The following is a 114,014-nucleotide window of genomic DNA, read 5'->3' as shown; positions in this document are numbered from 1 at the left end:
TATTCCGTGCTGAAGTCGGTCAGTTCGTTGTTGAGCAGGAAGCCACGGCCGGGCACAACAATCCCGGAACCGCCGGTCTGCTCGATCGTCAGCGTGTACTCCACGACGTTGCCCCACTTGTCGGCGACAGTCATGTTCGTCGTCGAAATGTTCTCCGTATCCGTCTCATCGGCGAGCGGTGCCGCAGAAGGCGGGCACACGCCGTCGTACGTTTGTATGTTGCCGGGAGCGACCGGCTTCATGGCGGCCGTTGGACCGATCCCGCAAGCACGTTCCTTAGCGAACACATCACTCAGCAGGGTCTCGGTGGGGACATTGACGAAGTTGGGATCGCCCACGTAGGCACCACGATCAGCGTAGGCAAGCGAACTGGCCTCGATGTAGTGATGCAGGGCGTCCACCGGCTGCATGTCCTTGAGGTTGTAGTTCTCCAGGATGTTCAACGCTTCGCCCACCGTGGTGCCGCCGCTGCTGGAGGGAGCCATGCCGTAGACGTCGTATCCGCGGTACTGCACCTTGGTGGCGTCCTGGTTCTTCACCTTGTAATTGGCCAGGTCGGCCGCGGTCATTGAACCGACAGGGACGGGAAGTGCTGTGTCCGCGGTCTTCGGGGGAGCCTGGACGGTTTTGGCGATTTCTTCGGCAAGAGGGCCGCGATAGAAGGCGTCAGCGCCCTCTTTGGCGAGTAGCTTGTACGTCGCCGCGAGATCGTGGTTCTGGAACACGCTTCCGACGGCGGGAGCGTCGCCACCGGGAAGGAACAGGTCCTGCGTGGAGGTGAAGGCGTCGAAGCGGAGCTTGTTGTCGAGGGTCTGCTTGCGGAAGGTGTTGTCCACCACGAACCCGCGGGTAGCTACCTTGATGGCCGGTTTCAGAGCCTCGCCCAAATCCATGCTGCCCCAACGCTTCAGCGCTTGCTCCCATGTTGCGGCAGTGCCGGGGACTCCGACCGAGACGCCGCTGCTCACCAGTTCCGGGGTGAAGTTGTAGGGCTTCTTGGTGGCGGGGTCGATGAACGCATCGTTGGTGATGCCGGCCGGGGCAGTTTCGCGGCCGTCGATGGTGCCAACCTGCTTGGTCTTGGCGTCGTAGTAGACAAAGTAGCCACCGCCGCCGATGCCGGCGCTATACGGTTCGGTGACGCCGAGGGTGGCCGCTGCGGCGACAGCTGCATCGGCCGCGTTGCCACCCTTCCGGAGCACTTCGATGGCCGCCGCCGATGCTTCAGGATCCACGGTGCTGACAGCCCCGCCGTAGCCCGTGACCGTAGGGTTTTTGTCTGTTTGGCGGGGATCGGCGAAGGCTGGACTAGCCATCGCTCCGCTGGTCACGGTCAGAGCCAAGGCTGCCGTGACAGCAGCCAGCTGACGTCTCACATGTGTCATGGTGTCTCCCAGAATTTCCCAGACGATGATGTGGTTGGACGGTCCGGTCACCCTACCCCGGGGTTCTGCGGGGGACAACGGGTTGCCATGGCTCGGGGTTGGGAGTATCGCGGGCGCGTGGGAATCAAGAATTCCGCCAAGGCTGCGACACACTTGGGTATGTGGCGGACAGGTACAGGGTATGAGCTACCCATCGAGAGCCGCTGACAGCCAACGGGCCTTTCGGTTTCTATATGAGTCCGCATACGCCGACCTCTTGAAATTCGTTCAACGCCGAACAGATCCGGCGAATGCCGAGGATGTCGTGGCGGAGACATTTCTGATCGTTTGGCGGCGATTCCATGAAGTACCGGGGAACCAGGATGACGCCCGAGCATGGATCTTTGGAATCGCACGCAATCTGTTGCTGAATGCCCGTCGCAGTGAACAGCGGCAACAGGCCCTCGGGGTCCGTCTTGCTGAAGCGACGCCAGAATCACATTCTGCGTCCCACGCTGACCTGGTCAGCAGCCGTGTTGACCTGGGAAGGGCTTGGGCGCTCCTGTCCGAGGTCCATCAGGAAGCGCTCGCCCTCGCTGTATTTGAAAACCTGGCCGCGCCCCAAGCAGCCCGTGTCGTCGGAATCTCCCCTGTGGCTTTTCGATTGCGCCTCACCCGAGCCCGACGAGCTTTGCGGCTCCTGCTGGAGAATTCCCCGCACAACGCTCATGCCACGCCTACCCCGACGCTTTCAGAAAAGGCATCGACACCATGAAAAGCAACCAGCACATTGCAGAAGTCCTCTTGTCCATGGATGCAGCTGAGCAGAACCCGGCTTTTGATCCGCACCAACGCGAGGAAGACCTTAGACGCATTCTCGAAAGTAAACCCAGCATTTCTGCTTTGCCGGCGCACCCACGTTTCGACCGGCGTTGGAAAACCCTGGCTCTGGCTGGCTCTACGGTCCTGGTGACCGCCGCCCTCATATTTGTTCCGGCACTTTCCGGGGGAGACCCCGCCTTTGCAACGTGGACTGCCGCGCCTGGTCAGCTCAGCGGCACCGAACGGGATAACGCTGTTTCCGACTGCCTCCGCTCACGCGAAAGCGTCGGCGGTGGTATGTACGCAGACGATCTGGCCGCGGCCGACGTCGCGATCGCCGAGCGACGAGGTGCCTGGACAACAGTGGTCCTCACAGGGGCCGACGGCTTCGAAGCAACCTGCACCACAGATGCCTCGGCTCCGTGGTTCAACAAAGGGTCAATAGGCTCTATAGGAAAGCCGGCATCTGGTGCCCCTCTATCGGCTCGTGGCGTCAGGGCATCAGAACTGGGGACAGGTGTCATCTCCGACACGCCCCTGTCCATGGCCGCTGGTCGAGTAGGCGCAGATGTCACTGCGATCGTGTACAACAGCGCCGCGGGAAAACGGATCGAAGCGACGGTTTCCAAAGGGCGGTTCGCGTTCTGGCTGCCCGGTGCCGAGATAACAAACTCTTCCGATCAGCGGGTACCCATCGAAGTGACTTTCGTCGACAACTCGAAGGAAACCCTCTATCTCAGTCTCTGATGTGGCATTCGCGCTAATTCCTTTATGACTACTCGCTGACGCTTAAAGGTGGTTAGGCTCGGGGGATGACAGCGAGAAGTTGGAAGCCGACAAGAGGCCAAGCTATATACGGTGTGCTCTTGTCGGGGCTGTTATTGACCAGCACGATCATCTCGTTGTCCGAAGGCAGACAAGCAACGATGCTCTTTTGGATAGCCGTGACACTGGATCTGGTTCTGCTGGGCCTATCTATTTGGTGGTGCTTCCGAGCTGGCAGAAATTCAGCACGCAGTGACCACAGAGGGGATATGTAAACCGGTGATGTTTGTGGTTACACTCGGTTGACGCTTACGAGACGGGGGAGTTGTGAGTTCGGCGTCAACCGATGTACGGCCCAGCACTCGCCCAATAAACAATTTGGCGATCGTTGCAGTAGTTCTTGCCGGTGTGGCCTTGGCCGGGATCTGGATCTTCGGCCTCGGTGTTCTAGCCACTTTCGCTGTGGGTGCCGGGCATATCTCGCTGAATCAGATCAAACTGAAGCACCAGAAGGGGCGGGGTTTAGCCCTAGCCGGTCTGGTGATTGGCTACGGAATCGCGACGTGGGCCCTTCTGAGCGTTCTCATGTACATACCGACTTCTGTACAGCAGTGGATCAACTGATTGTGCAGCAAGTGTCGATCCCAGGTGCTCAGCGCCGGTAGGCGAATCGTCGGCGGGATTTCCAAGCCGGCGGCTTGGGCGCTGGGTGCAACTCTTAGAAGCAACAAGCCCAACGCTGCAAAATTCCTATGATTGCTTGCCTGAATTTGGTGCCGGGACGCGAATATTTCCCCAATAGATTGATTCTTGATTTCCGGAGTGCCGTTTCATCGAATTAGCGGTCCGGTCAGAAGTAATCCAGCAAATGAAGAGGCCTTGGCGGCGGAAGCGGGCACAAGACGGGAGCGAGACGAGAATGGTTTTCTTGGGAGCAGGGATTGTAGAGATAATCCGTCACGTGTTGCGGGATGTGAGCTCCGGCGGGCTTGAGGAACCACGCATTGAAGAAAGCGACTGGGACGACGACCCGCAGATGTTCTCTGCAATGCTCTACAGTGCCCGGGATTCCACAGGCCAGGGCGTGTCGGTCAAGGGCGACCTACCACAGTCCGAGCAGCTCGTATCGGTGGCGGACCAGGTCCAGGAATGGGTTATCGAAGAAAACGGCCCCACCAACAGCAATTGGCCTCAGTGCCCTTGGCATCCCGACAATCATCCTTTGTCCGCCCAAGTGGTCGACGGCCAAGGTGTTTGGATCTGCCCCGTACGAAACACCCCTGTAGCCCTAATAGGTGAGCTCAGCGTAAAGGACTGAACGGAGAGGCCTGTCTTTGCGCTGGCCTTCTCGCTACCGTTTTTCGCTTACCGCATTGAGAAGGTCTCGCTGTCGCGTTCTTCACTCATCGCCCCGCCCGTTAGCCGATGGCCCAGCGGCCGTTCTGTGTCCGATTGAGGATTCCCTACCGGACACTGATGTTTGCTTGCACTAGGACATGACCATTCGCGTTGTCCCAATCCTCCCCGGCTCCTGATTTCGTACGGGGGCTGACCCTGTCTGCCTCAATGCAAGTGGCCAGAACTCTCGCGGGGCTGGCGCGGCTGATCGGCAACTGCGACATGGCGCAGTACTTCAAGGACGTAGCTGAATGACATCTCCTGTTCCACCCATATGCTGTTGCCGTGGAAAAAGTGTTGCTGGACCAAGTCATCAAGACCGACTACGGACAATTCGACCTTTATTGGGCTGGCTATGGCTTCGATGGAATCTTTGAACACTTCTTCATAAACCAGGTCAACGGCTTGGTTGGGGCGTCCAATCCTGATGGCGTCTATCTCCACTTCGGCCGCCGTTCCGGCGGGTCGTCGGTGCGGATAATTCGTCTGGACGAGCCAGCAGAGCTGAACAGCGATTCCTCGTGGGAGGACATCGTCGAAGTATCGTTTGTGCTCCCCGAGGACCATCACATGCGATGGGCATCGTGGGCGGATGAGACGAACGGCGACCTACGCGACGTGCCGTCAGGAAGCTACCGTTTGCGTGTCAGCGCGAAGGGTCGCGACGAAGGCCATGACGGAGAATTCTCCGAAGAGGTGGTCGATTACTACCTGCTTGAGATGTGGCCAGCTTCGCCGCAGCCGGACGCTATCCTACACACCGGCAGCAAGGACGCTGGGTACTGGCACAAGACGTGGGGAAGTCGTCGCTGAACACAGGAGCTGATTCTTGATAGGCGCTTTCCAGGCCAGAGCTTTGGGGCACACCAATTGGGGATCCCTCAGCGGACAGTAGCACGTGACAGACTTCCAGTGAGTTGGCTTACTTTCCGTGATTGTTGGACTGAAGGAGGAACCTCGTGGTGCCGCATGATCAAAGACGAGAAGCGCTCTATGATCTCGTACAGTTGCGTCGCCCACTAGGCGAGTCATCGGCTCGATTATTGTCGTTTGAATGGTCCTCTCAAGAGGAATTAGCCACTGCTTTTCCTCAGGATATCGGCCATGCACTTGACGAGTTCCGCGCCGGGAAGATTAGTGCAGATGATCTTCGCGCCTGGGCGGAGCAGCTCCAGGGCCGCGAAGACATTGCACTGAATCCCCAAGATCGCGAATTCCTGGCGGAAGCACTATTCCAGCTGTCCACGCCCGAGCTTTGTGGACCCGCCGACGAGGTGGCCGTTGCCCTCAGGCTGCGGCTAACCTCACGGCCGGCCTCTCAGCGACGGTCAGTGATCGCCCCTGATGCATAAAGTCCACTGCGACAATCAGGTGAATACGCCTTACTCGGTCGGCTGCGAACTGGAACTGGCAGCCACCGCAGACGGAATAAACTCATATCCATCCTTCAGCAGGTCATAACTGGATCATAAGGGCACCGAGTCAAATACTTTCCCCCGAGCTGCGCAGCTCTGAGGGCTTCAACCTGATCGGCGCCCATCCACCGGACGCCCAGCGTCCCTTTCTACTACGCTCCCCTTCGCCCTAGCCCTGCCCACGGGCCGGCACCCCAAATCGAAGAGTGTCTCTCACGGCGTCGGGTAACCAAAGGAGTGCCGTAAGCCAGTGAGGATGTAGGTGGCACCACCTGCTGAGTCTGACTCACCGTAAGCCTGACGCGATTCTGCTGTCCTTGGATCGATTGGTCGACTTGATGGGTGGTGCCACTGCATGCGAATGGCTCGGTGGCGTGACCTCATAGGAGCGTGCGTTTAAGGCGCCCATCACTGGCTTGTCCGTCCCACCCGAACATCGTGTGCCAACTCAAAGGACGAAGTTGAACGCGATCGAGAAGAGGTAGGGCCATGACCCGCATGATCCCCGCTGCCGGCATCGTTACAGGCGGCATAGACACGCACGCACATACTCATCACGCCGCGGTCCTGGACCATGTCGGGGGCCATCTTGGCGACCGGGAGTTTCCCACGACACCCGCCGGCTACCAGGCATTGAGCACCTGGCTGAATCGACACGGCGAGCTCGAGCGCGTCGGAATTGAAGGCACAGGCACCTATGGTGCCGGGCTCACCCGGCACCTGGAAGAAGCCGGCGTGACGGTGGTGGAGGTCAATCGACCCGACCGCTCAGCGCGCCGAGCAAAGGGAAAGTCTGATCCGCTTGATGCGTATGCGGCTGCCCGGGCTGCGCTATCAGGGACCGCCGAGGGCCAACCCAAGACGCGCAACGGGAAGATTGAAGCGATCCGTGCGCTTCGCGTAGCCCGCAACGGCGCCGTAAAAGCCCGAACCCAAGCCACAAACCAGCTCAAAGCCCTGCTGATCACCGCTCCGGCGCAGCTACGAGAGCAGCTACGCCATCTGAGTACGACGGTACTGATCAAGATCTGTGCCAAGATGCGGCCAACCGGTCATCTCGGCGAACCAGAGCACGCTACCAAGACCGCGTTGCGTCGTCTGGCACGTCGTCACCAACACCTCACAGAAGAGATCGCAGAGGCCGACATTGAGCTTAAGGAGCTCGTTACCGTAGCCGCACCACACCTGCTTGCCCTTCCTGGTGTCGGCACCGAAGTCGCCGGACAACTACTCGTCACCGCCGGAGACAACCCCGACCGGCTACGATCCGAGGCTGCGTTCGCGCACCTTTGCGGAGCCGCTCCCATCCCGGCCAGCAGCGGCAGAACCCACCGCCACCGACTCAATCGAGGCGGTGATCGCGCCGCCAACAACGCTCTCTACATCGTCGTTCTCGGACGCCTGCGCTACGACGCACGAACCCGCGCCTACGCTGACCGGCGAACTCATCAAGGCCTGTCCAAACCCGAAATCATCCGTTGCCTCAAACGCTACGTAGCACGAGAAATCTACGCCGCCCTGCAACCTGCCAACACTACAGAGGAACTCGCCAATGCCGCTTGACGATCCATAGGAGCATCGATCCCTTACCGCGCACCTAGAGTCCGGTTGGGTTTGATTCGGCCGGACAGCCCATATGGTGGTGCCATGACTGAGATGATCGCTTGGAACCTTGCCTTTCGTTGTGGCAACGGTCTGGGCAAAGCGCCAGGACGGACTGCCGAGGCGGCTCTGCCTAGCCATCCGCCCTCTGGGTGGACGGGAAGTCATGGGCCGGGCGTTCGTTGGACGCACTGGCCGCGAAGCCTCAACACTGGTTTGCCCATGATGCATGTGCTCACTCTCTGGCTCCCCGGTGACTTCCAAAGGCGTGGGCCCCAGTATCCGGGGGTCGCCATTTTTGCTGGTGAGGGCCAATTCGCAGTGGAAGACGAATCTCCCATCCCTAGCCCGGAATCAGCCGATCCGTTCCTCCGCGACCTTGCCGCGGCCGAGAACCACCCCGGTCTGATGAGGCGCAGAGATCTGATCGACGGAGAGTTCGCGATCCTCTGGCTTACCCATGATGAGCTAGCAGTTGGCCCGACAGCACCCCACCCGGACCTTCGTATCGAGGGTGAGCATATAGACGAGTCCCAGGGCACAAATGCCTGGGACATCGTCGAACCGACCATCGACGTTTGGTTGATTCCGCGTGTCGATCCGAACGCTGGCAAGACACCCGTTGAATTCTGGGGAGACGAAGTAGATGCCGATGGGTATATTCATCCCGCGACTGCCGCGGGCGACCTAGCTGAGTGGGCAGGACCTCTTTTCGGCACCTGCCACTTGGGTGGCACAGCTTTCCCCATCCAAGCTATGCCCGAGGGCCTCACTCCGTGGTACCTCGAACTGGAGGAGATCTCAGGGCTCAACTTCGGCGGAGGCGGCAACGCTCAATTCGACCTGGAATCCGAAACTTTCGACTGGGCATGCGGATAGCGAAGCAAAGCAACGCCCGTCCACAACGTGTACGCAAACCGATCCCTCAACGTGCAGCAGACCCCCGTCATTTGATGAACTTTGGAGTGGTATAAAAAATGAGAACTGATCCTTGGGGAATCGCAATACCCGGTCTTACCCGCGATAAGGCAATGGAGATTCGAGGGAGACTTCTTCCAGACTTTAGCGACGACGTAGTCCTGCTTGACCCAAAAAAGTTCATGGTTGATGGTTTTGATAGATCGACCGTTGAGGTAATGATCAAGTGCATGCAGGTGGGTCTCGCTGCAGGCAATCTAGGACCTGAGGAGAGCTCTGGTGTACAGAGTCTGCTAGAGGATTACCAAGACTGGCTTGAGTACGCTGACCCCCAAAGTGAGTGAAGGCAACGGCCTCCTATTGCGGATCTGGTACTTTCAACCGGTCGAATCTGGCTGATCGACATTCCGTCAACTGGCCAGAACGAAGGCTTTTATTACCCTCAACCCGCCCAGCGAAGGCATTCACACCTAGGATTTTGGCTAGACCGAGATACTCTTTCACAAGAGTTGTGGTAGGGAAAGTGCTAGCAATATTGTTAGATTTGGCCGGCATTGAGCCATAGTCTTATATTCATATATTTCATTCAATTGGAGAACCCCATGACCATCTCGACCCATGCACCAGTCGAACAAGATCAGATCCTCGGCGCAAAGCACCGAAAGACCTCAGTCATCCTCGGCGTCATCAGCCTGTTTATTCTCGGCCTTCCCTTAGGTGCCCTCGCCTTCATCAACGCACGAAAAGCAGAAGCTTATGGTGTAAAAGCTACGGCGGGGAAAGTGCTGGGAGTTATTGGTTTCATCAGCGGTGCGATCGTCTTAGGCGCCTTCGCTTTCATGAGGTAGTAGGAGGCCGCCGCCCCGCTGAGTCCTCAGATGTCGTCTTATTGCCCGAAGGATCCAGTATCAACGACTAAGGTACTGCTGTGGCCGCGACTGCGGCCGGCTGGAGTTATGACGGCGGCGGGTCCCCCGAGGTGCTTGGGAACAGTGGTTTCTGGGGAACCTGATGGGCGGCCCGCCGACGTCGCCATGAAAGTTGGGGAGCAATGAATGCAGCCGCCATCGATGGGTTGCTCGCGGCACTTGAGCGGCTACCGGACAACGTTCCATTGCGGATTAACGTGGCCAAGCTCCTGGTCCAGGCAGGGCGCCATGCCGAAGCCATCGACCACCTGAACACGGTCCTCGCGATCGATGCGGACAACGCTGAGACCATAGAGATCCTCATTACCGCTTCGGCTGCCCTCTCCACTAATGGCCAGGAATCCACAAATGCTCCAAAATCACAGGTCGCAAGGGATTTCGACTGGCATCGCGCTGAACAGGAACTGGGACATTCGCTCCCGGCGCCCTTTGTTGAGAACGATCCCGACGGCGACCCGCAGGCACTTTCTGTACACGCCGAGGGTACGGGGGCGGCTTTGTTCGACATTGACCGGCCTGTCGTGACCCTGGCCGATGTCGGTGGTTTGGAGGACGTCAAAGCCCGCTTGAACGAGTCCTTCCTTGAGCCGATGCGGAATCCCGAGGTGGCCAAGGCTTTTGGGAAGTCGCTTCGTGGTGGCTTGCTGCTTTACGGTCCTCCTGGGTGCGGCAAGACCTTCATGGCCCGGGCTGTGGCGGGGGAGCTCGGGGCGTCCTTCATGACAGCCACGATGACGGATATTTTTGATAAATACATTGGTGAGACCGAAAAGAACCTTCATGGGATCTTCCAAGCGGCGCGGCGTGCTGCGCCGGCTGTCCTCTTCCTGGACGAGATCGACTCGGTAGCGGCCAAACGCTCCGCCCTGTCCGGGGGAGCCGCGTGGATGCGACAGACCGTGAACCAGTTGTTGCTCGAGCTTGATTCCATGGACGCCCAGAACGATGGCCTTTTTGTCCTCGCGGCGACCAACCAGCCGTGGGACATCGACACCGCGCTGTTGCGGCCCGGACGTTTGGACCGTATGTTGCTGGTGCTGCCCCCGGACCGGCCGGCCCGCGAGGCGATTCTCAAGCATCACTTCTCGTCGCGCCCTATCGCTGGTATCGACGTGCGGAAGATAGCTGCGCGGACGGAAGACTTCTCCGGAGCGGATCTTGAGCACGTTGTCACGACCGCAGCTGAGAAGGCGATGATGGAGTCACTTCGGAAGGGCTCGGTCCAGGCAATCTCCATGTCGCATGTCAACGAGGCGCTCAAAGACATCCAGCCTTCAACACGGACCTGGCTTCAAACAGCCAAGAACGTGGTGGAATTCGGCAATGCCAACGGATCCTATGACGAGTTAGGCCAGTACCTGCGCGCCCGAAAGATGCTTTGAGATGGCCGGCGCTGATGTGGTAATCGACCGATCCGAGGCCTTCTTGCTGACCGGCCGGCATGAACGAGCCTTGGCTTTGTTGAGGGGTGCGCTGGCCTCTGCACCGGACAACGCTGACTTGCATGGCCAGCTTTCGCGAGTCTTCGCTTCTTCCAACGACTGGAAAGCCGCTTTGGATTCTGCGCAGCGTGCGGTGGAATTGGAACCCAATGAACCGTGGTGGTGGCTGCGGTTGAGTGCTGCCTTCGCCGGCGTCAATGATCTGATCAGTGCCGAGTCCGCGATCCGTTGGGGTCTGACCATAGTCGGGGGTGAATGGGCTCCCGGGCTCTACATGCTGGGCTGTGTCCTGTTCGACCAAGCAGAACCAGAGCAGCTTGCCGAGGCCGAGCAAGTGTTCCGTAAAGTCGTGGAGTTGTCGCCCGAGAACGTCGACTTCCGCTACATGTTGGCCAGCACATTAGCCGCAAGCGAGAAGGGCCTCGCCGCAGAGCAGCAGATCGAAGCAGGTCTGGCCATCGACCCGTTCCACACCAACTTGCTCCTCATGCGAGCCACCAACCCGTCCAGGCCCGCTGATGGTCGCGTCAAGTCGCTATTGGGCGTTCTCAACCTCAACCCCAATGAAGCTCGGGCCAGGGTCTCACTCGAAGGCGAATACTTCCGAATTCGGGTAAGGCGCCAGATGGTGTGGTGGTTGATCACAGTTGCAGATGCTGCGCTGTTGCTCTGGATTCCGCAGGTTCTTTACGTGCTGTGCGTGCCCGTCCTGTGGATCGGCCTCCTCATCGTCGCCTATATCAACAGCGACGCCAGGAAAGCCCTACCCAAGGGTTTCGCGCGCCGCATGGACCGCAAATACGCTGCAGCGAAGTGGACCGGGTGGTTCTCGATAGCGGCGTCGTTGAGCGTCCCGGTAGTGGTGCTTGCACTCTATGGCGATCACGGCACGGTCGCCGGGAACATTGCGGCCTCCACCCTGTTGGTGGTCTCTTCTCTGGCCTATTCCCTCTATCGATGGCTGGTGATACGGGCACGGCACCAGTCATTATCGCCGGACCGCGACCCGAACGACCTTAGAAACCTGCTGGCAGAAGGAACCGGGGCTCCAACCTATGTTCTGTTCGTTGCCTTTGGGCTCATGAGGCTTGGCTTCCACGGCGCGCAGCCCGCGGCCGCCGGAGTGGTGTTGCTGACGGCAAGCCTGGGCTCCATATGGTGGTGGATTGCTTGGAACTTAGTGATGCCTCCCCAAAAGCTGGCGCGAGCCGTCAACGGAGGCACCCGCAAGGCCTGGCAAAGCGCAGCCCTCAGCCTGCTGACCCTAGGAATGATCGTGGCCGGAATTGTTATCGTCACAACCCACGACTTCGTGCTGGTCCCCAACCTTTCACGCCGCTAGATCCGAGGACCACAGCTCCTGCAGTTGTCACTACCTCGCGAACACGGGGGACCGGCCCTCGCGCAGGCGACTAAACAGGCCGGTTGAGGCATAAAACCTAACGAATATGACAGGTTTCGGTCGAGGAGAGCCACCGCCGTTTCAGAAGCTGGTTGCGCCGCAGTTTGTGTGCGTAAGTGGATCGCTCTGCGGGCCCAGCTGGTTGCTGTCCCGATAAACGAAGGGCAAACGGGCTCCGTCAGGTTAGAACACTCTGGTCATGCGGTATTACTCTTGGACGAGATTGCAGCAACCTTTAGACAGAGGCGGATCCGAATGCCAAAGAGCAGTTCACTGGGCTGGTGGCGTTCCGGGGGCTTGCCATCGAGGCTGTTGTGGCTCGGCGTAGTGTCCGGTCTGGCCGCAGCTGTGGCATTCAACGTCAATTACATGGTCGGTCACGTCAACGCCGCCACTCTCATGTGGGGTATGGCGAATCTCTTCATCTTTGAGATACCGGCCGGCGTGCTTCTGGGCCTGGTCGTGGTGCTTGTTGTCCTCTTGGCCCGTGCTCTGGTCCCTGAGAAGACCTCAAGAAAGGTCTATTCTGTCGTCACTGGCGGCGTTGCACTACTCTCAAGTGGCTTAGTGGTTACCTCGGTGCTCCACGACGTCCCCGTGCCTTGCAGCGCGAGTGCAGTTGCGTGGATAGCAGGAACGTTGTTCGGGATTGCTTGTGCCGTGGTGTCCTACCGTCACCCAGCTGGAGCCGGAACCCAGGGGCTCGTTATTTCGGCTGCAACGGCCGGGGAATCCCGCCAACAGTAGTTCCACCACGATTGCTGATCTGGAATGAGTCGTGAACTCCGGGAATGTCCGCTAGGGGATCCCTGACCGGGCGGATACATGCCAGCTCAGCATCGCCGTCCAGCCTGCCACTTTGGGCTTCCTCTACTAGGGGATTCCAGGAACGCGGCTGATCCACCTAGCCTGAGGATCAGGCACAACTACTGGGGAGTGACTTGCGGTCAAATATTTGGCGTCAGCATGAACAAGCCCGACGTCTGCGGTCGGCACAATTCCCATAAAGGGCAATGACGAGGCGAGCTCCACTCGTTTCGTCATGCGTGTCAGAACCTTGGTCGAGCCGTGTGATAATAAGCGGGATTTTGCACATCACACACAGTAGGGAACCATGCCAGAGCGCTCAGAATCCGATGCACCACAGGCGGGCGCTCCAGCAGAACCCCAGTTCGGACTGCGGGCACCCGGGGGATGGACTCCCCCGGCTAGCCAGTCCCAAGCCGCGGTACCGGTTCGTGCAGCCGGTGAGAACGTGGTCCGTGGTGCAGTCTTCGCGCTGGCGGTTGTTCCCCTCGGCGCGGCCGCTTGGCTGCTGCTGTGGAACATGGGTTGGATGGCATCCATTGTTGCCTTCATCGCCGCTGCTGTGGCGGCCCGTCTGTATGTCTTGGGGACCTCTGCAGTAATCAGCCGCCGCGGCGCGTGGGTGGTTGCAACCATAACGCTCGGGACCGTCCTGCTTTCATTCTGGGGCGGCATGCTGCTGGACGCAGCAAAATTCCTTGGCGGCGGTTCTCCGATAACGATGCTGGCCGACGCCGGAACTTGGGACTTGCTCCTATACAACCTTTCCACCAACCGGGAGCTGGTGGACGGGTACGCGGTCGATTTCCTGATTGCCTTGCTGTTCAGCGCCCTGGGTTGCTTCTTCACACTGCGCCAACTGTTCACCCACACCAGAGGCAGCTAGCTTGGGGCTTGCCGGGCCCTGACCGCTGGAGCCCGACGGATACATTTCACCAGCGCGGGACCTCGTAGAGTCCCAACTACGGGACCCTCTCAAACTGATGGTCAGTTCCGTCCGCCAAGTGTCAGATTTCGGGGGCTGGACGAGCGAAAAAACCTGCCGTCCGCCACGAATCTGAAGATTGTTGGTCTAATTTTGCACCGTCCTTAGCCGATCCCCTGACGTGGCTGAGTCGTGCACCAAATAGCGCTGCGAAAGACCGCTATTACGGCCGAAACACACATCTCTAAAGGATCTGCTGGACGACACCGTGCCCGATGCGCCTTCCATACCAAAGCTCGAAGGATTGCCCCTCCGTGGCGTATATGCGTGCTTCATCTGCCCAGAAGTCGACTCTTGCTCCCGGGACTTCCTCCCCTGGGCGGAGGGAGCCGACGGTAGGCGTTTCGATTCTTGCTCCTAGTTGTGCTTTGCCGTTTTGATCTTTGAACTCAAATATCAGCGAACGTGTGCCAGAAGGTAGCGGCTCTCTTAAACCCCCTTCAGCAGTGGGATTCAGGGATAGGTCCGCCAAAATGCAGTGTCCGTTACTCAATGCCATCCAATCAACAGTAGGTTCCGAAATGCCGAGCAGGAAGGGGCAGGACCCATGCCCGGTAAGGATCCTCAACCGGACACCCATCCCGGCTGCCTACCTCAACTGTCGTGTTCGGCCGGTCTCGTAGTGAAGGACGCCATCGCGTTCCAATGCGAACAATCTGTCCGCGACTTCCTGTGCCGGGGCTCGCGGCAAGATATGGCGAAGAACCGCTGAGAGATGAAATCGAGGAGGCATCCTCGCTCGGCAAGTTCAGAGGCCAGGGGCTGCCAGGCGTTGGGGTCATCCGATTTCAGCAGGACTCTGAAGGTGAAGTTGAGAGCGTCGTGCTCCACTCCGGTGGCAACGAGTGCATTCTCCGCTGATCGCATCACGTTCACGCGGTCGCCAAAGTTGACGTCATGGAGATACGCGGGGACGGCCAGGACAGTCGCTGTGCCGTCCTTTTCCAAGCGACCCCGAAGACCTTCCCACATCTGCTCCGTGTCAGGTTCGGGGGGCACCGCAAACCATACGGTCTCTTCCGCTTCCTGAGCTTCTGGAAGCGGCTGGAGTGAGTCGTCGTGCCAGTGGGCCACGACGCTGGGATGTTGCCGGTAGTCAGTCACCAGCTGAGACTACCCAACGAACGCATCCATGAGAGGGCATCGGCGGACATGCATGGCCTGTGTCCGGTGAGGGAGCCCCTCAGGGGCACCCCTAGCGCTGACCGATGGAACGAAGTGTAGGCACGCCAGCAGGATTGCCTGACGGGCAATCTAGAGCAGGCAACGGCGCAGAAGGAAGGTGGATGTCCAAAGGCATGCGGAGCCTCAGCTCAAAACGGGTCTAGATCCGCACTTATTTGGTGTTCTTAGCCGAGTGAGCACGCTTGCCATGCTGACGTTTTGTGTCAGCGGTTTCGCTTCTTGCACCTGTGATCACTTCAACGGTGACCGAGTCCTTTATGCCCAGTCGATCACGACTGATCTTCTTCTCAACGATCGCAATGTCGTCGAGCTGCTTTTTAGACGGGTGCAGGCCTCGAAGCATCTCGAAAAAGGCATCACTGTCAAGGGGCTTACGTGCCGGTATGGGGTGAGTCATCAGAGCCTCCTCTACTCGAATCTTAGCGCTCCAGTGCCCTGGCGATAACTGCCGCGGCCCGAACAGTGAGTTCTTCGATGTCGCGAGCACCCAGCATGGCACTTTCGTACTGAACCTTGGGACGGTTTGGAATATCAATCGCTAGGATGCCAAGGACTCTACTTCCGTCCCCTGACATTATTGGCGTGGCGAGGCTCTCAAAGTATTTCTCGACCATCTGGAGAAGCTGCTCATCGGAAAAACCGAACCGCTGCTCCTCCGAAAGGAGAGGCAAGGGATCCCCGCCCGCGTGGAGGGCCGTTGAGGCTTTCACCCAGTCACAGTGGATGATCCGTTTGGTCTCGGCTGCAACTCCAATGGCACCTTTTGCTCCCGTCCACTTGATACCCGATTGGGCGGGATAGTCGTCGAGTCGATACCTCAACAGGGACTTTAGTCTGAAGCTCCTCCAACGCTTTTTGTACCGGAAGACAGAGCCGCCTAGGTGGATGATACTGATGCCCGTCGAGTCGCTAAGAAGGGTGAGAACAGAGAGGATGGCTTTTTCTATGTCAGTCTTCTTCTCGCCATCAATCCTTATCCGGCGAGCTTTATACAAGCCCCAAACACCGTCGAGGGCGATCACTGCCGCAGCAACCGTCCCAGCCCAGATCGATACAGTGGTCCAGTCGCTTTGAGCCACCCCCATGACTACGGGGAGCATGCGGTCTGGGTCGGGAGGTTCCGGAGGCTTATAGCCCGATGCAGGTTTGTCCGGAGCCTTCGAGAACTGCAAAGTTGCTGAAGCAGCCAGCCCGGTCAGGATCTTTACGGCATCCCAGATCCACGTTGGCTTGCTCAATCGACCTCCAGTCTCGCGTTACAAACCGATATTACGACAGCCAACGGGGGCTCCCAGCCATCAGCGACTCGTCCAGGATCCTTAGTCCGACGCGCAGTCTGCTGACTTGCCAGTTCTTGTCCCGCAGTGAAGTCAATGGCACGCCTGCCCGTTAGCCGGTCCTACACCGGCCGCCGTTAGGCTCACTCCGCGCGCGTCGGCACTCCCTGCGTTCCAGGGGCTTCCCGATTCCCGTAAGACCCGCCCGCAAAACTGCCCGGTGAAGGTGCCCTAAACGCTACACGTCAGCCCAGCAAGTAGCGGCGGATCTTCACAATGCCCGTTACCACGAAAGTTCACAGCAGTCCTGTTGCGAAGATCAGCGGAAAATCGCCCGCTTATGCTGCAAGGATTCTGTCCGCTTGTCGCCCCAAACCTTGAGACAACGCTGCTGCTCAAACAACCAGGCGCAGTGGCCGCTGCCCCAGCTGAACCGTGATCTCCTGCCCCCACGATGCCGTCAACCGGTCGTCCTCCATCCCGTCACCGAACACCACCAACTGGTCGGATGCCACGGTGATCCGGAGGACCTCGCCGGATTCCAGCACGCCTTCCGTCAGCGAAGCACCCGTAACTGGGGACGGCCACGCTTCCCGGACGAACCAGGCAAGCCGTGGATCAGTGGGCGCTGGCAAGACACGTCCGCCGCGCTCCAAAGCGATCGATGCGCACCAGCCCGTCGCGCCCGTGCCGGTGGAGACAATAAGGCCCGACGACGACTGCCGCTCTGTCTGTCCGCCTGCTTGGGTGAAACTGGGTACGGAGAGGGAGTACTTCGCGGACTGATGCGAGGCATGCCCCACGAAAACTTCATTGAGCGCCGAAAGCTGCTGACCGTCGTCGAGCGTTGCTGTCACGGTGGTGAGGTCCTGGCAGCGCAGCCGCCCCGGGTCTCCGGTGCGCAGCAGCGCGGCGGCGGCCGCCGGTGTGTGGCGGACCAGGACGCCGGGGTTGGCGCCGGGTTCGGGATCGACGCCGATGACCGGCTGGCCGTTCAGGTACTTGGCCACGTTCGCCACCAATCCGTCCTGCCCCACGACGGCGATGAGGTCCTCGGCCGTGAGCAGGAAGCGGCTGAGGTCGGCGCGTTCCACTTCGGCTTGGCGCCAATCAGAGGGGACTGCCGCCCGGATGGTGGCCAGGGCTGACATCAGCTGGTCGTGCCGGTCCTGCACGTCCTGGATGCTGCGGCCCCGGGTGCTGAGGAAGAACTCAGCCTGCCCGCGGGTGGCGTGCCGGTCCAGCAGTTCCTGGAGCTCGGTCATTCGGTGGACAATGACGATGCGCGGGGTTGCCATGGTGCGTCCTTACTTGGTGATTTCGGCGGGGGCGGCGGTTTCCTTGAACAGCCCGGCAAGTGCTCCGCTGAGCAGGTCTGGAGTGATGGTGAGGTTCCCGATGTTCGGCAGGCTGCCAGCCGCGTCCTTGAGCGCGAGGGCCAGCAAAGTGGCTTGTTCCATTCCGCGGTACACCTCCATCGTGGCGGCTTCGCGGGCTGCCGCAGCTTCACCAACCAGGCGGATCTGGTTAGCTTCGGCGGCCGCGCCGATGCCCTTTCGCTCGGCTGACCCTTGGGCTTCGATGAGTCCGGCTGCGGCCTTTTCTTCGGCGGCGCGGCGGGCGTTGGCGCCCTCTTGCGCCACCAGGTTCTCGCGGCGGACGGCCAGTTCGATCTGGCTCGCCATCTCGTTCTCGGAAATAGTGCGTTCACGTTCGACGGCGACCGCTCGCCTTTCGTAAACCGCCCGGTCCGCTTCGGCCTGGAGTTGTTCGCGCACCGGGGTCTGCAGGGCGCGTTCGACGTCGGATTCGGGGCGAACCGCGAGGACCTGGACACCGAGGATCTCGATACCTGTGGATTGGAGCCGTGCATCGGCCCGCAGTGCGTCGGTGAGCACCAGGCGGAGTTGGCTGACGCCCCGTTCCAGGGCTTCGGCGAGCGTGGTTGTGGCTATCTGGTCGATCGCGTGGCTCTGGCAGAGCTGGCCGATGATCGTCGAAACCTGCTCGCGTCCAGTGGCCGGCGCCTTGCCGGCGGTCTGCAGTCCAAAGTCGAGGCGGGTGGAAACGGCCACGGGGTCGATGAAGCGGTAGGTCACGTTTGCCTGGACACTGACGTCCTGGTGGTCGCGGGTGATGGCGTGGAACAGAGTGGGCAGTTCCTGGTCGTCGACGGGAACCTCGCTGAGCACCGAGTTGGCGGGGCGGAAGAAGAACGCCTGGCCCACACCCTGGTGCTTGACCGCACCTTTCTGCAGGTGCACGACGTATCCGGTGGGGCTGCCGAGGAAGTGGCTGATCCAGGGGTAGCGCTTGATGGTTGCCATGATGTTCTCTCCTTCACTAGTTGTCGTCAATTTGACGATAACTAAACACTAGAGTCACTCACGCTTTATTGTCAACATGACGATAACTCCCCTAGAATTACCGCATGCCTGCATCCCATCCAGCGCCCGCGCGCTTTCCGGTAACCGTCGACGTCGTCGCCCTTACCGTGCGCGACGGCGTGCTGAACGCCCTGCTGATCACCCGACTCATCGAGCCATTTCGTGGCAAACTGGCGCTTCCCGGTGGCTTCGTTCTGGCGGGGGAGGACTTGCTGGAGGCGGCGGGCCGGGAGCTCGCGGAGGAGACCGGCGTCGAGCATCTGCCCGGGCACCTCGAGCAATTGGGCAGCTATGGCCCGAAAGGCCGTGACCCCCGCGGTGACATCCTGACCGTCGCCCATCTGCTGTTGGCGCCCGACTTTCCCGTGTTGGCGGCGGGCAGCGACGCCGAACAGGCGGCCTGGTACCCGGTTCGGGATATCCAGAGCGGGGAGTTGCAGCTCGCTTTCGACCATGCACAGATCCTCGAAGACGCGTTGGAGCGGGCCAAGTCCAAGCTGGAGTATTCACCCCTCGGAGCGGCCTTCTGCGGCGAGGAGTTCACCATCGCCCAGCTCCGCGCCGTCTATGAGGCGGTCTGGGGTACGCGCCTGGACCCGCGGAATTTCCACCGGAAGGCAACAGGGACGCCCGGATTCCTCGAGGACACCGGTCGAATGACAGCGGGCGACGCCGGCCGGCCGGCAGCGCTGTTCCGGCTCGCCCCCGCGGCGCGTCCGACGGCGGGCCAACCCACCCGCGCGGTTCTCAATCCACCCCTGATGCGCCCGCGGGAATCATGACGGGCCGCCCTGGGGCAATTACGTCCTACAGGAAACGTGGGTCCAGTGCTCGGGCACTGGACCCACGCCTTTTAGCTGAGCGTTTTCAGCAGTGCGCCAAGAAGGTCGTTACGTTAGGGCCTGTGTAGACATAGCGGTCTGAAACGTACTGGGCCCCACCAGCGCCAGGATAGAGCTTGAGCCATATGTTGTCTCCGTCAACCGACGTTCCGGTCGTCCAGCAGTCGAACTCGTACACTTTGCCAGCCGTCAACGTATAACCTGCGTAGGCGTACCCGGTACCGGGCCCTCTCCGGACGTTGAGGTTGTAATTTGTGTACACCTGCGCGCATTTAGATCGTCCGTCGCTGTAGGAAACCGCCCCACTGTATCCGTTATGCGGGAATTGGCTGCAGTATTTGATGTTGCTCGACAATTTGGCAACGGCCGCATTGGCCGGGCCTGCCACCATAGTGAGCGATAAGGTGATGCCGATGGCGGCCGCGGCTCCGAGAGTCTTGAAAATGGGCTTCAAGGATCTACTTCGCTTTCTTGGTTGGTTCGAATAACAACCGGTTGTCGTTGCTGGTCCGGCCGTCGCGGTGCCAGTGTGGATCACCGTTGCCTATATGTGGGTCGTGGCACCGGATCGTGACGCAACTAGTGGACCCGGAATCCTCAACGTGGGACTGGGCGTAACCGCCACCTGCCGGGCCGCGTTCCGAGTTACAACACATAATCTGTCAAAAAGCACATTTTTAGGACAAAGCCTTGACAAACAAATTTAATAACTTGAGACTCAAGGCGGTTTCGCGATTTGCCATCAGCGCTCAGCTTGGTAAGTCCATGCCACCAATTCAAAATTTGGGGAAGGAAATACGATATGCGTAAATCACGAATGGCTCTCTCCGGTGTTGCGGCTGTTGGAGCTGTGGCAATCTCGATGTTGGCGTCTGCGCCTTTGGCGTCCGCCAGCGCGGGGGCGTCCGTCACCGGCTCGTACGCTTACTACAACTCGTCCACGAACGTCCTGTCGAGTCAGGACACCCGCGTTGACGGTGTCTCGTCTGTCGCGCAGCTTAGGTATGTTTCCAATGGGACTACCTACATTGCGACGCTGACGAACAGCAACGGAAGCGGCACCCAAACTCAGGCACAGGGCAGCGGACTGAGTGGCACTGTTTACGTCCGTGCGTGCCTTAACAACCGAAGCGCTGGAACAGGCATTTACGGTTGCTCAGGCTGGGTCGCCACGGGCGCTTAGGAACGAGCAGCAAGGCATGTATTCGGGTGCCCTTCAGCCCCGGGGCCCGGATTCATGTTTGAGTATTAGGGCCGTTGAGGAACAATCTGAATCCAGGAATTTGTTCATTGATGGCACAAGAAGTTACTTGCTTATGCTTGCCCGGGCCGGCTCAACAGCGGCCACGGCCCTGGTGACCTGGGCCAGTACGTCGTCGGGTGTCCCGTTTGCGCCCACCACTACGAAGTCGTCGAATTCCGGGAGCGATCGGTATGCCGCCCGGAAAGCCTCCAGGTCGGCGAGGGTTTCCTTGTCGGTGCCGCGCGCCAGGACCCGCTTGTAGGCAAGCTGCGGATCGACGTCGAAGTGGATCATGAGGTCCGGAGCGGGAAGCTTCCCCAGCAGCCACGGAATCAAACGGCCGCGGCCTAATCCGTTGGCTTGGCGCAACGCGAGTTGGCAGTGGAGGTGACGGTCCATCACCACCAGCCCGTCGAACCGTCGGGCGGCAGACGAGGCGCGGGCGTGATGCACCAGCACGTTGAAGAGACGAATACCGCTCTCAATAAAATCGGCAAACCGGGGCGGTAGCTGCCAGCCCAATCTCTCGGAAAGAAGCGATAAATGCCTCCGGCCGGCGTGGTTGCTGAGCAGCAGGGCGTTCCGTCCCTCGGCGCGGGCCGAATCGACCAAGGCGTGGGCCGCCGTCGTCTTTCCTGAACCGTCAATTCCTGTCAGAACAATGAGCATGAGGCCTCCCCTCGTTTCCTTTCCAACGAAACGAGGGGAGGTATTGTCCCGCGATGCGGCGTAGATCACTCCATGGGCCGCCACTGGAATTGTGCTTGCTGGCGGCTCAGGAACGCGTTGATGCCGATCTCCATGTCCGGGCTGGCCGGCATCGCAGCCCAAGCCTCAGCCCATTCCTGATCCAATGCCGATTTGCCCGCTGAGCCCTCGCAATCCACCAGTCGCTTCATCGCGTGCATGGAGAAACGGGATCGGCTGCGCAGTGTATTGATCAGTGCTGCGCACTTCTCTTCAAAGAAACCTGAGGGTACGACGTCGGCCACCAGGCCAAGCGCCTTGGCTTCTGTGGCGCTGAACGTCTGTCCGGTGAGGAGGATGTACTTTGCGTTGGCGTGGCCCACCAGGCGCACCAAACGTTCCAGACCGGGACGGGGATAGATGATGCCGATCTTCGCCGGGGTCAGCCCAATGACGGCTCGTTCGTTGGCGATGACGAAGTCGCATGCAGCTGCGATCTGCCAGCCGCCACCCATGCACGCGCCGTCCACCAGGGCTACTGTCGGCTTCGCCACGGAAGCAATGGCGGAATCGGCGCGGCTGAGGTGGTCCACCGTGGAGCCGTCAGGTTGTGGGTCTGTAAGGACGGAGGAGAGTTCGCTGATGGACGCGCCGGCACAGAACGTGTCCCCGGCGCCGCGCAGCACCACTACCGAAACATCAGGATCGGAGTCCAGCCGCGGCATGAGTTCCTGGAACTCCAGGCACATGGCTTTGGTCAGGGCGTTGCGCTGGGCAAGGTTGGAGATCTCCACTGTCGCCACGCCGTCAGCAACTGAAACGGAAAGGCGGCCGGTGCGCACCTCGGAAGCGATGCTCATGAACGCGCTCCCGCTTCTGTGGAAGTCCGGAATGCCGGCCCGCACAGAACGCGACCCTCACGCTCAAGCCGGGAGACGTCGTCGTGCGTCATTCCACGGTCCATCAGGACCTCCGCTGTGTGCTCGCCCAGAAGCGGTGGCGGGGTATGGATTTCGCTGGCCTCGCCGTCCAGGCTCAGTGGTCCGCGCAGGAGGGGGAGCTCGGAACCGTCCCGCCGCTGGCGGTGCTGAACGAGCTTCAACGCCGCAACTTGTTCCGTGGCCAGCGCCTGTGTGTAATTGTAGATGGGGCCGCAGGGGATGCCGGCCCGGCTGATCAGCGGAACCCATTCGGAGGCGGGCCTGGTGACGAGCGAGGACTCAATGAGTTCCGTCAGCTGATCCCGGTTCGCCGAGCGATCCGCTCCGGTGACAAAACGGGGATCCTCCACGGCCGAGGCGAGACCGAGCAGCCCGCAGAACACCCGCCATTGCTTGTCGCTCCCCACTGCGATGTTGATGGATTCGGTGGCGGTGGCAAACGTGCCGTAGGGCGCGATAACGGGATGGTTGTTGCCTTGCGGCGTGGCTGCTTCGCCGAGGCTAAGGGCTTTCTGTCCCTGGAACGCGGACAGGTTCATAGCGGTTTCCAGCAGCGACGTGGACACCCGCCCGGGACGCTCACCGTTCTGGGCGCCCAGCAGCGCTGAAACGATACCGAACGCACAAACCATCCCGGAGGTGATGTCCACGATGGGAAGACCTACGCGATACGCTTCCCCGGGTCCTGGCCCCGTGACGGACATCAGCCCCGACATTCCCTGGATGACCTGGTCCAGCCCGGCGTCGTCCTTGAGGGGCCCGGTGTCCCCAAACCCGCTGACGGAACCGAGCACGAGGCCAGGGTTGAGCTCTTCGAGTCGCGCGGCAGTGAAGCCCATCTTGTCCAGGGTGCCCGGTTTGAAGTTCTCCACGAGGACGTCGGCGTCGGCGATCAGGCCGGAGAGGATGTCGCGGCCTTCGGTCGAATAGAAGTCCAGGCACACGGACGCTTTGTTGCGGTTGACGGAGTCGAAATAGAGGCTGTGGCCGTCCTGGAATGGTGGCCATTGCCGGGCGGTGTCACCCCCGTTGACGCTTTCGACTTTGATGATCCTGGCGCCCATGTCGGCCAGGAGCGCGGTGCAGTAGGGCCCGGCGAGAGCCCGGCTGAGGTCGATCACGGTGATTCCGCGGAGTGGCTTGAGCATGGTTGTGTACCTAACGTTGGAGCGGATTTAGTGGCTGGAGGGCAACACCAGGGCACCCACCAGCAGGAGCGGGCCGACCACCACCATGGACAGTCCCCACCGGGTGAGGAGGTTGGTGATGCGGGGGCGTTCATCGGCGTGGACGGTCGCCACGAACGTGGCGCCAACAGTGGAGAACGGCGAAACGTCCACGATCGACGAACACACGCCCAGCGCCGCGATGACTGCCCACCCGGCGATGTCGCCGGAGGCCACCAGCGGCAGAGCAAGCGGCACAAGTGCGGCGAGCATGCCGGTAGTTGAAGCGAACGCGGACACGAGGCCGCCGATCGCGCAGATGACCAGTGCGGCCAGGAGCGGGGTTCCGACGGCGCCGGCTGCTTCGCCGAGCAGGGTGACCGCTCCCATGGTCTGAAGCACTCCGACGAACGTGATGATCCCGCCCACCAGCAGGACCGTGGACCAGTCGATCTTGGCCACGGCCGACTTGCCCGACTGCGGATCGCACAGGGTGAGGACCGAGGCGAAGGCGAAGCACAGGACGCCGATGTCCGGGCTGGCGCCCAGGACGGACATCAGGATGACTGTGAGGACCAAACCCGCCATGCAGAGCACGGTGATGACCTGGTTGCGGTTGAGTTGAGGGCCCGACGTCGGTGCCTCCGTACGCGGTCCGTCCAGGACCTGGATGGTTCGTTGGGCCGCTTGCTCGCCCCGCGCGATGTTGCCGTCGCGCTCAAAGGGGTGTGACGGCGTCGGGCGTTCTTTGCTGAAGCGTGGCACAGCTGTGCCAAAACCGTCGGTGGTGCGGGTGTTGAGCAGTTTGAAGCCGCCGAAGAGGACATAGGCGGCAGCTACGAGAGCCAGGTCGGTGCCAAGTGCAACGGTGAAGAGAACCAGCGGATCGAGGTCGATTCCCGCTGCACGTGCAGTGCCATAGGTGACGATGCCGAACAAACTGGTGGGGGCGAATCCTCCAGCGCTCAGGCCTGAGCCGATGGCGATCCCCATCAGCATGCGGTCGATGCCGTACCTTTTGGCCAGCGGCATCCCAATGGGAGCCATGACCAATCCGGCCAGCGGCGAACCCATGGCCGAGATGCCAATGGTCAGCGCGAAGAAGGCCAAGGGCAGGAAGAAGGCCCTGTCACCTACTTTGGCGATGGCCCGCTCAATGATCACGTCGATGGTCCCGTTCGCTTGGGCGATCGCGAAGAAATAGGTGACGCCAACCAGCAGGACCAGGATCCCGATGGGGAAGCCCGCCACGACCTTGTCGATGGTCATCCCTGCCATCCATACGCCGACACCTGCTGCCGCTGCGAACATGAGCACTCCGATGTGCACTTTGCGCAGTGTGGCCAGTACGAACACGCCCACAAAGATGGCGAGAGCCGCGATCTGTAATTCCATAGCCCGTTCTCCAATCAAACTTCTTCGGTTCACTGGATGAACCAACGGTTCATTTTGGGAAGTCGCCTGTAATGTAGAGGACAGGGAAAAGGCCGTCAAGCGGGAGAGTGGATGAGTACGCAGAGTGTGGTCACGGCAATCCGGGTGCTTGAAGCGGTCTCCGACAACCAGCCGGCGGGTTTGTCCGAACTGAGCCGGGAGGTGGATGTTCCCAAGGCCACGGTGCTTCGCGTGCTGAGGACGCTGGGCGAATTGGGGTGGGTTTCGCAGTCCGAAGCCCAGGCCGGCAAATGGGTCCTGACCAATCACGCGTTTGCCGTGGCCAGCCGTGGAAGCAGCGGCTCAGTCATCCGCGACGCCGCCATGGGCCCACTGAACGCGCTGCAGCTGGACACCACCGAAACAGTCCACCTCGCGGTGCCGGACCGCGGCTACATGCTCATCATCGAACGCCTGGACACCCCGCACGTCCTCAGGGCATTCCTCCCGTTGGGCTCACGTTTGCCCATGCACGCTTCCTCCACCGGCATGGCGTACCTGTCAGCAGCTGATGAAGCTTTCGTGGAGGAGTACCTGGCTGGTCCGCTGGAAGCGCTGACGCCTCAAACCGTTGTGGATCCGGCCCAGCTCCGGGCGATGATCGTGGATACCAGGGCCCGCGGGTACTCCATCAACGAGCAGGGGCTCAGTACCGGCATCACCTCGATCGGTGTCCCACTGCTGGGGCCGGGCGGCGTGGCGGCCGGATCCATTTCCATTTCAGGGCCCTCAAGCAGGATTGTTCCCGCCAAATACCAGGAGTACGGCGAGGCTGCAGCAGGAACCGCCCGTGAGATCAGCCGTGCTCTCGGAGCGTTTTCATCAAAAGGTTACTAAGTTTCCTGAGCAACTACTTCGCTGGAAGTCATTGCACGCCTATCATGATGCTGTGAACGTGCTCCTTCCGGCCAATTGTTCTGTTTGAACTCTTTTCCGGGAGGGTACGTAAGCGATAAGGAGATGAATTTCTCCGATCGGTGCCCGTTGGCATGGGTGGCGCTCCTTCGGGGGTACCAGCGGACGCCTTCCTGAATAGACAAACATTTATTGAAGGGATGCGTAGCTCAATGAACACACTCCTGATAATCGCTGGCGTAATTGCGATCATCTTGCTTCTCGTCGGTGGATTTAACCAAGCCCTCAGTTTCCTGCTGTGGGTAGGAATTATCCTGCTGGTGCTGGCCCTCATTGGATGGGTGCTGGGCCGGGGCCGGTCTCGCGTATGACAACTGATCCAAGCGAAGTTGCCGGCTACGCCCAGGTTCGCGATGGAACTACTACGCCCGGGCACCCCGTTCCCAGGGACCCGGACGTGCCCGGAACCGGTGGGCAGGTGCCGGTCAGCGACGGTCCCGAGGAAGCTCCAGAGGATGCCGTTGACGCCGGACCCAGTGAATCAGCAAATCCGCCGGGGCCGGCAGAGGAAAAGGATGAGAAAACTGCGGACAACCGCGGTTTGACCACCGAAACCAATCCCACGGACTGACAGTGGGCTTTTGCGGCCGCGGGCGGAAGAAATTCCGGCTGCGGCCGCACTCGTAACCTTGACTGCAGCGGGGGCAGCCAACTCAGCGATTGAGGTTGATATGCGGATCGGTTCAATCATCGGGCTACTCGTAGTGGTTTGGCTGGTCATCGGAGCGGTGGCTGCTGGCCAGCGGGGCTACTACAGCGACCCGCCCGCGCAATGCTCACAGTTCGCAACCATTGCGCTCAACATCGTCGCGGGACCACTGAATTACACCGGCCTGAATCCCCAGGGCGGGTGTGAGATTCCGAAGCCGTCATGACCCGGCGCGGGAAGCTTCTGGCAGCAACCCTGGCCGCCTTGGTCTTCCTGGGCGGACTGCTTTCCGGGTGCGCCCAAAGCCCTTCAACGGACTCCCTTAAAGGCCCCGCAAAGGAAGCCGCCTCAGCTGTCCGGACTGCCTCACTTGCAGTTGACCTGAGGCTCCAGGAGCGTGCGACGGCGGCAGCCGGGACCACTACTGCGGACGACATGCTCAAGGGCATGCAATCCGCCACCGACGAGCTGGAAAGCTTCGGCGCGAAAACGCAGGAGGAACAGTCGCTGCGGGACAGCATGCTCACATGCTTCTCCACCATCTCCCGGTCTCTCCTCCACGCCCGGGACGCCCTGGCTGCCCCCAACTCAGCACCCGACGGCGGACAGGACCTCGCCGGAAGCGTCCAGCTCCCGGCGGTCCAGGGTGAGCTCCGAACGGCTACTGAACAACTTGACGCCCTCATGACCAAGGCCGGCATCCAGTGAAACGGCTCCTCGGTGTTGCACTCGGCATCCTGACAGCGATCGGGGGCTTTGTCGACATCGGGGATCTTGTGACCAACGCCGTCGTTGGCTCCCGCTTTGGACTCTCGCTCGCTTGGGTGGTTGTGGTTGGCGTGGTGGGAATTTGCCTCTTCGCCAATATGTCGGGACGGGTCGCCGCCGTGTCTGGACGGGCTACGTTCGAGGTGATTCGGGAGCGCATGGGACCGCGGGCAGGCCTGGCCAACCTCGCAGCGTCCTTCCTGATCAACCTGATGACTGTCACTGCTGAGATCGGCGGGATTGCCTTAGCCCTCCAACTGGCCAGCGGAGTGTCGTACATGCTGTGGGTTCCGTTCGCCCTGATCGCGGTATGGCTGGTGATCTGGCGGGTGAAGTTCAGCATCATGGAGAACGTGACAGGGCTTGTGGGCCTGTCCTTGGTGGTCTTCGCCGTGGCGCTCTTCCTCCTCAAGCCGGATTGGGGTTCGCTCGCCTCCCAGGCGCTGAACCCCTCGATCCCGTCGGAGGAGGGCTCCGGCGTGTACTGGTACTACGCCATTGCCTTGTTCGGAGCAGCAATGACGCCGTACGAAGTGTTCTTCTTCTCCTCCGGGGCCGTAGAGGAGCGCTGGAATGTCAAGGATCTGGTGCAATCACGGATCAACGTCCTGTTGGGCTTCCCGCTGGGAGGGTTCCTGTCCCTCGCCATAGCCGGGTGCGCCGCCGTCGTCCTCCTGCCGGCCGGCATCAGCGTGACGACGCTGTCGCAGGTGGCCCTGCCAGTGATCCAGGCGGGCGGGCAACTGGCTTTGGCTGTCTTGATCCTCGGCGTTGTGGCCGCGACCTTCGGTGCGGCGCTGGAAACGACCCTGTCCAGCGGGTACACGCTGGCCCAGTTCTTCGGTTGGTCCTGGGGTAAGTTCCGGCGCCCCGCGGAGGCGGCCCGCTTCCACGTGGCCATGATCGTGGTCCTGCTGGCGGGTGTCGCTGTTCTGGCCACCGGAGTGGATCCCATCCTGGTCACCGAATATTCCGTGGTCTTTTCCGCGATCGCGTTGCCGCTGACCTACCTGCCCATCCTGATCGTGGCGAACGATCCGCAGTACATGGGCAAGCACGTCAACGGCAGGGCTGTGAACATTGTGGCCTTCATTTACCTGGTCATCATCCTGGTGGCCTCGGTGGCGGCCATCCCCCTCATGATTGCGACGGGAGCAGGGGCATGAGCAAAGCGAAGCCGATTCCGGCCCAGGACATCAAGCCCGCCCCGCGCCCGGCCGGCTTGGTACTGGACGCCCAGCTGCACCTGCTGGACCGGCAAATACTGGACGTCGACGGCGTACCCGTCACCACGGTTGACGACGTGGAGTTGAGCGGGCCCGCACTTGATGAACCCATCCCCGAAGGAACCGAGGCTCCCCACATCACGGCCCTGCTGACCGGAGCGGTCCTTGGTACGCGGATCTTCGGCGGCAGGCCGCCGTCGAGCAGGTTCATCAGGATCCCGTGGGACATGGTGGCCGGCGTGGACACGGTGGTTTCGCTGGGAGTCCGGGCCAATTCACTCGATGCCTCCTGGGTTGAGCGGTGGATGCGGGACCAGGTCATCGCGAAAATTCCAGGAGGCCGGCATGATCCTGAATGACATTCTGGGCAGGGACGTCATGGACAGCAATGGCGAACGGTTGGGCGAGGTGTCGGACGTCAGGTTCGCCCTGGACGCTGCACCGGCGCAGCTCTTGAGCCGTGCCCGGATGGTGGGCATCGTGGTGAGCCCCAGGACAGCGACGTCGTTCCTGGGGTATGAGCGGCAGGACGTGAGCCAGCCTTGGCCGGTAGCGCAGCTCCTGCGATGGCGGCATCGGGGATCGTTCCTGGTGTTGTGGGAGGACATCGCCGTGCTGGGCACGGAGGCGGTGACGCTGCGGCCGGCATTCACGGCGTATGAATCCACGTTGCCAAGGTAGTCGCTGTTTTGCCAAATGCTAAGTTTGCTGACTAATTTGGTAGTAAGGCATGGACATGCCCCCGAACAGCCTTATAGGTTCGAAGTGTTCCATAAACACGTTCACCGCTTTGGAAAGGACAGGTCGCATGGACAAGCAGAACGCCACACCGGAAGAGGAAGTGGGCGGCTACGGCACTCCCACCGCGGAGCAGGAATCCGGCGGAGGGCAAGCACAGCCCCGGGTGGAAGAAGACCTCTCCGAAGCCGGGCTCAGCCAGGACAGCCCCGACGGCGAAACTTTCGCCACCGGTGCACCGAACCTCAGCCATTTGGACCCTGAAGATTCCGACAGTTCAGGAGAGCCGGGCGCCGGGCGCTTCGGCGGGACCGACGAGCAGTCGCACGCCGAGCAGTCGTTGCAGCCCGACGGCAACGACGACGACTTGCCGGACGGCAGCGGCAACGACCTCCCCCAAGAGGAGTCCCCGAATGACGATGACGAAGAAGATTTCGACGCCGGCTAGAAACTCCCGCTGGCGCGCTTAAGCAGGCGCGCCTCCGGTTATGCAGCCAGCCGGCTGGCGTGCCACTGGCACCACCCGCACTAAGCACCCGAGACACGATCGAAGGAGCAAGCACCTATGGCCACTGTGAATAAGTCAATCGAAGTAGACGTCCCCGTATCCGTCGCCTACAACCAATGGACACAGTTCGAGACATTCCCCGAATTCATGAACGGGGTGGACGCTGTTGAACAAATCGATGAGACCGCCCTCCACTTCTCAACCAACGTGGGCGGAGTGAAACGCGAGTACAACGCCCAAATCGTTGAGCAGGTCCCGGACTCCCTGGTCAGCTGGGCCAGCGTGGACGGCCCCCGCAACGGCGGCACGGTGAGCTTCGAGTCGCTCGAACCCGCAAGGACCAGGGTGAACGTTGAAATTATCTGGGAGCCGGAGAGCCTGACCGAGAAAGCCGGCTCCGCCCTCGGCGTGGACAGCCTGCGCGTCGGGGCGGACCTGGACAAGTTCAAAAAGTTCATCGAGGCCCAAGGCCACGAAACGGGTGCTTGGCGCGGCACTGTCTCGGGAGGCGACGTGGACGACACGGGCGCAGGATCCGCGGATTCAGCCCCACCGCGTCCGCTCGACATCTAGCGCGGCGCTGTCTGCTGATTCACACTGGATACAGCACCAATAGATAGCTCCAACGAGGGCCGGCACCGTCACGGGCCGGCCCTCGTGGCATACCCGGAGCTGATACCGCAGAGGAGAACGTACCGCCATGGCAACGTCGGGCAACATAGAGGCTGAGCGCAAATTCGATGCCGATACGTCCACTCCACTTCCCGACCTCCAAGCCCTGGAAGGCGTCGCCCGGGTGGGTGCGCCCGCGGTCCATAACCTGGAAGCCGTCTACTTCGACACCAACCAACTGGCACTGGCCGCACGTGGGATCACCCTGCGACGACGCACCGGAGGTACCGACGCCGGCTGGCACCTCAAACTCCCGCATGGCCCGGGCAACAGGACAGAAGTCCAGGCACCCCTGGGCTCCGTGGACGCCATCCCGGATGAACTCCTGGAGCGCGTGCTTGCCTACACCCGTGGCCGGCCGCTGGCCCCCGTCGCGACCCTGAATACCGAACGCACCAGCTTCGCCCTCTACGGCGACGGCGGCGAACGCCTTGCCGACTTCGTCGATGACCAGGTGCGCGCCCACGTCGCCATTGATGGGCCCCGTGAGTCCCACTGGCGCGAGTGGGAGCTCGAGTTGGCTGCAACTGACGGGCAGGACAGTGCCTTGCTGGAGGCCCTTGCCGGACAGTTGGCGGACGCCGGAGCGAAGCCCAGCAAGCGTGCCTCCAAGCTGGCCACGGCTCTGGGCGATTCATGGCCTGCTGCCCGGGAAGGTGCAAGGAAATCCTCCAGCGGCAAGGCCCCAGCAGTGACTCCGGTACTGGAGTACCTGGACGCACAAATAGCAGACTTGCTTCTCCAGGACGCCCACGTTCGGCAGGACCGGGACGACGCAGTGCACCAAATGCGCTCCCTGATCCGGCGCATCCGCTCCGTGCTGCACACCTACCGGAAGCTCTTTGACCCGGCGGCAGTGGACGGGCTCGAATCGGAACTGAAGTCCCTCGCCAAGACGCTTGGCCGCTACCGGGATACGGAGGTCCTGCACGAACGGCTGCGTGTTGCCTTGGACGAGTTGCCGGCGAAACTGGTGCTGGGTCCCGTGCACGACGAACTGGACCAGCGCATGCAGGTCAGGTTAGACACGGCGTTGTCGGCCATCCGGGAGCGCTTGGACAGTGCCCGTTACTACAAGCTGCTGGAACACCTCGAGGCGTTCATCCAAGCCCCGCCCGTCGCTCCCAAGGGGAGCCGTCCAGCTGGCAAAACGACAGCCAAGCTCGTCAACAAGGCCGCCCAACGGCTCGGCAAACGCCACGACGCCGCGGTGGGTTCCGCCGTCGGGCCTCAACGCGACAAGGCGTTCCATGAAGTCCGCAAGGCCGCCAAGAAGCTTCGCTTTGCTGCCGCGGCTGTAGCAAGCGTGCACGGCAAGCGTGCCGGCAAAGTGGAGGACGCGGCCCACAAGGTCCAGTCGATCCTCGGCGAGCACCAGGACAGTGCCATGGCCCGCGAGGAGCTGCTGAAACTGGGCTCGGGTTCGGAGGTTGGGAACGTGGCGTTCACCTATGGCGTGCTCCACGCCCTGGAGCGCAGCGCGGCCGATGCAACAGAGCTGCAGTACCTGCAGAGCGGGAAAAAGGCGCGAAAGCTACGACTCAAGCCCTGACAGAGGATTGCCCCTAGTTGCCCGCGGCAACCAGACGTAAACTGGCCTTCGGTTCACACGGCGTCTGCTTGGAGATCTCATGCTTTGGAAGGTCCTTGTCCGGTTCCTGCGGCCGCATCAGCGGCTGCTGATCGCCGTCGTCATCTTCCAGCTGGCGCAGTCCATCGCCTCCCTGTACCTGCCGACGCTCAATGCTGACATCATCGATCACGGCGTCGCCACCGGCGATACCGACTACATCATGCGCATGGGCGGGCTCATGCTGCTGATCACCCTGCTGCAGATCGCGTGCGCCGTGGTGGCCGTCTACTTCGGTGCGAAAGCGGCCATGGGGATGGGGCGCGACGTCCGCGACGCGATCTTCAGCCGGGTCGGCGAGTTCTCCGAGCAGGAGGTCACCAGGTTCGGTGCGCCGTCCCTGATCACACGCTCCACCAACGACGTCCAGCAGATCCAGCAGCTGGTCCTCATGTCCTGCACCCTGATGGTCGCCGCCCCCATGCTGAGCATCGGCGGCGTGATCATGGCTGTGCGCCAGGACGCCCAACTGTCCTGGCTGATAGCGGTCTGCGTCCCGGTCCTGCTGGTGGCCGTCGGCCTGATAGTGACGCGGATGGTGCCGCTGTTCCGCAAAATGCAGGTCAGGATCGACGCCGTAAACCGGGTCCTGCGCGAGCAGCTCACCGGCATCCGCGTGGTCCGGGCGTTCGTGCGGGAAGACATGGAAACCTCCCGTTTCGGCAAGGCCAACGACGACGTCACTGACGTGGCGCTGCGGGCGGGCCGGTTGATGTCGCTCATGTTCCCTGTGGTCATGCTGGTCATGAACGTCTCCAGTGTGGCGGTGATCTGGTTCGGGTCCTTCAGGATCGAGGACGGCTCCATGCAGGTGGGCACCCTGATCGCCTTCCTGAGCTACCTGATGCAGATCCTCATGTCCGTCATGATGGCCACGTTCATGGCCGTGATGATTCCGCGGGCGTCCGTCTCCGCCGACCGGATCGGGGAGGTGCTCGATACCGCCTCAAGTGTCCAGCCGCCGTCGAACCCTGTTGCCGCCGGTATCCGGCGGGGCGAACTGGCCATGCACGACGTCGGATTCGCCTACCCGGGTGCCGAGCAACCAGTGCTGAGCGGCGTTACCTTCACGGCCGTCGCGGGGCAGACCACCGCGATCATCGGCAGCACCGGCGCCGGCAAGACCACCCTGGTGAACCTCATGCCGCGGCTGTTCGATGCCACCAGCGGATCCGTGCGAATGGACGGCGTTGATGTCCGGGACCTGCACCCAGACAAATTGTGGGGACACATCGGCCTGGTGCCGCAACGGCCTTACCTGTTCTCCGGAACGGTCCGCAGCAACCTCCAATACGGCAAGCCCGACGCCACCGAGGAAGAGATGTGGCAGGCCCTGTCCGTAGCCCAGGCGCGTGACTTCGTCGAAGAAATGGAAGGCGGCCTCGACGCAGCCATCTCCCAGGGCGGCACCAACGTTTCCGGTGGGCAGCGCCAGCGGCTCGCGATTGCGCGGGCATTGGTGAAGCAGCCCGAACTGTACATCTTCGACGATTCGTTCTCCTCGCTGGACACCGCAACGGACGCCCGGCTGCGGCAAGCCCTCAAACGGCACACCAACGGCGCCACCTTGGTGATCATCGCCCAACGCGTGTCCAGCATCGCCGACGCGGACCAGATCCTGGTGCTCGACGACGGCAGGATCGTGGGGCAGGGAACGCACGATGAGTTGTTGGAGTCCTCCGAAACCTACCGCGAAATCGTGTCGTCCCAGCTCGCATCGGAGGAAGCAGCATGAGCACCGTCACCCGTGGACCCCAACGCCCAGCCATGGGTCCTGGACGCGGCGGTCCCTTCGCCGGGATGAACGTTCCGGCCGAGAAAGCATCCAACTTCAGCGCCTCCGCCCGGCGCCTGCTGGGCACCCTGCGTCCGGAGCGGTTCTGGCTGACCTTGGTCCTGGTCTTCGCCGTGGTCAGCGTCGCACTGTCCGTGATCGGACCACGGCTGCTTGGCGAAGGCACTAACTTGATCTTTGCCGGCGTCGTCTCCAAACAGCTGCCCGCAGGCGTCACCAAAGCCGAGGTGATCGACAGGCTCCGCGCCTCAGGCGAGGGCAGCAAAGCAGACATGCTCAGCGCCATGACCCTCACGCCCGGTGTCGGCATCGACTTCGGTGCGCTGTCCTCCGTGCTGCTCTGGGCGCTGGCCCTGTACGTACTGGCCTCCGCGTTCGGTTGGATGCAGGCGTACGTCCTCAACGGCGTCGTCCAACGGACCGTCTACCGGCTGCGTGAGCGGATCGAAGCGAAAATCCACCGGCTGCCGCTCCGGTACTTCGACTCCATCCAACGCGGCGAGCTGCTCAGTCGGGTAACCAACGATGTGGACAACATCTCCCAAAGCCTGCAGCAATCCATCAGCCAAGTAGTCTCGTCCCTACTCACTGTGCTGGGCGTGCTGGTGATGATGTTCATCCTCTCGCCGCTGCTCGCACTGATTGCCCTGGTGACCATTCCCCTCACGCTGGGGACAACCCTTCTGATCGCCAAACGGTCCCAGAAAATGTTCGTGGCCCAGTGGAAGAACACCGGCGAACTGAACGGCCAGATCGAAGAAACCTACACCGGCCATGCCTTAGTGAAGGTGTTCGGACGTCAGAACGAGGTGCAGGAGAAGTTCCGCGCGAAGAACTCGGAGCTGTACCAGGCCAGCTTCGGGGCGCAGTTCGTGAGCGGGCTGATCATGCCCGCCATGACGTTCATCGGCAACCTCGTCTACGTGGGAATCGCCGTAGTGGGTGGCCTCCAGGTCGCTTCCGGCGCCATGCAGTTGGGCGATGTCCAGGCGTTCATCCAATACTCGCGGCAGTTCACCATGCCGCTGGCCCAGCTCGGATCCATGGCCAACATGCTCCAATCCGGCGTTGCGTCCGCCGAGCGCGTCTTCGACCTGCTCGATGAGAAGGAGGAGTCCGAAGAGCCGGCAGCTTCCACTTCGGGCCCCTCCCGGGGACGGCTTGTGTTCGAGAACGTGTCCTTCCGCTACTCGCCGGACAAACCACTGATCACGGACCTCAGCCTGGTCGCCGAGCCGGGGCAGAGCATTGCGATCGTCGGGCCCACCGGCGCCGGCAAGACAACGCTGGTGAACCTCATGATGCGGTTCTACGACCTCGACGGCGGCCGGATCACCTTGGACGGCGTGGACATCGCATCCCTTTCACGGCAGGAACTGCGCTCGCGGATGGGCATGGTGCTGCAGGATACCTGGCTATTTGGCGGGACCATCCGCGACAACATTGCGTACGGGCGGCCCACCGCTTCCGAATCCGAAATTGTTGAAGCCGCGCAGGCAACCTACGTCGACCGATTCGTGCGGTCGCTCCCGGAAGGCTACGACACCCTGCTCGACGACGAGGGCGGCAACGTATCGGCAGGTGAGAAGCAGTTGCTGACCATTGCGCGTGCCTTCCTGTCCCGGCCGTCCGTGTTGATCCTGGATGAAGCCACCAGCTCAGTCGATACCCGCACCGAGGTGCTGGTACAGAAAGCCATGAATGCGCTGCGCTCGGACCGGACCAGCTTTGTGATCGCGCACCGGCTCTCCACCATCCGCGACGCCGACCTCATCCTGGTCATGGAGGCCGGGCAGATCGTGGAACAGGGAACCCACTCGGAACTGCTGGCCACAGGTGGAGCGTACTCGAGGCTGTACGAGGCGCAGTTCGCAGCACCGGCCGCCGAAGTTTAGGAGCCCTGGGGGCAGCGGCTCAGCCCAGTTGTCGGGCCAACGCGTACGACGGTTCGCGGAGCCGTCGTGTCCAGTCGTACGTCCCTGCGCCGGGGAGGGGGTTGAGGACCGGATCGAAACGCTCGTCCGAATCCTGGCCGTGATCAGCCACGGTGAGCGTCAACGTCCCAAAGCGGCACCAGGGACCCAAGGGGCTGGCGTGATGGAGCTCCAGTGTCCACGGCCCACGTCCAAGAGCCGCACGGAACGCCCTGGGTTCCACGGGCAACTTCCCAGGTCCTTCAATGGTGCGTGCTGCTATCAGGACCGGTCCGGAGTCCGATTTGTAGGGCATCATGCTGGAGAACACGGCGGATGCGGCGTTGCGTCGGAGCCGGAGGATGAACCTGCCGATTCCTGTGGGGCCGGTGGTAGCCAGCAACATGTCGGCCTGCTTGCCCTGCTCCGTGAAGCGTATGGCCAGGCCAATGATGTCAGGCAGGGCGTCGGGCAATCCGATCGAACGCGACAGCCGCGCATTCACCGAGTTGGTCCCTGAATCGTCCAGCCACGGGATGTCCGACGACCTGCGCTGCCCTGGATCCCTCTTCAGCGTTCCCACCAGGTGGATGCCCGTCGGATGGATGGGACGGTGCGGGCGGGCCACCTTGATGGCCCTGAAAAGGCCGGCAAAGGTGGCCCCGGCCATTCCTTGCACCCTGCTGCTCAATGTACCCATCTGATCACCCTATGCGGGACAAACCTGGAAAGACAGCAACCTGATGATTGGGTGTCTTGCTTCCTAGGGCAAGCGTGACGGTCGCAGCACGTTCGCATCTCCGGCCTTGGCTGGGTCCAGGGGAACCGGGCTAACCAGTACCGCGGGCCCGCGATGAAGCATTCCACCGGAAACCACTTGGCATCGCACACCACCACGCCCGCGCATCGCTTTGTGGGCACCTGGGGCGAGCATTTCGTCCATCCAAGCACAGGGGTGGGCCGGCCGGCCGGCTTTCAACCGCACCGCATCACCGCAGGACTCCAGGGTGAACTCGTGGCCGAGCAAGGGCGCCAGCTCGGCACCCCTGAGCACAACATTGCGGCGCGTCAGCAACGGATCAAAAGGCCCGGCGTCGAGTTCGGCCGCGATCGACTCCAGCGCCTCCACCGGGAAGAGCGTCACAGCTGCGTCCATGTGAGCGGCTTTGCCGAAGAACCTGTCTCCAACAATCCCCTTGCCGGAGACTAGTTCGGCGTGAGCGGCATCATCAGTGGGGACATCCGCGGCGCCCTCCCGGGCACGGCCGAAGTAGGCATGCGCCGGCGACACCAAAAGGTGCAGCACCTCGACGTCGTACCTGTATTCAGTCGTCACCCCTTAACGCTAGCTGACGGACCAGCGCGTCAACGATGGGCAGTTGCCCCTTGACCAGCTTGGTCCTGGCAGTGGCTTCATCAAACCAGCGCGCGTCATCAATCTCAGGGAAATCTTTGATGTCCCCTGAGCCTTTTGGCCACTCCATGGGAAAGGTGTTGCTGACAATTTTGTCCGGTTGAAATTCCGCGGCTTCGGCGGCAAAAGCGGTGATGAGTTTGCCGGAGGGCTGGCGAAAAACTCCCAATAATTCGTAGTCCACGGATGGGGGAGGGGAACCTATTTCTTCCGTAAATTCCCGTTTTGCTGCGACCAAGGCGTCTTCATCGTCAGGGAATTCGCCCTTGGGAATGGACCACGCGTGCTGGTCTTTCCGTGACCAGAATGGGCCGCCCATGTGGGCTATCCAAAGTTCCAGCAGACCAGACGGTGGCTGCCGGTAAAGAAGTATGCCTGCGCTGCGAATTGCCATGTTTCCCTTCGAACCATCCAGGGCGTCCAAGGTCAGAAAACGAGCCTACCGGATGCGTGGCCCCGGGCCATGGGCTGCGTCAGCGTCCGTCTGCCCGAAGCTGCTGGATCATCCTGCCGTAGTCATCCACGCCGACCCCGTTTCCGGCGCGGCTCTTCCTCCTGAAAAGGTCCTCTTCGAAACCGAACAGGAACATGGTCATCCCACACTCCGCCGCGTACTCCGGCGCAAGGCGCAACTGGTCAGCAAGGCTGTGTGAGAGCGGCGAACCACCGGTGAACGGCGCATCGGGAGGGCCTGGATTTTCACCAACCAACCCGAGCCCTGATCGCCGTGCCAATGCGCTCGTATATCTGTGGGACGACCACTCAGAGACGTCGTCCCGGACCACACCCGTTTCGTCGCCCGGGCGGCAGCGGTCCTGCGGTGGATCGGCCGCGCGTGCCCACACATCAGAGACGTCGTCCAAGCCGGTGAAGTCGATAGCCACGCCAGGCAACGCCGCCAAGACAGCGAACTGGGCAACGTAGTCAAGACCGCGTTCCAGGGCGCCGTCCGGGTTGGCGCGCCCATCGAGGCGTCCGTCGACAGCTTGCACCACGTCGGCGGGCAAAGCTCCCCGGCCCGCCACCGGGACGTGAATCAGCCCTTCGTAGCCGAGCTTCCGCAGCACGCCCACCTGCCACACCACCGCGTCCACAGCGGACCGCGTGTACCAGTCCCACCAGTTCCGGACCTGCTCGGGGGTCACTAACCGTCCGTTCCAGGACCGGGAGCCTGGAACCCAACCCGGCATGGGCGACCGCGACACTCCTTCAGCCAGTCCGATCCCGAGTTGGGGAGCGTCTCCAAAGGCCCAGAACTCGCCTTCATTTCCGCCGTCCTCGGGCCCCGGATATCCCAGTTCACCGCTGGCGTCCGTACCAACCCTTATCGCCGTAATGTGCTCGAGCCCCAGGTCCGACGCGACGCGGGCCAAGTATCGTTGGGCGGCGTCCCGTGTTGCGGCACTGAAGATCAACTCAGCCCCGCCGTGCCGGGCCACGCCTCCGGAGCTTCCCTTCAAGACACCGCCGGCCAGGCGCCTGACCCAGTTGGGCGCATAGTGAAGGCCCGGGGACAGGACCACTCCCATGCCGGCCTGACGACACGCGTTCAACCGCGACTGCACCTCGGCAACGTAACGTGAATCCACCCGGCCCTCGACCGGCTCGTAGCGGTCCCACGCCAGTGGCAGCTCCACCACGGAAACCCCGGCCGTCCGCAGCGCCGCCAGCCTGTCGGGCGAACAGCTCGAACCCAGGACGCCGAAAGCCATCGGGGCTGGGCTGACGCGCCCGGTTCCGACCGAGCAGCCAACGGTTGAGCCCAGGATCATCAATGCCAGGAAGGTCAAGAGGCTAACGCGCCTCATGGGTATCCGCCGGTCACCGGTGGCAGTGTCATCCCTCCGGCCACAGCGGCGTCCAGCTTGTCGCGGTCCAGTTTCCACACGACGGTGTCCCCGGACGTGGGCCCGGAGAAGGTGAAGACCGGCTGGGCATTGTTCTGCAGCCAGTCCAGGAACGCCGGCGACGCGTAGCCGTAACCCTGACCCAGTTGCCTGCCCTGGGTCAGGACATACTCCGCGTTCCGGTCCTGCAACGACTGCAAGGACGGCAAGACCTCCCAGCCCTCGTGCGGCAACAGCGCGAACTCACCGGTGACGGACGTTAGCCCTACTATCGCGGACGGAGGTAGTTCCGTATTCATGAAGGCGCGCGCACGGACAAGCCCATCGTCAACCACTGACCTTGCCTGAACACCGAGAAACAGGCCCAGGCCCGTCATGACGACCACGACGGCGGCGACGACACCCCGCAGGCGGGGCCGCCACGTCACGACCATCACGGCGGCTACAGGCGTTGAAACCAAGGCCGCCAGCACCACGCAATAGCCGAACTGTTCCTCAGCGGCACCGAAAAACACGGAGTAGACGCCCACCAGGCCTGTGATCAATGAGAACAAGCCAATAATGCGTCGTTCCACCCGCGGGATGCCGCGGCCAGCCCGCCGGCCACGATGGACAACCCCAGGAGCACGTAGCTTGTCCCGAACCGCCCCATCAGGTCTACAAGCCGATCCACCAGGCCGACGCCAGGGACGGCATTGAATCCAGTCATCTGAACCACGCCGGCCATTCTTAGGACACCCACGGACTTTTGTTCCAGGAACTGGGGGAGCAGCCCGCCTGCAGTGATCAGGCTCAAATAGATGAGGTAGGGAACCACGGAACAACCAACAATCCGCAGGGCAGTCAGCGGAGGAACTGTTCGCCGCCAAGGCACGGCGGCGAGCAACGGGACCACTGTAAATACCGCCGTCATGTCTTTCATGACGATTGCCAGTCCAAAGACCAGCCCTGCCGCTATTTCAAGCAACAGCCGAGTGCGTCCCCTTTCGCGCTTGAGCAGCAGCAGGACCAGCAGCCAACCGGACAGGACCGCTAAACCGGTGGGCGTCTCCATCATCAACCGCCCGTCCATGCGGAGCACAAAGGGGTCGCTGGCCAGGATGATGCCTGCCACCGTCGCGGGCCCCAGCCCTACCAGGCGGCGGACCAGCAGGAAGCAGACAACAACGGTGCCCACACCCAGGAACGCGTTGAACCAGCGCAATTGGAGGGCCAGGTCCATGGGATGCCCGTCGAGGCCCATGATGCGGATCACCAAGGCATTGAGCGCATAGGAGCCGGGAGGATGCAGGAAAAAGGGAGAGCCTGACGTTGAGGGTATCTGTCCGGCCGCCAATTGCCTGGCAAGATCGGCGTAAGTCACTTCGTCGATGAAAACGTCGTTGGCCCGCTCCACCCCGGTCACCCGGAACACCAAGGCCAGCAAGCCCACCAGACTGGCAACCCACAAAGGGTGTCGGAACAGCTTCGAGGTTCTGGACTGCTTCCGGATTCGAACCCGCAGCATGGGTGTCTCGAGTTGGTCCTGGGCGTTCATGGGCTGCTTTGGAGAGATTGTGCTCGAGGTCAGCATGTAGTGGTTTGGGTGTTCCCGATGCGTGGTGTCTGATCTTCGGCGGAGTACAGCTCACCCTGGGCTTCGTTGGGCGTATCCGGGCAGGGCCCAGCGGTACCGCTGCTGCTTGTCATTGGATGAGTCTCCGATCGAATGTCCATGTCTTACTGCAACAAGGCATGTGTCCTGTCACTTGGTTAGTGCGGGCAAACGAGTGATCGTGACGCGGCGGAGATGTCCCCGGAAAGGAGCGGCAAGGGCAGTGCGAAGTCCCGCCGTTATCCAATTGATGTGGTAACGCCGATTTTGCTGGCCCATTTCGCTTCCGACAGGACCCTGCCTAATCGATAATCGAGGAGTTGCACGTTCCTCGGGGGTGGAACGTCACGGCGGCCTCCGGCAATTGCCGGAGGCATTTCTGGGCGCATCAGCAGGAGGACACAGCTATGGCATTGTCAGTGAAGCTCCTTCCACATGGGGGAAGAAAAGCAATGGGATTGGCCGTCATTGCGGCGGTAGGTTTATCGATGTTCACGGGCATGAGCCCCTCAAACGCCGCCGATACCACGCCGATGGCTGACGACCCCGGGCCAGTGGGCAGTTTTACGTGGAAAGGATTCAACTGGCAAAAGCGTTTCTGGGGTGGGGCGCCCATGTACAACGCCAGCTGGGACGCCAACAATGTGAGCAATCCTGACGCCAACGGCTACGTCAAGCTCTCCATCACCAACCCCACAGGGACCGCTCCCAAGGGCGCGGAGTTCCAGTCCACCCGCGAAGGCTTTGGCTACGGCACCTACAGCACCACGGTGGAGAAGGATGTCAGCGCGCTGCAGAAGGAAGTCGTGTGGGGTTGCCTGTTCACGTACGACCCCGCGGCGGAGCCTGGGTACACGGAAATTGATCTTTGTGAAGCGTCGGCGTGGGGTGGCGGTGCGGCTTACGGCGAAAACTGGCCGGTAACGCAGGGGCATGGCTACTGGTTCGATGCCACCCAGCCTCCAGGGCAGGGCAACAACACTGTCACGTTCGATGTCACCAACGCTCCGATTCTCACGCACAGGATGGTGTGGGAGCCGGGCAAGATCACTTTTGAGACATTCGCAGGCGAGGGCTACACCGGAACGCTGCTGAAGAAGACCGTCCTCCAGGGCTCCACGGTTCCGCTTCCTGCCAAGGAGCAGATCCACTTCAACCTTTGGGTGACCGGCGGTGGCGGAGGAGACGCAGCAGGTGTTGCACCTGAGTCCGTCACCATCCGCGATTTCTCCTTTGTCCCGGGTATCCCGCTGACCGCTCCGACTCCTACGGTGACCGGATCGGCAGCGGTGGGTTCAACGTTGACGGCCGCGCCGGGAACGTGGACCACGGGCACCGCACTGACTTATCAGTGGTACCGGAATGGAGTGGCGATTGCAGGCGCCACGAACGCAACCCGCGTCCTGGCCGCGGCAGACCAAGGCACCAAATTGACTGTTCGGGTCACCGGAACCAAAGCCGGGTACGCAACAACAACCAAGGAGTCCGCGCCAACGGCAACAGTGGGCGCAGGCACCCTGGTGGCGCCGGTTCCGACCATCACTGGGACGTTGACCGTGGGCTCCACACTGACAGCCAATACGGGCACGTGGACCTCAGGAACCACCCTGACGTACCAGTGGTATCGGTCAGGGGTGGCGATTTCGGGGGCAACGGCCAAAACCTACACGCTGGTGAGCGCTGACCAGGCCGACACGATGAGTGTGAAAGTCACCGGCACCAATCCTGGTTACACCACGGCGGCCAAGACATCCGCCAGCACAGCGGTTGTGGCCTGAGCGTTAAAACAACAGGCCCGCAGTTGTGTCGCGCTGGGGGGAAAGCGACACACCTGCGGGCCTGTTGGGCTTTGGGGAGAAGCGGCTAGGCCTTCTTCTCGGCACGGACTGGGACGATCCGCTTGATGGCGAGGCCCAGGGCGAGCATTGCGAAGGCAGCCAGGGCGAACCAAAACAGATCGCCTGCGCCTGTCATGGCGAGCGTTCCTGAGCCAGTGGCACCTACGAAAGCGCCTGCTGCGGGTCCTGCTGGGTTGTTGTACATCAGTGATTACCAAACTTTCTTACGGTTGAGGGCTGCATCCAGGTAGGCCTTGGCGTGCACGGCCTGGAGGAAGATATCGATGACGGTTTCGTACATGGTTGCGGCCAGCAGCATGTACCTCCAGCCCCGGAAGCGCAGTGTGACGATGCGCTCCAGGACGAAGATGCCGGTGACTGCGATCCAGAATGGCTGGAGGTTCAGGCCCATTCCGGTGGTCAAAGCAAAAATGATGGAGCCGAAGTAGGCCAGGGTCACCAGGACACCGATCATGGACAGGAACTGGCGTCCCCAATACGGCCTGGTGATTTTGGTCCACCCGTACTGCACGCAGTTTTCCACCGCGCCACGCTTCCAGCGGAGCCGCTGCGCCCAGAGTTCACGCCATGTGGGCATGACCTCCGTGACCAGCGTGCAGTTGGACGGCGAAGCGATGCGGTACCCGAGGGTCAGCAGGGCGAAGGAGAGCTCGTTGTCTTCGGTGAGGACCGACGTGTCGTAGACGCCACCCTTGCCGTTGCCTGGAGGCAGGGTGCCCGCCAGACGGGCTGCGACAACATCACGCAACGTCTTGACCCTGAACAGTGCAGCCGTTCCGGTCACCACCAGGCATTTGCCGTGGAGGCGCTTGACGTCCCTGGCGTAGCGGGCGTACTCGTTGCGTTGGAGGTGGCCTACGAAGCCACCGCCGGGGCCGCCGCTGAACACGCCGCCAACTGCGCCGAGCAGTTCATCGGTGAGCAGGTTGTCGGTGGCGTTTTCGATGAAGTCGAGGGCCAACTGCGAGTCGGCATCCTGGACCAGGACCAGATCTTCAGGGTCGGCGTCCGGAAGCAACTCGCTGAGCGCGAAGTTCAGGGCACCGGCCTTCTTGTCCTTGTTGCCGACGGTCCGCATGACCTCGACGCCTTGGGCGAGCGCGAGAGTCTCGGTGTCATCGGTGCAGTTGTCGGCCACCACGATGATGCGGTCCGGGCGGCGGGTCTGGTTGTTCAGGGACAGCAGCGTCTCGGTGATGCCGGCCGACTCGTTGTGGGCCGGGACCAGGACTGTTACTACTCCGCCAGCGGCACGGTGGGATCCGCGCGGGGTGGCATCCGTGTCCGGTGCGTCTGCACTAACCATGATTTCCGTGAGCATTGTGATCCCTCCGTTCGAGCGTTGAAGCGTTGACTCATTTAGAGTTCCAACGCCAACGCAAGAAATACGCAGGCAAAGCGTCAAGGAAAACTCAAGGTTTGCTCAGGACTTCCTTTGAGGCATCACGAATCGGGGTCTGGGACCACTTGTACGTTTCTTGGCGCGCTTGGGGAGGCGCCTTAAACGCAAGAGGACGACGCCGGCACGTACCGGCGTCGTCCTCTTGCTTTTGCTGTGGGCTGCTTAGCGGCTCAGGCTGACCGTGAAGGTTTTCGGTCCGCTGAGCGTCACTGCGATGCCGCAATTTTCGCCGGCGGCGCGGTGTGAGAGGGACTGGATGGCGGCATCGATGGTGTGGTCGATGGCCGACTTGTCCCAGATTTTCAGCGTGATGGAGTCAGTATGTGTCGTCATTGTCAGTACTTTCACTCAGGCCGTTATCAGCCCCAAGCTTCTTCGCCCGGGGCCGCATCCTCGTCGGTGAGGATTGCTGATTCAGCTTGTATGGGAAACGAATTCCCTCATTCATGGTTCATGTTGCCTACCGTGATTGACAAGCGAATCCGGCCAAGTGTGACCGATTACACGTTGCTCATTACTCCGTGTAACCGGTGCTGGCACTGCGTTCCCGCCAACGGTCGACCTCTGCACGCATGGCTTCCTCCACGGCGTCGTACGCGTATACAGCGTCCGCTCCGAGCAGCAGGAAAGCCGGGGTTTGCTCGGCTTCCACTGCGCTGATTATCACCTGGGCAGCCTTGTCCGGGTCGCCCGGCTGGGTGCCGTGCACGGTGTCGTTTTCCTTGCGGCGTTTCCCGGCCGTGTCAGCGTAGTCGGCGATTGCTTCGGCTGACTGGGTGAGCGAGCGGCCGGCGAAATCGGTCCGGAACCCGCCCGGTTCCACAGCTGTAACGGAGATCCCGAGGGGCTGCAGTTCCTTGTGGAGCGAACCTGAGATTCCCTCCAGGGCGGCCTTGGACGCGGAGTAATAGCCCGATCCGGGCGGGCAGATCCGGGCGCCGATGGAGGAGATGTTCACGATTGCGCCCGATCGCCTGGAACGCATCCCCGGAAGGACGGCCTTGATCATGGCGACGGGGCCGAACACGTTGGTGTCGAACAAGGCGCGGATGTCGGCGTCGTCGCCTTCTTCGATGGCTGCGCGGTAACCGTAGCCGGCGTTGTTGACCAGGACGTCCACGCCGCCGAAACGCTCCGCGGCCTGCTGAACCGCCGCGTCCACCTGGGACTGATCGGTGACGTCGAGCGACACGGCGATTGCCGTCGTCGGGAATTCCGCGGCGAGGTCCTGCAGCGAATCGGTGTTGCGGGCGGTAACCACCGCGTTATCGCCTTTTGCGAGGACTGCTCGGGCAAGGGCCCGGCCGAGTCCTGTGGAGCAGCCTGTGATGAGCCAGGTAGTCATGATGTTCCTTTTCCTAGGGGACCATTCCATTGGAACGCTACTCCTGGGAATGCGGGAGTGCCTGGCGGTAGGGGTAGTGCCGGTGCCTCCCTTATACCGGCGGGAGCTCCAGCGTGTAGACCACCAGCTGCACCTTCGGCGCAGGGCGCTCCTTCTCACGCTCGGGTCGACGAACATAGCCCAAGCGACGGTAAAGGCGCTGGGACGTTTCATTGTCGACGGCGGTGTCCAGCACGACGCGCACGGCACCCCGTGCCGTGGCAAGGCGGGCGGATTCGTCCAGGAGTTTCTGGCCAAGGCCTGTCCTGCGCGCGTCCGGGTGCACTGCCAGTAACCGCAACTCCACCTCGCCTTCTTCGGCCTGCCGGCTGAGGTGTGAGCCAAAGGGCAGCAGGCTGGCTGTGCCCACCAGACGCCCGGTTTCCACGTCTTCGGCCACCAGTAGCACGCCTTCGCGGGCCCGCGCCGCGGCATTGAGCAAAAGCTCCAGCCGCTGTTCGTCAGGCTGATGCGCGCCTGGGAGATGATGACCGAAGCCTTCGTACGTCAGCCGCCCCACGGCGTCGTACTCTTCGGGGCGCGCCTGGCGTATCACGTGGGTGCCGGTGGCGACGGTTGGTGTGGTGGTCATGGTTGTCCTTTCGGCTGCGGATCGAGTCCGAGGTGCGATTTCAGGGTGGTGCCGGCGTACTCAGTGCGCGCCAGGCCGCGTTCCTGGAGCAGCGGAATGACGCCCTCGGCGAAGCGCTCCAGGTCCTGGGGGAGGAGCGAGAACATGAGGTTGAAGCCGTCGGCTGCGCCTTCTGCGTGCCAGCGTTCCAAGGAGTCGGCCACGTGCTGCGGGGTGCCGATGAAGTCGTGGTTCCGTTTGTCGCCTGTGAGGATTGAGTAGAGGTCCTTGAGCGTGACCTCGTCTTCACGTCCACTGATCTGTTCACCGGCGGAACGGAAATCGGTCCGGGGCTGTGCGATGGTGGGGATGCCGGACTGGGCCACGGTGGCGTCAGCGGCGAGGCCAGTGAAGTCCAACTGGCCCGCGAAATACTCCTGAAGGAAGTCCAGGACCTGCAGGTCGGTGATCAGGTTGTCCAACTCCCGGATTCTTGCCAAGGCCTCGTCTCGGGTGTCTGCCACTACCGGCGAGATGGCTTGGTAGACATAGAGTTCGTCCGGATTCCGGCCGAACGCCTTTGCTTGGGCGCGGATTGAATCCCGGTATTGGCGCGCCTGCGGGATATCAGGGTGGCTGGCGAAAAGGGCGTTGGCGAAGCGCGCTCCCAGCTGTTGGCCTGGAACGGAAGTGCCCGCCTGGGCCAGCAACGGGGAATGCTGCGGTGATGGCCCAATGTTGAGCGGACCTGCCACCTTGAAGAACTCGCCCTTGTACTCCAGGCGGCGGAGTTTGTGGCGGTCGAAGAACCGGCCGTTGTCCTTGTCATAGAGGAAAGCGTCCGTGTCCCAGGAATTCCAGAGGCCTTGGGTCACCTCAACGAACTCTTCAGCGCGGCGGTACCGGAGGCTGTGGTCGAAGTGCTCACCGGCGCTGAAATTGCCCGCCGTGCTGTTGGTGAGGTCGCGCGTGGTGACGATGTTCCAGCCGACGCGGCCACCGCTGATGTGGTCCGCGGTGAGGGCAGCCCGGGCAAAGTTGAAGGGCTCGTCGTACGACGTGGACGAGGTGGCGATGAGGCCGATGTTGCTGGTGACCGCACCTAGGGCCGTGACCAGGCCGATGGGGTCGAAGCGATTCAGGATGCCCGGGTTGGATGTTTCGTCGATCGCCAGGGAGTCGCCCAGGAAGATCGCGTCGAACTTGGCGTCTTCGGCTGTCCTGGCGAGCTTTACCTGGTGCGCGAAGTCGATGCTGGCCTGGGGAAAGGCTGTTTCGTGGCGCCATGAAGCCAAATGGATGCCGGTGCCCACAAGGTAGGCGAAGAAGTGGATCTGCTGGCGTTCGCGGGCGAGTGTCTGGTTCATGGGCCTGTTCGGTGCTGTTGGAAGGGTGGGGGTGGCGGGCGCCCTTGGACGGGCACCCGCCAACAACTACTTGGTCTTCTTGATGGCTTCTTCTTCGACGGTGAGGACTTCCTGCAGCTTGGCAGCAGTCCAATCAGCTTTGAACTGAAGATTGCCGTCGTTGAGCTTGGTGACTGAGGCTTCAACTTCAGGCGTGTGGTACGCGTCAACGATCTTCTTCCACGTGGGATCGTCCTTACGGTCGGCCTTCACCACGAAGCCATTGATGTACGGTGCCAAGGACTCCGAGTTCAGGTCTTCCTTGAAGATGATCTTCTCGTCGCCCAGGCCGCCCTTCTGGGCCTGCGTGTTGTTGACTACGGCAGCGTCCGTTGTTCCCTTGAGCGCATTGACCGTCTGGTTGCTGTCCACCGGGACAACCTTGATCTTGCTCGACGTGATTTCAGCAGGTGTGGAGAGCGAGTTGCCGCCGTCCTTGAGCTGCAACAGGCCTGCTGTCTGAAGGTTCAGCAGGGCGCGTGCCTGGTTGGTGGGGTTGTTCGGGATCACAACCTCGGCGTCGGCGGGCAGCTCTTCCACAGACTTGAACTTCTCTGAGTACAAGGCCAGCGGGTAGACGGCTGTGGCACCAACAGGGACCAGCGTGCCGTTGCTGTTGACGTTGAACTGGGACAGGTACTTCAGGTGCTGGAACAGGTTGATGTCCACTTGGCCCTGCTGGGTTGCCGTGTTGATCTGCGCACCATCAGTGAAGTTCTTAACCTCAAGGTCGATGCCCTGGTCCTTGAGTTTGTTCTTCAGAATGGTCCAGTGCTCTTCGGCGCCGTCGTCCACGCCGATCACTACCTTGGTGTTCCCGGACGTCGTGGAACCACTTGAAGCACCCCCGCATGCCGAGAGCGATAGGGCGGCGACCAGGCCGACGGCGGCGACTAACAAGCGGTTCTTCATGATGCTTCTCCGTACAAAGGGTATTGATGCGAATGGAAGGTACGGGGTGTTCCCCCTGCCTCACGCTAGGCAGGGCGGCCGCTGGGAATCGAACGCTCCCGCAACACTCCGACGCGCGCCGTTAAGGAAAGAAACCGCAGGTCACAGGGGGTCATTGGGTTCGATGACCGGCCCTGGGCGCTGCTGGAATGGGGATCCAAACAACCCAGAAGGAGGCTCCGGTGAGCGCGATCGTTTCCCTGCGCGGAGTCAGCAAGCTGTTCCCGGTCCAAGGAAGCAAACGCGCCCAGCGCATTGAACCCGTGCGGGCCGTGGACGATGTCACTTTGGACATCGAAGAGGGCACCGTGGTGGGCATCGTCGGGTACTCCGGAGCCGGGAAATCCACTCTGGTGCGTCTGCTCAACGGCCTGGAACGCCCCACCGAAGGCCAGGTTTTCGTCAAGGGACAGGACATCTCGTCGCTCCCCGAAGGCCAGCTGCGCAAAGTGCGCGCCGGCATCGGCATGATCTTCCAGCAGTTCAATCTGCTCAAGTCCCGCACCGTTTTCGGGAACGTCGCCTATCCGCTGAAAGTGGCCGGTTGGCCGAAGGACAAAATCAAGCCGCGCGTTGAAGAGTTGCTCGAGTTCGTGGGCATCGCGGACAAAGCCGGCTCCTACCCCCGGCGGCTTTCCGGCGGGCAACAGCAACGGGTGGGCATCGCCCGGGCGCTGGCGAACGCCCCGGACATCCTGCTGGCAGACGAAGCCACCAGCGCATTGGACCCCGAGACCACCCGGGACGTCCTCCGCTTGCTCCGCCGGATCAACAAAGAACTCGGAACCACTGTTGTGGTCATCACCCACGAAATGCACGTGGTCCGCGAAATCTGCGACACCGTAGTGATGATGGAATCCGGCCGTGTGGTGGAAGCCGGGCCAACGTACACGGTGTTCGCCGACCCCCAAAGTGCGTCCACCCAGCGCTTCGTATCCACGGCGGTACACGGCACACCGGAACCCGACACCGTCAGCAGACTCGCGGCAGCCCATCCCGGCAGGCTCGTCTCCATCGGCATCTCCGAGGCAGCGCCCACCCCTCTGGTTGCCGCAACTTTCGAGAGCCACGGGGTTGGCTCCAGCGTGGTGTTCGGCGGCGTCACCGAAATCCAGAACAAGATCCTCGGCACACTCACCTACGAGCTCACTGGCAGCGACGCCGCGATTGACGCCGCGCTCGCCGACTTAGGTGAGGTCACCGCCGTCGAACGCCAACTTCCGACGGCGGCACCCACCGAAAGTGCCGTCCCGCACCTTCCAGCACCTGTCCCCGCGAACGCCGGAGAATAGCCATGACCGACTGGACAACCCTTCTGCCCGTCCTGGGCGAGTCTTTTCAACAGACCATCTACATGGTGGTCATCACGGTCCTGCTCAGCGGCATTGCCGGGCTGGCGCTGGGGGTCACGCTCTATGCCACCAGGCCGGGAAACCTGTTCGCCAACAAGGCCGTGTTTTCGTTCCTGAACTTCCTGGTGAACATCATCCGGCCCATCCCGTTCATCATCTTCATCACGGCCATCGCACCCCTGACGCTGATCATCATGGGAACCACCATTGGAACCACCGCGGCTATCCTGCCCATGGCGTTGATGGCCGGCGTCGTGATTGGACGCGTGGTGGAGCAAAACCTGGTGGCCTCCGACCCCGGCGTGGTGGAAGCCGCCCGCGCCATGGGCGACAGCAGGTTGCACATCCTGTGGTCAGTGGTGATTCCAGAGTCGCTGGCACCGCTGATCCTTGGCTACACGTTCATGATCATCGCGATCGTGGATATGTCCGCGATGGCCGGGTACATCGGTGGCGGCGGGCTGGGCAACTTCGCCATCATGTACGGCTATCAGCAGTTCAACTGGGAAGTCACGCTGGTGACCGTCCTGATCATCATCGTCATGGTGCAGGCCGCGCAGCTGCTGGGCAACTTCCTGGCCCAGCGCATCCTTCGCCGCTAAGTTTCTTTGGAGATCCTTTATGCCTATCGAATTCCTCGGCATGGGTGCCGGCAACGACTCCACGGAGACCTCGCCGGCCACCACGCCCTTCTTCGACCCTTCTTACGCTGCGAAGATCGCGCGGATCCACGAGGACAACAACTGGGACCACGTCCTGTTTGCCTACAACTCGGCCACGCAGGATCCCTCTGTCCATGCCGCGTGGGTCGCCGCTCATACCGAGCGAATCCAGTTGAGGTTGGCACACCGGCCCAACGTTTCGCACCCAACGTTCGCGGCGCGCTCTTTCCTCACGCTCGACCACATCGCGCAAGGCCGGCTGACAATCCACTTCATCACCGGCGGGAGCCAAGCGGATCAGGCCCGCGAAGGCGATTTCCTTGCCAAGGATGACCGGTACGGCCGGACGCAGGAGTACATGCAAATCGTACGGCGGGCGTGGTCGGGGGATTCGTTCGATTGGAACGGGGAGCATTACCGGTTCGAGAACTTCGCCTCGGGGTTGGAGCCATTCCAGGGAAAGCGGCCGGGCATGTCGTTCGGCGGATCGTCCGAGGCTGCCTGGGCTGTGGGCGCAGCCGAGGCCGACATTTATGCGTTGTTTGGGGAACCCTTGGCCGACGCCGCCGGGCAGCAGGAGCAGATCCTTTCGCGCGCCGCTGCTTTGGGGCGCGCTGAACCGTTGCGCTGGCAGATCGCCTTCCGGCCGATTATTGCCCCCACCGACGAGCTTGCCTGGGACAAAGCGCACGCCATCCTGGGCAGGTTCCAGGCCCGGCGTTCCGCTGGCGAGGTCATCGACCCCGTCCGGCACTACGCGGCGAAGGCTGAAGCAGCGGGAACCCAACGGCTCCTGGCCGCCGCCGAACGCGGCGACCTACACGATCGCGCCCTGTGGACCGCCCTCGCCAAGGCGGCCGGCGGCGGAGGAGGAAGCGCGACGGCGTTGGTCGGCTCCTACGACACCGTCACCCAGGCGATCCTGGACTACCACGACCTCGGTTTCGAGATCTTCGGCCTCCGCGGCTACGACTTCGTTCCGGACGCCATCGAGTTCGGACAACACGTGATCCCGCAGTTGAAGCAGGAAGTGGCGCACCGGGAGCAGGGCCGGAGCCCGGAGGAGCTGCGTGCCGCCCAAGCCAACGCCCGCGCGGGACTCCTCCACCCCTGACCCTCTTTCGCGTTCCGCCTGTTTGGGGCTGACCCTCTCTCACATTCCGCCGTCACAGGTCCGAGGAGTTCGGTCCCCTGGGAAAGGGATGCTGCATCCTGCTGGGCGTCGCGCTGTTGGCTGGCGGAAGGGACCAGCTCCGTGAGGGGCGGCGCCCCGCAAACGAAAGTGCCGTCGTCGTGATTTCCCTCAAGGAAAGCACGACGACGGCAACGGAATCGAACGTGGCCGGCCCAGTAACGCCGGGCACGACGGCGGGTGGCAGCCAGCGCCCGGAAGTCACCGAATCGGTGGACGCCTAAGCAGGGTCAGTCGGCGGTGCGGCGGGGGCGGTGGTGGGTACGCCGGCGTCGCGCAGGGCCGGGAAGCCGCCGTCGACGTGTACGGCGTGGTCGTAGCCCAGGACTTTGAGTTTCTCCGCGACGGGACGTGATCCGTTCACTGAACCGCAGAAAATAACGATCTTCTGCTGGGTCCCGGTCAGTTGGGGCAAGCGGTGGGCGGACTCCGGGCTGAAGTCCTCCTCCACATGCTCGCGGTTGACAACTACGGCTCCGGGGACCGCGCCGGTGCTGGCGCGACCACCCTCACTGCGGACATCGATCAGCAGCGCGCCCTCGTCAATGAGCTTGGCCGCTTCCGCAGCGGTGACCAGCTGGGTGTCTTCCTGGGCTGTGCTTTCCTCAACTGTGGTTTCGATGGACATATGTGCTCCTTTGTTGGTGAGTGGAAATCGAAAAAGCTAAAGACCCCAGGCTTCGGCGAGCAACTGGTAGGAGTTCACTCGGTCTGCGGGGTCGTGGGCAATGCTGGTGATCAGCAGCTCCTGTGCGCCCGTAACGCGCTGCAGTGTCTGGAGCTGCTCGCTGACCTGGTCCGGTGAGCCGACGAACCTGGTATCCAACCGGTCCTTGACCAAGGCCAGGGCTTCGGCATCCAAATCCCCTTCCAGGGCATCCTCCGGCGAGGGGTAGGGAATGGCGCCCTGACCGCTCCGTATCCCATGAACCCACTGACCATAACCGCGGGCGAGCCGCTTGGCCTGGCGTTCGTCGGCGGCCACCAGCACGTCCGCGGAGACGATCACATGGGGTTCGTGCAAAGTGGCGGAAGGCTCAAAGTGAGCACGGTACTCGGCGATGGAGTCCAGCACGCCGGCAGGTGCCACGTGGTAATTGGCCCCGAAGGGAAGGCCGAGCTTCCCGGCCAGCCGGGCACTGGGTCCGGCGGTGGTGCCGTGAATCCAAAACTGGGGTGACTGGCCCAAAGCCGGCGTCGCCGTGACCTCCTCCCCGTGTTGTGTCCGGTATTCCCCGGTGAAGAATCCGATGATGTCCTGGATATCGCTTTCGAAGTTGTCCGTGTCCCCCGGGAAGCGGCCCAGCAGTTCACTTTGAAGCCGGAACTTCCTGGGCAACACGGCGCCGAAGATCGGAAGCGGAGCCGGGACCAGGAGCCCACCGACCACCCGGTCTGTTTCCTCGACTGAGCCGGCGGGTACCACGCCCGGAGCTGGCTCGCTTGAAGACTTTGGCGGGCCGGAGCGTCCGAAACCCAGATCCAAGCGGTCAGGGAACACTGCGGCCAGGGTTCCGATGCTCTCGGCAATTTGAAGTGGCCGGTAGTTCCCCAGCAGGGTGGCTGCCGTCCCCACGCGGATGGTCTTGGTGGCCGACGCTACCAATCCGGCCAGGACATGTGGGGCCGAACCGGCAACCCCACTGTTGAGATGGTGCTCGGCCAGCCAGTACCGCGAGTAACCGGAAGCCTCGGCAGCAGCGGCCAGGCCCAGCGTGCCGTGTAACGCCTCGCCGGGTGTCTGTCCGGCCGACACCGGGCTGAGGTCTAGGACGGACAGGGGAGTGACTGAAGGCTTCGGCATGGCACGACACTACGGAGCCGGGTGCTTGCGCCCAAGCGGCTCCGTCACCCCGCTCAACGGGAGTCAATGTTGCTCAATGCCGCGCAATCCACCGTCACACGGGATGACCAGTGAACGAGGGTTGGTCGGGAAGTGAGCGAGGGTTGGGCGGAAGGGGGTGGGATGTGAGTGAGGGTTGGGTTGAAGGGGGTGGGATGCTTCATCGGTGAGGGCATGCAGGCTCCGGCGATGCCCGCCGTCGTCTATACCGGCAAGAAGTAGCCCAAACTACAAAGCCGCCTAGGTCAACGCGACCCGGGCGGCTTTGTGGTGGGCTGGACTACCGCTGTCCCGGCAGGCCGCCCATGGGCGGGATGAAGCCTCCGCCCCGTCCATCGTCGTCGCCACGTTCAGCGGCGCTGCGGGTATCGCTTTCCGCGCTCCCGTCTGAGTCGCCGTCGTCATCGGCCAGCCCATTCGTCTGGTCGAAGGGGTGGGTGACAGGATCGACGATCGGCGTCTCCGGGGCGGCGGTGGTGCTTGTCGTTGTCCCGGTGGTATGTGTGGCCGTGGTGGTCCCGGCAGTCGACGCAGTTTCCGGTGCTTGCTTTTCGATGTACTCCTTGAACTTCTTCAAGTCTGACTCAGCCTGCCTCTCAACAACGTGCAACTTGTCCCCAAGGAATTCCAGGACGCCGTGGGGTTCGTATTCCAAGGACAGGTGCAGGGACGTCTGGCTGGGTCCGGCTTCCTTGAACTCCACCCATCCTGCGTTCTTGACACCCTCGACGGCGGCCCATGCCACGGCCCGGTTGACGTCCTGCTGGACGATCTTTGCTTCCCACTTGCGGTGGACGCCCGCGATTTCGGCGACCCATTCCAGGCGGTCATCGCCAAGCCGCGTCACCCGTTCGACTCCGCCCATGAAATGCGGGAATTCTTCGAACTGGGTCCACTGCCTGTAGGCCGTACTGATCGGAACGTTGACCATGATTGTCTTGTCTACTTTCGTGGTCACAATATCCTCCTCCTGCTCGATTCGATATTCATCAGCATGCTTACATTATCGAGCTTTTCGAAGGGGAATAACAGGTCTTTCCGCCCCGGTGACGCAGGAACTAGGAGATCTCGCGGCCGTTCTGGATGAGGTGTTCCAGATGCTCGGAGATGTCGGCAAGCACGGAAATATCTGCCACCGGATCCGCATCCAGGACCAGCATGTCCGCGTCCGCGCCAGGTGCGACCACGCCAAGTTCACCTTCGCGCTCAAGCAGCTGGGCCGCCGTCGTGGTTGCTGCCCGGATGGCGGCGATAGCCGGCTGGACTTTGCCGAGCAGCCTGAACTGTTCGTTCTGATGGCGATGCATTCCACCCAGAAGGTCGGAACCGAAGGCCATTTTCACACCGGCCTCGTGAGCTCGGGCAATTGCCTCGAGGCCGCTGGTGAGCACCGAGTCCACCTTGCCCCACATTTCTTCCGTGAGCCCAAACTCCTTGCCCTCTTCCTTGAGCGCCCAGTAGGTGACCAGGGTGGGAACCAGGAAGGCGTCCTTTTCGAGGAACAACTTCAGGCTTTCGTCGTCCAGCAGGTTGCCGTGTTCAATCGAGCGGACACCAGCTTCCAGTGCGCGGTTGATGGCGCGTGCAGTGTACGCGTGGGCGGCGACGTAGCGGTTGGCGGCCTGGGCTTCTTCCACTGCTGCGCGCATTTCCTCCATGGAGTACTGGGTGGAGTCGATGCGGTCAGTAGGTGACGAGACCCCGCCAGATGCCATGATCTTGATGTGGTGGGCGCCCTTGCGGATCTCATCCCTGGCGGCCGCGCGGACGGCATCCACGCCGTCGGCCACGCGACCTATTCCGCAGCAGCCGCGGCCATTGGGGTCATGGTCTTCGCCTGGGAGGCGCATGTCGCCGTGGCCGCCGGTCTGGCTCAGCGCGTGGCCGCAGAAGTGGATCTTCGGACCCTCCAGGAGCCCTTCTTCCTGGGCCATCGCCAGGCCAAAGTCGGCCCCTGAGAGGTCGCGGACAGTGGTGAAGCCGCGGCGGAGCATCTCGCCCATGATGCGGGCCGTTTGCGCATAGACATACGACGCCGGTGTGTAGGTGAGGGAGCGGAAGTCGGCGCTGGAAGCCACCACGTGGACGTGGGCGTCAATCAGGCCCGGGATGACGAACCTGCCGGTGCCATCGATCACCCGCGCACCTTCCGGAGCGTCGGCGTTCGGCCCGACGCTGCTGATCTTTCCGTCAACGCTGACGACGTCGGCGGTCGAGTACGTGCCTGCGTCGACGTCCAGGACGCTGGCGTTGCGTATAACGAGGGGTGTGGAGCTCATGTTAAACGGTGTCCTTCGCAGGTGCTTCAGTGGATTCGGGGACTTCGACTTCAGTGGGATGGGCTTCGAAGGCCTGGACAAGTTCTGCCTGGTTTGCGTTGACGAGGCCGACGGCGGTGTCCACGCTTTGCTGCGTGTACTTGCCTTCTGCGTCGAGGAGGGCAAGGACGCCCGCCACGTTGCTGTCCGAATCGAGGACGGGAACGTTGATCACGGCCCCGCAGCCGAGCTGTTGGATGAGCCCGGAGTCGGCAAAGACTTCCTTGAGCGCCTCCAGGTCTGCCGCGAGGAACGGCTTCTTGTCCTCGATGACGGTTCCGAGCCAGCCGGGGGAGATCTCCACCGTCTTCTCGCCGCCCACCGGATATTCTGCGGGGTGGCTTGTGAAGAGGCGCTTGAGGCTGGAGCGCTGGGGGATCCATTGAAGGGCCGTGAAGAGGACGACGCCTGGGTCCTGCTGCAGCGCATCGAAGGCCTGCTGGAAAGTAGTGTCCGATTTCATGAAGCTCATTTGGTGACCGTTCCTGCGTGGTTGTCTGGCGCTGCGTCATGCTCGGCGCGTGCGTTGATGTCCTCCAGGGACTTGCCGGCCGTGGAAGCCCCGAAGATCACGACGCCCAGGACGCCGATGGTCAGGACCACCGTGGTCATGGTGAACACGCCGCCGAAGCCGAGTGAGGCTGCGAAAATGCCGATGATGGACGGTGCCAGGATGCTGCCGATGCGGCCGACGGCACTGGCCAGGCCAACGCCCGTAGCGCGCATCCAGGTGGGGAAGAGCTCCGGGGTGTAGGCATAGACGCCGGCGTAGGTGCCGTTGAGGAAGAAGGACAACGTTGCGGCGGCCAGCAGGATCATGCCGGAATCGTTGGACTGGCTTAGCCAGAAGGCGCTGATGGCCGATCCCGCCAAGTAGAGGGCGATGGTGTTCTTGCGGTCGATCCGGTCGCACAACCAGGCGGCGGAGAAATACCCGGGAATCTGTGCAAGGTAGATCAGGATCGAGAACTCGAAGCTCTTGGTGACCGTGATGCCGCGGCCGACCAGCAGCGTGGGGATCCAGGAGAAGAAGCCGTAATAGGAGAACGTGATCACGAACCAGATCAGCCAGATCACCGCTGTCCGGCGACGCATCGCCTTGGACCACATGAACTTCAGGGCATTCCAGACGCTGATTTTCTGCTCGTGCTTGGTGATCTCTTCAGTACCGGGTTCCAGGGGTGCGAGTTCCTTGCCAGTGGCTTTCACAACGCTCTGCTCGAAGCGTTCCACTACCGCCGTCGCCTCCGCGACGCGCCCCCGGCTGATCAGGAAGCGGGGTGATTCGGGCAGTCCACGGCGCCACCAGAGCAGGAGGAGGATGGGGATGGCGGTAAGGACCTGGGCCCAGCGCCAGCCGTCCTCGCCCATGGGAACCACGAATCGGCCTATCAATGCTGCTGCGACAAAGCCGAAGGAGAAGAAGCCGGCAAGGGTTCCGATGAACCAGCCGCGGCGCTTTGGGGGAATGAACTCTGAAAGGAACGGCGCGATGATCACGCTTTCCGCGCCTGCGCCCAGTCCTGCAAAGATTCGTGCAATCAGGAAGATTTCGAAGTTCGGGGCCATCGCCGCGATGATCGACATGAGGCAGTAGAACGCGAGAGCCCACAGCATGACCTTCTTGCGGCCGAAGCGGTCGCCCATCCAGCCGGACAGGATCGCGCCGAAGAAGAAGCCGAAGGGGGCCGCCGAGCCTACCAGTCCGAGGCTGGCGGTGCTGAGGCCCCACAGTTCCTGGATGCGCGGGAGCAGGAAAGCAACCACTGCCCCGTCCATGCCGTCGAAAGAGTAGCCGAGGCCTCCGATGAGGAGAAGCTTGTAGTGTGGTCGACTGAGAGCCAGACGATCCAGGCGTGCTGTGAGAGACATGGTGATTCCTGCCAAAGTGGGCCAAGTTGTACATTTTGAGGAATATGCACAAGTCTGTGCAGAAGTGATGTATCGAAGTTACGGCCAAAGTGTGAGGTAGGTCAATAGGTGGAAGAAGATTTCGACTCGTCAACGATGACCGAGTGGCTGGACGATCGCGTCCAGGGACGGAAGCTCGCTGCGCGGCAAATGCAGGTCATCGGCATCCTCCGGTCCCAGCCGCGGCTTGCCTCGTACGGCTCCGTCAGCGACATCGCCGCAGTAGCTGCCTCCAATGCCTCCACGGTCACCAGAACCGCGCAAACACTGGGATTCAAGGGCTGGGTTGATTTCCAATTTGAGCTCAGATCGCGCTTCCTGGCGTCGCTCAGTGCCGTGGAAGTGGCGGCCGAACACAACGGCCACATCAGTAGTCCTGCACAGGCTGCGGTGTCCACGGATCGGGCTAATTTGGCCCACTTTGAGCGCACATTGGACGCCGACACCATTCATGAAATTGCGAAGGCGATTGCTGGAGCGCGGCAGACATTCATCGTCGCGGCAGGCAGCTACGCCATTCCCGGCAAGGCGCTGGAGCACAACGCCATCATTGCCGGCTACAACGTGCGGCTCCTGGATGCCGACGTTGCCGCCCTCACCAACGCCATTGCCCGGCTCGGGGCCGAGGACCTGGTTATCGCCATCAGCCTCTGGCGCGTTTACGACAGCACCATGAGGGCCGTGGACATCGCCCACAACCTGGGCACGCCCATAGTTTCCATCACCGACAGTGCGGGATCACCGGTGGCAGTGCACGCGGACCACAGGATTGTGGTGCCCACCGAAGGCGCAGGTTTCTTCCCCTCCCTGACAGGTGCGGTCACCGCGGTCCAGGCGATCGCCGTCGAACTCGCATCCCTGGACCGTGAACGCTCCAACCTCAACATCGCCGCGTCGGAGCGGACCTGGGACCAGATGCGGATCATGCATCCGCGGTCAACTTCCTAGCGTCACCTCCGCGGGAATTACGACGCCGGCACCTCCTTCGGGGCCGCAGTGGACGTCGGTAGCCGGTCGCCGATGAGGGCCAGGTTCTGGATGACTGCCAGTCCGAACTGGGCGGTGTCATTGGTCGACACCGTAGGGGCCTCGTCCACGGGCTGAAGCACATACGGTGGCAGGATTTTCTTGAGCGTGAATGCCTCGGCGTGGTTCAGGTTTTCTCCGCCTTCGGCAAAGCTATCCCATGCCAAGGATGCCAGGTCCGGAGAGCCCAGCTTCGCTGCGGCGTAGGCCGTGAGGCGGCTGTGGGCCTGGGTGAGATAGATGCCGGCCAGGGGTTGGCCGACTTCGGCGGTCTGTTCCTCCGGGGTGGCCAGGAACAGGCGGCAATACTGCATCCATGCTCTTTCGAAGTCCTTGTCCGGCACCAGGCTGATCAGTTCGCTGCAGATTTCCACCAAACCGAACACGGCGCTCAGGTGGGAGACGCTGATGGCTTCCCTGCCGACGTCGAACCTTCCCGCATCAAGGTCGTAGAGCGCCTCTCCGGTCAGGAAGCCGTACTTCAGTTTCCCGATATCGGTCATGGTTCCCAGGAGCCGGTCGCGGGAGCGTGGATTGCCCGTGCGCTCCCAGTCGGTGAGCCACGTAGCGGCAAGGGAACCCCAATCGGTACCGAGCCCGACGCCCAAGGCGCCGCGGTCCGGGCGGTAAGTATCGGCGTCGGGCCTTACCTTGCGGACAGGGTCCAAGCCCAGGAAGTTCCGATCGCTGTCCACGAGCTCGGTGAGGAGGTCGCCGGTGCGTTCGTCGGCGGTCAGGTAGTAGTAGAAGCGCCGGTAGGCCGGGGTGCTGATGCGCAACTGCTTGGCGCTGCAACCCCAGTGCTGAACGTTGTGCCGGGAGCCCAGGCCGCGCCAGGGTCCCAGGTGGTAGACGTCCACCTCGCCGGTGTGGCGGGTCATGGCCTCGGCGTAGCGGAACACGTCTGCGCGGCCAGTGCGGAGGTACATGTACCAAAGCCAGAGGTCGGGTGAGAGCTCGGAGTTGTCCCACGCGTAGCCGCCCACGTCGTAGCGCCACACATGCCGGTCAGCGTCGTAGGTGTGCATCACGTCCCCGTAGTTCCAGAACCCGTACCAGCGGCGTTGCTCGGTCTGGCCCTGATAGAAGTCGAACAGGAAGTCCAGCTTGTCTTCGAGCTCCGCCCGGGCCTGCGTGCTGCGGTCCACGGGAGCCCAGTCACCAAAGACGCCGGCTTTGTGAAGGTACTCCGGTGAGGGTTGCAGCAGCGGGGGAGTGGACGCAGCCTGGGCGTCGACGGCGAGGCTCTCCGTGGACGGCGTGGCGTCGTAGGCGAACAGCGTCAGCTCGTGTGTTCGGGCGATCCCGGTGGGATTGCCGAACCCGGGTTCGTAATCCTCGTACGTGATTTCCAAGCCCTCAAGCTGGTCCTCGAACGTGTCCTGGCCCAGGCCGTCGTGGTAGAAGCGGAGGTCCATGGGCTGGGCTTCGGGGGAGTAGAGCCATGCGGTCAATGTTGCATTGCTTGTTGCGGCGCCGCGAATGTCCAGTTGGCCGGGGTGGGACTGCCAAAAGTCCCTCACCCCGATGCCGAAACCGCCGCGTGGATCGCTCAGCGAACAGAAACCAGCTGACCGGGTTCCGCCGGAAATGCCCACCCATCCGTGGCCGGGCGCCGTCCGTTTGCGCAGCTCGAAGCCGTCAGCAGAAAGTTGGGTGAGGGTGTAGTCGTTCCAACGTGGGATGAGGTGGAGGCGTTCGGAGACCAGTGGGCTCCACTCGGTGAGCGGCGGGGTGGCCTGGCCAGCAACCTGGGCGGCACGCACCGCCTCGCCCGGATCCCGCCGCAGACCAGTCAGGCCGCGGACTGCTTCCACCAGGAATCCGCCGTCAGCACCGGCAATCCGGATGTGGCGGTTATGTGGTTCGCTCTGCAGAGGCACGGTGAACTCCACGCCCAACCCGGCCAGGAAGTCCTCCTCCGCGTCGCCGTCCCAGATGAACGAGTGCACCATCCTGACGCTACGGGCGCCTGCGTAGAAGTAGAAGCGAACGGTGAAGGGGAGCCATTCTTTGCTGCCTTCCTTGGCGCGGTGTTGCCCTTCGATGCGGGCTACTGCCCGAACGGGTCCGCGCTGTTCCACCGTCACACGTGAGACGCGGCTGGCGTAGGCCTCGCGCGTAGTGCTGCCCGGACCTTCTTGCACGCCGTTCTGCAGGAGACTCACCAGCCGCGCGTCCTTCGCTACAGCATTACCGCCGCGACGGAGCTCGCTGAACAGTGTTTCGCCGCGCTTGGGGATGACCATTTCGAGAGTGCCCGTGGAGACGGTGACCGATTTTTCAGTTTCGGTGACCGTCACTTCCGGTGAAGGTTCGACGGCGGCTGCCGGGCCGTCGTCGTGCGTTGACGTTGGGTTGGGTGTGCCCGTTGGCTTGGTGGAGACGCTGTAAGCAGGCGCGGGGTTTTCCGTTGCTCCCAGGGCGATGCCCGCCCACTTGAGCGAACCATCGGGCCAGGTGGCGAGTGGCCAGGCTTGGACGTTGACGGCGCTGCCGCTTGAGTCGCGGACGGTGAGGTGTTCCGCGTCCGCGACGGTGCCGCGCTGGAACGGCATTCCCCATGTTGTGCCGCCGCTGAGTCCTGCGGGCGGTTCACCATCGATCCACGCGATCGGGGCATCCTGAGTCATGATCCATTCCACCTAAAGAGTTGGGAAAACGCTTTCTTTGAGACGTTTCAATAACCTACCCGCGTGGGCGGCAGGCCGCAAGGGCTGGCCGGGTGTTGGTCGTCGGTGGGATGGATAGGGCCTCGGCCCGCTGGCACACCCACGTCCGGGCGTCGCCCACATCCGGACGCCCACGTCCGGGCGTCGCCCACATCCGGACGCCCACGTCCGGGCGTCGCTCACGAAATTTCGGTGGCACAGGTGATCCTCCCGCCGTCGTCGGCGTATGGTTTAAGTCCCGGCCGCCTCTCGAAACGGACCAGTGTCATGGCGCGACTGATCATCATGGGCCCTCCTGGTTCCGGTAAAGGCACGCAGGCGGAGCACATCGCCGGCCACTTCCGGATCCCCGCCATTTCCACTGGAGACTTGTTCCGCACCCACGTTCGCCAAAAGACGGAGTTGGGGGCCGAGGCCAGTGCGTACATGGATCACGGCGAGTTCGTGCCGGACCATGTCACCACTGCCATGCTGAGGCAACGACTGGACGAAGGTGACGCCGAAGAGGGGTTCCTCCTGGACGGCTACCCGCGAACGGTCATCCAGGTTGCTGCCCTGGACGAGATGCTCACCGATCGGGGGCAGGCGCTTGACGCAGCCCTCGCGTTAACGGCCGCGGACCATGAGCTGCTGGCCCGGATGCTCCGCCGCGCTCAGGAGCAAGGGCGAAGCGATGACACAGAGTCCGTCATTCAGCGCCGATTGGAGCTCTACAGGGACCAGACCCAGCCGGTCCTGGCTGCGTACTCAAACCGTGGGATTTTGCTGACTGTGAACGGATCCGGCGAGAGGGAAGCGATCACCAAGGACGCGATTGCCGCCATCGAAAGGGCCTTGGCGGGTAAGGCCGTAGGGGCTTAGCTCCCTGTCGCGGCTGGAAGTTCCGCGCCCAGAGTCCGCAGATACGCTGCGAATCCCTCGGGTGCACGGGCATGGGTCCGGCCGGAGGTGAGAACCCTGATGGAATCCGTCGCAGTCACCCTGAAACCTTGGTGACGGGTGCGCTCCACCAGGCGCCTGTCCTCGTGGGCCCGAAGGTGCGGGAAACCCCCTGCGGCCAAGTATGCCGAGGCCCGGATCCCCAGATTGGCGCCGTAGATGTGCTGGTGGTTTTCGCGAAAGGGGTGGAGTTCCAGCCACTGGCTGAGCACGGCCGGGTCCAGATCATAGGCATCCGGTTCCACGGACCCCAGAACCACGTCCGCGCCGGCGTTAGCCAACCCGACTTGGCGCACCAGCCAGTTCGGGGGAACAACCGAGTCGGCGTCCGTGTTGGCGAGCCATAAGCTCCCTGTGGCCTCCATCGGATGCGAGAGCAGGGCCGTCCGAATACCGTGGTCGCGGCAAGCTCCCGCGCTCCGCAGTTGCACGGCGACGGAAGCAAAGCGTGGGTCGGCGGCGACACGGGCGGCGGTGATCGCGGCCGAACCGTCAGTGCAACTGTCCAGAACCACGGTGACAGTGGCAGGCACACCCGGATGCTCCCGTTCCAGGGTGTCCAACGCTGTACCCAGTGCTGCCAGCGCCCTGCCGATGTGCTGCTCCTCGTCGTGGGCGGGCATGGTGACCGCAATGCGTTGGATCTGCTGCTCGGTGCCCCCGGTCATGTCGGGCCGTCACTGACCGCCGTGGCCGGTGCAACCAAGGTTTCCAGCACGAAGTCCTTCTCGCGGTAGACCCCCAAAGTTGGCCAGGCAAGCTGCTGCCGCGCCATCGAGTGAACGGTCTCCGCGTCCAGCTGCCAGCCGGAGATCGGATGGCGCCAATGGCACAGGAGAAGCGTTCCACCGGGTTTCATGGAGGACTCGATGTGCCCGAACACTCTCGTCAGCTCTTCCGGCGCCAGGTAATAGCCCATCTCGGAGAGCACCACCAGATCAAAGGAACCTTCCGGCCACTCATTCGGGATGGTGAGGTGACGGGCTTCGGCGGAGGAGTACGTGGAAAGCCGCTCAGCTGCCTTTTTTGCCGCAATGCCACTGGCCTCAACACCGAGGAACGCCTTGCAGCGTTGGGCGAGTTCCTCGCTGAGGGTGCCAATGGAGCAACCGAGTTCCAGCCCGGATTCGTACGATTCCTCCGGGAGGGCTGCCAAGGTCAGTGCGCGTTTTCGGCGCTCGTACCAGCTGGTGGTGTAGGCCCAGGGATCGTCTCCCTTGGCGTGGACTTCATCAAAGATCCGTTCAGCGTCGGCCGCGGTGTTGTTGCCTGCCTTCGACGGTTGCCAGGCGAAGGTTTCCCACGGCCTTTCGAAGTGCTCCAGGAAAGTCGCCGACAACAAGGTCCCGTCGCCCGGTTGCTCCGATAACGGTTCAATCTGGGACGTGTGGGCGCCCATGGCTTTCGCCTTCGCCTCCTGCTCGTGGCTGGTCAATGGCACCCGCACCCACGACTGCCACGTGGCGTCGTCGAGGCCAGCCCACAACCAATACCAGATGGGGTACTCCAAGAGGCCGTGGCTGTCCTCTTCCGCAACCTTGGCCGCTGTTGCGCCCAGGGCATCGTGGTCGGTGTGGCCGTCCTCGCGGTACGGAGCAACAATGACGATGTTCTCCGGTGGTCGTCCAAGCGCCGAAATCGCGTCGCGTACGGCCTCAGCAATGCGGCCACTGTTGGCCGCCAACTGGCCGTCGGGCAGTCCCAAAAACTTCCAGGTCGCGCTGGGAGTCAACGCGGACACACCCTTGTCGAACTCAGCGAGCCTCACGGCGGCAAGCTGTTCCGGCGTCGTCGTTGGTGACTCCGGGTGGGATGCTTCACCGGCCGTGCACAGCAAGAGTTCCACCGCGGCTCCGGACGAATGCAGTTTGGCCAGGAAGCCGCCGCCGCCCAATGTTTCATCGTCCGGGTGCGCGGCCAGGACGACGAAAGCCATGTCCGCGAGTTCGTCTTGGCCCAAAGGGAGCTCGGGCAGCGCGGCGACGCCGCTGGCCAACCATTCCGGTTCCGTCGTGCCCGTGTCCGTGTGCGAAAAAGCTACCACCGGCGGTCCCCTTTCAGCACCAGCGCCCCCAGTTGGGCGTCGTCCCGCATGGCGTGATGCTGGCGGATATAGAGGGACAAATCCGCCATCCGCTTGCCGTACTGTTCGTTGAATGCCAACGGCCCGGGGCCCAGGTTTTGGGTCACCAGGGTTTGGACGCGTTCGACGGCGGAGGCAACGGTTCCGCGGGCGCGCAAGGCTTCGGGCCAGGGGCTTTCGCCCTCGTCGCCTGAATCTGCGAGGTCGCCGGCGTCGATGCGCTCAGCCGTTTGAGCCAAGTATCCGGTGACGGAGGCGATGATCCTGTCCACCTCGCCAAGGGAGGCGAGGGCGATCTGGTCCGGTTCCCGGCCGTTATCCGATGCCCTGGCCAGGGAGTTGCGGAAGTCCCGAGCCACAGCCACGGCGCCGCCCAGCCAGCAGGCGGCCACGCCCATCCCACCCCAGGCGAAGCCAGGACGCTCGAAATACCAGCCCGCGCCGCCGACGGCTGTAGCTGGGACATGGTCGAAGTGCACCGTTCCGCTGGGGATTTCCCTGAGCCCGCGGCTGGTCCATTCGGGGGTTTCGGCTGTCACGCCGGAGTGCTTGAGGTTCACGGCGAAGGCGGCCCGGGTATTGTCCCCGGCGACATGTGCGGTGATGATTGCCCCATCCAGCTGTGCCGCTAGGGAGCACCACGGCTTTGAGCCGCTGAGGACAAAGCTGCCGTCAGCTTCCTGCTTGGCCTCGAGCTTCAGGCCCGGGCCCTCCGCCGCGAAAACGCCCCACGTTCCTTTAGGTTGGGGCTGCTCCGCCTGGGTCAGAATCCCGACGGCGTCAAGGTGCGGTTCGAGCACGCGCCCCGCAGCGACGTCCACGGCCGTGACCGAAGCCAGCAGCTCCCACAGTTTCGCCGTGTTGCCATCACCAGGTGTGGGAGCCGTCTGTCCGATTGCCTCCGCGATGGCCAGCAACGCCGGGACATCGCCCACTGCCGCGCGCACCTTCTCCAGGACGGGCTCCAGTGCTTGCAGTTGTACGGGCACGGAGCTGATGCGTACGGGCTGCACTTCTGTATCGCTCATAGGAACCAGCCTATTCTAAGGAACCTTAGTTTAGGTGCGGCCGGCAAGACGACGACGGCGGGAGGTGCCCGCCGTCGTTCGTTTGCCACGCCGAACACCGATCACAGGAACCCCTCCAACGAGCCCCACCCCCGCAAAAGTTCCCCTTGGTCCCAAGATGAAGCGCATCTTCACAGCTTTTGTCATGCTTGTCACATCTTGTTGTCATTAACCGTGACAGGTTCCGTAGCTTGGAGGAGTCAGCACTCCCGAGCCAAAGGAACACCATGCCGCAGTCCAACGAATCCGCCACCATCCCTACCGATTCGCACAGCCCGCCCGGACGACGCAGGCCAAGCTTCCTCAGCAACCTGGGTGCGGACCTCCCCGCGTCCCTGGTGGTCTTCCTCGTAGCACTCCCGCTTTCGCTCGGCATCGCCGCAGCTTCAGGTGCTCCGATCATGGCCGGCCTCATTGCCGCAGCCGTTGGCGGCATAGTTGCAGGAAGCTTGGGTGGTTCTCCTCTGCAGGTGAGCGGCCCAGCCGCCGGGCTGACCGTCGTCGTCGCCGGCTTGGTAGCCGAGTTCGGCTGGCAGGTTACCTGCGCCATCACCGCTGCGGCCGGCGTCGTGCAGCTACTCATGGGAGTCAGCCGCATTGGCCGCGCGGCGCTGGCAGTGTCGCCGGTAGTGGTCAAGGCCATGCTTGCGGGCATCGGGATCACCATTATCCTGCAGCAACTCCACGTGCTGCTGGGCGGCCAAGCCGCGGGCTCCGCCGTCGAGAACCTGGCGGCCCTCCCCGCAGCCATCACCAACGTCGAGCTGCATTCGGCGCTGCTGGGCCTGGCCGTCGTCGTGATTCTCCTGGCCTGGAAGTACCTTCCCGCGATGGTGCGGAAAGTTCCCGGGCCGCTGGCCGCCGTCGTCGCCGTGACAGCGCTGTCAGCGGCAGTGGCGCCAAACGTTGAGCGAATCAGCTTCAGCGGTTCAACTCTGGACGCCGTCGCCTTGCCCAGCCTGCCCGACGGCAACTGGCGCGCCGCAGCGATGGCCGTCATTACCGTGGCGCTGATCGCGAGCATCGAATCCCTGCTGTCCGCCGTCGCCGTAGACAAAATGGGCGGCTCGCGGACCAACCTGAACCGTGAGCTCGTCGGCCAAGGCTCCGCCAATGTGGTCTCCGGCATGCTCGGCGGACTCCCGGTGACCGGCGTGATCGTCCGCAGTGCCACCAACGTCGAAGCCGGAGCCAAAAGCCGAACCTCGGCCATCCTGCACGGCGTGTGGGTCCTGGTGTTCTCGATGTTGTTCGCCGGTCTCATCCAACTGATCCCCATGTCCGTGCTCGCAGGCCTCTTGTTGGTCATCGGTGCCAAGCTCATCAAAGTCGCCGACATCCGCACCAGCCTCCGCACCGGCGACCTGCTGGTCTATGCAGTGACGTTGGTGTGCGTCGTGGCGCTGAACCTCCTCGAAGGTGTCCTCATCGGCCTGGCTCTCGCTGCTGTCTGTGTGCTTTGGCGGGTGCTCCGCGCTCAAATCCATGCGCACGCGCCCGCCGGTTCGGGGCTGTCGTGGCGGGTCACCATTGCCGGCTCGTGCAGCTTTTTCGCGCTCCCGCGGCTCAACCGCGTCCTGCATTCCGTGCCCGAAGGCCAGGACGCTGTGGTGGAACTCAACGCCGACTACCTCGACCACGCCTTCCGTGAAGCCCTGGTTGCCTGGCAGAAGCAGCAGCGCAACACCGGCGCGTCGGTGATCCTCGAAGAGCATGGCACCACCGCTTTCACCGACGCCGAGGACAACACGCCCCAGCGCCAGGACCCGCGTGAATTTCCGCTTCCGCCCAAAACGTCCTGGTTGCCGTCGGGTGCAGACACAACAGCAGACGACGACGGTGGCCGGCTTCCGCTGCGGTCGATCCTCCTGGGCATCGACAAATACCATCGACGCCACGCGGACAAGGTCCGGCCCTTGGTTCAGGATCTGACGGAAGGCCAGAATCCGGACACGCTGTTCGTGGCCTGCGTCGATTCCAGGGTCAATCCCAACCTGATCACCAGCAGCGGACCGGGCGACCTCCTTACCCTGCGGAACATCGGAAACGTGGTGTGCAGCGACGGCCGCGATGCTTCGATCGACTCCGCGCTCTCCTTCGCCGTCAAGGGGTTGTCCGTGGACTCGATCGTCATCTGCGGGCATTCAAACTGCGGTGCGATGAAAGCTGTCATTGCCGACTTTGAAGGCGCCGGACCTGCGCTGGGCACGGGCTTCGATTCGTGGCTGGAGCATGCCCGCCCAAGCTACTCGGCCCTGCTTTCCGGACACCCCGTGGCATTGGCCGCAGCTGCCGAGGGCTACAGCCGCTTGGACCAACTCAGCATGGTCAACGTAGCTTTGCAGCTCAGGAAGCTTGAGGACCACCCAGTGACCGGGCCGGCCCTCGCTTCGGGAGAACTGCAGGCCACCGGTTTGTTCTACGACATCTGCACGGCCCGCGTTGTGCTGGTGACTCCCGAGGGCATCGAGCAACTCGATCCGAGCATGGCGGTTCGTTCCTAGCTCCAGCGGCGGACCTCCACCACGCAGCGGCGGACCTCCACCACCCACTTTGAGCCGACAACCAGCCCCGACACCCCGCTTCCACGGCGTGTCGGGGCTGGTTCGTTTCCATAGTGGGTGGTGGGGGTACAGGCCGAATCAGGGCCAATGTGCGGAATACTTGGAACCAGAACCACGATGTCCGGCAGGAGAGGACTGCCGTGCGAGGAGGTGGCAGAACGTGAATGCCGAGAACAACGCCTTCAGGCGCAGGCTTGAGCGCGGCGCCGAGTTACGCGCCGTGCGTGGTTGGGGCGGGAACGCGGAAGAAGACGCTGAGATCGAGGCCGCCGATGCCCAGGAGCGGGAGAAGCGCCGGAAGGTGGACGATGCCGCCAGGGTTGAGTACCTGATCCGCGACGCCATGGACCAGGGAAAATTCGACAACCTCAAGTACGCTGGCAAACCCATCCCGGGCCTGGGGGAGCATTATGACCCGGACTGGTGGGTCAAGGGCCTCATCCAACGCGAACGGCTCAGTGGCATCGGCCCACCCGCGATTCTATTGCGGATCGAGGACACCGAGCTCGATGCCAAGCTGGACCAGCAGTACACAGAGAAACAAGTCCGGGACATCCTTGAGGACTTCAACAAACGGGTGATCGAAGCCAGGCGGCAACTCCAGGGCGGCCCACCCGTGATCACCAAGCTCCGCGAAGTAGACGCAGAACTGGAACGGTGGCATCAGCGAAGGGCCGCCGCGGCTCCTCCCGAGCCGGAGGCCGCGCCGGTGTCCAGACGGACATGGTGGCAGCGCATCTGGAACGGTTCCGGCTAACCCAACTGAGCACAGGTGCGACCTGGTTGGGTGGGGCGCACAAAACAGCAGCCGACGGCGGAACCCGGGTTCCGCCGTCGGCTGCTGTTCGTTTGTGGTGCTGTCAGGCGAAGCTGTCTTCCTTGGCATGTTCGGACCTGGGCGCGGCGGGCTTCCGGCCGATCAGTGCGGACAGGTGTGCCTGCTGCTGGCGGAAGTGTCCGTGAGCAGTGAGCCCGAACTCGTAGGCCGACTCGGCGTGCTGGGTGAGGTCCACTCCGGTGACTTCGTGCTCCAGGGGAACCCGGAAGCCGATGGTCTTGTGGATGGCCCGGCCGATGACCAGGGTGCCCACGCCGGAGAGCGCGATGGTGACCAGCACGGCCATGGTCTGTGCAATGAGCTGCTGCGGACCGCCCCCGTAGAGGAGGCCTCCGGCGACGCCGTCCTGCGGGAAGGCGATGAAGCCCAGGGAGAGCGTGCCGATGACACCGGCGCCGAAGTGGACACCCACCACGTCAAGGGAATCGTCGAAACCGAACTTGTACTTCAGGTCCACGAACACTGCGCAGGCGGCGCCGGCCACCAAGCCCAGGCCCAGTGCCGCGAGCGGGGTGATGTTGGCGCAGGAAGGGGTGATCGCGACGAGGCCGGCGACTACACCGGATGCCGCACCCAGTGAGGTGGGGTGCCCGTGACGGACCTTCTCCACGACGAGCCAGCTGAGCATGGCCGCCGCCGGGGCCACCAGGGTATTGACCCAGATGAGGCCGGCCTGCGCGGCGGTAGTGGCAGCGCCACCGTTGAAACCGAACCAGCCGAACCACAGGATAGCTGCGCCGATCATGATGAACGGCACGTTGTGTGGGCGGTGGTTGGGGTCTTTGGCGAAGCCGTGACGCTTTCCCACGATCAATGCGAGGACGAAAGCGGCGGTTCCGGAACTGACCTCAACCACTGCACCGCCGGCGAAGTCGATGACCTGGCCGAAAATCTCCGTGAGGGCACCGCCGGCGCTCATCAGGCCACCGCCCCAGACCATGTACGCCAAGGGGCAGTAGACCACCGTGACCCAGATCGGGACGAACAAGGCCCAGGCGCCGAACTTGGCCCGGTCCGCGATTGCACCGCTGATGAGGGCCACGGTGATGATGGCGAAGGTTGCGGCGAAGCCTGCCTTGATGAGGTCGGGGGATCCCATCAGGTCCTGCAGGCCGAAGTGCGCGAAGGGGTTGCCGAACAGGCCCAGGATGCCGTCGCCGGTGGTCATGGAGTACCCCCACAGGACCCACACCACGCCCACGATGCCGGCGGAGATGAAGCTCATCATGATCATGTTCAGGGCGGCCTTGGCACGGGTCATGCCGCCGTAGAACAGGCCGAGGCCCGGGGTCATGAATAGCACCATCGCCGATGACAACATCAGCCAGACGTGTTGCGCAGAGATCTCCACCTGCGTTCCCTTCTGATCAAGCCTGTCCTAAACGGGCCTGGATTTGTCCGGCCCTCGCTAGCCCCCCGATCAATATTCGGTGAGCTATGTTTCCGACTCAGAAGAGCTAAGTTGCAGGTAAGTTACAGAAATCCCTCGTTCGTGAAGATCACGTCACTGGCATGTTTCGAAAATGTTAACGGCGCTTCTCCCGCGGCCCTGCTGGGTAGCCGCCGCGGCGGCTGGCGATGATGATCACCAGCGCGATGGCAGTGGGAATGGCCGCGGCAAACGGGACAAGTTGGGCTCCGACGCTGGTGAGGGCGAAGGCTCCATAGACCGCTCCGACGGCGATGCCCAGTTGGATGGTCACCACAGTGAGGCCGTTGGCGGCATCTTTGTGTTCCCCACCTGCGCGGAGAATCGCCGCCTGGTTGTAGATACCCACCGCACCGAACGCGATTCCCCACAAAGTCATGAGGCCAAACGCGCCCACCCAGGTGCCACCCAGTGCCGGGAGCAATGCGAATGCAAGCGTCAACAGTCCGACGGCGGCAATCACCGAGCGGCGTGGGTGCGAGTCAGCGGTCATGCCGGCAATCCAGATACCTACCAGGCTGGCGACTCCCACCACGGAGAGGGAAAGGCTGGTGGCGGATTCCGGGAGCCCGGAGGCCAGCAGAAACGGTGCCACGTAGGTGAAGAGCGTGAAGTGGGCAAGCAGCAGGAGGGGCCATGCGATGGCGATGGCGACGACGCCGGGCAGTTTCATCGCTGCCCGCAATGACGGAGCTTTCTGGCTGGCGTGGTCGTGGGCCCCCGGGAGAAGCCAGAAAGCCAGCACTGCCAGGAGCACACCCACCCCAGCCAGGACCAGGAAGGAAGCACGCCAGGTCATCAGCGATCCCATCAAGGTCCCGATGGGCGCTCCCACGGCCAACGCAATACTGTTGCCGCTGAAGACAACCGCCATGGATTTACCTACGGAGTGCGCGGGAACGATGCGCGCCACATACGGTGCCATGCTGGACCACAGCATGCCGTGGGCGATGCCGCCGAGGAGCCTGGCCCCGATCGCCCATCCCAGGGTGGGGCTCAACGCCAAGAGCACATTGCTTAGGGCGAAGGCCAGCACGGTGGCGATCAGCAGGGTCTTCCGGGGAACCCTTCCGGCCAGGAACCGTGAAAGCGGCAAGGCCGTGAAAACGATGATGGCCGCATACACCGCTGTCAGGGAACCCACGGCGGACTCGTCAACACCCAAGTCGCGGCTGATTTGGGGGAGCAAACCCGAGGGCAGGAGTTCGGTGGTCACCGCCGTGAAGCCGGCTGCCGCCAAAACAAGGAGTCCGCCCCAAGGGATCTTCTTGGGCTGCTGCCTTTCTACGGCGGGCGCCTCGGGCGATTGCGGTTGGACGACCACAGGGTCCTGCTTCAAATATTGCTCCTCGGGGATGGGCCGTGCTGGGGGGCTGTTCATAGGGGGTTGAGTCAACCCTATGCAGCCAAAGCGGACTGTGGGAGTCTCTGTCAGAAACCCCCTCCTTCCAGCAACACACTTTGTCCGCCAGTCATTCCTCGCGCAGACTGGCCTTGTGAAGCCCTTTCTTTTGCTGGCCACCCGCGCCGAAGACGCCGCAGCCGAAGACGAGTATCAGGCCTACCTTCGATACTGCGGCCTGAAACCTGAAGAACTGGTCCGTTTGCGGTTGGAATCCGAGCCATTGCCGCCCCTTGAACTCTCCGATTACTCCGGAGTGATCGTTGGTGGCAGTCCCTATACGTCCAGCGATCCGATGGAGGAGAAGGACGCAGCCCAGATTCGGGTGGAGGCGGAACTCTCAGCGCTCCTGGATCGGATCGTGGCCGAGGACTTCCCGTTCCTCGGCGCCTGCTACGGGGTCGGCACCCTGGGTGTGCACCAGGGCGCCGCCATCGATCGCCGTTTCGGTGAACCAGTAGGGGCAACGGAGATCAAGCTGACCGCTGAGGGCGAGCGCGATCCCCTGCTTAAAGACGTCCCGCACACGTTCGACGCGTTCGTCGGGCACAAGGAGGCGTGCAGCAAACTGCCTGCCCACGCGGTTCTGTTGGCGAGCTCGGCAGCGTGCCCTGTGCACATGTTCAGGATCAAGAACAACCTCTACGCCACCCAGTTCCACCCCGAACTCGACGCCGACGGCCTCATCACCCGCATCAACATCTACAAGAACTCCGGCTACTTCCCGCCGCACACAGCGGACGAGCTCATTGAAACGGCCCGGAGCTCATCGGTGACGGAGCCCATGCGTGTCCTGCGGAACTTCACGGAGCTCTACGCCCGCTAACCCCTCCGTTGGGTGGCCTGCTTTGCAGGGTTTGGTGGGTGGATACCCTGCGGATTGGGCCTCGCAACGTGGGGTGTGTTTGTTGTGTGGCCTGCTTTGCAGGGTTTGGTGGGTGGGTACCCTGCGGATTGGGCCTCGCAACGCGGGGTGTGAACGCGGAACGCCCGACGGCGGTAGTCGCCGTCGGGCGTTTGCGTCCCCCAAGCGCGGCTACTTTAGCCGCGCCGCCAGGTCCTCGCCCACGGCGAAGGCCCGGGTGATCGCAGAGCCAAGGGTTGCCCCACCGCCCGGATAGTTGTTCCGGAAGACACCGGCCGAGACGTTGCCCGCAGCGTAGAGCCCCGGAATCGATTGCTGCCGATGGTCCAGCACCCGCCCGTTGAAGTCCGTGGCCAGCCCACCCGACGTGCCCAGGACCCCTGCATGGATGGGCGCGGCGTAGAACGGAGGCGTAAGCAAAGGCGCCAAGCAAGGATTGGGCGTGTTGCCGGCGTCGCCCAGAAAGCGGTCCTGCGGTGTCGATCCCCGCCCAAATTCCGTGTCCACGCCCACGGCCGCGTCGGCGTTGAACCGCGAAACCGTCGACTCCAGGCCAGCCGGATTGATGCCCACCTCCTTGGCCAGCAGCTCCAGGCTCGGCGCGGACACCATCCATTCAGCGGGTTCGCCGGGCACAGACCCCGCCACCGGGTACTTGGCGAGATAGTCCGCGTCGAACACCAACCACGCGGGATTGTTTTGCTGCCTGCCCGTGTGCGGATTGATGGACGCGAAGACCCGGCAGGCATCGTGATAATTCAACGCCTCGTTCACGAAGCGCTTCCCGTCGCTGTTCACAGTGATGGAACCCGGGAGCGTCATTTCCACGTTCCCCATGCGGCCCGAACGCCGGCCGTCGTACTGATGGGCCGCCGTCGAAATAACCGGGACACCCCACACAGCCGACATGTCCTCAACAGCCGCTCCAACGGTTAGCCCCAGCTCCAGGCCGTCGCCCTCGTTGGATGGGGCACTGATCGGCGTCACAGGATACGGAAGGAAAGCGGAACGTAGGCGCGGATTCCATTCGAATCCGCCCGAGGCAAGCACGACGGCGGTCGCTGCCACCGGGGCCCCGGCGGTACCGCCCAGGGTCACCAGCCACCCGGTCCCGGTGCGCGACAACTCCTCCACAGGGCTCGACACCACGATGTGGACCCCGCGGTCCAAGGCGCTCGCAACCAGGCTTCCCACCAGTGCCCCGCCCATGGTCCGGATGCCCGCGGATGCGCGGTGCTCCAAGAGCAAAGGGTCAGCTGCGCGGCCGTTGAGTTCGTCCCGCTCGGTCATGGTGAGCAACGGAAAGTACGACGACGGCCGGATCAGCTCCGCCAGGCCCGGGTACTCCTGGGGGTCGAACGCGTTGTTGTCCAAGCCCCTGCCACCGTTCGCGGCACCCTTCCACTCCATGTGGTAATCGGGGCGGGCGATGGGAACCATGGAGACTTTGGTGTTCGTGTTGAGGAACTCGACGGCTCGTGGCGCAGTGGAGACGTACCAGTCGATTTCCCCGGCCGTCATCACATGGCCAGCCGCCTCGGTGAGGTAAGCAACGCCGTCGGCATGGCTGTCCTGATACCCGGCCGCCCTGGCGAGATGGTTGTTGGGCGCCCACATGACGCCGCCGCCGGCCGCCGTCGTACCGCCCAAGAGCGAAGCCTTTTCAACAACCAGGACGCTTAGTCCGGCGTCGGCCCCGCGGACGGCGGCAACCAGCCCTGCCGCGCCACTGCCCATAACCACGACGTCGTAGCTTGGGTTGAGTTGGCCGGTTTCGGTGGGGATGGGGGTACTCATGCGACACCCGCCGCCGGCATCTCAATGAGGATCTTGCCAATCTTTTCCGTGCGTCCCTGCATGAGGTGGAATGCTTGCTGGAGATCGGCGAGGGCGAAGCGGTGTGTCATGAGGGCCCGGGCCTGTTCAGGGTGGCGGGACAACAATGCGAGGCCGTCAGGTATGAGGTTCAAGCTCATGCGGCTGCCCATGATGTCCAGTTCCTTGTAGGGGATGTCCTTCATGGAAACGTTGGCCTGCCGTGGGGAGATACCCACTTGGACGATCCTCCCGGCGCTGGCAACCAGCCTGATGGCGTTCTCCAGCGATGAAGGAACGCCCGTTGCTTCCATGACCAGTTGTGGCCCGTAACCGTCGGTTAGTGCGTCCATGCGCTGAGCCTGATGGGCGTCGGGGAACTCGATTCCTGGCGTCACCAGGAGCGTGTCCACGGCCCCGAATTCGATGGCGAGGTCCAAACGATGCTGCTCGGTATCGGCACAGATCACCTTGACGCCCAATTCCGTCAGGTAGAGCGTGGCCAACAAACCGATGGGCCCGCTTCCCAGCACCAGCGCTGTTTCCCCGGGTTCTGGACGGCCCCGGTTCACAGCCTGCATGGCGATGGAAGCAGGTTCGCCCATGGCTCCGATGTCCAGCGGAAGTTCGTCGGGCACTGGGTGGAGTTTATCCAGGGGGACGCTGATCAGTTCAGTGAGCGCACCATCCGAGTAACAACCCAGGCAGCCGACATTCTGGCAGACGTTATACCGGCCGCTCAGGCAGGGGCGGCACTGGCCGCAGGAGATGATGGGGTTCACCGCAACGCGGTCTCCCACAGTGAAGCCTTGGGTCTCTGGGGCAAGAGCTTCGACGATTCCGGAGAATTCGTGCCCCTGGATCAGGGGCAACTCTGTGGGGTAGTCGTCCTCCCAGATGTGGAGATCGGTGCCGCAGAGGGTGACGTTGTGGACTCGCACCAGGGCATGGCCGGGTTTCAGGGCGGGCTCAGGGGATTCCTGGAACTCAATGGTTTCCCGGGAGACTGTGATGGCTGACAGCATGCGGGAACCTCAGTTCCGGCCGGCGGGCTGCGTGGCGGGCTGGCCGGCCGGTTGAGCGGGCTGCGCGGCGTCGGCGCCGAAGAAGATGTTCCACTGCCGAACCGTGCGCTCATCAATGAGCCCGGCTTCGTGGAACGGGTCCTGGTCCATGAGGGATTCGACGTCTGACTTGGATTCACCCGCGATGATCAGCAGGGCGCCCGGAGCTTCCTCCGGTCCGAAGGGTCCGCTTTTCAGGAGCCGGCCTTTTTCGAACTGGGCTTTGAGGAACTCCACGTGGACTGGCCGGACCACGTCCCGTTGGGCGGCCGTGGAATCGGAGTAGGAGTAGGTGACAGCAAAAGTGGCCATGAGGGTGTCCTCTTCATTGAGTTGATGGGGCTTCCTCAATGCTGGGCAACGTATTAGGACTTGTCCAATACTTAGTTAGTCAAGAACTATGTGCAATTTCCACATAGTCGGCTAGGCCAGGGCTAGGGCAAGCTCAGGTCGTGGGTGTGGGGAGTACCATCTCGGCTACCCGAAGGGCGGCCCGGAGCGCGGGCGACACGGCACCCGCGTTCCACGCCAGTCCGGAGAACAGCAGGACGTCGTCGCCGTCGAGCGGCAGGAACACTGTCCCGGCTGGCATGATCCCCTCGATCGATTCCGGCATGAGGCTGATCCCCACCCCACTGGCTACCAGGGAAAGGGCGGTGTAGGGATCCGCAACTTCTTGGCTGATCCTTGGCCGGAAGCCTGCGGCAGCGCAGGCAGCGAAAGTGACTTCCCGCAGGGTGGACCCCTGCGCGGCCGGCATGGTGATGAAGGGGTCCCCGGCAAGATCCAGCAGGTCAACCGACGACCGACCCGCAAGGGGGTGGTCTGTGGGTAAGGTGGCGCCCAAACGCTCCGTAGCTATGCGGCGGGTGGCCAAGGAAGGGGCGTCCACGGGAAGGCCGATGAATGCGAGGTCCAAGGACCCGTTGCGCAGTTGCTGGAGTGCTTCCTGGGTCAGCAATCCACCATGCAGCGTCACATCGAGTTGGGGATACTCCTGGCGCAAAGCACGGGTCAGCGGCGGGAGCGTGGTGTGGTTCAAAGCCCCGGAAAAGCCGATGGCCAGCTTGCCGTAGACGGTTCCGTTGCCGGCGTTCACGGCCCTCTGCGCCAGGTCCACTTCCTCAAGGATCCGGCGGGCATGCGGAAGCAGCGAGTGGCCGGCAGTGGTCAGTGTGACGGACCTGGTGTTGCGCTCAAAAAGTGGTGCGCCCAGACCTTTCTCGAGCTTCTTGATGGTCTGGCTCAGTGGTGATTGCGCCATGCGAAGCCGCTCAGCCGCCCGGCCAAAGTGCAGTTCCTCGGCTACAGCCAGGAAGGCCTCGATTTGCCGCAGTTCCACAGTGCCTCCCAGGTTTACGGATCCAGTGCAAGGCTATATTGGGTTCTGGTTCCGGGTGAAAGCAGCCGGACGGTTCAACGGAGGCACCATGGCTAACTCGGCGTCGGGGGAGTCCGTCATTGAGCGTGTCGTGAAGATCATGGATGCGTTCTCCAAGGGCCAGCCGTGGCTCCCGCTGAAGGAACTCGTCCGGATCACCGGGATGTCCAGCAGCACGGTGCACCGGCTTGCCATGGACCTGGCATCCAATGGCCTCCTTGAACGAAACGAGGCCGGTGAATTCGGCGTCGGCATGAAGATGTGGGAGTTGGCCTCGAGGAGCAATCCCCTGGAGGAGTTCCGGCGTCGTGGGCTGCCGTTCCTGGAAGGTGTCCATGCAGCCGTCAGGGAACATGTGTCCTTGTCGATCCCGGATATCGAGTCCAACAGCGTCCTCTACCTGGAACGGTTGGACCGGCACGGAACGGTCATGAACCTGGCTGAGGTAGCCGGGCGGTTGGACATCCACACCACGTCTTCAGGAATGGCCATGATGGCGCACATGCCCGGCTGGGTCCAGGATCGGTTCATCGCTGGGAAGTTGGAGAAGACCACCCCCGCCACTGAGACAGATCCGGCCCGTCTCAGGAGCAACCTTGCCCTCATCCGCGAGCGCGGCTATGCCCGTCTGGTGGGTGTGCTGGTGGCTGAAAACACTGCCTTTTCGGTGCCTGTGTTTGGCCAGGGCCAGGCAGTCATTGGTGCGATTTCCGTCGTCGTGCCTTCCGTTGACGAGGATGCCGGGCTGATCCTGCCGGTGTTGGTGGCCGCAGGCCGCGGCCTGTCCAGAACCATGGGTGCTGAACGCCGGCCCTACGGATCCCGTCCCTGGTTGTCGCAGGCTGGTTCCGCGTAGCCAAAGAGTGTGTCCCGTTCAACGGGAAGTTCGTCCACACGGTGTGACCTGGGTCCTACAGTCGATCCCAGAGGAACAATCGTCAGTGATCTGGAGCACACATCCGGAGCCGTTATCAACGGCAACAAGGTGGGCTGCACAACAAAGCGGCAGCCGGCGATCCGGACCTCATCTAATTCTTTGCCGGGCAAGGCACCATGGCGGTGCCACTTCCCGCGGCACTCAATGAGGAGACAGTATGGGACACGTGCAGCAGCACTCGCCCTCGGATGTAAACGAACCGGCATCGCCAGTTGGAACAGAGCCGGTTGACCACGTCAAAATGCCCAAGAAGGCAGCACTCGCTTCCTTCCTGGGCTCCACCCTGGAGTACTACGACTTCTTCATCTACGGCACGGCCGCAGCCCTGATCTTCCCCACGATCTTCTTCCCGGGAGGCGATCCCGTGGTTGCCTTGCTCGGAGCCATGGCGACGTTCGGTGTCGGCTACCTGGCCAGGCCGCTGGGCGGGCTCGTGATGAGCCACTACGGTGACAAGATCGGACGCAAGCAGGCGCTGATGGTCACGCTGGTGATCATGGGCCTCGCCTCGATCGGTATCGGTTTCCTGCCCACCTATGGGCAGATCGGCTACTGGGCAACAGCGTTGTTGCTGGTAGGCCGTCTTGCCCAGGGCTTCTCCGCAGGTGCCGAATCCGCTGGCGCCTCCACCCTGACCATGGAGCACTCACCGGAAGGCCGCAGGGCTTTCTTCACCAGCTTCGTGATGACCGGTTACGCCTCGGGAATGGTGTTGTCCACCATCGTGTTCATCCCGCTCGCAGCCCTGCCCGAAGACCAGCTCCTCAGCTGGGGTTGGCGGGTGCCGTTCTGGCTCTCGGTTGTGGTGCTGGCTGTGGCCTACTGGATCCGGACCCGTTTGGACGAGCCGCCCGTCTTCGAAGAAATCGTGGAGAGCAGCAAGCCCAAGGCCATCCCCGCCGTCGCAGTCCTCAAGACCCAATGGCGCGACGTCCTGCGCGTCGGCGTAGTGATGCTGTTCTCCGTCATGCAAACCACCTTCACCGTGTACGCACTGGCCTATGCCACTGGACCGGCCGTGGGCATCGACCGCACGCTCATGCTCACCGTGAACGCTGTGACCATCGGCCTCTCGATGGTCACCATCCCGATCTCAGCCATGATCTCCGACCGTATTGGCCGGAAGAAGGTCCTGCTGGTGGGCGCCGTCGGCTGCGCACTGACTACGGTGGGTTACTTCTGGGCCATCAGCGAGCAGAACATCGCGTTGATCTTCCTGTTCGGCTTCCTCAACATGACAGTCTTCTACTCCTGCTGGAACGGGGTGTGGACGGTCTTCTTCCCGGAAATGTTCCCCGCCGCTGTCCGCTACTCCGGCATGGCGATCGGCAGCCAGATCGGCCTCATCCTGGCCGGATTCGCACCCGCTATCGCTACGCTCCTGGCCCAGCCCGGGCCGAACGGTTGGATGCCCGTGGCGGGCTTCACCATCCTCTGCCTGGCGGCCTCGGCCATCGCCATCATGACGGCCCGCGAGACCTACAACGTTCCGCTTGAGGATCTCGGCAAACCGCGCGCGGCACGCACCTAACGAACAAACCACGACGCCGGGCGGCACCTTCCAGCCGCCCGGCACCCGCCCCGGCTCAACAAGCAACCACCCAGTCCCGAAAGTTGGATACCCCATGACTTCCCCAGCACCGGCAACCCGCACCTTCCGCGTTGGAATCGCGGGTTGCGGCGCCATTTCCCGCAACCACCTGGAAGCTTTCAAAGCCTTGGACAACGTCCAGTTGGTGGGCGTTTGCGACGTGGATGCGGACCGGGCAAGGGCCACGGCTGTTGCCTGGGACATCCCAAACGCGGTCACCAGCGTGGATGAGCTCCTGGCGCTGGATGTGGACATCATCTCCGTCTGCACGCCGCACCCCACTCACGAGCAAGTGGTTCTGAAGGCTGCGGCCGCTGGTGTCAACGTTCTTTGTGAGAAGCCCATTGCCACCAGGCTGGAGTCCGCCGAGCGCATGGTGGCAGCCTGCGAGGAAGCGGGAGTCCAACTGGGTGTCCTGTTCCAGCGCCGCTTCTGGCCGGCTTCGCAGAAAATCCGCGAAGCGATCGACGACGGCACGTTGGGTAGGGCAATCATGGCGCAGTGCTCGGTGATGCTTCACCGGGCACCGGACTATTACAACCGCGACGCCTGGCGAGGCACCTGGGACAGCGACGGCGGCGGGGTCCTGATGTCCCAGGCTGTCCACCAGATCGACCTCCTCCAGTGGTATCTGGGGGACGTGGCCGAGGTCTATGGCAAGGTCAACACTTACCGCCACGGTGACTACATAGAGGTAGAGGATTCTGCGACTGCGGTGATCACCTTCACCTCCGGTGCCATGGCTACCTTGGAGGCCTCCACCGCTGTATCGCCGAACCTTGGGATCCAGCTCCGCATCACCGGCGAAACAGGCGCTTCGGCTTCCCTGACGGAGTTCCCGGAAGGCAGCGACGGCCGGTTGGACCTATGGGCGGTGGGCGAGAGGATCGTCGTCGAACCTGTCCACCCGGAAGGCGTGGAGCCGAACGTCGATCTGTCCGCCATCAACGGCCAGCTGATTCCGTTCCACAAACTGCAGGTCCAGGATTTCGTCCAGTCGCTGGAAAGCGGGACGAAACCGGCCATCACGGGCAAGGACGCGTTGAAGTCCCTCCGCATTCTCCTTGCCGTGTACGAGTCCTCACGCACTGGCCAACCCGTCCGCTTCGCGCCCATTGATCCCGCGCACCAGGCGATCCCAAGGCTCCGGGACCGCGAGAAGGTGGCTGGCTGACCATGGCACAGGCAAGAATCGCCGGCACACCCGTGACCCTTGGCCGCAACGGCCGCACCCCCAAGACCCTCCGCAACCGCCTCGCCTCCGCCCCCATGGAGCGCAACTACGGGACCACGGACGGCTACATCACCGAGCAATACATCGACTACCTGGTGACACGCGCCAAAGCCGGACTCGGCATGGTCACCACCGAAGCCACATACGTCCGGGCCGACGGCAAGGGCCGTACCCACCAGCTCGGCCTGCACACCGATGACATGATCCCCGGACTGCGCCGCCTCACCGACGCCTTGCACGCCGAAGGTGCGCTCGCCGCCGTCGAACTTAATCACGGCGGCCGTACCGCGCAGGCCGCAGTTTCCGGTTTCAAGAACCTCGCGCCGTCGCCGGTTCCATGCCCGACGGCGGGTGGTGAGGTACCGCGGGAACTCACCGCTGCCGAGTGTTACGAGCTCGTGGCAGCGTACGCGGCCGCGGCCCGCCGCGCTGTTGCCGCCGGCTTCGACGTCATCAATTTGCATGGCGCGCACGGGTACCTGATCCACCAGTTCATGTCGCCCATTTCCAACCACCGCACGGACGAGTTCGCGGCTCCGGAGTTCTTCATGAACCTGGTCATCGACGCCGTGCGGGAGGCCGTGCCTGACACGATCGTGGGCATGCGGGTTTCGGTGGTGGAAGGGCCGGCCGACGGTATCAGCGCCGAGCAGCAAGTGGCCATCGTCGCCAAGGCACACCTGGACAAGCTCGACTTCCTGGACATCTCGGCCGGCAGTTACGACGCCGGTGAATGGATCGTGCAGTCAGGGGAGTGGAAGCCCGGAATCCTGGCCGATTATGCCAAGGCCTACCGGCAGTTCGGGCTCCCCTTGAGCATGGCTGGGCGTTTGAATTCGCCGGAGATCATTGAAGAAGTCCTGTCCCAGGGCACGTGCGACTTCGTGAGCCTGGCCCGTGCGATCCATGCAGACCCTGCCTTTGTTGGCGGCGTCCTTCGGGGCGAGCGCTACCGGCCCTGCATCGCGTGCAACGTCTGCATCGACAACCTCGGGCTTGGCCAGGTCACCTGTACGGTCAACCCTGCCGTTGGACGCTCGCGGGTGCCGGTTCCTACTCCTGCTGTTCGTCCGGCGTCCCGGGTGTTGGTGGTGGGTGCCGGACCTGCGGGCCTCACAGCCGCCCGCGAACTCGCCGAAGCCGGCGCCCGAGTGACGCTCATGGACGACGGCGTGCGGCCAGGTGGACAGTTTGCCATGGCTGAGCGCATGAAATCGACGCCGGACTTTCATCGCTTTGCGGACTGGTCCAGTGCGGAAAACGAGCGGCTGGGCGTGGAGGTCCACTTGGGAGCCCACGTTGACACCTCCGACGCCGGCAAGCTGGCCCGCGACTTCGGCGCCGATGCCGTGCTCATCGCAACCGGTGGGCTTCGGCCGACGCCAGGGTTTATCGGAGCCGACTCGCCGCGGGTGTCGGATGTCCGGGCCTGGCTGGCCGCCCACCCGGACATTCTCGACGCCGGTACGCCGGGTTCCGTGCGTGTCCCTCCTGAGGCTGTGACCATTTGGGGTGCTGATTCCGTGGCCATGACTGTTGCGGACACCCTCGCTTCCCTGGGCACAGCCGTGCTGATTGTGGGCCCGCAGGCAGCGCTCGCTCCTGAGTCGGGGCGGCGCGCCAAGATCCTTGCCGTGCCACGGCTTGAGGCCAATCCAAACGTGCGGATCATCCTGTCCAGCACCATCGAGGAGTTCGACGGCTCCCGGGTCCGGATCAGTCGAGCGGGTGTTGAGGACCAGTGGATTGACGCGCCGGGGGAGCTCCTGGTGTCGCGTTCCGTGCTGCCGCTGGATGGTTCCATCTCGCACGAGGAACGGGAAGCAGGGCTCAGCCGGGCTGCGTCCGTACCGGTCGCGCTGGCCGGGACTGTTGTTGATACAGCTCCGGCCATCGTGTCCAACGCTGTGAAGAGCGGGTACGACGCAGCCCAACGCATCGCCGCCGCGTTGGCCGGAAGTAGGAGCGCGGGAGCCGAGTTCAAAGGAACGGTGCCAGATCGCCGGAGCTTTCCAGCGACGTCGCATGCTTCCAGCGAATTCGGCGCACAGGCGGGCGAGACTCAGCCGCGGCGGCTCGGATTGGCCCAGCTTTCCCTGGTGGGAACCGCGCCCCCGGACCTGGTGACCATCGCGGCCAACGCCGGATTCGACTTCATTGGCGCGCGGGTCCGGCCGGTCACTGCTTCGGAGCGCCCCTATGACCTTCAGCCGGGCTCACCCATGCTTCGCGAAACCCTGGCCCGCATGGCTGACACAGGGATCACGGTGAAAGACATCGAGTTCCTGCTCTTGGACGGAACGGGGCTGCAGAACGGTGCTGATCAGCGCCAGGCGTGGCTGCAGATGATGGAGGCCGGCCAAGCCCTGGGTGCCTCGACCCTGACGGTGGCATGCGCGGATCCAGACCTCGATCGCCTTGGTGATCACCTCGCGCAGATGACCCTGGATGGCAAGGCCTATGGGATCGTGCCCACCTTGGAACCCATCGCCTACCAGGCCGTCCGTTCCATACCGCAGGCGGCAGCGCTGGCACGCCGGGCGGGCTGCAAGATCGTGGTGGATGCCCTCCACTTCAACCGCTTCGGGGGTTCATCGGATCAACTTGAGGCCGCTGCGGATCTGGTTCCGCTGATCCAACTTTGCGACGGGCCTTCTTCTCCGCCCGTCACCAGGGACGGCCTGATTACAGAGTCCCGTTCCGAGCGCGGCGTCCCGGGGGAAGGCGAATTCGACCTTGCGACCCTCATAGCTGCGTTCCCCGCAGGTACTCCGGTCAGTGTCGAAACGCCATCGGACCGCCGGGTCGCCGCACTGGGCGAATCCGGATGGGCCACACACCTCAAAGCGGCAGCCGGATCTGTCCTCAGAACAACAGCAATCAACACCGCAGCACTTACCGGGAGCACCAAATGAACACCAAGCTACCTTTGCCCACCGTGGACTGCGACGTCCTGGTTATCGGCTCAGGCGCCGGAGGCCTTTCAGCGGCAGTGACGGCGGCGTATCACGGACTGAAAGTCATCGTGGTGGAAAAGGCCGAGGTGTGCGGCGGTGCAACATCCTGGTCCGGCGGCTGGGCTTGGGCGCCGGGCAATCCCCTCGCCAAGAAGGAAGGGGTCAACGAGGATAATGAGACCTTCCGAACCTACCTCCGCGGGGTACTCGGGGACGACTATCAGGCCGACAAAGTGGACGCATTCCTCGAAGCTGCGCCACACATGGTGGGCTTCTTCCACGAGAAAACATCCCTGCAGTTCGTTCCCGGCAGCAAGATCAACGACATCTACGGCAAGCTGCCCGGAGCCGGCACAGGCAACCGCTCCGTTGGACCCAAACCGCTGAACGCCCGCGCCATTACGCCCGCCGTGCGCGCCAAGATGCGGCACCAACTGTACGAAACATCGTTCCTCGGCATGGGCATCATGGCCGGCCCGGACCTGGGTAAGTTCCTCTCGGCATCGCAGGGAAACCCCAAAGGGCTTTTCCATGTGGGCTGGCGTTTCGGCTTCCATCTCCTGGACCTGCTGACCCATCGCCGCAACATGCAACTGGTCAACGGCACAGCTCTCACCGGCAGGCTCATGAAATCGGCTGATGCCCTCGGCGTCGACATCCGCGTTTCCACGCCAGCCACAGCGTTGCTCAGCGACGAAGAGGGCAAGGTGACAGGCGCCGTCGTGCGTTCGCCGGAAGGTGAGCTGCAGATTAACGCGGGTCGCGGCGTCGTGCTGGCGTCCGGCGGGTTCCCCAACGATGTACAGCGACGCAAGGAGTTGTTCCCCAAAACCCCAACGGGCCGCGAGCACTGGACGCTTGCGCCGCGGGAGACCACCGGCGACGGCATCAACCTGGCCCAGTCGGTGGGGGCCAGCTTCAAGACTGCGGTGAAATCGCCGGCCGCATGGTGTCCGGTGTCCCTGGTGCCGTACCGCAATGGCAGGACGGGGGTGTTCCCGCACATCATGGACCGCGCCAAGCCGGGCAGCATCGGTGTCCGTGCGGACGGAAAGCGGTTCGTGAACGAGGCCAACGGCTACTACGACTACGTCGAGGCACTTCTCACCGCGACGCCCGAAGGCGAGGCCGTGGAGTCGTGGCAGATCGCGGACAGCCGTTTTGTCCGCAGGTTCCCGCTGGGCATGGCCAAGCCTCTGCCCGTGCCCCTTTTCCCGTACCTGCGTTCGGGATACCTGATCAAAGGCAGGACAATCGAGGAGCTGGCGGAGAAATGCGGGATCGACCCGGCCGGTCTGCGCCGAACTGTGGCCAGGTTCAATGCCAACGCGCGTGCCGGCGTCGACCCCGACTTCGGCCGGGGCGAGACCGCCTTCAACCGGTACGGCGGCGATGCCGGCAACAAGCCCAACCCGTCGTTGGGTCCCATCGAAAAGGGTCCCTTCTACGCGGTGCGCGTGGTTCCCGGCAGCTTCGGGACGTTTGCCGGTGTTGAGACCGACGGCCGCAGCCGCGCCCTCAACCACGACGGCGAACCCATCCCCGGTTTATACGTCACCGGCAACGACCAAGCCAACGTCATGGGCGGCCACTACCCGGCAGGCGGCATCAACCTCGGCCCCGCGCTGACGTTCGGCTACATCGCGGGCAGGGATCTCGCCGGCGTGGACACGTACGAAGACGACGGCACCGGCGCGGCAGAGCACATGGCGTTGTGAGGCCTGCTCTGCAGGCTATGGGGGGCGCGAACCCTGCAGATCGGGCCTCGCAACGAGCGCGAAGCTACTACCGGGGAGCGGCGGGCGCAGTGGTAACGGGAGCGGGCGGTGGCGGGGGAGCCGGCGCGGGGAAGGGACCACTGGGATAGAGGGCAGTGGCTTCCATCATGTAGTTGGCCCACTGCGGACCGGCGATCATGTAGCCATCCAGCGACTTGTAGAACTTGCCGTTGATGGTGACGTTCTGGCCTGCCCGTTGCTGACCGGCCGAGGTATCCCCGAAGAACGACGCCGTGGCCAGCGCCGTCGTGAAGCCTGCCACCCACGTGGCACCGTTGTTGTTGGAGGTTCCCGTTTTCGCTGCAACAGGGACCTGGCTCTGCACCTTGGGCTCAATGTAGACACCGGACCCCATCTTCAGGACGTCCTGCAATACCGCATTAACTCCGCGGGCAACAGCAGGTTTGACCGCATCCCGGCATTCGGGTTCCTGGGCCTCGTACTGCCGCCCCTGAGCGTCGCTGATTTCGGTGATGGCGATGGGAGCGCAGTAGGTACCGTCGTTGGCGAACGTGGCGTAGGCGCTCGCCAGAACCACGGGCGCCACGCCGATGGAGCCCAGGAGGTTGCCGATCTGGTGCATGTTGACCGGTGCGTTGTCCAAGCCACTGTGCAGGCCCACCGTGTCCACCATCCGCTGGATACCGCAGAAGTCCAGTTGCGCGGCAGTAGCGAACGTGGCCGTGTTGATCGAGTTGTAGAGCCCGTAGTTGATGGGCATGGGACGGTAGTAGCCGACGTCGTTGTTTTGCAGGTCATCGTCGGCACCCAGGTTGGCCGCTTTCTGGGCCGTGCTGTAGCCACCGAGGACCTTCCCGCAACTGTCGCGCCACGGGAATCCGATGGGGTAGACCCTGCGGGAAGCATCAACCACTGCGGTTGGATTTTTGCCTTCGTTGAGCCACTCCGCATAGATGAACGGCTTCATGGTTGACCCAGGCTGGAAGCCCCCGGCACCGTTGAGGTCGTAGCCGTTCTCATCCTTGGCGTCCACGTTGAAGTTCAGCTGGGTATCGTACTTTCCTTCCTCCGGAACGAACACGGTGTTCTGGGCCATGGCAAGGATTTTGCCGGTGCCGGGCTGCACCGTGGTCATGGCCGCACCCCACTTGTCAGGATTGTCACCGGCCGAGGCGTCCACTTGTTTTTGGGCGGCGGCCTGGAGCCGGCTGTCCAGCGTGGTGGTGATGGTGAGGCCGCCGCGGTACAGGAGCCGTTCGCGTTCCTCCAAGGTTGAGCCGTAGGCCTCGTTGTTGAGGATGAGATGCGAAACGTAATCGCAGAAGTACGTGGCGATGGATGCTCCCGCGCAGCCCTGCATTGAGGGCGTGATGTTGAGCTCCACCGGTGTTGCCACGGCGACTCCATGGTCCACGGCGGTGATCTTCCCTTGCTCCAGCATCCGGTCCAGCACCAGGTTCCTGCGTGTCAGCGCTGCCTCCGGGTCCACCGTAGGGTCATAAATGCTGGGGCCGTTCACCAAGCCGGCCAGGAGCGCGGCCTGCGGCAGGGTCAGGTCCTTGGCGGAAGTACTGAAGAAATAGCGCGACGCCGCCTCGATGCCGTAGGCGTTCCGGTTGAAGAAGACAATGTTCAGGTAGCCCTCAAGGATTTGGTCCTTACTGAACCGCTTTTCCAGTTCCAGGGCCAGCTTGATTTCGCGCAGCTTGTCGCCCATTGTCTTTTCGCCGCTGAGGACAACATCCTCCGGCTTCCCCTCCGAGAGCCGGGACTCGTTGAGCACATTGGTGACGTACTGCTGCGTCAAGGTGGAGGCTCCCTGATGGGTGCCCTTGGTCAGGTTTGAGGTCAACGCCCTCATGATGCCTTGGGCATCCACACCAGGGTGCTCGTAGAACCGGCTGTCCTCAATGGCGACGATCGCTTCCCGGATAAACGGCGACATTTCCTCCAGCGGAACCTTCACCCGATTCTCGGCATAAAAGGTGGCAATGTGCTGGCCGTCTGCCGTGACCACGGTGCTGGAAAGGGACGGCGAGTCCACGTTGAGTTCGCTGGGCAGGCTCTCATAGAACCCGATGGATCCACCCACCGTGGTGCTGGTGAAGGCGACCACGGGCACCACGAACCCGGAGATCAGCACGCCGCAGAGGATACTCACGAGAAAGAATCCGAAGATCCTGAGCAGGACCTTTCCGAGAGCTGGCTTACGACCCTTGTTCCGCGCCATTTTCGATGCCATTCCGTAGGGACATGCGGCTGAAAAGTAGGTACAGAATACGTCCGGCACTGCCGCCGATCCATGGGGTGGAAGCCTAAATAAGGTCCCAAATAGGACTCAATCCAGAGGAAGGGTGACCCTCACGCTGGTGCCCCGTCCAACCTCGGAGTCGATGTCCACTGTCCCGCCGGCGTCGTGCACTGCGATCGACATCATAAGGAGCCCAAATCCGTGGCGACGTCCGCTGGGTGCTGCATGGATTTCGAAGCCGCTGCCATCATCGGTGATGGTGAGCTGGATGCCGTGGTACACCGCGTTCAGGCGGATGGTGAGCTCGCTGGCTCCTGCGTAGTTGAGGGTGTTGCTGAACGCTTCCTGGGCCACGTGATACAAAAGTGCCGCAGCGGAAGAGGAGATCTCGATTCCGTGGTGCGGGGTGTGCCAATGCACTGTTACACCGGCCCTACGAAGCGGAGCAGCCAGCCGGTCGATGCATCCCGCCACGCCCAGCGCGTAGAAATCCACGGGGTGCTGATCCTGGATGATGCCTTTGACGGCCATCACCTCACTGAGAGCTGCTGACTGGTCCATTGGGTCCCCCACATCGTTGTCTTTCATGCTGGAAATTCGATGCCGAAGCCCCGATGTATTGGTGCTTCGCCTGTTTCCAGAGTCGCGCCGCAACATCAAGGAACCTTTTCGATTAGCTCAAGTTCCTATCAAGTTTGCGGGGCGGACTTGCGCCTGTGGAGCTCCCGCACAAAAGCGCCCGACGGCGGCACTCAAGTGCCGCCGTCGGGCGCTGTAAAGGTTCACCGGTCAGCCTCCACGGCCGCCTGCTCGATGCGGGCCCGGTACGCCGCCCATTCCTCCGGGGACTTTCCCGGAACACTCAGGTCCCCTGGCCGCTGGCCTGCTGAACCGTCAATGAGTTCGCGGAGGATGTCCGCGTGCCCGGCATGGCGGGCCGTTTCGACGCACATGTGCACCAGGATCTGGTGAAGCGTTACGTGGGCCCTGTCACCGGACCACCAGGGCACCACGCCCGCCGCATCCAAAGGCAGTGCCTCGATGGTGGCGTCGCTGTGCTCAGCGGAGAAGCGATGCAGTTCGATGATCCCTTCGCGGCTTTCGCTGGCTGGAACCCACATGTCCCCATCGGGCTCTGCGCCATCGGCGAACCACGGCAGTTCCCGGCCGCTGGGCCGTCCGAAGGTCACACCGAAGTAGTCCAACTGGACGCTGGCCACGTGCTTCACGAGCCCCAAAAGGTTAGTGCCGGTGGGTGTCATGGGCCTGCGGGCGTCGTACTCGCTGAGGTCCTCAACTTTGCCGAGGAGGTCCTCCCGCCGGGTCCTGAGGTATGTGAGCAGCGTCGCTTTGTCATCCATGTGCTGCACTCTACAGAAGGGGGCCGACACCGAGGTCGCGGGAAACGTGCCAAAACGCAGGGAAGGCTCCGGCGATTGCGCCGCATTCCAGCGAACTCGCGCGGTCCCACGAATCCACACGCAGGTTAGACTCGGGCGCATGGGGGACAACAACACACTTGGGGAACACAACACACCGAAGCCCGCGCGCAGAGTCTCTGCCGTCGTCGTGCCTTTGCTGGGGCTGATTGCGGTGATCGTGGGCGTGGTGGTGGCGTGGAACAGCTCGCAGGAACCGGTGGGCTGGTTCGCTTACGCGCCCCTGAGCAATGAGGTGTTTGTGGGGGACAACGGCACGTTCGTCAGCAAGGGCACTCAGTCTGGGCTCGCAGTTGCCGGGGCGGGCTTGCTCCTCCTTGCGTTCTGGGCGGGGCTTGCCGTGGGCCGCCGCCGCTAAGTTCGCCGGAAAACGACGAAATCGCCGGAAAACTCCAGACGAACTGGCAGGTTTCCGGCGATCTCGGCGCAAGCAACAGACTAGGTGAGCTTCACCTGGCGGTTCATGTCCTTGTACAGCAGGTACCGGAACTCGCCCGGACCACCCGCGTAGCAGGCCTGCGGGCAGAACGCGCGCAGCCACATGAAGTCGCCGGCCTCCACCTCAACCCAGTCGTTGTTGAGCAAGTACATGGCCTTGCCCTCGAGCACGTACAGGCCGTGCTCCATGACATGGGTTTCCGGGAAGGGGATCACGCCGCCGGGCTGGAACGTGACGATGTTGACCTGCATATCGTGGGCCAGATCGCTGGAATCCGTGAAGCGGGTGGTCTTCCAGACGTCGTTGGTGTCCGGCATGGAGGTGGGCTCCACGTCCTTCTCGTTGGTGACGAAGGACTTGGCTTCGAAACCCTCGAGCCGCTCGTAGGCCTTGCGGATCCAGTGGAAGGAGACGATGTCGTCGGAGACGTTCTCCAAGCCCCACTCCGAACCCGCGGCGAGGTAGGCGTAGCCGCCCTCTTCGAGATGGTGGAGTTCACCGTCGAGGGTCAGGTTGACCTGGCCCTTGGTGACGAAGATGACGCCTTCAACACCGGCTTCGAACTCTGCCTTTGGTGCCCCGCCGCCCGCACCGATCTCGACGATCAACTGGGAGAACGTGGTGGCGAAGCCGGAGATCGGCCGCGCGATGATCCAGGAGCGGGTGTTGGAGAAGCCCGGCAGGTTGCTGGTGACGATGTCCGTCATGACGCCCTTGGGGATCACCGTGTAGGCCTCGGTGACGATGGCCCGTTCGGTGGTCAGGTGGGTCTGCGGGGGCAGCCCGCCCTCGGGGTAGTAGTACTTGCCCATGCGTGTGCTCCTTATCAGTGGGACGTCGGTTGTGCGAGCCGCGGGTGCGCCAGTGCGGTCAGCTGTGAAAGTTCGACGCCGGCAAGCGCCTTGACCTCGTCGGTCCCCACTGCGCCGCATTGGACGCCGCGGAGGACGAAGCCGGCCAGCGCGCGGGCGGTAGCGGGCTCATCCATGACGCCGCCTTCGGTCCGCTCCACATAGTTGCGGAGGCGGAGCGCCGCGGCGGGCAAGCCTTCGCGGTAGAAAGCGTACGACGCCGAGAAACGGCTGGGCAGTTGGGCGGCGTGGAGATCCCACCCCTGGTAGTAGCCGTTTTCCAGGGAACGACGAACCAGGCGTCCGTGCAGCTTCCAGGCATCTTCCACTGCGTCACCCACGGGGATGATGTTGGTGGAACCGTCGGAGAGGCGGATGCCCGTACCGGCAACAGCGAGCTGCATGACTTCCTTGGCGAAGTCGGCCACCGGGTGCTCCATGGACTGGTATTCCGCGGAGATACCCAGCGAAGCGCTGTAGTCGTAGGTCCCGTAGTGCAGGGCGCTGATGCGTCCGGGGACAACGTGGGGGAGCTGTGCAACAGGCGAGGTTCCGTCGGCGCCGATGATGAGCTGCGGGGTTTCCACCTGCACCTCGAACCGTAGCCGGCCGGCGGGAAGTCCGTGGACTTCCTCAAGGCGGGACACCGCGTAATCCATGGCCTGAACCTGGGCCACCGTGGTGACCTTGGGCAGGGTGAGGATCAGTCCGGCCGGGAGTTCCCCGGCGGCCGCGAGCGTGGACACGAACAGGTCCAGGGTCTTCAGGCCGCGGGCCCGGGTGGGGGCTTCGAAGCACTTGAAGCGGATGCCAATGAACGGCGGAGCAGTTCCGGCCGCGATCGCTGCCGCAACAGCGTTGGCGGCAGCAACGGCGTCGGCGTCTTCTGCCTCGTCGCCGCGGTCGCCGTAGCCGTCTTCGAAATCGAGGCGCAGGTCCTCGATGGGCTCCGAGGAAAGCTTGGAAGCAACCCGTGAAGCAACCGCCGCAGCGAGGTCAGGTTCCTGGCCCAGCAGCTGGCCGAGCTTTTCGAGTCCGCCGTGAGCTTCCGCCGTCGCGAGTGCCTGGGCGCCCCAGTCCGCCACGAAAGTGGGCGTGAAGCGGTCAGCCGGGATGTAGACGGTGTGGATGGGCTGGCGGGAGCCGTCGTCGCCGGGGTAGTTGCGGTCGAGCAACTGGTCGGTGGCAGCGAGCTGCGCCTCGATGTGGGCCAGGTCAGAAGAGGAGAATGATCCCATCTCAGCCCACCAGCTCATACGCGGGTGTGGTCAGGAAGTCCGTGTACTCATCGGAGAGACAGATGTCCTCGATCAGCTTCGACGCCGGCTCGTAGTACTTGGTGAAATTCTCGTCGCCGAATTCGATGCGCAGGCGCTCGGTCTCTTCGCCCAGGATGCGGGTAACCAGTTCGCGGGTCACCGTGTTGCCGGTGTCCGCAAGGATCGACTTGTTGCGGAGCTGCTGCCAAACCTGCGAGCGGGAGATTTCCGCCGTGGCGGCATCTTCCATGAGGTTGTGGATGGCTACGGCACCGCTGCCGGAGATCCAGACGCCGGTGTAAGCCACGGCAACGTAGAGGTTCAGGCGCAGGCCCGCCTCTGTCACGGTGCCGCCGGCGGAGGCGACGTCGATCAGCTGCTCAGCGGTGACGCTCACCTCGGGGCGCTGCTTGTCCAGCTGGTTGGGACGGTCACCCAGCACGGAGTCGAACACTTCGCGGCAGGTGGGAACCAGGTCCGGGTGGGCAACCCATGAGCCGTCGAAGCCATCGTTTGCTTCGCGGGTCTTGTCGGCGCGGACCTTATCGAAGGCTGCGGCGGTGACGTCGGGCTGCTTGCGGTTGGGGATGACGGCGGCCATGCCACCCATGGCGAAAGCGCCACGCTTGTGGCAGGTCTTGACCAGGAGTTCGGTGTAGGCGCGCATGAACGGAGCCGTCATGGCCACGGTGGCGCGGTCCGGGAGGACGAACTCTTCGCCGGCATCACGGAAGTACTTGATGATGCTGAAGAGGTAGTCCCAACGCCCGGCGTTCAGGCCGCTGGCGTGGTCGCGCAGTTCGTAGAGGATCTCGTCCATTTCGAACGCTGCCGGAATGGTCTCGATGAGCACGGTGGCGCGGACGCTGCCCTGCGGGATGCCGAGGAAGTCCTGCGCGAAGACAAAGACGTCGTTCCAGAGGCGTGCCTCCAGGTGGCTCTCCATCTTGGGCAGGTAGTAGTACGGGCCGTGGCCGTTGAGGAGCAGCTGCTTGGCGATGTGGAAGAAGTGCAGGCCAAAGTCCACCAGCGCACCCACGGCGGGTTCGCCGTCGATCAGCAGGTGCCGTTCCTCCATGTGCCAGCCGCGGGGGCGGGCAACAACAACGGCCAGGGGAGCGTCCGTGCGGAGACGGTATTCCTTGCCTTCCGGCGACGTGTAGCTCAGGGTTCCCTGTGCGGCGTCACGGAGGTTCAGGATGGCGTCGATGACGTTGGGCCACGTGGGAGTGCTGGCGTCTTCGAGGTCAGCCAGCCACACCTTGGCGCCGGAGTTCAGGGCGTTGATGGCCATTTTGGCCGGGGTCGCGGGGCCGGTCATTTCAACGCGGCGGTCCTGCAGAGCAGCCGGTGCCTCGGCGACTTTCCAGTCGCCGTCGCGGATTTCCTGGGTTTCCGGAAGGAAGTCCAGGCGGGACGTGTCGGCAACCTGCTGGCGCTTGACGCCGCGTGCCTTCAGCAGCTCGTTACGGGTGCCGGCGAAGCGCTTGTGCAGTTCCTCGATGAAGGCCAGTGCCTTGGGGGTGAGGATTTCCTCGGCGCGATCGATCGGCCGGGGATCGGTGACTGTGATAGCCATGTGAGCGGATTCCTTTGTTCTAGAGTGCGCTGGCGGCGTTGGCGTGCGCAGCAGCAGCTACGGCAGCAGCCACATCGGCGGCAACATGGGGATCGAAGACGCTGGGGATAATGTAACTCGCGTTCAGCTCATCGTCAGCCACCCTGTTGGCAATTGCCTCGGCTGCGGCCACCAGCATGTCCGGCGTGATGTCCGATGCTCCGGCGTCCAGCAGCCCGCGGAAGAATCCGGGGAAGGCCAGCACGTTGTTGATCTGGTTCGGGAAGTCGCTGCGGCCCGTTGCCACCACGGCGGCGTGCTTGGACGCGATGACGGGATCGATTTCCGGCGTCGGGTTGGCCATCGCGAACACGATCGCGTCATCGGCCATCGAGGCAACCTGCTCCTCGCCGATCACGTGCGGGGCGCTGACACCGATGAAGACATCCGCACCCTTGAGGGCGTCGTGGAGCGTACCGGAGAAACCTTCTTCGTTGGTGTTCGCGGCGATCCAGCTGCGGTGCTCGTCGCTGTATTCCTCACCCGAGTGGATGGCTCCGGAGCGGCCCGCGGCAATGATGTGCTGCGCGCCCTGGGCCTTGAGGAGCTGGATGATGGCCGAGCCGGCAGCACCGACACCGGAAACCACGATCTTGACCTCGGACAGCTTCTTGTCCACGACGCGGAGGGCGTTGACCAAGGCCGCGAGCGTGACGATCGCGGTGCCGTGCTGGTCATCGTGGAAGACCGGGATGTCCAGTTCTTCGCGGAGGCGGTTCTCGATTTCGAAGCAGCGCGGTGCAGCGATGTCTTCAAGGTTGATGCCGCCGTAGACGGGGGCCATGGCCTTGGCGATCATGATGATTTCTTCGGTGTCCTGGGTGTCCAGGCAGACCGGCCAGGCGTCAACGTTGGCGAACTGCTTGAACAGTGCGGCCTTGCCTTCCATCACCGGGAGGGCCGCGGCGGGGCCGATGTTTCCCAGGCCCAGGACGGCGGAACCGTCAGTGAGGACCGCGATGGTGTTGCGCTTGACCGTGAGGTTGCGGGCGGCTGCCGGGTCTTCTGCGATGGCCATGCAAACACGCGCGACGCCGGGAGTGTAGGCACGCGAGAGATCGTCGCGGTTGCGCAGCGCTACTTTGGGGACGACCTCGAGCTTGCCGCCGAGGTGCATGAGGAAGGTGCGGTCCGAAACGTGCTGGACGGTGACGCCGTCGAGTGCGTTCAGGGCGTCCTTGACGCGGGCTGCGTGGTCGTCGTCAGTGGTGTTGCACGTGACGTCAACAACGATCGTCTCGTGGTGGGATTCCGTGACGTCCAGCGCGGTGATTGCTGCACCGGCTGCGCCGACGGCTGCTGCCAGTTCGCTGGTAGCGGTGAAGCTCGACGGTGCGGCGACGCGCAGGGTGATCGAGTTTCCGGGGCTCGGATTCGCCATTGAAATTCCTCCTGTTAGGCCCGTTCCCGGGCCGCCGTTCCTACTGAATGTTTTCGTATTATGGATATTATTATCTACAAAGTGGAAACACAACCCCCTGCTTGGTCATGATCGGTGTCGTCGCGCCGTTGGCATGTGTGCTGTATGTTGGGTGTTCTAAGCAATTCTTTTCACGATGCGGATAAGAGTTGTCGGAATCTGAGTCATTGGAGACAAGGGAATGGCTGAAAAAGCCTCCGGAGGCGTGCAGTCCGTAGAGCGCGTCTTTGAACTGCTGGAACTGATCACGGACGCCGGCGGCGACGTCACCCTGAGCGAGCTCTCCTCGTCCACGGACCTGCCCCTGCCTACCATCCATCGCCTGTTAAGAACGCTGGTCTCCCTTGGCTACATCCGCCAGCTGCCCAACCGCCGCTACGCCCTGGGCCCCCGCCTCATCCGACTCGGCGAAGGAGCCAGCAAACAACTCGGCGCCGTAGCCCGTCCGCAGCTCAAGACCCTCGTTGAACGACTCGGTGAGACCTCCAACATGGCTGTCCTGGACTCCGACATGGTCATCTACGTGGCCCAGGTCCCGTCCATGCACTCCATGCGCATGTTCACCGAAGTTGGTCGCCGCGCGCACACGCACGATACCGGCGTGGGCAAAGCCATCCTTGCCCAGCTGGACGACGAGGTTGTCCGTGGCATCGTGGCGCGGACCGGCATGCCCACTCCCACCGCGAAGAGCATCGGCGATATCGACTCCCTGCTCGCGGACCTTGCACTGATTCGCGAACGCGGCTACTCCATCGACGAAGAAGAGCAGGAGCTCGGCGTCCGCTGCTTCGCCATGGCAGTACCCAATGCGCCCACGCCCACGGCAATCTCCGTGTCCGGGCCGATCACCCGCGTCGACCAGAGCTTCGCCGACCGCGCCGTGCCCATGCTGCGCGAAGCGGCCAAGGCGATCTCCGCGGAGCTCAACCAAAACTAATCCCCGCCGAGATGGCACCAGATGGCAATGTTCCCTGCGAACATTGCCATCTTTTGTCATCTCGGTGCCCCTTTTGGGGGAGGGGTGGCGACCCGGCCGCGCTGGCGGGTGCCGCCGTCGTACGCTTTCCGCCGCCGTCGTACGCTTCCCTCCAACGCAGAAGGCGGCAGTGTCCCCCAAGGAAACACTGCCGCCTGTCACCTGCGGGAGGGTGCTAGTGCTCTGACGCGCTGGAGGTCTTGAGCGGGACCTCGTTGCCGTCGGCGTCGATCAGTTTGCCGTTCTCGAAGCGGTCGCCTTCGCTGAGGCATTTGATGTCCTCTTCGCTGACAATCCGGTCGGTGCCCGCGACGAACACCGACTGGTTGTCCGAGTTGCCGGCCTTGAAGTGGTTGAACAGGATGTTCAGCAGGATCGCCATGACAGCGGCCGAGCTGATGCCGGAGTGGAAGATCGTGGAGAACCAGGACGGGAACTGGTCGTAGAACTTCGGGGCGGCGATCGGGATCATGCCGAAGCCGATCGAGGCCGCCACGATGATCAGGTTCATGTTGTTCTTGTACTCAACCTTGGCCAGGGTACGGATACCGCTGGCGGCAACCGTACCGAACAGTACGACGCCGGCGCCGCCCAGGACGGGAGTCGGAACCGCTGCGACGACGCGGCCCAGGATCGGGAGCAGGCCGAGGATGACCAGAATGAGGCCGCCGGCACTGACCACGAAGCGGCTCTTGATGCCCGTGATGGCAACGAGGCCAACGTTCTGGGCGAAAGCGCTCTGCGTGAAGGAGTTGAACAGCGGGGAGATGGCGCTGGAGAGCATGTCGGCCCGGAGTCCGTCACCGATGCGGCGCGAATCAACCTTGGTGTCCACGATCTCGCCCACCGCGATGATGTCTGCCGAGGTCTCGGTGAGGGTCACCAGGATAACGATCAGCATGGAGATGATGGCTGCGACTTCAAAGGTGGGGGCACCGAAAGCGAAGGGCGTGGGGAAGGCAACAACGTCGCCCTGGCCCACCTTGGAGAAGTCTGCCATGCCGGCAATGAGCGCAATGATGGTGCCGATTACCATGGCCAGCAGGATCGAGAGCCGGGAGATCGCGGCGTTGCCAACCTTGCTCAGGAGCAGAACGATGCCCATGGTTGCTGCGGCCAGTCCGATGTTGGCCATGCTGCCGTAGTTGTCAGCCTTGGCGTTGCCGCCCATGGCCCAGTTTGCCGCGACCGGCATGAGGGTCAGGCCGATCGTGGTGATCACCGTGCCCGTAACCACCGGCGGGAAGAATTTGATGATCTTCGAGAACAGGGGAGTGATGGCCAGGCCGATCAGCGAAGCCACGATCACCGAGCCGAACACCGCCTGGATCCCGCCGCCACCCTGGACGATCGCCACCATGGTGGAAACGCCGGCGAAGGACACGCCCTGGACCAGTGGCAGCTGCGAGCCGAACCACGGGATACCCACCGTCTGAAGGATGGTGGCGAGCCCGCCCACAAACAAACAGGCGGCGATCAAAAGGCCGATGTCCTGTGAGTTCATGCCGGCCGCTGCACCGATGATCAGGGGCGGGGCAATGATTCCGCCGTACATGGTGAGGACGTGCTGGAAGCCGTAAGCGAACGTGCTTCCGATGGAAAGACGCTTGTCCTCGGGGCGTTCGGGCTTGTTCGCGCGGTCCGTCCGGGACGAGGTGGTATTCGCAGGGCGGGATTTCTTCTTGATGTTCATGGCAGACTTTCTGGGTTCATGGCAGACGTCTTCGTCTGGCTAACTGTGTCTGGCTAACAAATCTTGGGGTTTTTGGGGTTGGGTTTGTGTACAGGTAATGCCGTTAAGAGGGCTCTGGCGGGCAGAACCTGTACACAAACCCTGGGGTTGGCTTTCGCCGGGGTGATTAGCAGAAGCCGGCGATGCCGCTCCATGCAACGGGTGCAGCGTCGATGTCTTCGCGCTGGACGGTTGCTTCGATGAGGCCGTACGGGCGATCAGCCGCGAAGAAGACCTCGTTGGGGTTGTCCAGGCCGAACGGGCTCAGGTCAACCAGGAAGTGGTGCTTGTTGGGCATGGAGAACTTGATTTCGTCCACTTCGCTGTGTGCTTCGAGGACCTTCTTCCCCATGTCGAAAAGCGTCTGCTGCAGGGCGTGGGAGTAGTTCTCCGTGAAGCCTTCCAGCAGGAGCGCGCGGATGTCCTCGTAGCTCTTGTTGAAGTCCGTGCCAGCTACGTCCAGATTGGTGTTGTAGCGCCAGCGGGCGGATACATCCGTTGCGAGGATGCGGTCCGTGGTCTCCGGCAGGGTGGTGTACTTGTCGCGCGGGTAGCCGACAAAGCCGGACTGCGTGGTCTTCAGGACGGTCAGGTCCTTGAGCCCGGAAATAACGTGGGTGGTTGCGCCATCACGGACGACGACGGCGGTACGCACCTCTTGTCCGTTGCGGACGAAGCTGTGGTCGTGTCCCTCGCCGTGTGCCTGGATGCGATCCCAGCTGTAGGCCTCGGCTTCCCAGCGCCCGCCGGTTACCCAGTCGAACCCACCGGTGAAGTGATCGGCAAGGCGCAGGAGGAAGGCTTCGGGCGAGCCGATGCCTTCACGTGCGAAAGCGTAGACAGTGTTCTTCTGGGTGTCGGTGGCAACGACGTGGCCGTTGTCCCCCTGGAGGTGGGCGGCCTGGAAGTCGCCGCGCAGCTGCGAGGTGACGTTCAGGTCTTCGATGTGGTGGCGGTCAGTATCCCGGGTGACCTTGACGACGCGGACTTCTGCTTTGCCGTACTGGTTTTCGCCGAGGACGATGTTGTTGCTCATGGTCATATCCCAACTTCTGTGAGGTGGAACCTAGGTTCCATCAATGAAATTAAGCGCGTGTTTCCACCGCGTTTCTGGTGGAGTCGACCCAACAAAAAAGAGCCGACATCCATTGATGCCAGCTCATTACGACCCTGCCTGCTGCTCCCAGGTTACGTGACCTACGCCACGAACTGATTCGAGAGTAGCGCACTATTTCGTCTTGTGTATATGGGTTTCCCGGGATCGTTATGAACCTTCCAAATGTGACCGGGGCAACGCTGTCTGGCTGGAAAGGGGTCTTGACGGCTCGTTTCTACCCTGCCTACACTTTCCACATAACAATAAAAGTTTTCCGAAGAGCGGAAACTGCGCATGAGAAAGAGGAGGAACAGATGGACTCGAAGGATACGAACAACGTCGTGGAATTCCCGGCGCCGGGTCAGGAGCTGTACCTGCCCTTCGGTGCGACAGATCCGGACTTCTACATTCCGGCCGACTGCGACCGCAAAGCCGGCGGGTTCTCCCGTTGGCTGCGCGGGCTCCCGGTGTTCGGCCGGCAGCGCCCCTGATTTCCTGCATCACGGGCGCGGACTCTGCGCAACAGAGCCAACGAGGCGGGCGGCACCTGGGGAGGTGCCGCCCGCTTTTCCGTTTGCGCCCGATTCGATGCTCCGCTGCGCAATGTGCCGTGCGCAGCATCGAATGCGCAGCGGGCCCCCGTATTGGATTCAGCGCCCCTCCTGCAAGGCGCGCAGTACCCTCATTTTGAACTCCTGTTCCCTGTACAGGTCCTGCCACTTGATGCGAACGAACCTCCAGCCAAGCTCAGTCAGGGCCTTCTCGCGTTGCCGTTCCTGGTAAATCACCTCGGCGGTGGGCGCATAGTCGAAGTACTTCACCTTCCCGTCGAACTCCATGGCCACCTTTTTCTTGCGCCAAGCGAAGTCCAGCCGATGGCGGCCCTCGGTCGACACAACTTCTACCTGGAGTTCGGGGAGTTCGATCCTTAGCCGTTGGAGCAACTCACGGGTCAGGGTTTCGCCGGGGGACTCCGATCGGGAGTCCGCATGCGCCAAGGCACGGCGCAAAGTGAGAACTCCGTTGCGCCCGGTCAGCGACGCGCACATCTCCTGGAGTCGTCCGGCATCGGCCCCCTTCCGCAGGGCGTGATCCGTTAGCACCAGGGATTGCTTGTAGTTAAACATGAGGCAGCAGTCCACAATGGTTCGCTCCAGGGACGTGCATTGCATCCCGTCAATGAACACAACGTCACCGGGGCCCAGCGTGCGGGTATGCGGAACGACGCCGAAACCATGGGATTTGGAGGACGCCGTTGATCCAGTGGTGACGTGCACGCGGTCATCGACGTCCCAGAGAAACAGGCCATGGAGGCGGGCGACTGAGGTGTGGCTGTAGACCAGGCCGCCAACCGACGTCGTAAGCGTTCCGTGCGCGTGCGCGGCGATGAGTTGCCGACTGCGCACCCATGGTTTTTGGGCTGCCCATGTGCTCCCCCGGATGTAGCAACCCCGACGAAGTCGGACCAGCCTTCCCTCGCGCAACAAAGTGGCTATTTTTCTGTCGTTGAAGCCGAGTTCGTGGAGTTCGTTGGTTCGCCACAAGTTCATGCCTGCGGGGAGATTGCCTGTAGCGCTGTTCATCACGTGATAACCCTCGAACGGCGCGGGCTGCAGGGAAAGCTTCGGGCTGGCCTATGTGGACAAACCCATTTCGATGCCCCGCTGCAGGCTGTGCCGCGCCAACGGCTCACTGCGCAGCGAGGCGTCGAAACGGCCGAAAAGCGGGGCGCGTCATATTCCGGTGGCGTGTGGCGTGGGTCACGTATGCTGGGGTGACGGCCGCCCTCGGGTACTTAAAGGCCGTTGTGGCCCCTTCGTTTGGGCCGCACTTGCTGGCTCGATGGCGTCGGACAAGGTCCGCGAGCGTCGCACTGCAGCACGTTGAGCATTAGCCGCCGCTCGTCGTCGAGCTGTGCCGGGACATGGACGCCTGGCTGATAACGCCTGCCGCGGTAGGTCTCAGAAAGAGCTGGATCTGGGGGTTCAGCGCCGCACAGCAGCAATCAGGCTGCTTCCCCAAAGGAAAACATTTGTCATGAAACGCACCCTCGTCACGCTCGGGGCGGTGATTGTGGTGGCCCTTGCCGGATGCACGGATCCAGGCACGCCGCCACCTACCGAGAGCCCCAGCGCAACGTCAACAGCCGAACCGACCACCACTCCCACGGACCCGAGCGAAACGCCCACCGGAACTCCCGAACCGACAACGACGTCGACGGCCACGCCGACGGCCGAACCGACGACGACCTCCACCCCGACGGCGACAGAGACGGCAACCCCAACCCCAACCCCTACTCCCACGGAGACGGCGACCCCGATCCCTACTCCGACGGAGACAGGAACCCCCACCCCCACCCCGACCCCCACAGAGACAGCAACCCCCACACCGACGCCTACCGGCAGCATCGCCAACCTCGCCCGGATCCCGTGGGACGGTGGGCCTGCGTACTGGTCCAAGTTCCCCGGTGCGGCCAAGCTCAACAACCCAAATCTTTTCCCCATCAGCGTTTACTACGGCAAGCCAGAGCACGCCGCACAGTTGAAGGACATTGGCGTCAACGTGTACCAAAACGCCGAGCACGATGGGTCTTCCATGGCGTCAATTACGGACACCGGAATGCTGGTCATTGCCGGGACGGAGTGGTCGCGCGCTGAGGTGGGCAGTAACCCCGGAGTGGTGGGCTGGGATACCTACGATGAGTGCGACATGCTCGGCTTGGGTTGCGACGGCGCAACCTATGCCCAGAATCTCCAGCAGATGCAGGACAAGGTAGCCCAGATCCATGGGTTCAACGATGGCAGGTTCGCGTTCGCCAACTATTCCAAGGGCATCCTGGGAACCTACTGGGCATCGGGGCTGATGGACGATTTCATGTCCGCGGTGGACGCTGCGTCTGTGGACAACTACATGTACGCCCGGGCGGACCTTCAGGATGAACTGAACCGGACGCCGTCGTGGCCGCAGGGCGCACAAACAGCCACGTCGGCGGCCTACGGCTGGCAATTGGACCAGATGCGAAGCTTCCAGTCACCACCGGGCATCCATCCCAACTGGATTTTCGTTGAGTCGGCAAAACCGTTCCTTAATGATGCGAATGACCGGACCATCACCCCGGAACAGATGGAGGGCGCCATGTGGTCCGGCATCATCCATGAGGCACGCGGAATCAGCATTTTCCAGCACAACAACAACGGGCTGGCCGGCTTTGGGACCTACTCCTTGGTCCAGGAGCCCGCTGATCGCAAGGCGAAGATCAAGGCCTCACTTGCCGGTATCCAGTCCTTGGCCCCTGTCCTTAACACGCAGAGCTACGTGTGGAACGCGGGCGCCACGGGTACGGACACGATGCTGAAAGCCAAGGATGGCAGCGCGTACCTCTTCGCTGGCATCGGATTGAACGGCAGCACGGGTTCAAAGACCTTCACCCTTCCTGCCGGAATTACCGGGTCGCAGGTGGAGGTGGTGGGCGAGAACCGGACCATCCCAGTGCAGAACGGCAAGTTCACGGACTCGTTCGCGAACGAGTACACGCATCACGTATACAAGGTAACCATCTAGGGAAGGCCGCAACTCCACCCGCGAGTTCGCTGGAAGAGTGCGAAATCGCCGGAACGCTCCCTGCGAAGTGGCAGCGTTCCGGCGAACTCGCGCGCCGGGACAACGCGCCCAAGCCCTAGGAGCTACCCAGCCACCAACTTCCGCGCAGCAGCCGAGTGCTCCGCGATCAGTCCGGCCACGTCCAGGCCTGGGATCGCCCCGTCAAGGACGCGCCAGGAGCCGCCCACCATCACCCGGTCAGCACGGTCTGCACCGCACAGCAACAAGGCAGCCACGGGGTCGTGGCTGCCGGAGAACCGAAGCTCGTCGGGCTTAAACAACGCCAGGTCGGCCTGCATCCCGGGGGCCAATTGGCCGATGTCCGAGCGCCCAAGAACTGCTGCGGACCCACGCGTCGCCCACCCCAACGCACGGGACACGGGAACGGAGGCACCGTAGCGGAGCCGCTGCAAGTACAGCGCCTGCCGGGCCTCGAGGATCATGTTGGACGCATCGTTCGACGCCGATCCGTCCACTCCCAGCCCCACGGGAACGCCCGCAGCCTCGAGTTCCAATACCCGCGCGGTCCCGGATGCGAGCCGCATGTTGGAGGTGGGGCAGTGCGCGACGGCGGTGCCCGCGGCTCCCAGCCTGGCGATCTCCTCGTCGTTGAAGTGGATGCCGTGTCCCAGCCAGGTGCGGGACCCGAGCCAGCCCACGGACTCCAGGTAATCCACGGTTCGGAGTCCGAACATGGACTGGCAGAAGTCTTCTTCGTCGATGGTTTCGGCAAGGTGAGTGTGGAGCCGGACGTCGAACCGTTCAGCCATCGCCGCTGACTCGGCCATGATTTCCTTGGTCACCGAGAAGGGCGAGCACGGGGCGAGCGCGATCTGCACAACAGCGCCGGGACCTGTCTCGTGGTACTTGCGAATCAGGCGTTCGCTGTCCGCAAGGATCGCTTCGGGCGACTGGACTGTGGTCCTGGGCGGCAGCCCGCCGTCGTCCTCTCCGAGCGTCATGGAGCCGCGCGTCAAGGTGGCCCGCATCCCCATGGACCGTACTGCAGAAACCTCGATGTCGATGGCGTCTTCCATGCCGTCCGGAAACAGGTAGTGGTGGTCGGCGGCGGTGGTGCAGCCGGACAGGAGGAGCTCGGCAAGCGCTACCTGGACGGCCAGTTCAAGGCTGCGCGGAGTGAGTCGCGCCCACACGGGGTAGAGATTCTGCAGCCACGGGAACAGGGGTGCGTTGGCCACGGGTCCCCAGGCGCGGGTGAGCGTTTGGTAGAAGTGGTGGTGCGTGTTGATCAGGCCGGGCAGCACCACGTGGGAGGACGCATCGAACACGGAACACGGCATGGAGGGCTCAGCGCCGGAGGGCACGAGTTCCACGATGGTTCCGTCGTCGGAGACCACCAGGCCGTTGCCGGCGTCGAGGTCGTTGGCGGTGAAGATACCCAGCGGGTTTTTTATCCAAAGCATGGAGGTCCTTGTCTGGTCGGCGTGTACGCGTTCCAGCTCAGTTAGGCCCTGTCTGCTGATCCAGGTTTCCCCGGCGCCGGGGGCGTCGGGTCCACAAAGCGTAGAATGCACGACGGCGGCAGTCAACGGCCGCGGGCCAGCTGCGGTCACATTCGGCGGGCATCAGTAATTTCGCATGACGAAATTAAATTTTCAAAAAAGTATGGCGCGGCTCACAAACCTGGTGCTACGCTCTAACTGCCAAAGGCGGGCACCCGGACCTCGGGAAGCTATCTACCAGGCGCAACTTAACCTTCATCGCACATGCTGAAGCCTGGTAACCAAGCTAATCGGAGCTCCTCTCTGTAGCGCCCCCAAACAGGTCACCTGGCTTCCTCAGCACTAAGGAAGTCGCAACATGAGTACAACCGTCACGGCCGAGCAATTCCTGGCCACCTCCATTGAGCTGGCAACAGCCAATGTCCTGAACAGTGGTGGCCCTTTCGGCGCCGTCATTGTCACCGCGGACGGACGAGCCTTCGAAGGCGTCAACCGCGTAACCGCCACGAACGATCCCACAGCGCACGCGGAAGTCACGGCCATCCGTAACGCCTGCCGCGAACTGGGAACTTTCGATCTGAGCGGAGCAACCCTCTACACCAGCTGCGAGCCATGCCCCATGTGCCTGGCCTCCGCGCTCTGGGCACGCGTGGACCGCGTGTTCTTCGCCGCAGACCGTCACGACGCCGCATCCGTTGGCTTCGACGACGCCGTCTTCTACGAGTACTTCGAGAACGACAACCGGGACGCGCTGATGCCGGTAGCCAAGCTGGAACTGGGCGACCCCCAGGCTCCGGCGGCCCTCCAGCCGTTCAACACATGGAACACGCTTGATTCCAGGATTGATTACTAGGGCCCGGTGGCTGACATGACAATCCTGGATCCCGCAGAAATGCAGACAGCAGCTGAAAAGCAGGCTGCGCTCCTCCCCAACGGAGGCAAAGGCGCAGAGCCCACAGCTGCGAAGCACACGGCAACCGGCCTGGCCAACCCTAACGGCAAGCCCCCGGTGTCGAACTCCTTCCTGGATAAGTTCTTCCAGATCTCCAAGCGTGGCTCCACGCTGGCCCGCGAATTCCGCGGCGGCCTGGTCACGTTCTTCACCATGGCGTACATCGTCATCCTGAATCCGCTCATTCTGGGTGGCTTCTCGGCAGAGAACGCACCCACCGACGTCGCTGGTGGCTGGCTCTCAGCGGCGCAGGTCGGTGCGGTCACCGGCCTCACCGCCGGCGTCATGACCATCATCTTCGGCCTGGTCGCCAACCTTCCCTTCGGCCTGGCCGCAGGTTTGGGCATCAACTCCTTCCTCGCCGTCGCGGTCATCCAGGAAGTCACGTGGCCAGAAGCCATGGGCCTGGTGGTCATCAACGGCATCCTGATCGTCCTCTTCGGTGCAACCGGTGCCCGGACGGCGATCTTCAAGGCAGTCCCCAAGGAACTCAAAGCCGCCATCACCGTTGGCATCGGCTTGTTCATCGCCTTCATCGGCTTCGTTGACTCCGGCTTCGTCCGTCCCACGGCGGGCGGCCCGCCGGTCCAACTCGGCAATGATGGCTCCATCACTTCCATCCCCACGCTTGTTTTCATCGTCGGGCTGTTGGCCATGGGCATCCTCGTGGCACGCAAAATCCAAGGTGGCCTGCTTATCGGCATTGTCGCCACCACTGTCCTTGCCGCTGTTGTCGAGGCCATCTTCCACATCGGTCCGGGCAGTGCCACCAACCCTGGCGGCTGGCACCTGAACGTACCCATCCTGTCGAGCCAGTTGGTGTCCGTGCCGGACCTCAGCCTGGTGGGCCAGTTCGATCTCTTCGGCTCGTTCGCACGGATCGGGGGACTGGCTGCCACCATGTTGGTCTTCACCCTGGTGTTCACCAACTTCTTCGACGCCATGGGCACCATGACCGGATTGGCGAAGAGTGCCGGTGTGGCACACAAGGACGGCACGTTCCCCAAGCTGAAGTCGGCCTTCATTGTTGAAGGCATGGGCGCAGTGGTGGGTGGCGCAACGTCCGGTTCGTCCAACACTGTGTACATCGACTCCGCTGCCGGTATCGGCGAAGGTGCCCGCACCGGCTTGGCATCAGTGGTCACCGGCTTGCTGTTCCTTGGTTCGATGTTCTTCACACCGCTCACCTCGGTTGTGCCGCTGGAAGTAGCTGCCGCGGCCCTGGTGGTGGTGGGTGCGATGATGATGGCGCAGATCCGCGAGATCAAGTTCACCAAGTTCTCCATCGCGCTGCCCGCGTTCCTGACCATCGTGACCATGCCGCTGACGTATTCCATTGCCAACGGCATCGGCGTCGGGTTCATCTCCTTCGCCGTCATCAGCGCCGCGTCGGGGAAGGCCAAGAAGGTCCATCCGCTCATGTGGGTGGTCACGGTTGGCTTCATCATTTACTTCGCACGGGGTCCCATCAACGCCCTGATGGGCGTCTAGCCCGGAGCCCCACCCCGCGCCGGCGGGTCATTATCCGGCACTCCGATCGACGGTCCGCCGGCCCCTCCGCACGAATAGGCGCCCGCCGTCGTCGTCCCTTGGGAAGGGGAACGACGGCGGGCGGCGGCCCTGTTGATTCAGGAACAGGTGCCGGCGCTCCGTCAGGGAACGGGGGCAGGGAGATGAAGCCCTTGCCCCCGTTCCTACGAACTCTTACTGACTGAACTTTTGTTGAACAGCCGCGACTGACCCTCAACACCCTCTGCGAATGAGATTATGGGGCAAGATCGCGCACTGCTCCGGCCGGGCCACCTGGCCGGGACACCTGGAATAAGGATGTGTTGCCATGCTGGATCTGATGCCTTCACTGGGCGGCTGGCGGACGGCGGTCTCCGGCCAACGATGCGCTGTGGCCACGATCGTAGGGACTGGGGGCTCCGTGCCGCGGCCCCTGGGGACGTCCATGATGGTCTCCGAGCGCGGCGAAATCCTGGGCAGCTTGTCGGGTGGTTGCGTGGAGGGTGCCGTGGTGGAGGCCGCTTTGGAGGCAATGCGCGACGGCGGCCCCCGCCTTGAGTCCTTCGGCTTCAGTCCCGAGGACGCGTTCGCCGTTGGGCTCACCTGTGGAGGGGAAGTGGAAGTCCACATCCAGCCGCTGCAGGAAGGCACGCCCGAACTCTCAATGCTGGCCGAAACCCACCGGCCCGCCGCACTCATCCGCCGCCTTGATGCCGGTGGCGGAGTGATGGTGGTGGAGGATCCCGTACGGTTCCGTGCCATGGAATCGGAAGAGCTGGCCAAACTGGTGGGTGACCACCCCGCTACGCTGTTCGCGGCAGCCGCCCAAGTGGAGCCGCTCCTCCAAGGTGGCCGAGCAGGGTTGGTCCGGCTGGCCCCGCCCGAGGGCTGCATCGATGGCTGGGTGACGGCCGAGAGGTTGGCCGCGCCGCCCCGTGACGAGGAAGAACCACAGCCCATCACCTTGTTTGTCGAAAGCAGGTTGCCTGCAGCGAGGATGCTGGTCTTTGGCGCCAACGACTTTGGTGCCGCGTTGCTTCCCGCCGGGCAACTCCTTGGCTACGAGGTCACTTTGTGCGATGCGCGTCCGGCCTTCGCCCAACAAGGTCGCTTCGCCGGAGCGGACCAGGTAGTGACGGACTGGCCCCACCGCTACCTCCAGGCTGAAGCCGCAGCGGGTCGCATCGATTCCCGGACGGTGGTCTGCGTCCTGACCCACGACCCCAAGTTCGACATCCCTTTGCTGAGGGCCGCCCTCGGCCTCAACCTGGCCTACGTTGGCGCGATGGGGTCCCGCCGGAGCCACCGCCAGCGGATCGATGCCCTCCTCAAGGCAGGCACGCCAACTGAGTCCTTGGCGCGGCTTCACTCACCCATCGGCTTGAACCTTGGTGCCGTCACTCCGGCGGAAGTGGCGGTCTCTATTACCGCCGAGATCATCGCGGAGCGCGGACCGCTGGCCAGGGAAGCGCACGGCACTCCCGGATTCCCTTCCCTCAAAGACGGCACCGGCCCGATTCACCCAGCACCTCAACACCTCACCCAGGAGGACCCATGGACATGAACACCATCGAGGCCGTGGTGCCCACCACCGACCCGGCCCAGTGGCGCGACGGCGATGCCTGGCTCGCCGGCGGCACGGTCCTTTTCTCCTACGGAAGCACCGTCCTCAAACGACTGCTCGACCTCGGCGAAGCCGACTGGCCTGCCGTTACCGTGACCGACGACGGCATCGAATTGGCTGCCACCTGCACCGTCGCCGAGCTCTACGCCTTGCCCGCCAGCGCCGGAACAGCCCAGCGCGAGTGGCCCGGGCTGGCCCTGATCCGGCCAAGTTGTGACTCATTCGTGGCGTCCTTCAAAATCTGGAACATGTCCACCGTGGGCGGCAACATCTGCACGGGCTTGCCTGCAGGACCCATGACCTCGCTCTGCGCCGGCCTCGATGGCATCGCCACCATCCTCAGCCCGGACGGTTCCAGCCGCACGGTCCCGGTGGCCGACTTCGTGATCGGCGATATGCAGACCGTCCTCGCCCCGGGGGAGTTGCTGCGCAGCATCCACATCCCTGCCGAGGCGCTCTCGGCACGTGTGGCGTTCAGGCGCTTGTCGCTAAGCAACCTTGGCCGTTCAGGCGTGTTGCTGATTGGCAGGCTTGATCCCGTCTTCGGCCTGGTCATCACGGTGACTGCCTCGACCAAGCGCCCGGTGCAACTAAGGTTCCCCGCCGGGAAGGTTCCGGACGCGCGGACGCTGGCTGACGCCGTCGAACGTTCCATTCCCTGGCCGCTGTACCACGACGATATCCACGGGCTGCCGGCATGGCGCCGCGACATGACGCTCAAGCTGGCCGAGGAAATACGGGCGGAATTGATGGACGAATCCATGACCGTGTCCGGCGATTTCTGGCCACCGCACGCCACGTCGCCGCAGCCGTCCACCCAACCCGAAACCCCTGGCACTTAGAAGGAGGCCTCCCATGGCAATTGAGATCAACGGCGCTGCCTCGCAGGCCACACCCCGCCCGGGCCAATGCCTCCGCACCTTCCTTCGGGAGGAGGGCAACTTCGGCGTCAAGAAGGGCTGCGACGGCGGCGACTGCGGAGCCTGCACGGTCCACGTCGACGGAACCCCCGTGCACAGCTGCATCTACCCGGCCGTCCGCGCCGAGGGCAAGGCAGTTACCACCATCGAGGGCCTCGCCCAGGACGGACAACTGCACCCTGTGCAGGAGCAGTTCCACCAGGGTCAGGGTTTCCAGTGCGGCTTCTGCACCGCAGGCATGATGATGACAGCCGCCACCTTTGACGACGAACAACGCGCCAACCTGCCCCGGAACCTCAAGGGCAACCTGTGCCGTTGCACCGGTTATCGCTCCATTGCGGACGCCGTCTGCGGCCACGACACCGACCACGGGCACGACGCCGGAGCTGACATTTCGGGGGCAAAGTCGCCTGCTGCTGTTGAGGCCATCCCCGGCCAACTTGGCGACAACGTCCCCGCCCTGGCCAGCGACGCCGTGATCACGGGAACCGCCCGGTACACCTTGGATGTTCCCGCCGAGCAACTGCCTGGCTTGCTGCACCTCAAGCTGGCGCGTTCGCCGCATCCGCACGCCCGGATTGTGTCCATCGATAAGGCCCCGGCGTTGGCTGTGCCGGGCGTTGTTGCCGTTTTTACGCATGAGGACGCGCCGCAGCAACTCTTCTCCACGGCCCAACATGAGAACTTCACCGACGACCCCGATGACACCCGCGTGCTGGACAACGTTGTGCGGTTCATCGGGCAGCGGGTGGCCGCGGTGGTGGCCGAATCCGTGGGCGCGGCCGAAGCCGGTGCGCGTGCGTTGGCCGTGGAGTACGAACTCCTTGAACCGGTTTTTACGCCCCAGGACGCCATCCTTCCAGGTGCCCCGGCGATTCATGGCGAGAAAGACGGCGTCGAATCCCGCATTTCAAGGCCGCTCCAGAACGTGGTGGCCGAGGTCCACGCGGAACTGGGCAGCGTACAGGACGGCTTCGCCGAGGCGGACTACATCCACGAGCACACGTACCAAACCCAGCGGGTGCAGCACGTGGCCATGGAAACCCACTCGTCCATCTCCTGGCTCGATGAGGAAGGCCGGTTGGTTGTTCGTTCCTCCACCCAGGTCCCGTTCCTGGTGAAGCGGACATTGAGTCGGTTGTTCAACCTGGCGCCGGAAACCGTCCGTGTTGTGGCGGGCCGGGTTGGCGGCGGTTTCGGTGGAAAGCAGGAAGTCCTCACCGAAGATCTGGTGGCATTGGCAACCCTTGCCCTGAAGCGTCCCGTGCAGCTCGAGTTCACCCGGACCGAGCAGTTCACGGCAACCACCACCCGGCACCCCTTCACGATCCACCTCAAGGCGGGCGCCAACAAGGACGGATACCTGACCGCGCTGCAGTTGAGCGTGCTTACCAACACCGGCGCCTACGGTAACCACGCTCCAGGCGTCATGTTCCACGGCTGTGGCGAGTCGTTGGCCGTGTACAAGTGCGTGAACAAGAAAGTGGACGCCCACGCCGTCTACACCAACTCTGTTCCCGCCGGGGCCTTCCGGGGCTACGGGCTGAGCCAGATGATCTTTGCCATCGAATCGGCCATCGACGAGCTGGCTGTGGGGATTGGCATGGATCCGTTGGAATTCCGCCTCAAGAACATGGTCCGTCCAGGCGACCACATGCTCTCCACAACTCCGGAGCCTGAGGAAGATGTGCACTATGGCAGCTACGGCCTGGATCAGTGCGTGGCCTTGGTACGTGATGCCCTGGACCGAGGGAAGGAACGTTACCGTGCAGCCGGACTCGACGACCTCGGCCCCGAATGGGTCATCGGCGAAGGTTCAGCGCTGTCCATGATCGACACCGTCCCGCCCCGCGGCCACTTCGCCCACACCCGGGTGAGCCTGGAAGCGGACGGAAGGTTCGCCGTCGACGTCGGTACTGCCGAATTCGGCAACGGCACCACCACCGTGCACGCGCAGTTGGCGGCCACGGCGCTGGCGACCTCAGCGTCCAAGGTGACCGTACGCCAGTCCGATACCGACCTCGTGGAGCACGACACCGGTGCGTTCGGGTCCGCCGGAACGGTGGTTGCCGGCAAGGCGACCCTCGGTGCGGCGCTGGAATTGGCTACGCGAATCCAGACAGTCGCGGCCTTGCTCACAGGGGTGGCGCTGACGGAGTGCCGGTTGGTGGATGGGGCTGTCCAGTGCGGCGACCGTACGGTGCAGCTCACGGAAATCGTCGACGCCGCGCGGCTGCAAGGCGTCCGCCTCGCCACCGACGGAAACTGGGGAGGAACGCCGCGTTCGGTGGCATTCAACGTCCACGGCTTCCGGGTTGCCGTGAATACGGGAACCGGTGAGCTGAGGATCCTGCAGAGCGTGCAAGCCGCCGACGCCGGTGTGGTGGTCAATCCGCGGCAGTGCCGTGGGCAGATCGAGGGCGGGATCGCGCAGGCACTCGGTGCGGTGCTGTACGAGGAAGTGAAAGTGGACGACGCCGGTCGGGTCACCACGGACATACTGCGGCAGTATCACATTCCGTCGTTCGCGGACGTGCCAAGGAGCGAGGTCTACTTCGCCAAAACCAACGACAGCACTGGCCCACTCGGCGCGAAGTCCATGAGCGAGAGCCCGTTCAACCCTGTGGCACCGGCGCTGGCCAACGCCATCCGCAACGCAACGGGGATCCGCTTCGCTGAGCTGCCCATCGCCCGGGACAAGATCTACTTGGCGCTCCGAGACCGGACCCTGATCCGCAACTAACCCAACTGCTACTTACTTGGGTGGACCGCGAGCTCCATGAAGACGCTGTTCGGGTCCAGGGTGTAATCCGCGAACGGCGGGCATTCGGTGAACCCGTGCCGTTCGTACAGGCGCCGCGCCGGGGCGAAGTAGTCCTCGGTGCCGGTTTCCAGGCTGAGCCTTTCATATCCGCGTCGTCCGGCTTCGTCAACGATGTGTTCAAGCATGCGGGTTGCCACGCCACGTCCCCGGGCGTTGGCCGCGGTCCGCATCGACTTGATCTCGGCCTGCCCGGGGGACAACGCCTTCAGCGCCCCGCATCCCAGCAGGACACCGTCCTCGCGGGCAGTCCAGAAAGTGATCGCGTCGTGCGACAACGCCGAGTGGTCCAATGCGTGGACGCTCTCCGCGGGCGAGGTGGCGAACATGTCGGCCAGGTGTTCGCTGAGGAGCTGGTGAACGTCAGGGCGCGCGGGATCGTCAATCTCGATGCTGATCATGGACCTAATTTACCCGCCGCTACCCGTCCAGGAGATGCAGCTGATCCTTGGTGTCCAGGTCCTCACCCGAGCACAGATCGCTGCAGTCCACCAGGTCCACCAGCCCCGGATGGGCCTTGAGGAAGGAGCGCGCGCCCGTGTCGCCGTTGGCAGCCGCAGCCGCTTCGGAGCGGAGCCCGACGTCGAAAATCACCGGGTGCCTGCGCTTCAGCCTGCCTGACTCATCAGGGTAGGCGGCGGCGGTGACCCGCCCTGGACGATGGCTGCCCAGCAACCTGCTCACCGCCGTCGGGGTCAGCCCGGGCTGATCCACCAAGGCCACCATGATGTTGTTTCCCGGTGCAGCGGCTTCGATGCCCGCGCGGAAGGATCCGGCCATCCCTTTGGCCCAATTCTGGTTGTCGACGACTGTGTGCGCACCCAGTTCGGTGTTGCTCCGAACGTGGTCGGCTTCGGCTCCGAGCACCACCACTACTTCGCTGCAACCGCCGTCGAAAAGCGTGTCGGCGAGTACTTCCACCAGCGTGCGGCCGCGGAAGGGCAGCAGCGCCTTGGGGCCGCGCCCCAGGCGGGTGCCGGCGCCCGCAGCGAGCAGGACGCCCGTGGTGGGCGTGCCGGATTGAGTCATATCCTCACCATACGCGCGGCGTTCCATGCGGTCTCTAGCTCCTTGAGTGCTTTCCATTTGATCTACCAATATCGGTTTCAAACTACTGATGAGTAGGGCTTTTGGCCCCGTGAAATGGCCGTTATGGTCGATGAGGGAGTTATGAAGTCAGCTCGAGGACGCAACGACGCGTTAAGGACGGGGAACATGGCGGGCAGTTTCGAGATTCTCAAAGCAGGTACTAATTCATTCCGTTTCCGGCTCACGGCCGACGACGGCACGGTGGTGGCAGTGTCGCCTCAATTTCCAAACCTGAAGGCCGTTGTGGCCGGTATCAACGCCGTTCGCGAGAATGCGGCCACAGGTTTCGTCGTCGACCGGAGGAACCTGGGCACCTGACGTTGCCCGTCTGGGTCGCAAACGACAAATGGCGGCAGTGTTCATTACGAACACTGCCGCCATTTGTTGTTGATGGGGCTTAGGCGTCGCCGCCTGCGCCACCGGTGGTGCCGGCGTTCACGTCAAGCAGCTTGTAGCGGTCAATGGCGTACGACGGCGCACCCTCCTCGACGTCGCCCCTCGCCGCCAGCAGCTGCAGGGTTTTGGCGACGATGGAGTGGGTGTCGTTTTTGAAGTAGCGGCGTGCGGCTTGGCGGGTGTCGGAGAAGCCGAAGCCGTCTGCTCCGAGGGAGGCGAAGTCGTTGGGGATGTATTGGCGGATTTGGTCGGGGACGGCTTTCATGTAGTCGGTGACCGCGATGACGGGCCCGGTTTTGCCTGCGAGTTGTTCGGTGATGAACGGGGTGGGTGCGGGTTGGCCGGGGTTCAGGAACGCGTGGTCTTCGGCGGCGAGTCCGTCGCGTCGGAGTTCGTTCCAGGACGTCACGGACCAGACATCGGCGGCGACGTTCCAGTCTTCGGCGAGGATCCGTGCCGCTTCGAGGGCCCAGGGCACGGACACGCCGGAGGCGAGGATCTGCGCGGTGGGCCGGTCGTTTGGTCCTGCGGGGGCGTCTGCGAGGTGGTAGATGCCTTTGAGGAGCCCGTTGACGTCGAGGTTTTCCGGTTCCGCGGGTTGGGTGATGGGTTCGTTGTAGACGGTGAGGTAGTACATCACGTTTTTATCTGACGCAGTTCTGGTTCCTTGCGCGTCAGCGTCGGGTCCGTACATTTGTTCGAGGCCGTGGCGGATGATGTGGCCGATTTCGTAGCCGTAGGCGGGGTCGTAGGTGCGTACGGCGGGGTTGGTGGAGGCCAGGATGGGGGAGTGCCCGTCGGCGTGTTGGAGTCCTTCGCCGGTGAGGGTGGTTCGTCCTGCGGTGGCGCCGATGATGAATCCGCGGGTCATTTGGTCTGCTGCGGCCCAGAAGGAATCGCCGGTGCGTTGGAAGCCGAACATGGAGTAGAACACGTAGATCGGGACCAGGGGTTCGCCGTGGGTGGCGTAGGAGGTTCCGGCGGCGGTGAACGCTGCGACGGCTCCGGCTTCGTTGATGCCGGGGTGGATCAGTTGTCCGGCGGGTGATTCTTTGTAGGCCAGGACGAGGTCGCGGTCCACGGAGAGGTAGTTCTGGCCTTTGGGGTTGTAGATTTTCGCGGTCGGGAAGAACGCGTCCATCCCGAAGGTCCGGGATTCGTCGGGGACGACGGGCACGAACCGGGCGCCGAAGTTTTTGTCCCGCATGAGGTCTTTGAGGAGCCGGACGAAGGCCATGGTGGTCGCGGCTTGTTGTTTCCCGGATCCGCGTTTGGCCACGTCGTAGGATTTCGCCTCGGGCAGGGTGACCTCGGTGTGTTTGCGGCGCCGTTCGGGTACGAACCCGCCGAGCTCGGCCCGGCGTTCCATGAGGTATTTGATTTCCGGGGCGTCCATGCCGGGGTGGTAGTACGGGGGCCGGTAGA

At 62.9% G+C, this 114,014-nt stretch carries 106 protein-coding genes (1 of these 106 running past the window's edge); 53 read left to right on the top strand and 53 right to left on the bottom strand.

Annotated elements, in window-relative coordinates:
- On the bottom strand, positions 1 to 1,385 hold the 5' portion of the coding sequence (ggt, locus tag AC5RU9_RS18760; protein WP_494017638.1) for a gamma-glutamyltransferase. The gene continues 445 nt to the left of window position 1, outside the view; 1,385 of the gene's 1,830 nt are visible here — the first part of the coding sequence; the start codon lies at positions 1,383 to 1,385; its stop codon lies off the left edge, out of view.
- Between ggt and AC5RU9_RS18755 the strand changes: the two genes are divergently transcribed.
- The 14 genes from AC5RU9_RS18755 to AC5RU9_RS18690 all read left to right on the top strand — a co-directional run bounded on the left by AC5RU9_RS18755 (position 1,384) and on the right by AC5RU9_RS18690 (position 13,750).
- Positions 1,384 to 2,139, top strand: coding sequence for an RNA polymerase sigma factor (locus AC5RU9_RS18755; RefSeq protein ID WP_494017637.1), 756 nt, complete (start codon positions 1,384 to 1,386; stop codon positions 2,137 to 2,139). The two genes, ggt and AC5RU9_RS18755, sit on opposite strands and share 2 nt — an antisense overlap.
- Positions 2,136 to 2,933, top strand: a complete 798-nt coding sequence (locus AC5RU9_RS18750) for a hypothetical protein (RefSeq protein WP_494017636.1) — start codon at positions 2,136 to 2,138, stop codon at positions 2,931 to 2,933. Before AC5RU9_RS18755 ends, AC5RU9_RS18750 begins: the two co-directional genes overlap by 4 nt.
- Positions 2,934 to 3,329: 396 nt before the next feature.
- Positions 3,330 to 3,575 carry a DUF4190 domain-containing protein gene (locus AC5RU9_RS18745; RefSeq protein ID WP_494017635.1) on the top strand — a complete coding sequence of 82 codons (246 nt, stop codon included), beginning with the start codon at positions 3,330 to 3,332 and terminating at the stop codon, positions 3,573 to 3,575.
- 337 nt (positions 3,576 to 3,912) lie between these two features.
- Positions 3,913 to 4,269, top strand: coding sequence for a hypothetical protein (locus AC5RU9_RS18740; protein ID WP_494017634.1), 357 nt, complete (start codon positions 3,913 to 3,915; stop codon positions 4,267 to 4,269).
- 365 nt (positions 4,270 to 4,634) lie between these two features.
- Complete coding sequence (locus AC5RU9_RS18735; RefSeq protein ID WP_494017633.1) at positions 4,635 to 5,162, top strand: hypothetical protein; 528 nt, start codon at positions 4,635 to 4,637, stop codon at positions 5,160 to 5,162.
- 146 nt (positions 5,163 to 5,308) lie between these two features.
- Positions 5,309 to 5,701 carry a hypothetical protein gene (locus AC5RU9_RS18730; protein WP_494017632.1) on the top strand — a complete coding sequence of 131 codons (393 nt, stop codon included), beginning with the start codon at positions 5,309 to 5,311 and terminating at the stop codon, positions 5,699 to 5,701.
- Between the two features lie 552 nt (positions 5,702 to 6,253).
- A complete protein-coding gene (locus AC5RU9_RS18725) occupies positions 6,254 to 7,327 on the top strand; it encodes an IS110 family RNA-guided transposase (protein ID WP_494017631.1) in 1,074 nt (357 codons plus the stop codon).
- Between the two features lie 360 nt (positions 7,328 to 7,687).
- Positions 7,688 to 8,245, top strand: a complete 558-nt coding sequence (locus AC5RU9_RS18720; RefSeq protein ID WP_494017630.1) for a hypothetical protein — start codon at positions 7,688 to 7,690, stop codon at positions 8,243 to 8,245.
- 98 nt (positions 8,246 to 8,343) lie between these two features.
- Positions 8,344 to 8,628 carry a hypothetical protein gene (locus tag AC5RU9_RS18715; RefSeq protein WP_494017629.1) on the top strand — a complete coding sequence of 95 codons (285 nt, stop codon included), beginning with the start codon at positions 8,344 to 8,346 and terminating at the stop codon, positions 8,626 to 8,628.
- Positions 8,629 to 8,886: 258 nt separating this feature from the next.
- On the top strand, positions 8,887 to 9,132 hold the full coding sequence (locus AC5RU9_RS18710; protein WP_494017628.1) for a hypothetical protein: 246 nt from the start codon (positions 8,887 to 8,889) through the stop codon (positions 9,130 to 9,132).
- Between the two features lie 203 nt (positions 9,133 to 9,335).
- Complete coding sequence (locus AC5RU9_RS18705; protein WP_494017627.1) at positions 9,336 to 10,595, top strand: tetratricopeptide repeat protein; 1,260 nt, start codon at positions 9,336 to 9,338, stop codon at positions 10,593 to 10,595.
- Between the two features lies 1 nt (position 10,596).
- Entirely contained in the window at positions 10,597 to 11,997 is a 1,401-nt protein-coding gene (locus tag AC5RU9_RS18700; RefSeq protein WP_494017626.1) for a tetratricopeptide repeat protein, read from the top strand.
- A 273-nt stretch (positions 11,998 to 12,270) separates the two neighbouring features.
- Complete coding sequence (locus AC5RU9_RS18695; RefSeq protein ID WP_494017625.1) at positions 12,271 to 12,804, top strand: hypothetical protein; 534 nt, start codon at positions 12,271 to 12,273, stop codon at positions 12,802 to 12,804.
- 367 nt (positions 12,805 to 13,171) lie between these two features.
- On the top strand, positions 13,172 to 13,750 hold the full coding sequence (locus tag AC5RU9_RS18690; protein ID WP_494017624.1) for a hypothetical protein: 579 nt from the start codon (positions 13,172 to 13,174) through the stop codon (positions 13,748 to 13,750).
- A 693-nt stretch (positions 13,751 to 14,443) separates the two neighbouring features.
- Here the strand turns inward: AC5RU9_RS18690 and AC5RU9_RS18685 are convergent.
- From AC5RU9_RS18685 to AC5RU9_RS18665, 5 genes are all read right to left on the bottom strand, one after another.
- Positions 14,444 to 14,953, bottom strand: a complete 510-nt coding sequence (locus AC5RU9_RS18685) for a DUF4265 domain-containing protein (protein ID WP_494017623.1) — start codon at positions 14,951 to 14,953, stop codon at positions 14,444 to 14,446.
- 232 nt (positions 14,954 to 15,185) lie between these two features.
- Positions 15,186 to 15,431 carry a hypothetical protein gene (locus AC5RU9_RS18680; protein ID WP_494017622.1) on the bottom strand — a complete coding sequence of 82 codons (246 nt, stop codon included), beginning with the start codon at positions 15,429 to 15,431 and terminating at the stop codon, positions 15,186 to 15,188.
- A gap of 22 nt (positions 15,432 to 15,453) precedes the next feature.
- Positions 15,454 to 16,272, bottom strand: coding sequence for a hypothetical protein (locus tag AC5RU9_RS18675; protein ID WP_494017621.1), 819 nt, complete (start codon positions 16,270 to 16,272; stop codon positions 15,454 to 15,456).
- A 434-nt stretch (positions 16,273 to 16,706) separates the two neighbouring features.
- Complete coding sequence (locus AC5RU9_RS18670; protein WP_494017620.1) at positions 16,707 to 17,609, bottom strand: diacylglycerol kinase catalytic domain-containing protein; 903 nt, start codon at positions 17,607 to 17,609, stop codon at positions 16,707 to 16,709.
- A gap of 9 nt (positions 17,610 to 17,618) precedes the next feature.
- Complete coding sequence (locus AC5RU9_RS18665; RefSeq protein ID WP_494017619.1) at positions 17,619 to 18,638, bottom strand: SPFH domain-containing protein; 1,020 nt, start codon at positions 18,636 to 18,638, stop codon at positions 17,619 to 17,621.
- Positions 18,639 to 18,742: 104 nt separating this feature from the next.
- Between AC5RU9_RS18665 and AC5RU9_RS18660 the strand changes: the two genes are divergently transcribed.
- Entirely contained in the window at positions 18,743 to 19,480 is a 738-nt protein-coding gene (locus AC5RU9_RS18660; protein ID WP_494017618.1) for an NUDIX hydrolase, read from the top strand.
- Between the two features lie 862 nt (positions 19,481 to 20,342).
- Complete coding sequence (locus tag AC5RU9_RS18655) at positions 20,343 to 20,723, top strand: hypothetical protein (RefSeq protein ID WP_494017617.1); 381 nt, start codon at positions 20,343 to 20,345, stop codon at positions 20,721 to 20,723.
- Between the two features lie 123 nt (positions 20,724 to 20,846).
- Here the strand turns inward: AC5RU9_RS18655 and AC5RU9_RS18650 are convergent, their stop codons facing one another.
- The 4 genes from AC5RU9_RS18650 to AC5RU9_RS18635 form a co-directional block, all read right to left on the bottom strand.
- Entirely contained in the window at positions 20,847 to 21,452 is a 606-nt protein-coding gene (locus tag AC5RU9_RS18650; protein ID WP_494017616.1) for a nucleoside/nucleotide kinase family protein, read from the bottom strand.
- 65 nt (positions 21,453 to 21,517) lie between these two features.
- Entirely contained in the window at positions 21,518 to 22,330 is an 813-nt protein-coding gene (locus AC5RU9_RS18645) for an enoyl-CoA hydratase/isomerase family protein (protein WP_494017615.1), read from the bottom strand.
- On the bottom strand, positions 22,327 to 23,559 hold the full coding sequence (locus AC5RU9_RS18640; RefSeq protein WP_494017614.1) for a CaiB/BaiF CoA transferase family protein: 1,233 nt from the start codon (positions 23,557 to 23,559) through the stop codon (positions 22,327 to 22,329). Before AC5RU9_RS18640 ends, AC5RU9_RS18645 begins: the two co-directional genes overlap by 4 nt.
- A gap of 27 nt (positions 23,560 to 23,586) precedes the next feature.
- Positions 23,587 to 24,972 (bottom strand): SLC13 family permease, encoded by a 1,386-nt coding sequence (locus tag AC5RU9_RS18635; RefSeq protein WP_494017613.1) that lies wholly within the window; start codon positions 24,970 to 24,972, stop codon positions 23,587 to 23,589.
- 111 nt (positions 24,973 to 25,083) lie between these two features.
- Here AC5RU9_RS18635 and AC5RU9_RS18630 point away from each other — a divergent pair, with 111 nt between their 5' ends.
- The 12 genes from AC5RU9_RS18630 (at position 25,084) to AC5RU9_RS18575 (ending at position 35,807) form a co-directional block, all read left to right on the top strand.
- Entirely contained in the window at positions 25,084 to 25,848 is a 765-nt protein-coding gene (locus tag AC5RU9_RS18630; RefSeq protein WP_211713311.1) for an IclR family transcriptional regulator, read from the top strand.
- A gap of 385 nt (positions 25,849 to 26,233) precedes the next feature.
- Positions 26,234 to 26,497, top strand: coding sequence for a hypothetical protein (locus AC5RU9_RS18625; protein ID WP_494017612.1), 264 nt, complete (start codon positions 26,234 to 26,236; stop codon positions 26,495 to 26,497).
- 100 nt (positions 26,498 to 26,597) lie between these two features.
- Positions 26,598 to 26,801, top strand: coding sequence for a hypothetical protein (locus AC5RU9_RS18620; protein WP_494017611.1), 204 nt, complete (start codon positions 26,598 to 26,600; stop codon positions 26,799 to 26,801).
- Positions 26,798 to 27,283 (top strand): hypothetical protein, encoded by a 486-nt coding sequence (locus AC5RU9_RS18615; RefSeq protein ID WP_494017610.1) that lies wholly within the window; start codon positions 26,798 to 26,800, stop codon positions 27,281 to 27,283. Before AC5RU9_RS18620 ends, AC5RU9_RS18615 begins: the two co-directional genes overlap by 4 nt.
- A complete protein-coding gene (locus AC5RU9_RS18610; RefSeq protein ID WP_494017609.1) occupies positions 27,280 to 28,509 on the top strand; it encodes an Nramp family divalent metal transporter in 1,230 nt (409 codons plus the stop codon). The genes AC5RU9_RS18615 and AC5RU9_RS18610 overlap by 4 nt, the downstream gene beginning before the upstream one ends.
- Entirely contained in the window at positions 28,506 to 28,928 is a 423-nt protein-coding gene (locus AC5RU9_RS18605) for a hypothetical protein (RefSeq protein ID WP_494017608.1), read from the top strand. Before AC5RU9_RS18610 ends, AC5RU9_RS18605 begins: the two co-directional genes overlap by 4 nt.
- Positions 28,915 to 29,250, top strand: a complete 336-nt coding sequence (locus AC5RU9_RS18600; RefSeq protein ID WP_494017607.1) for a PRC-barrel domain-containing protein — start codon at positions 28,915 to 28,917, stop codon at positions 29,248 to 29,250. Before AC5RU9_RS18605 ends, AC5RU9_RS18600 begins: the two co-directional genes overlap by 14 nt.
- Before the next feature lie 49 nt (positions 29,251 to 29,299).
- Complete coding sequence (locus tag AC5RU9_RS18595) at positions 29,300 to 29,755, top strand: hypothetical protein (RefSeq protein WP_211713318.1); 456 nt, start codon at positions 29,300 to 29,302, stop codon at positions 29,753 to 29,755.
- Between the two features lie 117 nt (positions 29,756 to 29,872).
- The gene (locus AC5RU9_RS18590; RefSeq protein ID WP_494017606.1) at positions 29,873 to 30,388 is read left to right on the top strand and encodes an SRPBCC family protein; all 516 of its coding nucleotides are present in this window, start codon (positions 29,873 to 29,875) and stop codon (positions 30,386 to 30,388) included.
- 127 nt (positions 30,389 to 30,515) lie between these two features.
- Entirely contained in the window at positions 30,516 to 32,039 is a 1,524-nt protein-coding gene (locus AC5RU9_RS18585) for a CYTH and CHAD domain-containing protein (protein WP_494017605.1), read from the top strand.
- A 79-nt stretch (positions 32,040 to 32,118) separates the two neighbouring features.
- On the top strand, positions 32,119 to 33,852 hold the full coding sequence (locus AC5RU9_RS18580) for an ABC transporter ATP-binding protein (protein WP_494017604.1): 1,734 nt from the start codon (positions 32,119 to 32,121) through the stop codon (positions 33,850 to 33,852).
- The gene (locus AC5RU9_RS18575) at positions 33,849 to 35,807 is read left to right on the top strand and encodes an ABC transporter ATP-binding protein (protein WP_494017603.1); all 1,959 of its coding nucleotides are present in this window, start codon (positions 33,849 to 33,851) and stop codon (positions 35,805 to 35,807) included. Before AC5RU9_RS18580 ends, AC5RU9_RS18575 begins: the two co-directional genes overlap by 4 nt.
- Positions 35,808 to 35,826: 19 nt before the next feature.
- Here the strand turns inward: AC5RU9_RS18575 and AC5RU9_RS18570 are convergent, their stop codons facing one another.
- From AC5RU9_RS18570 to AC5RU9_RS18545, 6 genes are all read right to left on the bottom strand, one after another.
- Positions 35,827 to 36,525: a hypothetical protein gene (locus AC5RU9_RS18570; protein WP_494017602.1), complete on the bottom strand. Its 699-nt coding sequence runs from the start codon at positions 36,523 to 36,525 to the stop codon at positions 35,827 to 35,829.
- A 63-nt stretch (positions 36,526 to 36,588) separates the two neighbouring features.
- A complete protein-coding gene (locus AC5RU9_RS18565) occupies positions 36,589 to 37,161 on the bottom strand; it encodes an MOSC domain-containing protein (protein ID WP_494017601.1) in 573 nt (190 codons plus the stop codon).
- Positions 37,151 to 37,633, bottom strand: a complete 483-nt coding sequence (locus AC5RU9_RS18560) for an NUDIX hydrolase (protein ID WP_494017600.1) — start codon at positions 37,631 to 37,633, stop codon at positions 37,151 to 37,153. The genes AC5RU9_RS18565 and AC5RU9_RS18560 overlap by 11 nt, the downstream gene beginning before the upstream one ends.
- A gap of 79 nt (positions 37,634 to 37,712) precedes the next feature.
- Positions 37,713 to 39,047 (bottom strand): hypothetical protein, encoded by a 1,335-nt coding sequence (locus tag AC5RU9_RS18555; protein WP_494017599.1) that lies wholly within the window; start codon positions 39,045 to 39,047, stop codon positions 37,713 to 37,715.
- Entirely contained in the window at positions 39,044 to 39,640 is a 597-nt protein-coding gene (locus AC5RU9_RS18550) for a hypothetical protein (RefSeq protein WP_494017598.1), read from the bottom strand. Before AC5RU9_RS18550 ends, AC5RU9_RS18555 begins: the two co-directional genes overlap by 4 nt.
- Positions 39,628 to 40,623 carry an ArnT family glycosyltransferase gene (locus tag AC5RU9_RS18545; RefSeq protein ID WP_494017597.1) on the bottom strand — a complete coding sequence of 332 codons (996 nt, stop codon included), beginning with the start codon at positions 40,621 to 40,623 and terminating at the stop codon, positions 39,628 to 39,630. Before AC5RU9_RS18545 ends, AC5RU9_RS18550 begins: the two co-directional genes overlap by 13 nt.
- 464 nt (positions 40,624 to 41,087) lie before the next feature.
- On the opposite strand from AC5RU9_RS18545, the gene AC5RU9_RS18540 reads away from it, so the two are divergent.
- Positions 41,088 to 42,458, top strand: a complete 1,371-nt coding sequence (locus AC5RU9_RS18540; protein WP_494017596.1) for a hypothetical protein — start codon at positions 41,088 to 41,090, stop codon at positions 42,456 to 42,458.
- A gap of 85 nt (positions 42,459 to 42,543) precedes the next feature.
- Here AC5RU9_RS18540 and AC5RU9_RS18535 read toward each other — a convergent pair whose 3' ends face one another.
- The 7 genes from AC5RU9_RS18535 to AC5RU9_RS18505 form a co-directional block, all read right to left on the bottom strand.
- Positions 42,544 to 42,723, bottom strand: coding sequence for a hypothetical protein (locus AC5RU9_RS18535; RefSeq protein ID WP_211713326.1), 180 nt, complete (start codon positions 42,721 to 42,723; stop codon positions 42,544 to 42,546).
- 6 nt (positions 42,724 to 42,729) lie between these two features.
- On the bottom strand, positions 42,730 to 43,845 hold the full coding sequence (locus AC5RU9_RS18530) for a glycosyltransferase family 2 protein (RefSeq protein WP_494017595.1): 1,116 nt from the start codon (positions 43,843 to 43,845) through the stop codon (positions 42,730 to 42,732).
- Between the two features lie 258 nt (positions 43,846 to 44,103).
- Positions 44,104 to 44,274, bottom strand: coding sequence for a hypothetical protein (locus tag AC5RU9_RS18525; RefSeq protein ID WP_494017594.1), 171 nt, complete (start codon positions 44,272 to 44,274; stop codon positions 44,104 to 44,106).
- A gap of 181 nt (positions 44,275 to 44,455) precedes the next feature.
- On the bottom strand, positions 44,456 to 45,286 hold the full coding sequence (locus tag AC5RU9_RS18520) for an oxidoreductase (RefSeq protein WP_494017593.1): 831 nt from the start codon (positions 45,284 to 45,286) through the stop codon (positions 44,456 to 44,458).
- 91 nt (positions 45,287 to 45,377) lie between these two features.
- Entirely contained in the window at positions 45,378 to 45,917 is a 540-nt protein-coding gene (locus AC5RU9_RS18515; protein WP_494017592.1) for a GNAT family N-acetyltransferase, read from the bottom strand.
- On the bottom strand, positions 45,914 to 47,263 hold the full coding sequence (locus AC5RU9_RS18510; RefSeq protein WP_494017591.1) for an LLM class flavin-dependent oxidoreductase: 1,350 nt from the start codon (positions 47,261 to 47,263) through the stop codon (positions 45,914 to 45,916). Before AC5RU9_RS18510 ends, AC5RU9_RS18515 begins: the two co-directional genes overlap by 4 nt.
- A 66-nt stretch (positions 47,264 to 47,329) precedes the next feature.
- Positions 47,330 to 48,214, bottom strand: coding sequence for a MetQ/NlpA family ABC transporter substrate-binding protein (locus AC5RU9_RS18505; RefSeq protein ID WP_494017590.1), 885 nt, complete (start codon positions 48,212 to 48,214; stop codon positions 47,330 to 47,332).
- Between the two features lie 221 nt (positions 48,215 to 48,435).
- Here AC5RU9_RS18505 and AC5RU9_RS18500 point away from each other — a divergent pair, with 221 nt between their 5' ends.
- From AC5RU9_RS18500 to AC5RU9_RS18485, 4 genes are all read left to right on the top strand, one after another.
- Positions 48,436 to 49,545, top strand: a complete 1,110-nt coding sequence (locus AC5RU9_RS18500) for a methionine ABC transporter ATP-binding protein (protein WP_494017589.1) — start codon at positions 48,436 to 48,438, stop codon at positions 49,543 to 49,545.
- A 2-nt stretch (positions 49,546 to 49,547) separates the two neighbouring features.
- A complete protein-coding gene (locus AC5RU9_RS18495) occupies positions 49,548 to 50,207 on the top strand; it encodes a methionine ABC transporter permease (protein WP_011776065.1) in 660 nt (219 codons plus the stop codon).
- 19 nt (positions 50,208 to 50,226) lie between these two features.
- Entirely contained in the window at positions 50,227 to 51,381 is a 1,155-nt protein-coding gene (locus tag AC5RU9_RS18490; RefSeq protein ID WP_494017588.1) for an LLM class flavin-dependent oxidoreductase, read from the top strand.
- A gap of 179 nt (positions 51,382 to 51,560) precedes the next feature.
- Entirely contained in the window at positions 51,561 to 51,683 is a 123-nt protein-coding gene (locus AC5RU9_RS18485) for a hypothetical protein (RefSeq protein ID WP_494017587.1), read from the top strand.
- Here the strand turns inward: AC5RU9_RS18485 and AC5RU9_RS18480 are convergent.
- The 6 genes from AC5RU9_RS18480 to AC5RU9_RS18455 all read right to left on the bottom strand — a co-directional run bounded on the left by AC5RU9_RS18480 (position 51,680) and on the right by AC5RU9_RS18455 (position 57,492).
- Positions 51,680 to 52,087, bottom strand: coding sequence for a rhodanese-like domain-containing protein (locus AC5RU9_RS18480; RefSeq protein ID WP_494017586.1), 408 nt, complete (start codon positions 52,085 to 52,087; stop codon positions 51,680 to 51,682). The genes AC5RU9_RS18485 and AC5RU9_RS18480 overlap by 4 nt on opposite strands.
- Before the next feature lie 36 nt (positions 52,088 to 52,123).
- The gene (locus AC5RU9_RS18475) at positions 52,124 to 53,263 is read right to left on the bottom strand and encodes an LLM class flavin-dependent oxidoreductase (RefSeq protein WP_494017585.1); all 1,140 of its coding nucleotides are present in this window, start codon (positions 53,261 to 53,263) and stop codon (positions 52,124 to 52,126) included.
- A 319-nt stretch (positions 53,264 to 53,582) separates the two neighbouring features.
- Positions 53,583 to 54,260, bottom strand: a complete 678-nt coding sequence (locus tag AC5RU9_RS18470) for an SRPBCC family protein (protein ID WP_494017584.1) — start codon at positions 54,258 to 54,260, stop codon at positions 53,583 to 53,585.
- 100 nt (positions 54,261 to 54,360) lie between these two features.
- The gene (locus AC5RU9_RS18465) at positions 54,361 to 55,581 is read right to left on the bottom strand and encodes a metal-dependent hydrolase family protein (RefSeq protein WP_494017583.1); all 1,221 of its coding nucleotides are present in this window, start codon (positions 55,579 to 55,581) and stop codon (positions 54,361 to 54,363) included.
- Position 55,582: 1 nt separating this feature from the next.
- Complete coding sequence (locus AC5RU9_RS18460) at positions 55,583 to 56,092, bottom strand: GAF domain-containing protein (protein ID WP_494017582.1); 510 nt, start codon at positions 56,090 to 56,092, stop codon at positions 55,583 to 55,585.
- A complete protein-coding gene (locus tag AC5RU9_RS18455) occupies positions 56,089 to 57,492 on the bottom strand; it encodes an MFS transporter (RefSeq protein ID WP_494017581.1) in 1,404 nt (467 codons plus the stop codon). Before AC5RU9_RS18455 ends, AC5RU9_RS18460 begins: the two co-directional genes overlap by 4 nt.
- A gap of 108 nt (positions 57,493 to 57,600) precedes the next feature.
- On the opposite strand from AC5RU9_RS18455, the gene AC5RU9_RS18450 reads away from it, so the two are divergent.
- Positions 57,601 to 58,479, top strand: a complete 879-nt coding sequence (locus AC5RU9_RS18450; protein ID WP_494017580.1) for a MurR/RpiR family transcriptional regulator — start codon at positions 57,601 to 57,603, stop codon at positions 58,477 to 58,479.
- 17 nt (positions 58,480 to 58,496) lie between these two features.
- Here the strand turns inward: AC5RU9_RS18450 and AC5RU9_RS18445 are convergent, their stop codons facing one another.
- Positions 58,497 to 61,190: an exo-rhamnogalacturonan lyase family protein gene (locus tag AC5RU9_RS18445; RefSeq protein ID WP_494017579.1), complete on the bottom strand. Its 2,694-nt coding sequence runs from the start codon at positions 61,188 to 61,190 to the stop codon at positions 58,497 to 58,499.
- Positions 61,191 to 61,496: 306 nt separating this feature from the next.
- Here AC5RU9_RS18445 and AC5RU9_RS18440 point away from each other — a divergent pair, with 306 nt between their 5' ends.
- On the top strand, positions 61,497 to 62,090 hold the full coding sequence (locus AC5RU9_RS18440) for an adenylate kinase (RefSeq protein ID WP_494017578.1): 594 nt from the start codon (positions 61,497 to 61,499) through the stop codon (positions 62,088 to 62,090).
- Here the strand turns inward: AC5RU9_RS18440 and AC5RU9_RS18435 are convergent.
- Genes AC5RU9_RS18435 through AC5RU9_RS18425 form a run of 3 tightly spaced genes read right to left on the bottom strand, consistent with a single transcriptional unit; the run spans position 62,087 to position 65,279 of the window.
- Entirely contained in the window at positions 62,087 to 62,836 is a 750-nt protein-coding gene (locus AC5RU9_RS18435) for a glycosyltransferase family 2 protein (RefSeq protein WP_494017577.1), read from the bottom strand. The genes AC5RU9_RS18440 and AC5RU9_RS18435 overlap by 4 nt on opposite strands.
- Positions 62,833 to 64,212, bottom strand: a complete 1,380-nt coding sequence (locus AC5RU9_RS18430) for a PIG-L family deacetylase (protein WP_494017576.1) — start codon at positions 64,210 to 64,212, stop codon at positions 62,833 to 62,835. The genes AC5RU9_RS18435 and AC5RU9_RS18430 overlap by 4 nt, the downstream gene beginning before the upstream one ends.
- Positions 64,206 to 65,279, bottom strand: a complete 1,074-nt coding sequence (locus AC5RU9_RS18425) for an acyl-CoA dehydrogenase family protein (protein ID WP_494017575.1) — start codon at positions 65,277 to 65,279, stop codon at positions 64,206 to 64,208. Before AC5RU9_RS18425 ends, AC5RU9_RS18430 begins: the two co-directional genes overlap by 7 nt.
- 266 nt (positions 65,280 to 65,545) lie before the next feature.
- Between AC5RU9_RS18425 and AC5RU9_RS18420 the strand changes: the two genes are divergently transcribed.
- A complete protein-coding gene (locus tag AC5RU9_RS18420) occupies positions 65,546 to 67,822 on the top strand; it encodes a SulP family inorganic anion transporter (protein ID WP_494017574.1) in 2,277 nt (758 codons plus the stop codon).
- A 220-nt stretch (positions 67,823 to 68,042) separates the two neighbouring features.
- On the top strand, positions 68,043 to 68,639 hold the full coding sequence (locus AC5RU9_RS18415) for a DnaJ family domain-containing protein (RefSeq protein ID WP_494017573.1): 597 nt from the start codon (positions 68,043 to 68,045) through the stop codon (positions 68,637 to 68,639).
- A 103-nt stretch (positions 68,640 to 68,742) separates the two neighbouring features.
- Here AC5RU9_RS18415 and AC5RU9_RS18410 read toward each other — a convergent pair whose 3' ends face one another.
- Both AC5RU9_RS18410 and AC5RU9_RS18405 read right to left on the bottom strand, forming a co-directional pair.
- Complete coding sequence (locus AC5RU9_RS18410) at positions 68,743 to 70,071, bottom strand: ammonium transporter (RefSeq protein WP_494017572.1); 1,329 nt, start codon at positions 70,069 to 70,071, stop codon at positions 68,743 to 68,745.
- Positions 70,072 to 70,246: 175 nt separating this feature from the next.
- Entirely contained in the window at positions 70,247 to 71,530 is a 1,284-nt protein-coding gene (locus AC5RU9_RS18405; protein WP_494017571.1) for an MFS transporter, read from the bottom strand.
- A 115-nt stretch (positions 71,531 to 71,645) separates the two neighbouring features.
- Here AC5RU9_RS18405 and AC5RU9_RS18400 point away from each other — a divergent pair, with 115 nt between their 5' ends.
- A complete protein-coding gene (locus AC5RU9_RS18400; protein WP_494017570.1) occupies positions 71,646 to 72,377 on the top strand; it encodes a glutamine amidotransferase in 732 nt (243 codons plus the stop codon).
- A gap of 210 nt (positions 72,378 to 72,587) precedes the next feature.
- Here the strand turns inward: AC5RU9_RS18400 and AC5RU9_RS18395 are convergent, their stop codons facing one another.
- The 4 genes from AC5RU9_RS18395 to AC5RU9_RS18380 all read right to left on the bottom strand — a co-directional run bounded on the left by AC5RU9_RS18395 (position 72,588) and on the right by AC5RU9_RS18380 (position 76,637).
- Positions 72,588 to 74,213: an FAD-dependent oxidoreductase gene (locus AC5RU9_RS18395; RefSeq protein WP_494017569.1), complete on the bottom strand. Its 1,626-nt coding sequence runs from the start codon at positions 74,211 to 74,213 to the stop codon at positions 72,588 to 72,590.
- A complete protein-coding gene (locus tag AC5RU9_RS18390; protein WP_494017568.1) occupies positions 74,210 to 75,256 on the bottom strand; it encodes an alcohol dehydrogenase catalytic domain-containing protein in 1,047 nt (348 codons plus the stop codon). The genes AC5RU9_RS18395 and AC5RU9_RS18390 overlap by 4 nt, the downstream gene beginning before the upstream one ends.
- A gap of 9 nt (positions 75,257 to 75,265) precedes the next feature.
- Positions 75,266 to 75,607, bottom strand: a complete 342-nt coding sequence (locus AC5RU9_RS18385; protein WP_494017567.1) for a YciI family protein — start codon at positions 75,605 to 75,607, stop codon at positions 75,266 to 75,268.
- A gap of 133 nt (positions 75,608 to 75,740) precedes the next feature.
- The gene (locus tag AC5RU9_RS18380) at positions 75,741 to 76,637 is read right to left on the bottom strand and encodes a LysR family transcriptional regulator (RefSeq protein WP_494017566.1); all 897 of its coding nucleotides are present in this window, start codon (positions 76,635 to 76,637) and stop codon (positions 75,741 to 75,743) included.
- A gap of 88 nt (positions 76,638 to 76,725) precedes the next feature.
- On the opposite strand from AC5RU9_RS18380, the gene AC5RU9_RS18375 reads away from it, so the two are divergent.
- The 5 genes from AC5RU9_RS18375 (at position 76,726) to AC5RU9_RS18355 (ending at position 85,113) form a co-directional block, all read left to right on the top strand.
- Positions 76,726 to 77,532 carry an IclR family transcriptional regulator gene (locus tag AC5RU9_RS18375; RefSeq protein ID WP_257369687.1) on the top strand — a complete coding sequence of 269 codons (807 nt, stop codon included), beginning with the start codon at positions 76,726 to 76,728 and terminating at the stop codon, positions 77,530 to 77,532.
- Positions 77,533 to 77,770: 238 nt separating this feature from the next.
- Positions 77,771 to 79,144, top strand: coding sequence for an MFS transporter (locus AC5RU9_RS18370; protein WP_494017565.1), 1,374 nt, complete (start codon positions 77,771 to 77,773; stop codon positions 79,142 to 79,144).
- 94 nt (positions 79,145 to 79,238) lie between these two features.
- The gene (locus tag AC5RU9_RS18365; RefSeq protein WP_494017564.1) at positions 79,239 to 80,378 is read left to right on the top strand and encodes a Gfo/Idh/MocA family protein; all 1,140 of its coding nucleotides are present in this window, start codon (positions 79,239 to 79,241) and stop codon (positions 80,376 to 80,378) included.
- 2 nt (positions 80,379 to 80,380) lie between these two features.
- Complete coding sequence (locus tag AC5RU9_RS18360) at positions 80,381 to 83,353, top strand: oxidoreductase (RefSeq protein ID WP_494017563.1); 2,973 nt, start codon at positions 80,381 to 80,383, stop codon at positions 83,351 to 83,353.
- Positions 83,350 to 85,113 carry an FAD-dependent oxidoreductase gene (locus AC5RU9_RS18355; RefSeq protein ID WP_494017562.1) on the top strand — a complete coding sequence of 588 codons (1,764 nt, stop codon included), beginning with the start codon at positions 83,350 to 83,352 and terminating at the stop codon, positions 85,111 to 85,113. The genes AC5RU9_RS18360 and AC5RU9_RS18355 overlap by 4 nt, the downstream gene beginning before the upstream one ends.
- A gap of 67 nt (positions 85,114 to 85,180) precedes the next feature.
- Here the strand turns inward: AC5RU9_RS18355 and AC5RU9_RS18350 are convergent, their stop codons facing one another.
- The 3 genes from AC5RU9_RS18350 to AC5RU9_RS18340 all read right to left on the bottom strand — a co-directional run bounded on the left by AC5RU9_RS18350 (position 85,181) and on the right by AC5RU9_RS18340 (position 88,746).
- Entirely contained in the window at positions 85,181 to 87,364 is a 2,184-nt protein-coding gene (locus tag AC5RU9_RS18350; protein ID WP_211713359.1) for a transglycosylase domain-containing protein, read from the bottom strand.
- A 108-nt stretch (positions 87,365 to 87,472) separates the two neighbouring features.
- Entirely contained in the window at positions 87,473 to 87,973 is a 501-nt protein-coding gene (locus AC5RU9_RS18345; RefSeq protein ID WP_211713360.1) for a sensor histidine kinase, read from the bottom strand.
- Between the two features lie 194 nt (positions 87,974 to 88,167).
- Positions 88,168 to 88,746: a DinB family protein gene (locus tag AC5RU9_RS18340; protein WP_494017561.1), complete on the bottom strand. Its 579-nt coding sequence runs from the start codon at positions 88,744 to 88,746 to the stop codon at positions 88,168 to 88,170.
- A 139-nt stretch (positions 88,747 to 88,885) separates the two neighbouring features.
- Between AC5RU9_RS18340 and AC5RU9_RS18335 the strand changes: the two genes are divergently transcribed.
- Positions 88,886 to 89,182 carry a hypothetical protein gene (locus tag AC5RU9_RS18335; RefSeq protein ID WP_494017560.1) on the top strand — a complete coding sequence of 99 codons (297 nt, stop codon included), beginning with the start codon at positions 88,886 to 88,888 and terminating at the stop codon, positions 89,180 to 89,182.
- A gap of 80 nt (positions 89,183 to 89,262) precedes the next feature.
- On the opposite strand, the gene AC5RU9_RS18330 is transcribed toward AC5RU9_RS18335, so the two are convergent.
- The 4 genes from AC5RU9_RS18330 to AC5RU9_RS18315 are packed head-to-tail and all read right to left on the bottom strand — an operon-like array spanning position 89,263 to position 94,372.
- Positions 89,263 to 90,075: a bifunctional allantoicase/(S)-ureidoglycine aminohydrolase gene (locus tag AC5RU9_RS18330; RefSeq protein ID WP_211713363.1), complete on the bottom strand. Its 813-nt coding sequence runs from the start codon at positions 90,073 to 90,075 to the stop codon at positions 89,263 to 89,265.
- 14 nt (positions 90,076 to 90,089) lie between these two features.
- Positions 90,090 to 91,352, bottom strand: coding sequence for a DUF6986 family protein (locus AC5RU9_RS18325; RefSeq protein WP_494017559.1), 1,263 nt, complete (start codon positions 91,350 to 91,352; stop codon positions 90,090 to 90,092).
- A 1-nt stretch (position 91,353) separates the two neighbouring features.
- Positions 91,354 to 92,952 (bottom strand): malate synthase A, encoded by a 1,599-nt coding sequence (gene aceB, locus AC5RU9_RS18320; RefSeq protein WP_494017558.1) that lies wholly within the window; start codon positions 92,950 to 92,952, stop codon positions 91,354 to 91,356.
- 19 nt (positions 92,953 to 92,971) lie between these two features.
- Positions 92,972 to 94,372, bottom strand: a complete 1,401-nt coding sequence (locus AC5RU9_RS18315) for an NAD-dependent malic enzyme (RefSeq protein WP_211713366.1) — start codon at positions 94,370 to 94,372, stop codon at positions 92,972 to 92,974.
- A gap of 220 nt (positions 94,373 to 94,592) precedes the next feature.
- On the opposite strand from AC5RU9_RS18315, the gene AC5RU9_RS18310 reads away from it, so the two are divergent.
- A complete protein-coding gene (locus AC5RU9_RS18310; RefSeq protein ID WP_062071662.1) occupies positions 94,593 to 95,348 on the top strand; it encodes an IclR family transcriptional regulator in 756 nt (251 codons plus the stop codon).
- Between the two features lie 214 nt (positions 95,349 to 95,562).
- Here AC5RU9_RS18310 and AC5RU9_RS18305 read toward each other — a convergent pair whose 3' ends face one another.
- On the bottom strand, positions 95,563 to 97,080 hold the full coding sequence (locus AC5RU9_RS18305; RefSeq protein ID WP_211713367.1) for a nucleobase:cation symporter-2 family protein: 1,518 nt from the start codon (positions 97,078 to 97,080) through the stop codon (positions 95,563 to 95,565).
- Between the two features lie 166 nt (positions 97,081 to 97,246).
- Positions 97,247 to 98,161 carry a factor-independent urate hydroxylase gene (gene pucL, locus AC5RU9_RS18300; RefSeq protein WP_211713368.1) on the bottom strand — a complete coding sequence of 305 codons (915 nt, stop codon included), beginning with the start codon at positions 98,159 to 98,161 and terminating at the stop codon, positions 97,247 to 97,249.
- A gap of 368 nt (positions 98,162 to 98,529) precedes the next feature.
- On the opposite strand from pucL, the gene AC5RU9_RS18295 reads away from it, so the two are divergent.
- A complete protein-coding gene (locus AC5RU9_RS18295; protein WP_211713369.1) occupies positions 98,530 to 98,706 on the top strand; it encodes a hypothetical protein in 177 nt (58 codons plus the stop codon).
- 159 nt (positions 98,707 to 98,865) lie between these two features.
- Here AC5RU9_RS18295 and AC5RU9_RS18290 read toward each other — a convergent pair whose 3' ends face one another.
- On the bottom strand, positions 98,866 to 99,765 hold the full coding sequence (locus AC5RU9_RS18290) for a type IV toxin-antitoxin system AbiEi family antitoxin domain-containing protein (RefSeq protein ID WP_494017557.1): 900 nt from the start codon (positions 99,763 to 99,765) through the stop codon (positions 98,866 to 98,868).
- A gap of 487 nt (positions 99,766 to 100,252) precedes the next feature.
- Between AC5RU9_RS18290 and AC5RU9_RS18285 the strand changes: the two genes are divergently transcribed.
- Positions 100,253 to 101,776, top strand: a complete 1,524-nt coding sequence (locus tag AC5RU9_RS18285) for a hypothetical protein (protein WP_494017556.1) — start codon at positions 100,253 to 100,255, stop codon at positions 101,774 to 101,776.
- Positions 101,777 to 101,898: 122 nt separating this feature from the next.
- Here AC5RU9_RS18285 and AC5RU9_RS18280 read toward each other — a convergent pair whose 3' ends face one another.
- On the bottom strand, positions 101,899 to 103,239 hold the full coding sequence (locus tag AC5RU9_RS18280; RefSeq protein ID WP_494017555.1) for an 8-oxoguanine deaminase: 1,341 nt from the start codon (positions 103,237 to 103,239) through the stop codon (positions 101,899 to 101,901).
- 397 nt (positions 103,240 to 103,636) lie between these two features.
- Between AC5RU9_RS18280 and AC5RU9_RS18275 the strand changes: the two genes are divergently transcribed.
- The 5 genes from AC5RU9_RS18275 (at position 103,637) to AC5RU9_RS18255 (ending at position 111,026) form a co-directional block, all read left to right on the top strand.
- Positions 103,637 to 104,131, top strand: a complete 495-nt coding sequence (locus AC5RU9_RS18275) for a nucleoside deaminase (RefSeq protein ID WP_017200639.1) — start codon at positions 103,637 to 103,639, stop codon at positions 104,129 to 104,131.
- A gap of 6 nt (positions 104,132 to 104,137) precedes the next feature.
- The gene (locus AC5RU9_RS18270; RefSeq protein WP_211713372.1) at positions 104,138 to 105,721 is read left to right on the top strand and encodes an NCS2 family permease; all 1,584 of its coding nucleotides are present in this window, start codon (positions 104,138 to 104,140) and stop codon (positions 105,719 to 105,721) included.
- 346 nt (positions 105,722 to 106,067) lie between these two features.
- Positions 106,068 to 107,303, top strand: coding sequence for an XdhC family protein (locus tag AC5RU9_RS18265; protein WP_494017554.1), 1,236 nt, complete (start codon positions 106,068 to 106,070; stop codon positions 107,301 to 107,303).
- Positions 107,294 to 108,205 carry an FAD binding domain-containing protein gene (locus AC5RU9_RS18260; protein WP_494017553.1) on the top strand — a complete coding sequence of 304 codons (912 nt, stop codon included), beginning with the start codon at positions 107,294 to 107,296 and terminating at the stop codon, positions 108,203 to 108,205. Before AC5RU9_RS18265 ends, AC5RU9_RS18260 begins: the two co-directional genes overlap by 10 nt.
- 13 nt (positions 108,206 to 108,218) lie before the next feature.
- Positions 108,219 to 111,026, top strand: a complete 2,808-nt coding sequence (locus AC5RU9_RS18255) for a molybdopterin-dependent oxidoreductase (protein WP_494017552.1) — start codon at positions 108,219 to 108,221, stop codon at positions 111,024 to 111,026.
- A gap of 8 nt (positions 111,027 to 111,034) precedes the next feature.
- Here the strand turns inward: AC5RU9_RS18255 and AC5RU9_RS18250 are convergent, their stop codons facing one another.
- Positions 111,035 to 111,505, bottom strand: coding sequence for a GNAT family N-acetyltransferase (locus tag AC5RU9_RS18250; protein ID WP_494017551.1), 471 nt, complete (start codon positions 111,503 to 111,505; stop codon positions 111,035 to 111,037).
- A 19-nt stretch (positions 111,506 to 111,524) separates the two neighbouring features.
- Positions 111,525 to 112,160 carry a nicotine blue oxidoreductase gene (gene nboR / locus AC5RU9_RS18245; protein ID WP_494017550.1) on the bottom strand — a complete coding sequence of 212 codons (636 nt, stop codon included), beginning with the start codon at positions 112,158 to 112,160 and terminating at the stop codon, positions 111,525 to 111,527.
- A 159-nt stretch (positions 112,161 to 112,319) separates the two neighbouring features.
- Between nboR and AC5RU9_RS18240 the strand changes: the two genes are divergently transcribed.
- Positions 112,320 to 112,511, top strand: coding sequence for a YegP family protein (locus AC5RU9_RS18240; RefSeq protein WP_189020707.1), 192 nt, complete (start codon positions 112,320 to 112,322; stop codon positions 112,509 to 112,511).
- Positions 112,512 to 112,590: 79 nt separating this feature from the next.
- Here the strand turns inward: AC5RU9_RS18240 and AC5RU9_RS18235 are convergent.
- The coding region (locus AC5RU9_RS18235) for a transketolase-like TK C-terminal-containing protein (RefSeq protein ID WP_494017549.1) at positions 112,591 to 114,014 on the bottom strand (1,424 nt) is incomplete at its 5' end.

It is taken from the genome of Arthrobacter sp. B0316-5-4 (assembly GCF_059090325.1).
This window is presented reverse-complemented; position numbering and strand designations above follow the sequence as displayed.

Coding starts and splice junctions, on each gene's coding strand:
- AC5RU9_RS18255 (WP_494017552.1), top strand. CDS start 108,219: ATGGCAATTGAGATCAACGGCGCTGCCTCGCAGGCCACACCCCGCCCG.
- AC5RU9_RS18340 (WP_494017561.1), bottom strand. CDS start 88,746: ATGGATGACAAAGCGACGCTGCTCACATACCTCAGGACCCGGCGGGAG.
- AC5RU9_RS18335 (WP_494017560.1), top strand. CDS start 88,886: ATGGGGGACAACAACACACTTGGGGAACACAACACACCGAAGCCCGCG.
- AC5RU9_RS18265 (WP_494017554.1), top strand. CDS start 106,068: ATGCTGGATCTGATGCCTTCACTGGGCGGCTGGCGGACGGCGGTCTCC.
- AC5RU9_RS18435 (WP_494017577.1), bottom strand. CDS start 62,836: ATGACCGGGGGCACCGAGCAGCAGATCCAACGCATTGCGGTCACCATG.
- AC5RU9_RS18640 (WP_494017614.1), bottom strand. CDS start 23,559: ATGCTCAAGCCACTCCGCGGAATCACCGTGATCGACCTCAGCCGGGCT.
- AC5RU9_RS18650 (WP_494017616.1), bottom strand. CDS start 21,452: ATGCTCATTGTTCTGACAGGAATTGACGGTTCAGGAAAGACGACGGCG.
- AC5RU9_RS18555 (WP_494017599.1), bottom strand. CDS start 39,047: ATGAGGCGCGTTAGCCTCTTGACCTTCCTGGCATTGATGATCCTGGGC.
- AC5RU9_RS18705 (WP_494017627.1), top strand. CDS start 9,336: ATGAATGCAGCCGCCATCGATGGGTTGCTCGCGGCACTTGAGCGGCTA.
- AC5RU9_RS18405 (WP_494017571.1), bottom strand. CDS start 71,530: ATGAACAGCCCCCCAGCACGGCCCATCCCCGAGGAGCAATATTTGAAG.
- AC5RU9_RS18290 (WP_494017557.1), bottom strand. CDS start 99,765: ATGAACTTGTGGCGAACCAACGAACTCCACGAACTCGGCTTCAACGAC.
- AC5RU9_RS18635 (WP_494017613.1), bottom strand. CDS start 24,972: ATGGAATTACAGATCGCGGCTCTCGCCATCTTTGTGGGCGTGTTCGTA.
- AC5RU9_RS18315 (WP_211713366.1), bottom strand. CDS start 94,372: ATGGCGAATCCGAGCCCCGGAAACTCGATCACCCTGCGCGTCGCCGCA.
- AC5RU9_RS18710 (WP_494017628.1), top strand. CDS start 8,887: ATGACCATCTCGACCCATGCACCAGTCGAACAAGATCAGATCCTCGGC.
- AC5RU9_RS18280 (WP_494017555.1), bottom strand. CDS start 103,239: ATGCTTTGGATAAAAAACCCGCTGGGTATCTTCACCGCCAACGACCTC.
- AC5RU9_RS18350 (WP_211713359.1), bottom strand. CDS start 87,364: ATGGCGCGGAACAAGGGTCGTAAGCCAGCTCTCGGAAAGGTCCTGCTC.
- AC5RU9_RS18360 (WP_494017563.1), top strand. CDS start 80,381: ATGGCACAGGCAAGAATCGCCGGCACACCCGTGACCCTTGGCCGCAAC.
- AC5RU9_RS18700 (WP_494017626.1), top strand. CDS start 10,597: ATGGCCGGCGCTGATGTGGTAATCGACCGATCCGAGGCCTTCTTGCTG.
- AC5RU9_RS18385 (WP_494017567.1), bottom strand. CDS start 75,607: ATGGCCACTTTTGCTGTCACCTACTCCTACTCCGATTCCACGGCCGCC.
- AC5RU9_RS18530 (WP_494017595.1), bottom strand. CDS start 43,845: ATGGTTAGTGCAGACGCACCGGACACGGATGCCACCCCGCGCGGATCC.
- AC5RU9_RS18535 (WP_211713326.1), bottom strand. CDS start 42,723: ATGTACAACAACCCAGCAGGACCCGCAGCAGGCGCTTTCGTAGGTGCC.
- AC5RU9_RS18325 (WP_494017559.1), bottom strand. CDS start 91,352: ATGGGATCATTCTCCTCTTCTGACCTGGCCCACATCGAGGCGCAGCTC.
- AC5RU9_RS18655 (WP_494017617.1), top strand. CDS start 20,343: ATGCGTAAATCACGAATGGCTCTCTCCGGTGTTGCGGCTGTTGGAGCT.
- AC5RU9_RS18285 (WP_494017556.1), top strand. CDS start 100,253: ATGAAACGCACCCTCGTCACGCTCGGGGCGGTGATTGTGGTGGCCCTT.
- AC5RU9_RS18475 (WP_494017585.1), bottom strand. CDS start 53,263: ATGCCGAAGCCTTCAGTCACTCCCCTGTCCGTCCTAGACCTCAGCCCG.
- AC5RU9_RS18750 (WP_494017636.1), top strand. CDS start 2,136: ATGAAAAGCAACCAGCACATTGCAGAAGTCCTCTTGTCCATGGATGCA.
- AC5RU9_RS18725 (WP_494017631.1), top strand. CDS start 6,254: ATGACCCGCATGATCCCCGCTGCCGGCATCGTTACAGGCGGCATAGAC.
- AC5RU9_RS18330 (WP_211713363.1), bottom strand. CDS start 90,075: ATGGGCAAGTACTACTACCCCGAGGGCGGGCTGCCCCCGCAGACCCAC.
- AC5RU9_RS18620 (WP_494017611.1), top strand. CDS start 26,598: ATGCGGATCGGTTCAATCATCGGGCTACTCGTAGTGGTTTGGCTGGTC.
- AC5RU9_RS18630 (WP_211713311.1), top strand. CDS start 25,084: ATGAGTACGCAGAGTGTGGTCACGGCAATCCGGGTGCTTGAAGCGGTC.
- AC5RU9_RS18595 (WP_211713318.1), top strand. CDS start 29,300: ATGGACATGCCCCCGAACAGCCTTATAGGTTCGAAGTGTTCCATAAAC.
- AC5RU9_RS18690 (WP_494017624.1), top strand. CDS start 13,172: ATGCCAGAGCGCTCAGAATCCGATGCACCACAGGCGGGCGCTCCAGCA.
- AC5RU9_RS18420 (WP_494017574.1), top strand. CDS start 65,546: ATGCCGCAGTCCAACGAATCCGCCACCATCCCTACCGATTCGCACAGC.
- AC5RU9_RS18525 (WP_494017594.1), bottom strand. CDS start 44,274: ATGACGACACATACTGACTCCATCACGCTGAAAATCTGGGACAAGTCG.
- AC5RU9_RS18305 (WP_211713367.1), bottom strand. CDS start 97,080: ATGAACATCAAGAAGAAATCCCGCCCTGCGAATACCACCTCGTCCCGG.
- AC5RU9_RS18425 (WP_494017575.1), bottom strand. CDS start 65,279: ATGAGCGATACAGAAGTGCAGCCCGTACGCATCAGCTCCGTGCCCGTA.
- AC5RU9_RS18570 (WP_494017602.1), bottom strand. CDS start 36,525: ATGGGTACATTGAGCAGCAGGGTGCAAGGAATGGCCGGGGCCACCTTT.
- AC5RU9_RS18465 (WP_494017583.1), bottom strand. CDS start 55,581: ATGAGCTCCACACCCCTCGTTATACGCAACGCCAGCGTCCTGGACGTC.
- AC5RU9_RS18645 (WP_494017615.1), bottom strand. CDS start 22,330: ATGAGCATCGCTTCCGAGGTGCGCACCGGCCGCCTTTCCGTTTCAGTT.
- aceB (WP_494017558.1), bottom strand. CDS start 92,952: ATGGCTATCACAGTCACCGATCCCCGGCCGATCGATCGCGCCGAGGAA.
- AC5RU9_RS18480 (WP_494017586.1), bottom strand. CDS start 52,087: ATGTCCATCGAAACCACAGTTGAGGAAAGCACAGCCCAGGAAGACACC.
- AC5RU9_RS18260 (WP_494017553.1), top strand. CDS start 107,294: ATGGACATGAACACCATCGAGGCCGTGGTGCCCACCACCGACCCGGCC.
- AC5RU9_RS18375 (WP_257369687.1), top strand. CDS start 76,726: ATGGCTAACTCGGCGTCGGGGGAGTCCGTCATTGAGCGTGTCGTGAAG.
- AC5RU9_RS18240 (WP_189020707.1), top strand. CDS start 112,320: ATGGCGGGCAGTTTCGAGATTCTCAAAGCAGGTACTAATTCATTCCGT.
- AC5RU9_RS18250 (WP_494017551.1), bottom strand. CDS start 111,505: ATGATCAGCATCGAGATTGACGATCCCGCGCGCCCTGACGTTCACCAG.
- AC5RU9_RS18520 (WP_494017593.1), bottom strand. CDS start 45,286: ATGACTACCTGGCTCATCACAGGCTGCTCCACAGGACTCGGCCGGGCC.
- AC5RU9_RS18395 (WP_494017569.1), bottom strand. CDS start 74,213: ATGAGTACCCCCATCCCCACCGAAACCGGCCAACTCAACCCAAGCTAC.
- AC5RU9_RS18275 (WP_017200639.1), top strand. CDS start 103,637: ATGAGTACAACCGTCACGGCCGAGCAATTCCTGGCCACCTCCATTGAG.
- AC5RU9_RS18390 (WP_494017568.1), bottom strand. CDS start 75,256: ATGCTGTCAGCCATCACAGTCTCCCGGGAAACCATTGAGTTCCAGGAA.
- AC5RU9_RS18510 (WP_494017591.1), bottom strand. CDS start 47,263: ATGAACCAGACACTCGCCCGCGAACGCCAGCAGATCCACTTCTTCGCC.
- AC5RU9_RS18585 (WP_494017605.1), top strand. CDS start 30,516: ATGGCAACGTCGGGCAACATAGAGGCTGAGCGCAAATTCGATGCCGAT.
- AC5RU9_RS18715 (WP_494017629.1), top strand. CDS start 8,344: ATGAGAACTGATCCTTGGGGAATCGCAATACCCGGTCTTACCCGCGAT.
- AC5RU9_RS18310 (WP_062071662.1), top strand. CDS start 94,593: ATGGCTGAAAAAGCCTCCGGAGGCGTGCAGTCCGTAGAGCGCGTCTTT.
- AC5RU9_RS18460 (WP_494017582.1), bottom strand. CDS start 56,092: ATGAGCTTCATGAAATCGGACACTACTTTCCAGCAGGCCTTCGATGCG.
- AC5RU9_RS18665 (WP_494017619.1), bottom strand. CDS start 18,638: ATGGCAACCATCAAGCGCTACCCCTGGATCAGCCACTTCCTCGGCAGC.
- AC5RU9_RS18495 (WP_011776065.1), top strand. CDS start 49,548: ATGACCGACTGGACAACCCTTCTGCCCGTCCTGGGCGAGTCTTTTCAA.
- AC5RU9_RS18615 (WP_494017610.1), top strand. CDS start 26,798: ATGACCCGGCGCGGGAAGCTTCTGGCAGCAACCCTGGCCGCCTTGGTC.
- AC5RU9_RS18590 (WP_494017606.1), top strand. CDS start 29,873: ATGGCCACTGTGAATAAGTCAATCGAAGTAGACGTCCCCGTATCCGTC.
- AC5RU9_RS18580 (WP_494017604.1), top strand. CDS start 32,119: ATGCTTTGGAAGGTCCTTGTCCGGTTCCTGCGGCCGCATCAGCGGCTG.
- AC5RU9_RS18295 (WP_211713369.1), top strand. CDS start 98,530: ATGGACTCGAAGGATACGAACAACGTCGTGGAATTCCCGGCGCCGGGT.
- AC5RU9_RS18670 (WP_494017620.1), bottom strand. CDS start 17,609: ATGGCAACCCCGCGCATCGTCATTGTCCACCGAATGACCGAGCTCCAG.
- AC5RU9_RS18540 (WP_494017596.1), top strand. CDS start 41,088: ATGGCATTGTCAGTGAAGCTCCTTCCACATGGGGGAAGAAAAGCAATG.
- AC5RU9_RS18505 (WP_494017590.1), bottom strand. CDS start 48,214: ATGAAGAACCGCTTGTTAGTCGCCGCCGTCGGCCTGGTCGCCGCCCTA.
- AC5RU9_RS18455 (WP_494017581.1), bottom strand. CDS start 57,492: ATGTCTCTCACAGCACGCCTGGATCGTCTGGCTCTCAGTCGACCACAC.
- pucL (WP_211713368.1), bottom strand. CDS start 98,161: ATGACCATGAGCAACAACATCGTCCTCGGCGAAAACCAGTACGGCAAA.
- AC5RU9_RS18515 (WP_494017592.1), bottom strand. CDS start 45,917: ATGACCACCACACCAACCGTCGCCACCGGCACCCACGTGATACGCCAG.
- AC5RU9_RS18365 (WP_494017564.1), top strand. CDS start 79,239: ATGACTTCCCCAGCACCGGCAACCCGCACCTTCCGCGTTGGAATCGCG.
- AC5RU9_RS18355 (WP_494017562.1), top strand. CDS start 83,350: ATGAACACCAAGCTACCTTTGCCCACCGTGGACTGCGACGTCCTGGTT.
- AC5RU9_RS18345 (WP_211713360.1), bottom strand. CDS start 87,973: ATGAAAGACAACGATGTGGGGGACCCAATGGACCAGTCAGCAGCTCTC.
- AC5RU9_RS18600 (WP_494017607.1), top strand. CDS start 28,915: ATGATCCTGAATGACATTCTGGGCAGGGACGTCATGGACAGCAATGGC.
- AC5RU9_RS18490 (WP_494017588.1), top strand. CDS start 50,227: ATGCCTATCGAATTCCTCGGCATGGGTGCCGGCAACGACTCCACGGAG.
- AC5RU9_RS18560 (WP_494017600.1), bottom strand. CDS start 37,633: ATGGCAATTCGCAGCGCAGGCATACTTCTTTACCGGCAGCCACCGTCT.
- AC5RU9_RS18605 (WP_494017608.1), top strand. CDS start 28,506: ATGAGCAAAGCGAAGCCGATTCCGGCCCAGGACATCAAGCCCGCCCCG.
- AC5RU9_RS18680 (WP_494017622.1), bottom strand. CDS start 15,431: ATGACTCACCCCATACCGGCACGTAAGCCCCTTGACAGTGATGCCTTT.
- AC5RU9_RS18575 (WP_494017603.1), top strand. CDS start 33,849: ATGAGCACCGTCACCCGTGGACCCCAACGCCCAGCCATGGGTCCTGGA.
- AC5RU9_RS18755 (WP_494017637.1), top strand. CDS start 1,384: ATGGTGTCTCCCAGAATTTCCCAGACGATGATGTGGTTGGACGGTCCG.
- AC5RU9_RS18660 (WP_494017618.1), top strand. CDS start 18,743: ATGCCTGCATCCCATCCAGCGCCCGCGCGCTTTCCGGTAACCGTCGAC.
- AC5RU9_RS18545 (WP_494017597.1), bottom strand. CDS start 40,623: ATGAACGCCCAGGACCAACTCGAGACACCCATGCTGCGGGTTCGAATC.
- AC5RU9_RS18445 (WP_494017579.1), bottom strand. CDS start 61,190: ATGACTCAGGATGCCCCGATCGCGTGGATCGATGGTGAACCGCCCGCA.
- AC5RU9_RS18440 (WP_494017578.1), top strand. CDS start 61,497: ATGGCGCGACTGATCATCATGGGCCCTCCTGGTTCCGGTAAAGGCACG.
- AC5RU9_RS18370 (WP_494017565.1), top strand. CDS start 77,771: ATGGGACACGTGCAGCAGCACTCGCCCTCGGATGTAAACGAACCGGCA.
- AC5RU9_RS18625 (WP_494017612.1), top strand. CDS start 26,234: ATGACAACTGATCCAAGCGAAGTTGCCGGCTACGCCCAGGTTCGCGAT.
- nboR (WP_494017550.1), bottom strand. CDS start 112,160: ATGGAACGCCGCGCGTATGGTGAGGATATGACTCAATCCGGCACGCCC.